The sequence below is a fragment of the Kitasatospora papulosa genome (assembly GCF_000717245.1).
Lineage (GTDB): Bacteria > Actinomycetota > Actinomycetes > Streptomycetales > Streptomycetaceae > Streptomyces > Streptomyces papulosus.
On record NZ_JNYQ01000013.1, the window covers coordinates 57,672 to 171,930 of the forward strand.

A 114,259-nucleotide genomic window follows, 5' to 3' on the forward strand; every position below is an offset into this window, starting at 1 on the left:
GCGGGCTCCAGGATTCGAGGTTACGGCACCGGAGCCGGCAGGGACGCACCCCGTCGCCGGGCGGATGCCGTGGTGCGCGGCCGGACCCCCGTCCGGGTGGCCGGCCGCGCACCCTGGGTGATCAGGTGATCTTGACGGGGTTCACGATGTCGGCGACGAGGACCAGCAGCGTGAAGCAGATGAAGATACCCGCGACCACATAGGCGACGGGCATGAGCTTCGCCACGTCGAACGGTCCGGGGTCGGGCCGCCGGAAGACCTTGGCCACGTTGCGGCGCAGGGCTTCCCAGAGCGCACCGGCGATGTGTCCGCCGTCCAGCGGCAGCAGGGGCAGCATGTTGAAGAGGAACAGCGAGAGGTTGAAGCCGGCCAGGAGGAACAGCATCATCGCGACCTGGTTCTGCGCCGGGATGTCGAGGTTCATCACCTCGCCGCCGATCCTGGCCGCGCCGACCACGCCGACCGGCGAGTCGTCGGCGCGCTCCCCGTCGCCGAAGGCCGCGCTCCACAGATCGGGGATCTTCGAGGGCAGGGCGATGATCGAGTCGACGCCGTTCTCGATCATGTCGCCCATGCGGACGACGGAGTCGCCGAAGGAGAGCGGCAGGATCTCGGTGTTGGCGGCGAAGCCGAGGTAGCCGGCGGTGACGTACTTGCCGGGGACCACCTCGCCGTCGGCGTCCTTCCGCGCGACGGTGTTCTCCTGCAGCACGGCGTGCAGGGTCTGCTCCTTGCCGTCACGCTCCACGGTGAGGGTGGCCGGGCCGACGGTCTGCCGGATGCGGTCCGAGAGCGTCGCCCAGTCGTCGACCCGCTGCCCGTCGAAGGCGACGATCCTGTCACCCTCCCGCAGGCCGGCGGCCTTGGCGGGCGAGACCGGGTCGGAGGCCTTGCAGGTGTCGCGCTTCTCGCTCTGCTCGATCACGCACCGCTGGACGCCCGCGACCTCGGTGGTCTGGGTCTGGAAGCCGAAGGTCATGGCCACGCCCATGAAGATCGCGACGGCCAGGACCAGGTTCATGAACGGCCCGGCGAACATCACGATCACGCGCTTCCAGGGCTTGCGCGTGTAGAACAGCCGCGACTCGTCACCCGGCTGGAGCTCCTCGAAGGCGGCGGACCTGGCGTCCTCGATCATCCCGCGCCAGGGAGAGGTGGAGCGTGCCTCCAGCCGGCCGTCGGGCCCCGGGGGGAACATGCCGATCATGCGGATGTAGCCGCCGGCCGGGATGGCCTTGATGCCGTACTCGGTGTCGCCCTTCCTGCGCGACCAGATCGTCGGGCCGAAGCCGACCATGTACTGCGGCACCCTGATGCCGAAGAGCTTGGCCGTCGACAGGTGGCCCAGTTCGTGCCAGGCGATCGAGAACAGCAGACCCACGGCGAAGATGGCGATCCCCAGGACCGTCATCAGGATCGTCGTCATGCTCATGCGTGCGCCTCCGCTGTCGCTGCCGCCGAGAGTTCGCGAGCCCTGGAACGGGCCCAGGTCTCCGCTTCGAGGACGTCCGCGACCGTCAGTGAAGTTCCCGTGGCGGGGGTGCCGTGTTCGGCCACCACGGATGTGACCGTATCCATGATTCCGTTGAACGGCAGCCGTCCCGCGAGGAAGGCGTCGACACACTCCTCGTTGGCCGCGTTGAAGACCGCGGGCGCGGTGCCGCCGAGGGTGCCCACGTGCCGGGCGAGCCCGACGGACGGGAACGCCTCGGTGTCGAGCGGGAAGAACTCCCAGCTGGAGGCCTTCGTCCAGTCGAACGCGGGGGCCGCGTCCGGGACCCGCTCGGGCCAGCCGAGACCGATGGCGATGGGGCCGCCCATGTCGGGCGGGGTCGCCTGGGCGAGGGTCGAGCCGTCGGTGAACTCCACCATCGAGTGAACGTACGACTGGGGGTGGACCACGACGTCGATCCGGTCGAAGGGGATGTCGTAGAGCAGATGCGCCTCGATGACCTCCAGGCCCTTGTTGACCAGGGTCGCGGAGTTGACCGTGATGACCGGTCCCATGGCCCAGGTCGGGTGTGCCAGGGCCTGCTCGCGGGTGACGTCGGCCAGCTCGGCGCGCGTCCGCCCGCGGAACGGGCCGCCGGACGCGGTCACGACGAGCTTGCGCACGTCGGCGCGCTTGCCCGCGGCGAGCGCCTGGAAGAGCGCGGCGTGCTCGGAGTCGACCGGGATGATCTGGCCGGGGGCCGCCAGCGCCTTGACCAGGGGGCCGCCGACGATCAGCGACTCCTTGTTGGCCAGGGCGAGGGTGCGGCCCGCCTTCAGCGCGGCGAGCGTGGGGGCGAGGCCGATCGAGCCGGTGATCCCGTTCAGCACGGTGTGGCAGTCGCTGCCCGCGAGATCCGTGGCGGCGTCGGGACCGGCCAGGATCTCGGGGAGCGGCTCGCCCTGCCCGTAGACCTCGCGCAGGGCCTCGCGGAGCGCAGGCACCTTGTCCCCGTCGGCGACCGCGACCGTGCGGACGCGCAGCTGCCGCGCCTGCTCGGCCAGGAGCCGGACCCTGCCGCCCGCGGCGGAGAGCGCGGTGACGCGGAAACGGCCGGGGTTGCGCAGGACCAGGTCGATGGCCTGGGTGCCGATGGACCCGGTGGAGCCGAGGATCACCAGATCGCGGCGGCCTTCGGCGGCGTCGAAGACGAGATGCGGATCGGCGAGGGGTGCGGGGCTGTCGCTCATGGACCCCATTGTTGCCGCATCCGCTGTGTGCGCCGACAGCGCGCCCCCGCCGGGACGTGCCTCGGGCCTGTCCGGCACGGCATTTCCTTCCGGGCCGGAGCGCGGGACGGTGAGGCACGGGCCACCTCGGCCCGCCCCGCACCCGGGCGCACCGTCATTCCCCGGCGGAGCTCCGCTCCACGAACGCGGCGAACTCCTCGTGGAAGCGGGGGAAGGTCTTCCGTACGCAGCCGGGGTCGTCGTAGCTCATGCCGGGCGTGCGCAGACCGGCGACGGCGAAGGACATCACGATGCGGTGGTCGCCGTGGGTGGCGATCTCCGTGGGGCGCGGGGTGCCGGGGTGGATCTCGATCCAGTCGGGTCCGGTGCGCACGGTGATGCCCATGCTCCGCAGGTTCTGGGCGCAGGCCTCCAGCCGGTCGCACTCCTTCACCCGGGTGTTGGCGACGTCCTCGATGCGCACCGGCGACGAGGCGTACGGGGCGATCGCCGCGAGGGTCGGCATGGTGTCGGAGATGTCGCGCATGTTGACCGTCAGACCGGCGAGCCGGCCGTCGGACCGTACGGTCGTGGAGTCCGAGGTCGTCCGGACGTCGGCGTCCATGCGGCGCAGCACCTCGGTGAAGCGGAGGTCCCCCTGGAGGGCGCCCGTGCCGAGGCCGGGGACGGTGACCTCCCGTCCGGTGAGCGCCGCGGCGGCGAAGAAGTAGCTCGCGGTGGACGCGTCGGGCTCGATCGCGTAGGTGGTGGCGCGGTAGCCGCCCGGGGGGACGGTGAAGGTGTTCCCCTCCCGGACCACCTCGACCCCGAAGCCGCGCATCATCGCGAGGGTGATCTCGACGTACGGCGCCGAGACCAGCTCCGTGACCTCGATCCGGAGGCCCTCGGCGGTGAGCGGTCCGAGCATCAGCAGGGCGGTGAGGTACTGGGACGACTCCCCCGCGTCGAGGGTGAGTCCGCCGCCCTTGACGCCCGATGCCTGGATGGTCAGCGGGTGGTGGCCCTCCGCGCCGTCGTGGCGCAGGTCGACTCCCAGGGTGCGCAGGGCCTCGGTGAGGGGCGCGAGGGGGCGGCGGCGCATCTGCGCGGAGGCGTCGAAGCGGTAGGTGCCGGACGCCGCGGCCGCGGCGAGCGTCGGAAGGAAGCGCGCGGTGGTGGCGCCGTCGCGGCAGTGGACCTCGGCGTCGGCGGCCGCGGGCCCCGAGGGGCGTCCCTCGATGTGCCACCGGTCCGGCTCCCGGACCACTGCGTAGCCGAGGCGGGTCAGTCCCTCGGTGAAACCCTCGGTGTCGTCCGAGTGCAGGGGGCGCAGGAGGGTGGTGGTGCCGTCCGCCGCGGCAGCCAGGAAGAGGGCGCGGGCGGTGACGGACTTGGAGCCGGGGATGTCGATGACGGTCACGGGCGTCCACTTTGCCCTGTGTCAGGCGTGCCCGTGGGGCGCGTCCAGGCAGTGGACGCGCCCCACGGGTGCCGGGTTCAGCGGATGGTGCGATGGACGTCGTCGCCGGTGGCCGGGCCGGGAGAGGCGTCGGCGATCCAGGGGCCGTCGCCGCTGGGGTCGATGACTCCCTCCTCCAGCCAGGTGTAGGTCCCGGAGAGGACTCCGTCGACGACGCGCTTGTCGATCTCGTCGGTGTTGGACCACAGCCGGCCGAAGAGCTCCTCCACCCGGATCCTGGCCTGCCGGCAGAACACGTCGGCGAGCTGGTACGCCTCGCGTCCGTGGTCGTCGTCGGCCCGCAGGTGCTCCGCCCGGACGCAGGCGGCGCTCATCGCGAAGAGTTCGGCGCCGATGTCGACGATCCGGCCGAGGAAGCCCTGCTTGGTCTCCATGCGGCCCTGCCAGCGGGACATCGCGTAGAAGGTCGAGCGGGCCAGCTTCCGGGAGGAGCGCTCGACGTACCGCAGGTGCGCGGAGAGGTCGGGATGCCCCGGGACGCGGAACTCGGCGTAGGCGCTCGGAAGTTGGCCGGGGCCGCTGACCAGCTTGGGGAGCCAGCGCGCGTAGAAGCCGGCGGCGTTGGCGCCCGCCCTCGCCTTGTCGGAGAGCGGCTTGTCGGGGTCGATGATGTCGCCGGCGACCTTGAGGTGGGCGTCGACGGCCTCGCGGGCGATCAGCAGGTGCATGATCTCCGTGGAGCCCTCGAAGATCCGGTTGATCCGCATGTCGCGGAGCATCTGCTCGGCGGGGACGGCGCGTTCACCGCGGGCCGCGAGCGAGGCGGCGGTCTCGAAGCCGCGTCCGCCGCGGATCTGGACGAGCTCGTCGGAGATCAGCCAGCCCATCTCGGAGCCGTACAGCTTGGCGAGCGCGGCCTCGATGCGGATGTCGTTGCGGCTCTCGTCGGCCATCTGCGAGGAGAGGTCGACGACCGCTTCGAGGGCGAAGGTGGTGGCGGCGATGAAGGAGATCTTCGCCCCGACCGCCTCGTGGCGGGCGACGGCCCTGCCCCACTGCTCGCGGACCCCCGCCCATTCACGGGCGATCTTCAGCGACCACTTGCCGACGCCGACGCACATGGCGGGCAGCGAGAGCCGCCCGGTGTTCAGCGTGGTGAGAGCGATCTTGAGACCGGCGCCCTCGGGGCCGATCCGGTTCGCCGCCGGGACACGGACCTGGTGGAAGCGGGTCAGGCCGTTCTCGATGCCGCGCAGCCCCATGAAGGCGTTGCGGTGCTCCACGGTGATGCCCGGGGAGTCGGCCTCGACGACGAAGGCGGTGATGCCGCCCCTGTGCCCCTCGGAGGCGGGGACCCGGGCCATGACCACGAGCAGGTCGGCCACGACGCCGTTGGTCGTCCAGAGCTTCACACCGTCCAGGACGTAGTCGCCCCCGTCGTCGGGCACCGCCGTGGTGGCGAGACGGGCCGGGTCGGATCCGACGTCGGGTTCGGTGAGCAGGAAGGCGGAGATGTCGGTCCGCGCGAGGCGGGGCAGGAAGGCGTCCTTCTGCTCCTGGGTGCCGAACATCTTCAGCGGCTGCGGTACGCCGATGGACTGGTGGGCTGAGAGCAGCGCGCCGATCGAGGGGTTCGCCGAACCGGCCAGCGCGAGAGCCTTGTTGTAGTAGACCTGGGTCAGGCCCAGGCCTCCGTACTTGGTCTCGATCTTCATGCCGAGGGCGCCGAGTTCCTTGAGGCCGTTGATCACCTCGTCGGGGATCCGGGCCTCGCGCTCGATGAGGGCGCCGTCGACCCTGGTCTCGCAGAATTCGCGCAGCCGGGCGAGGAAGGCCTCGCCGCGCCGTACATCGTCCGGGGCCGGCTGGGGGTGGGGGTGGATCAGGTCCAGCCGGAAGCGCCCGAGGAAGAGTTCCTTGGCGAAACTCGGCTTGCGCCAGTCCTGTTCACGTGCGGCCTCGGCCACCTGCCGCGCTTCGCGCTCGGTGACCTTGGGGGCCTGGGGGATGTCGGATGGGGCGGACATGAGGAGCTCACCTCGCCGCGAGTCGGGATATGGGTCGGGCCGTACGCGTACCGATCGGTGTCACTTGTCCGTATCTACCCGATCTACGCCGCCCCCACCACCCTGTGAGGAGCTCCCGGTGGCCCGTGGGAGCGGCCCACCCGTGGAGTGGTCAGGACCCCGGACTTCCGAAGCCGGCCGGGGCGGCTCGGCCGCTCGGGCTACCCGCTCGGTCGCCGGGACCGTCCGGTGGGCGGCAGGCACGCCGGGGCAGTCCGGAGGGCGGATCGTGCCCCGGACGCTGCCCTCCCGTCCCTTTCCGCCGGACACGGGGCATGGCAGCGTGGCTCGCCGAGACGGCGAGACGCACGGATAGAGGGAACGCGATGCACGCACAGGAGCCGCAGCGGTCACCGGACAGCCGGCGGCAGATGCCGGTGCGGCGTACCCGGACCACAGGCCCGCTGCCCGGTACGCCGGCCACCGCCCCCGGGGCCGCAGCGCTGCTGGCCCTGCAGCGCGCCGCGGGGAACGCCGCCGTGCTCCGGGCGATGGACCAGGAGAGCCATGCGCACGGGCCCGGGTGCGGCCATCGGGAGGGGCCCGGGACCCCGGTGCAGCGGTCCGCCGTCCATGACGTGCTGCGCGGGGCGGGCAGCCCGCTGGCGGCGCCGGTGCGGCAGGAGATGGAGGCACGGCTCGGCCAGGACTTCTCCGACGTGCGGGTCCACCAGGGCGCGGACGCGCGGCGTTCGGCCGGGGAGATCGGGGCGCGCGCCTACACCTCGGGCAACCATGTGGTCCTCGGTGAGGGTGGCGGCGACAAGCACACCCTGGCGCACGAGCTGACGCATGTGATCCAGCAGCGGCAGGGTCCGGTGGCGGGCACCGACAACGGCGGCGGGCTGCGGATGTCGGATCCCGGCGACCGTTTCGAGCGGGAGGCCGAGGCGAACGCGACCCGGGTCATGGCGCAGGCGCCGCCGGTGACCGCCGAGGCGGCGCCTGCGCCGGGGGGGCCGGGGGCCGCCCCCGGTGCCGAGACACCGCATGTGCAGCCTGCCCCTGAGGTGCAGCGGGCTCCGCAGGTGCAGCGGGCCGAGGAGGACGAGGAACAGGGCCCGCCGCGCTACCGGCAGACGAAACCGAGCAAGGAGGGGACCCGGTCGGCGAACCTGCGCACCCTGGACCGGATGGCGCGGGAGGCACACGCACCGAACGCGCGGAGGACACCGCACGTGGCGGTCGCGAACGTGCCGGACGTGGGGCTGCGGTACTCGTCCAACTCCGGTCAGAAGAAGCTGTCCGGGGAGAAGCAGCAGGCGGGGCTCGCTTCTGTCGGGACCGCCCTGGACCATGACGCGCCGCTGTCGGAGGATTCCCGCCGTCGCAAGGACCAACTCAAGCTGCGGGCGACGCTTTCCGGGGACTACGAGGGTGTGCACAAGGACGATCCGGATCTCCCGGCCACCGCGCGGGCGCTGCGGTCGTCGGTGGGCACATGGACCTGCAACGCGGAGCACTCCAAGAAGGACGCCTCCGTCCACGGAGAGATGACCCTGCTCGGCGAGCAGATCGCGTCCTGGGAGGGGAGTCCGTGGCCGCTGGGCAAAGGCAAGATCAAGGAAGTGCACATGGGCGGCGTGAAGAAGGCGTGCGGCGCCTGCCAGATGACGTTCTCCGCGGTCAACGCCACGCTCGGAGCGGAGTACGGCTACCGCGTGGTCCCGTCCGGGTCGCACGGTGAGATGTTCAGGTGGCGGGCACCCGACTGGCTGGAGGGCGCCGTGCTCCAGCAGGTCGGGGCCGCCGCCGCGCCGCGCGACTACGAGTTCCGGAACCGGATCCTGGAGCAGACCGCGGCAGGCCGGAAGAAGGCGGAGCAGGAGACCGGCCAGACCCGCATGACCAGCGCCCAGCACCTCCCGTCCGACTCGGAGTCGGACTGGGAGCGGGCGTAGGCGACGACGGGCCCGCCCGTGGCGGGCGCCGGCCTCAGGGCACGCCAGGCCGGACACACCGGACGGCCGGAGCCCCCGCACAGCGGGCTCCGGCCGTCCATGGCGGTGGCCCTGGCTACAGGGCGAGGCCGGTGAGGACCAGGACGCGCTCGTAGGTGTAGTCGTCCATGGCGTAGCGCACGCCCTCGCGGCCCACTCCGGACTCCTTGGCGCCGCCGTAGGGCATCTGGTCGGCGCGGTAGGAGGGCACGTCTCCGATGACCACGCCGCCCACCTCCAGGGCACGGTGGGCCCGGAAGGCGGTCTGCAGGTCGTGGGTGAAGACGCCCGCCTGAAGCCCGTACCTGGAGTCGTTCACCGCGGCGAAGGCCTCGGCCTCGCCGTGCGTCTTCCGGATGGACAGGACCGGGCCGAAGACCTCCTCGCAGGCGATCGTCGTGGTGTCGGGGAGGTCGGCGAGAACCGTCGGGGCGTAGGTGGCGCCGTCGCGCTTGCCGCCGGTGAGGAGGGTGGCGCCGGCCTCTACGGCCTCGTCGACCCAGGACTCGACCCGGCGGGCGGCGTCCTCGCTGACGAGCGGGCCGACGTCGGTGGCCGCGTCGGAGGGGTCGCCGGTCACCAGGGCCTCGACGGCCGCGACGATCTTCGGGACGAGCCGGTCGTGGACGGTGGCGTCCACGATGACGCGCTGCACCGAGATGCAGGACTGGCCGCCCTGGTAGTTGGAGAAGGTCGCGATGCGGGTCGCGGCCCATTCCAGGTCCTCCTCGGAGGACCAGTCGCCGAGCACGACCGCCGCTCCGTTGCCGCCGAGCTCCAGGGTGCAGTGCTTGCGCGGCACCGACTCCATGATCGCGTAGCCGACGGGGCCGGAGCCGGTGAAGGAGATCACCGGCAGCCGCTCGTCCTGGACCAGGGCGGGCATCTTGTCGTTGGGCACGGTCAGCACGGACCAGGAGCCGGCCGGCAGGTCCGTCTCGGCCAGCAGTTCGCCCAGGATCAGGGACGAGACCGGGGTGGCCGGGGCCGGCTTGAGGATGATCGGAGCGCCGACGGCGAGGGCCGGGGCGACCTTGTGGGCGCTGAGGTTGAGCGGGAAGTTGAAGGGCGCGATGCCGAGGACGGGTCCGCGCGGGAAGCGCCGGGTGAGGGCCAGACGGCCGGTCCCGCCCGCGTCGGTGTCCAGCCGCTGGGCGTCGCCGCCGTTGAAGCGGCGGGCCTCCTCGGCGGCGAACCGGAAGACGGAGACGGCCCGTCCGACCTCGCCCCGGGCCCACTTGATCGGCTTGCCGTTCTCGGCGGAGATCAGCTGGGCGATCTCCTCGGTGCGCTCGGTCAGGCGGCGTACGACGTGGTCGAGCGCGGCGGCCCGTACGTGCGCCGGGGTCGCGGCGAACTCCTCGCGCACGGCGTACGCGGCGGCGACGGCCTCCTCGACCTGGGCGTCGGTGGGCACGGAGACCGTGCCGACGAGACGACCGTCCCAGGGGTTGGTGACGTCGAAGCTGTCCTCGCCGGTGGCCTGGCGGCCGGCCAGCCAGAAGGCGTGGGTGGAAGTCATGGCGGTTCCGGCCCTTCGGGGGTGGTGTACGACGATCGCCGGGCGCCACGAGGGCGCCCTCGGGCCCCACCGTAGGGCGGCACGGCACGGATGAGGCTTGTCCGTCATGGAGTGGAGTGGAGTCCGGGTACGCCGGATTGTCGTAGCCGGACCGGGTTACCGGCCCCCCGCGGAGGCGGACGTCGCCTTCAGGGCGAGCCACAGCTCCATCCGGACGTCCGGGTCGTCCAGCGAGCGGCCCAGGATCTCCTCCACCCGCCGCATCCGGTAGCGCAGGGTGTGGCGGTGGACGCCCAGGTCGGCGGCGGCGGCGTCCCACTGGCCGTGCCGGGAGAGCCAGGCGCGCAGGGAGTCCACGAGGTCGCCGCGGCCCTTCGCGTCGTGCTCCTGCAGCGGCCGCAGCATCCCGTCGGCGAAGGCCCGTACGGCGTCGTCGGCGAGGAGGGGCAGGACGGAGCCGGCGGCGACCTCCTCGTGCTCGACCATGGTCCTGCCCCGTCGGCGGGCGACCGAGAGCGCCTGTTCGGCCTGCTTGTACGCGGCGGAGACGGCGATGGGTCCGCAGGGCGCGGACATGCCGACGACCACGTCGGCGTCGTCGGGCACCGGCTCGCGCACCGGCCGGTCGTCCGCGGTGCGGGCGTGGGCCGCGCAGGCGTCCACGGCGGCGCCGCCGTCGGCGGCCAGGACCACCAGGCGTTCGCCCTCGGGCACCATCAGCAGGGTCTCGCCGGACCGGGAGGCGGCGGCCTCCATCGTCTCCGCCAGCAGCTCCGTCCCGGAGGCGGCGGGCGACTCGGCGATCAGCAGCCGGAAGGGTGCGTCGAGGAGTCCGCCGTACAGGTCCCCGGCGACGGCCCGGGCGTGGTCGGACTCGCCCGCCAGCAGCATCCTCAGGACGGCGGCGCCGAGGCGCTGCTCCGCGCCCTGGAGGGCGCGGGAACGGGCGGTGGTCAGGGTCAGCAGGGCGACCGCGGAGTGCACCGCGTAGCGCTCGGCCGTGCCGAGTGCCGCCCCGGTGCCGACGGCCAGCGCACCACGGTTGCGGCGGCCCGCGCCCAGGGACTGGAGCTCGACGCGGTCGTGGCTCTCGCTGTCGCCGACGACCACGCTGGCCGGGGCGGGGCGGTCCCGCAGCCGCTCCACCTCGGGGGTGAGCCGTGCGGCGCGGCGTGCCGCCCAGTCGGGCGCGGCGGCGACGACGGCGCCGGCGGAGTCGTACAGCGCGGCCCAGCCGTCGACGTTCGCGGCGAGGCGGGTGAGCAGGTCCGCGGGTCCGTCCCCGGCGACCGCGGCACGGGTGAGTTCCCGCTGGGCCTCGAAACCGGCCGTGACCGACCGGTACTGGTCCGCGGCGATCGCCCCGGACACCGCCTTGCTGATGGCCAGGAACGGCGTGCGCCGGGGTACTTCCAGGAGCGGGAGGCCGGCCTCCTCGGCGGCGTCGACGAGCGCCGGCGGGATCTCCTCGTAGGTGACGCCCACGCCGAAGCCGATCCCCGCGACCCCGGCGCCGGCCAGCCGCTGGACGTACCGGCGCATCGTTCCCGGATCCCGGGCGTCGAGGTTGGTCGCGGTGACGAGGAGCAGTTCCCCGCCCTCCATGTACGGGACCGGGTCGGCGAGCTCACTGGCGTGCGCCCACCGCACGGGCGTGCCGAGCCGGTCGGCGCCCGCCCGGACGGTGAGCTTGAGCGCCGAGTGCTGGACGAGCGAGGCGAGAGTGGGTGGCATGGGACCGCCGGACCTCTGGGAGTCGATGGCGCCGCCCGGGCGGACGGCTCGAATGCGCCGCCCCGTACAGACGACCGCGTTCGATTCTGCCAGGGCGGCAGGGTCCCCGTAACCTCGCTCAGCCGTCCAGCGTGACCAGGAGCGGGGGCGCGTGCTCGCCCTCCACCGTCGTCACCGACAGGACCGCGTGCCCGGGGGGCACCTGGTAGGCGAGCTCCGAGGCGGACCATCGCTCGCGCTCGACCCGCCGCACGGTCACGGCGTCCCTGGTCACGGCCTTGCCCGTGACGAGCTTGCGCAGGCCGTGCAGGGCGCGGGTGAACGGCTGGTCGGCGAAGACCGCGTGCTGGGCGACCTCGCGGGTCTCCACCCACTCCTTGCCCCAGACCTCGGCGAAGCGTTTGCCGTCCCAGGTGGTGACCCCGCTGAAGGCCATGCAGCAGCCGACCGCGCCGAGCAGCGCGGTGTGCAGCCCCTCGGGCACGTCGTCGACGGTGCGCAGCGTCAGGAGCGCTCCGGCGTTGACCGACCGCAGGCGCCGGATGCCCCGGACGGTCTCCGCGGTGACGGTGTGCGTGGCGTCGTCCAGGACCAGGCAGACGAAGAGCGACCGGTCGGTGCGGGCGGCGGTGACGGCGGTGAACTGGGCGAGGACGAGCCGGGTGAGCAGCCGCGACGCCTCGGCGTGCGCCCGCTCGGGAAGGTCGATCCTGACACGGAGCGGCAGGTGTTCGAGGGAGCGCAGGGAGAAGGGCCGGGCATGGTCGCCGGTGGCGAAGAACGGCGCGAACGCCGGGCGGTCGAGCAGCGCGATGCGGTCGGCGAGCACGGGTCCGGGGTCCCCCGCCCCGCCCTTCTGGCGGGTGCGGGCCTCCAGTTCGCGGAGCATGGACTGGTGGCCGCCCGCGCCGAGCGCCTCCCGGAGCGCGTCGATCGCGGCGGTGTCGCCGTCCAGGAGTTCGCGCAGCGCGGGCACCCCCGGGAAGTGGCCGTGCACGGCGCGGTAGGGGCCGAGCAGCTGGGCGAGGACGGTGGCGGCGCGCCTGCTGTCAAGATGCGTCACGTCGCCCACGAGTCCCTCGGCGAGCACGCCGGCGGCCTCGTCGGGGTCGGTCGTGCCGCCGTACAGGTCGAAGTCGTGCACGGAGGCCGGGTCGCCGATGCGCACCACGACGTCGAACGCGTCGTCCGGGCCGAGCTCGCCCCCGGCGCCGCCGACGGCGAGCACCGCGGCCCGGCCGGCGAGTGCCTGCAGGGCCAGGGACTCGACGACCGGCCGTACCAGCCGTGCGGACTTGCCCGCGCCGGGCGGGCCGACGGCGAGCAGCGAGGTGCCCAGCAGCGCGGGTTCCAGGGCGACGCCCGAACCACGCCGGGCGTACGGGTTGTGCGGGTCGTCCGTGCAGCTGCCGATGCGGACCTGCCCGGTGAGCAGGTCGTGCCGGACGGTGCGGCGCGCCAGGTCCCGGGCGCCGGACGGGTGGAGTGCGGCGGCTCCGCCGGTGCGCAGGACGGCTTCGGTGAGCGCGGCGAGGCGTTCGGGGTGGCCGCGTCCCACGCTCCAGGCATGGCGCAGGCGTGCGACGTCGACGTCGTTCATCCGGCCGGTGCGCACCTCGGCGGTGAGGGCCTCGGCGGCGTCCCGCATGCCCGCCTCACGCAGCTCCGGCCACTGCTCGGGGGTGGGCGCGTCCGGTGGCGCGGCCGGGGCGTCGGGTACGGCGGCGGCGGCCCTGCCGCGCCGGGCGGCAGCCAGTTCACGCCAGCGGCCGAGACGGGCGAACGGCCAGAGCACGCCGAGGGCGATCAGGGCGTAGATCACGTTGACGACGGTCTGGCTCTGGTAGATCTCACCGCCCGCGACCGACGCCACGAGGATCAGCACCGGCCTGACCAGCGGCACGGCGTCCTTCCACACGAGGAGCTCGGCCAGCGCCCCGCCGGCTGCCGTGGCCAGCCCGAGGAAGGGCTGCCCCCGGCCGGCGACGTGGCGGCGGAAGATCTCGGACCAGTTGCCCAGGCGCCCGCAGCCGTAGACCAGGAGCCCGAAGAGGACGGCCTCGTAGACGGTGAGGGCGTCGGCGCCCTCGATGGTCCGGGGCCCGCCGAACGTACCGGCGTACCACCAGTCGCCGGGGGTGAACAGCTTCAGCGGGACCAGCCGGTACGGGATGTAGCCGTTGCGCCAGAGGGACCACAGGAGCAGTCCGCTGAGTACGGAGATGAGCACCCCGACCAGCAGCGAGCGGTCGGAGACCCCCTCGGGCTTCTCGGGCGGGCGCGGGACGTGCCCGTAGCGCCATACGCCCGGTTCCCGCACGGGCCGCGGGGTGCGCAGCCACTCCTCCACTCCCGGGCCGTCGGCAGCCGGCCGGCGGGGCTGCGGGGCGTACGTCGGAGGCGGTGGCGCCGCGGGCGGTGGCCCGGCGGGGCGGGGCACCCGTTCCGCGCCCGTGCCTCGTGCGTCGTACGTGCCTTCGGTGTCCATGAACCGCTGCCCCCTGACCAGCCAGGTCCGTCCTCTGCACCGGCCAATCTAGTGCCCGTGCACCGGGAGTTCAGCCATGCGGCCGTACGGCCCGGCGGAGTCCGTGCGCACGGGCGCCCCGGCGGCTCCACCGGGGCATCTGTCCGTGGCGGACAAGGACACGCTTCCACCACTCCCGATCGGAGCATGACCGGCGCCCGCACCCGCCCCTAGCCTGCAGAAACAGAAGCGTCCGAAACACCCCCAGGAGCCCCGCATGTCCGACATCCCGCAGGAGCGCCGCCTCGTCACCGCCATCCCCGGCCCGAAGTCGGCGGAGCTGCAGGCCCGCCGTGTCGCGGCGGTCGCCGCCGGTGTGGGCTCCACGCTGCCGGTGTTCACCGCCCGGGCGGGCGGCGGAATCATCGAGGACGTGGACGGCAACCGCCTGATCGACTTCGGTTCCGGCATCGCCGTGACCTCCGTGGGCGCCTCCGCCGAGGCGGTCGTACGCCGGGCCTCCGCGCAGCTCGCCGACTTCACCCACACCTGTTTCATGGTCACGCCGTACGAGGGCTACGTCGAGGTCTGCGAGCAGCTCGCCGAGCTGACGCCGGGCGACCACGCCAAGAAGTCCGCGCTCTTCAACTCGGGTGCCGAGGCCGTCGAGAACGCGGTGAAGATCGCCCGTGCCTGGACGAAGCGGACCGCGGTCGTCGTCTTCGACCACGGCTACCACGGCCGCACCAACCTCACGATGGCGCTGACGGCGAAGAACATGCCGTACAAGCAGGGCTTCGGCCCGTTCGCGCCCGAGGTGTACCGGGTGCCGGTGGCGTACGGCTACCGCTGGCCGACCGGCGCCGAGAACGCCGGTGCCGAGGCGTCCGCGCAGGCCATCGACGAGATCACCAAGCAGATCGGCGCGGACAACGTCGCCGCGATCATCATCGAGCCGGTCCTCGGCGAGGGCGGCTTCATCGAGCCCGCCAAGGGCTTCCTGCCGGCGATCGCGCAGTTCGCGAAGGACAACGGCATCGTCTTCGTCGCGGACGAGATCCAGTCCGGCTTCTGCCGCACCGGCCAGTGGTTCGCCTGCGAGGACGAGGGCATCGTGCCCGACCTGATCACCACGGCCAAGGGCATCGCGGGCGGCCTCCCGCTCTCCGCGGTGACCGGCCGCGCCGAGATCATGGACGCCGCGCACGCGGGCGGCCTCGGCGGGACGTACGGCGGCAACCCGGTGGCCTGCGCGGGTGCGCTCGGCGCCATCGAGACGATGCGCGAGCTGGACCTGAACGGGAAGGCCAGGCGCATCGAGGAGGTCATGAAGGGCCGCCTCGCCGAGATGCGGGCGAAGCTCCCGAACGGCGACATCATCGGGGACATCCGCGGGCGCGGCGCCATGATCGCGATCGAGCTGGTGAAGTCCGGCTCGAAGGAGCCCGACGCGGCCGCCGCGGGAGCGCTGGCCAAGGCCTGCCACGCCGAGGGCCTGCTGGTGCTGACGTGCGGCACCTACGGCAACGTCCTGCGCTTCCTGCCGCCGCTCGTCATCGGCGAGGACCTGTTGAACGAGGGCCTCGACATCATCGAGCAGGCGTTCGCCAGGCTCTGACGCGTGCGAATCACCGGGGCGCCGGGAACCGTCCGACGGTGCGTTCCCAGGCTCCCCGGTGAGGGCGTGTGAAGAAGGTGTGCGGGGGCGATGGCGGGATACCGTTGCCACTTCCGGTGCCCGCTTCCTCGACGTACGGTTTTCCCAGATGAGAGAAACACCCCGCCCGCAGGGGACTGCGGGTGATGCCGGTCCGGGGCTCCCCCAGCGCCGTACCGGCCGTGCCATCGCGCACACCGCTGGAGCTTCGGGCTCCGGGACTCCTCACCGATCGGATGGCCGCCCGCCCCACACCCCCCGGGGCGCGCGGCAACCCGGTCCGACCGGCCACCGCGGAACAATCCCCCCTGTTCCCCGGTGGCCGGTTCTTCTCGTGTGGGCGTCCGTCACACTGCCGGCGCTGTTCCTCGTGATCACCTGGCAGGTGCTGACCGACGGCCCGCTACTGGGTCCCGACGAGCGGCTCGGGCTGGAGCTGGCGGGGCGCGGCCCCGCGTGGCTCACCGATCTCCTCGCCGACCTCGGCAACATGCAGGTCGCGGTCCCCGTACTGGCGTGCGCGGTCCTCGTGGCCTGGTTCCGCCACGCCCGGCGGGCCGCCCTGTACGCCGTCCTCGCCATGGCCGCCGTTCCGGCGCTCGTCGTCCCGCTCAAGCTGTGGACGGACCGTCAGGGCCCCTTGACGGAGGCGACGGGCTACTACCCCTCGGGCCACACCACCACGGCGATGGTGGCCTACGGGGCGGCGGCGCTCCTGCTCGCCCCGTACGTGAGGCGGTCGTGGATGACGCTCGTCGCCGCCGTCCTGCTGACGGCGGCGACGAGCGCCGGTCTGGTGCTGCGCGGCTACCACTGGCCTCTGGACGTGGTGGCCGGCTGGTGCCTGAGCGGGGTGCTGCTGCTCGCCCTGCGGGCGGTCACGAGGAGCGGTCAGCTCCCGAAGTAGGCGTCGAAGTTCTTCGCGAACTCCCCGTTGTTGAAGCGGTCCCAGTTGATCGACCAGGCCATCAGCCCGCGGAGCCCGGACCAGGTGCCGTGGGTCCGGTAGGTGCCGCAGGACGTGCCCTTCGTCAGGCAGTCGAGCGCCTTGGTGACCTCGGCGGGCGAGGTGTGACCGTTGCCGGCCTGGGTGGACGCCGGGAGGCCGATGGCCACCTGTTCGGGCCGCAGCGCGGGGAAGACCTTGGTCTGGTCACCCGCGACGGGGAAGCCGGTGAGCAGCATGTCGGTCATGGCGATGTGGAAGTCGGCGCCGCCCATGGAGTGGTACTGGTTGTCCAGGCCCATGATGGACCCGGAGTTGTAGTCCTGGACGTGCAGCAGGGTGAGGTCGTCGCGCAGGGCGTGGATGACCGGCAGGTAGGCACCGGCGCGCGGGTCCTGGCCGCCCCAGGGGCCGGAGCCGTAGTACTGGTAGCCGAGCTGCACGAAGAACGTCTCGGGAGCCATGGTGAGGACGAACCCGGCACCGTACTTGGCCTTGAGGGACTTCACCGCGGAGATCAGGTTGACGATGACGGGGGTCGTCGGGCTGCGGAAGTCGGTGTCACCGGTCGCGAGTGACAGCGAGTGGCCCTCGAAGTCGATGTCGAGGCCGTCGAGGCCGTAGGTGTCGATGATCCTGCTGACGGAGCTGACGAAGGCGTCGCGGGCCGCGGTCGAGGCGAGCTGCACCTGTCCGTTCTGGCCGCCGATCGAGATCAGCACCTTCTTCCCGGCTGCCTGCTTGGCCTTGATGGCGGCCTTGAACTCGGCTTCGCTCTCCACGTTCGGGCACTCGGCCACGGGGCAGAGCGAGAAGCGGATGTCACCCGAGGTGACGGACGTCGGCTCACCGAAGGCGAGGTTGATGACGTCCCACGAGTCCGGCACGTCGGCCATCCGCGTGTAGCCGGAGCCGTTGGCGAAGCTGGAGTGGAGGTAGCCGACGAGCGCGTGGGCCGGGAGCCCGCCGTTGCCGCCTCCCCCGCCGCCGGTGGCCGTGGTGACGCTCACGGCCGCCGACTTCGCCGACTCACCCGCGGAGTTCACGGCGGAGACCTGGAAGCTGTACGCCGACGAAGCGGCCAGCCCCGTCACGGTCGCCGAGGTGCCGGTGGTGTCGAGGACCTTCGTGCCGCCGCGGTAGACGCGGTAGCCGGTGGCTCCGGCGGACGCGGTCCAGGACAGCGGGACGGCCGAGGCGGTGGCCGTGCCGGCCCGGAGGCCGGTGGGTGCGGCGGGCACGGCGACGGGACCGCCGCCGGGGCCGATGAGGGTGAGGTCGTCGGCGTAGTAGGCGGGGGTGCCGTACCAGCCGTGGGTGTAGACCGTCACCGATGTGGTGGTGGGGCCGGTCCGGAAGGACGTGGTGAGCTGTCTGTACGCGCCGGCGGACTGGGTCCAGGTGGAGACGTCGGTGGTGCCCGTGCCGGACGCACCGAGGTAGACGTAGCTCCCCTGCACCCACGCGCCCAGCGTGTAGGCGGAGTCGGGCTTGACCGTCACCGTCTGGGAGCACCGGGCGTTGTCGCTGCCCGCAGGCGTGGCCTTCAGCGCGGAGGTCCCGCCGTGCACGGGCGTGCCGACCGTCGTGCCGCTGCCGCCCGTACAGCTCCAGCCGTCCAGCCCCGCCTCGAAGCCCCCGTTGCGCGCCAGGTCGGCGTCCGCCGCTCCGGCGGCCGGCGCCGTCGCGACCAGGGCGCCGGCGGCGAGCAGGCCGGCCGAGAGGACGGCCATGAGCCTGGACAGACGGGCGGGTGGTCCGGTGCGGGATCCGGTGCGTTCCACAACAGCCTCCGTGCGGGGGGGGGGGGATCGGGCGGTTGGCGCACAACATGGTCCAGACCAATCAGGTTGTCAAGACCTCTGGCAGCGCCTCATCCCCCGCCACGCGCGCCGCGGGCCGCGACCGCCTCGTGCAGGGCGAGCTCGAGGAGGCCCGCGTCGGTGAGCGCGCCCGAGCCGTCCGGCGGGATCAGCCAGCGCACCCCGCCCACGGTGCTCCCCGGCCGGGGAGCGACGATCCAGGCCCCCGCGCCGATCCCGCGGATCCCGGTCCCGACCCAGCGGGATGCCGTCCCGGGCGGCACGAAGAAGCCCATCCGGGACTCCCCGAAGTCCGCGAGGACGGGTCCCGGCCTGTCGAGGAGCCGGGTGAGTACGTCGAGCGTCGGATAGCCGAGCTCCCCCGGAACGATCAGCACGTCCCAGCGCCTGCCGGCGGGAAGGAGCGCCATCCCCTGAGGGTTGCGCGCCCACTCCCTGCGTACCGCGCCCGGATCCGGTGCGACCGACGCGAGCCATGCGACCGCGGCCTTCGTCCCCGTGCCCGTCATGGACTGCCTCCCTCTCCCCGTGGCCACCGGCAGGGTCCTGCCGGTGCTTCCACGGGAGAGAGAGGGCCGGAACCGGATCATGACGCGGGTTCGGCCGCGTATCGGCAGTGAGGTGGATCACGTGCGGCCGGCCGAGGACTCCCGGCCGTGCGTGTCCGCCCTCAGCTGTCGAAGCCCAGCCCCAGCCGGTCCATGGTCCGCAGCCACAGGTTGCGGTGCCCGCCCTGGCTGTCCGCCCGCGCGAGGGAGCGTTTGGTGAGCTCGATCCCGGCCCAGGCGAAGGGTTCGGGCGGGAAGGGCATCGGCTTCGAGCGGACCATGGCGAGGGCGGTCCGTTCGGTCCCACGGCCCGACAGCAGATCGAGCATGACCTCGGCGCCGAAGCGCGTGGCCCCCACGCCCAGTCCGGTGAATCCGGCGGCGTAGGCGACCCGGCCGCGATGAGCCGTGCCGAAGAACGCGGAGAACCGGGAACAGGTGTCGATCGCCCCGCCCCACGCATGACTGAAACGCACACCGGACAGCTGCGGAAAACACGCGAAGAACTGTCCGGCGAGTTTCAGGAAGGTCTCCGGTCGCTGGTCCAACGCGGAATCCAGCCGGCCTCCGTAGGGATATACGGCGTCGTATCCGCCCCACAGGATCCGGTTGTCCGCAGAGAGCCGGAAATAGTGGAACTGATTGGCGCTGTCCCCCAGCCCCTGCCGGTTGCGCCAGCCGACCGAGGCGAGCTGATCCGCGGTCAGCGGCTCCGTCATCAGCGCGTAGTCGTACACCGGGACCGTGTACGGACGCACCCGCTTCACCAGCGACGGGAAGATGTTGGTGCCGAGAGCGACGTCACGGGCGAAGACCCTGCCGTAGGGCGTGCGCACCGCCGTGCCCGCTCCGGACCGGACGAGTGCGAGACCGGGGGTGTGCTCGAAGATCCGCACCCCGAGACCGAGGCAGACCTCCTTCAGACCCCAGACGAGCTTCGCCGGGTGCAGCATGGCGACGCCCCGCCGGTCCAGCAGACCACCGAGGAACGTGGGCGAGTCGACCTCGCCGCGCATCCGCTCGCGGTCCAGGAATTCGAATCCGCCGAGACCGAGCTCCTCGGTCCTGGCGTGCCATTCTCGCAGTTCATCGAGCTGGTGGGGCTGAGTCGCGACATCGATCTCGCCGGTGCGTTCGAATTCGCAGTCGATGGAGTGACGGGCGACGGTCTCCTCGATCGCGTCGAGGTTGCGCGCGCCCAGCGCCTCCAGCTTCCCGATCTCGTCGGGCCAGCGCTCCAGACCGTTGGCCAGGCCGTGGGTCAGCGAGGCGGCGCAGAATCCGCCGTTGCGGCCCGAGGCCGCCCAGCCCGCCTCGTCGCCCTCGATGAGGACGACGTCGCGCCCGGGGTCCCGCTCCTTGGCGATCAGCGCGGTCCACAGGCCGCTGTAGCCGCCGCCCACCACCAGCAGGTCGCACCGTTCGTCACCGGTCAGCGCGGGACGCGCCACCGGCTTTCCCGGGTCGTCGAGCCAGTAGGACACGGGACGCGCGTCCGAGAGCGATCGTGCGGCCTCACGCATGGCATCAGGGGCCATGGCTTCCCACTCCTTCGGGTTCTACTTTCCCGCATTGCTCTTCCGCCGGTTCGCGACGAGCTGTCCGGCGAGAACCACCGCCACGGCGATGACGAACATGGCCGTGCCGATGACGTTGATCTGCACAGGTGTTCCACGCTGGGCCGATCCCCAGACGAACATGGGGAACGTCACCGTGGAGCCCGCGTTGAAATTGGTGATGATGAAATCGTCGAAGGAGAGCGCGAAGGCGAGCAGCGCTCCCGCGGCGATTCCCGGGGCGGCGATCGGGAGGGTCACCCGGACGAACGTCTGCACGGGGCCCGCGTACAGATCGCGGGCGGCCTCCTCCAGCCGTGGGTCCATGGACATCACCCGTGCCTTGACGGCCGTCACCACGAAGCTGAGACAGAACATGATGTGGGCGATCAGCACGGTCCAGAAGCCGAGTTCCGCCCCCATGTTGAGGAACAGGGTGAGCAGCGAGGCCGCCATGACGACCTCGGGCATCGCCATCGGCAGGAAGATCAGCGAGTTGACCGCGCCACGGGCCCGGAAGCGGTAGCGGACCAGCGCGAAGGCGATCATCGTGCCGAGCGCGGTCGCACCCGCGGTCGCCCAGAAGGCGATCCGCAGCGAGAGGGACAGCGAACCGCAGAGGTCGGCGACGCCGCAGGGGTCGCTCCAGGCGTCCAGGGAGAACTCCTGCCAGGCGTAGTTGAAGCGCCCCTTCGGCCTGTTGAAGGAGAACACCATGACGACGACGTTCGGCAGGATCATGTACGCGAGGGTCAGCAGACCGGCGAGCACGACCAGGTTCCGGCGGATCCATCGGAGTACGGGCATCAGACCAGGTCCTCCGTACCGGAGCGGCGGATGTAGACGGTGACCACGAGCAGGACGACCGCCATGAGGATGAAGGAGAGCGCGGCGGCCGTCGGGTAGTCCAGGACCCGCAGGAACTGGGTCTGGATGACGCTGCCGACCATCTTGGTGTCGGCCGAGCCGAGGAGTTCCGCGTTGACGTAGTCGCCGCTCGCCGGGATGAACGTCAGCAGCGTGCCGGAGACGACCCCGGGCATGGACAGCGGGAGCGTCACCTTGCGGAAGGTGGTGGCGGGTGTGGCGTACAGGTCGCCCGCGGCCTCGTGCAGCCGGCCGTCGATGCGTTCCAGCGAGGTGTAGAGCGGGAGGATCATGAACGGCAGGAAGTTGTACGTCAGGCCGCAGACGACGGCCATCGGCGTGGCCAGGATGCGGTTGTTCTCCGTCCAGCCGAGCCAGGCCGTGACGTCGAGGACGTGCAGGGTGTTCAGCGCGTCGACGACCGCGCCGCCGTCCGCGAGGATCGTCTTCCAGGCCAGCGTCCGGATCAGGAAGCTGGTGAAGAACGGGGCGACGACCAGCACGAGCACCAGGTTGCGCCAGCGGCCCGCCTTGAACGCGATGAGATAGGCGAGCGGGTAGCCGAGCAGCAGGCACAGCAGCGTGGCGGTCCCCGCGTAGAGGAGGGAGCGGACGAACTGCGGGTAGTAGTCGGTGAGGGCGTCCCAGTACGTCCGGACGTGCCAGGTGACCTCGAAGCCCTTCTCCAGGGATCCGGTCTGCACGGAGGTCGACGCCTGGTAGACCATCGGCAGCGCGAAGAAGACGAGCAGCCACAGGATGCCGGGGAGCAGCAGCCAGTAGGGCACGAGCCGCCTGCGGGTGGACGGCTTGCGGACCGCTGCCTCGGCGGGGTGCGCCGGCGGCGCCTTCGTGACGCTCACGCCACCGCCTCCGGGCCGTCCGCGCCGGCGGCGCCCGCGTCGATGGACTGCGCGGCGTCGAGTCCGAAGGTGTGCCCGGGGTTCCAGTGCAGGATCACCTCGGCACCGGGCTGGAACCTGCTGTCGCGCTCGATGTTCTGCTCGTAGACCTGGAGCGCCGTGCCGGCCGTGCTCTCGACGACGTACTGCGTGGAGACGCCGATGAAGCTGGAGTCCGTGATGCGGCCGGTGACCCGGTTGCGTCCTTCGGGTATCCGGTCCGCGTCGTCGGTGTGGGTCAGGGACATCTTCTCGGGACGTATGCCCACGAGGAGCTTTCCGCCGCTCCGGACCGGGGAGGGACATCGCCCGCCGGGGAGGGTGAGCTTCCCGCCGCCGGCCGCGACGACGACGTCCGTCCCCGCGGACACGATCTCCCCCTCGATGAGGTTGGAGGTGCCGAGGAAGTTGGCCACGAAGGTGGTCCTGGGGTTCTCGTAGAGGTCGGCGGGGGCGCCGAGCTGTTCGACCCGTCCGCCGTTCATCACCGCGACGGTGTCGGCCATGGTCATGGCCTCCTCCTGGTCGTGGGTGACGTGGATGAAGGTGATGCCGACCTCGGTCTGGATCCGCTTGAGTTCGAGCTGCATCCGGCGGCGCAGCTTGAGGTCGAGGGCGCCCAGGGGCTCGTCGAGGAGCAGCACCTGGGGGTGGTTGATGAGCGCGCGGGCCACGGCGACCCGCTGCTGCTGCCCGCCGGAGAGCTGGTGCGGCTTGCGGCGGGCGAAGTCGCCGAGCTGGACGAGGTCCAGCATCTCGCCGACCTGCCTGCTCACGGACCTGATGCCGCGGCGGCGCAGCCCGAAGGCGATGTTCTCGCTGACGTCGAGGTGCGGGAAGAGCGCGTAGCTCTGGAAGACGGTGTTGACGGGGCGCTTGTACGGGGGCAGGCCGGTGATGTCGCGGCCGCCGAGCGAGACCGTACCGGTGGTCGCCTCCTCCAGACCCGCGATCATGCGCAGGGTGGTGGTCTTCCCGCACCCGGACGCGCCGAGCAGGGCGAAGAACGAGCCCTGCGGGACGGTCAGGTCGAGCGGGTGCACCGCGGTGAAGGAGCCGTAGGTCTTGCTGATCCCGGTGAGACGGACGTCGCCGCCCTCTGTCTGCTGCTGTGTCATGGGTCGCGGTCCCAGTGGTGTCGGGGGAGGTTCGGGAGGGGACGGGCCGGTCAGGCACCGATGAGCTTGGCGAACTTCTCCTCGTACGCCGTCTCTTCCTCGGCGCTGAGGGAGCGGAAGGACCGCGACTTGGCCGCCATCGCCCTGTCCGGCAGGATCAGCGTGTTGGACGCCATCGACGCGTCGATCTTCGCGAGTTCACCGGCGACGCCGTCCACCGGGCAGACGTAGTTGATGTAGGCGGCGAGCCGCGCCGCGACCGGGGGCTCGTAGTAGTAGTCCATGAGCTTCTCGGCGTTGGTCTTGTGACGCGCCTTCGCGGGGATCAGCATGTTGTCGCTCGAGGTGATGTAACCGGCGGACGGGATCGAGAACTTGATCGCCGGGTTGTCGGCCTGGAGCTGGATGATGTCGCCCGCCCAGGCCACACAGGCCGCGATGTCGCCCTTGCTCAGGTCCGCGGTGTAGTCGTTGCCCGTGAAGCGGCGTATCTGCTTGGTGTCGACGCCCTTCTGCATCCGTCCGACGGCCGCGTCGAAGTCGGCGTCGGAGAACGACCCGGGGTCCTTGCCCATGTCGAGGAGCGTCATGCCGACCGAGTCACGCATCTCGGAGAGGAAGGAGACCTTGCCCTTGAGCTTCGGGTCGTCGAGGAGCTGGGTGACGGAGTCGACCTTGCGGCCGCCGGTCGCCTTCTCGTTGTAGGCGATGACGGTGGGGATGCCGGTCCACGGATAGGAGTAGGCGCGTCCCGGGTCCCAGTCGGGGGTGCGGAACTGGGCCGAGAGGTTCGCGAAGGCGTGAGGCAGGTTCGCGTGGTCGAGCTTCTGCGCCCAGCCGAGCCGGATGATGCGCGCGGCCAGCCAGTCCGTCACGATGACGAGGTCGCGGCCGGTGTCCTGGCCCGCGGCGAGCTGCGGCTTGATCTTCCCGAAGAACTCGACGTTGTCGTTGATGTCCTCGGTGTACTTGACCTCGATGCCGGTGCGTCGCGTGAAGGCGTCCAGGGTCGGGCGGCTCTTCTCGTCCTCGCCGACGTCCATGTACTCGGTCCAGTTGGAGAAGTTGATCCGCTTCTCCGCCGCCGAGTGGTCGTCGGACGCGGCGGCGTCGCCCGCGCGTGCGGCGGGCGGGATGCCGCACGCGCTCAGCGCGCCGAGGCCGCCGAGCGCGAGGGCTGCCGCCCCCGAGGCCCGCAGGAGGGAACGGCGGGTGAGGGCACCCCTGCCGTCCTGGATGCTGCGCCTCATGGCTGCCAGCTGGGGCGCGGAGAGGCGCTCGGGCTCGTACTGCTCCATACGCGTGTGCCCTTCCGGGTGGGTGGGGCCGCCGAGCGGCGGCCGCTGCTATCGGTCCCCGAAGACGGTGCGGTGCCAGTCCTTCCCGGCCACCGCGGTGTTGTCGTACATGACGTGCTTGACCTGCGTGTACTCCTCGAACGAGTACGACGACATGTCCTTGCCGAAGCCACTGGCCCGGTAACCGCCGTGCGGCATCTCGCTGATGATCGGGATGTGGTCGTTGATCCACACGCAGCCCGCCCTGAGCTCCCGGGTGGCGCGGTTGGCCCGGTACAGGCCGGTGCTCCAGGCGGAGGCGGCCAGTCCGTAGGGGGTGTCGTTGGCGAGGCGGATCCCCTCGTCGTCGGTGTCGAAGGGCAGCACCACGAGGACGGGCCCGAAGATCTCCGAGCGGACGATCTCGCTGTCCTGGGCGGCGCCCGTGACGAGGGTCGGCCGGTAGTAGGCGCCGTCGGCGAGTGCGCCGCCGGGAGCCTCGCCGCCGGTGACGACGGTCGCGTACGAGCGGGCACGGTCGACGAATCCGGCGACCCGGTCGCGGTGCCCGCGGCTGATCAGCGGTCCGAGGTCGGTCGACGGGTCGAAGGGGTCACCGAGCCGCACGGTCTCCATGAGGGCGGCGACCCTGCTGACGAACGCGTCGTGAAGGGGACGCTGCACATAGGCGCGAGTGGCGGCCGTGCAGTCCTGGCCCGAGTTGATGAGGGAAGCGGCGACCGCTCCGTGGACCGCCGCGTCCAGATCCGCGTCGTCGAACACGAGGAAGGGGGCCTTGCCGCCGAGTTCCAGGTGCAGGCGCTTGACCGTGGAGGTGGCGAGCTCGGCGACCCGCTTGCCGACGGCGGTGGATCCGGTGAAGGACGTCATCACGACGTCGGGATGGCCGACCAGGTGCTCGCCCGCGTCCTGCCCGGCGCCCGAGACGATGTTGATCACCCCGTCGGGGATGCCGGCCTCCGTGGCCGCCTGCGCGAACATCAGCGAGGTCAGCGGCGTGATCTCGGAGGGCTTCAGCACGATGGTGTTGCCCGCGGCGACGGCGGGGAGGATCTTCCAGGCCGCCATCTGGAGGGGATAGTTCCAGGGTGCGATCGAGCCGATGACCCCGAGGGCCTCGCGGCGTACGTAGGAGGTGTGGTCTGCGCTGTACTCGGCGGCCGATCTCCCTTCGAGGTGGCGGGCGGCGCCGGCGAAGAACGAGGTGTTGTCGACGGTGCCGGGGACGTCGAACTCGGTGGAGAGCTTGAGCGGCTTGCCGCACTGCAGGGATTCGGCGTACGCGAAGTCCTCCGCCTGCCCGGCGAGTACGGCGGCGAAGCGGTGCAGCGCCTCGGAACGTCCGCCCGGAGTGAGACCCGACCAGCCGGGGAAGGCCTCGCGGGCCGCGGCCACGGCGGCGTCGACGTCGTCGGTGCCCGCCAGTTCGTACCGGAGGACCGTCCGGCCCGTGGCCGGGTCCACCACGTCCTGACGGCGTCCCGATGTGCCGGGGCGCAGGCGTCCGCCGATGTACTGCGCACCCTCGGCGAAGCGGTCCTGCACCTGGAAACCGTTGCCCATGACGTTCTCCTCCGCTGCCCCCTGACCAGGAGCGGCGTAGCTTCTTGTCGAATTGAGTGCCGATCCTGACAGAGCACACCTCGACCAACAAGTGATTCCGTTGTTTCCTTTTGGTTACGCGACGGAATCTGTCGACGATGTGTCTCGTACGTACGGAAATCCCTGTACGGGCTGTCAGTGGCGGATGCCAGACTCGGCTGCCATGGGACAGGAACACATGGACGCGCTCCTGGCGCGTACGGCGCGCGGGGAGCGGGTGAAGTACCTGCCGTTCTGGGGACATCGGCCCCGCCCGGACGGCAGCCTCGGGGAGAGCTGCCTCAGCCAGTGGTGGCCCTCGCCGTTCACGGTCGACTCGGTGACCTACGCGTCGGCGGAGCACTGGATGATGGCCGGCAAGGCGCGGCTCTTCGGGGACGCGCAGGCGCAGGCCGAGGCCGTGGCCGCGCGCACTCCCGCCGCGGCGAAGAAGGTGGGCCGGCTGGTCAGGGGCTTCGACGACGAGGTGTGGACCCGTGAGCGGTTCGGCCTCGTGGTCGCGGGCAGTGTGCACAAGTTCGGTCAGGATCCGGCGCTGCGTGCGTATCTGCTGGGCACCGGTGAGCGCGTGATCGTCGAGGCCAGTCCGGTGGACCGGATATGGGGCATCGGGCTCGCCAAGGACGACCCGCGCACCGCGGATCCCGCTTCCTGGCGTGGGCTCAACCTGCTGGGGTTCGCGCTGATGGAGGCACGCGCGCTGCTGCGAGCGGAGTGACACGACGCGGGGCCGGGGACACACACGCCCCCGGCCCCGCCCGGTACCGCTCCGTGCAGGCGTCGGTCAGCGCGAGGTGCCGACCACCAGTGACGTGGCGTAGGGGTCGTAGTAGTCGTCCCCGCTGCCCGACTCGTCGTTGGCGACGGCCCAGATCAGGAATCCGAGGAAGATGGCGCTGATCACGATCGAGACCGAGCCGAGGATGATCCCGGCGAGAGCCATCCCGCCGTTGGTCGCCTCACCCCGCTTGGCGCGGCCGCGGCCGATGATGCCGAAGATCAGGGCGAGGATGCCCAGGACGATGCCGAATCCCCACATGCAGAATCCGACCACCGCGATGATGCCGAGCACCATGGCGGCGATACCGAGCCCGTTGGCGGGCGCCGGCCCCCAGGACGGCTGGCCCGCGTAGCCGGGGTATCCCGGGTAGCCGTACGACGCCGAGGGCGCGGCGGGAGCCGCCGGATATCCGTACGCGGCCGAGGGTGCGGAGGGAGCGGCGGGGTAACCGTAGGGATCGTGCTGCCCCGGACCGTTCGGCCCGACCGGAGGCGCGGGCACGGGGGGCTGCTGCGGACCGAAGCCACCGGCCTGCCCCGGTATCGGACCGGTCGCGTCGACGCCCGGCATCGAGGTGATCGTGGGCTGGTTGTGGACGGCGGGCGGGGCGGCGTCCGCGGGCTGCTTGCCGAGGTCGACCCTGTTGTCCGGCGGAGCCCACGGGTCGCGGGGCGCACCCTCGCCCCCGGGCTGCTGTGTGTTGTCTGACATGGGCCTCCCCCATCGTGGTCCAGCCATGCTACGGCCCGGCGTCCGGCGGCAGGGTCCCGCATACGATGATCGGTGCGGCCGGTCCGCCCGACCGAACACCCAGGAACACGGGAGTATCCGATGAACGATCTGCACCCCTTCATCGCGGGGCTGCCCAAGGCCGAGCTGCACGTGCACCACGTCGGGTCCGCCTCGCCCCGCATCGTGGCCGAACTGGCCGCCCACCACCCCGACTCCAAGGTCCCCACGGACCCGGAAGCCCTGTCGGACTTCTTCACCTTCACCGACTTCGGCCACTTCATCGACGTCTACCTCTCGGTGGTGGACCTGGTCCGCACCCCCGAGGACGTCCGGCTGCTCACCTTCGAGGTGGCCCGGGACATGGCGCGGCAGAACATCCGGTACGCGGAGCTGACCGTCACCCCGTTCAGCTCGACGCGTCGCGGGATCCCGGAGCAGGGCTTCATGGAGGCCATCGAGGACGCCCGCAAGGCCGCCGAGGCCGAGCTCGGGGTCGTTCTGCGCTGGTGCTTCGACATTCCGGGCGAGGCCGGGCTGGAGGCCGCCGAGGAGACGACCCGCCTCGCGCTGGACCTGCGGCCCGAGGGGCTGGTCTCCTTCGGCCTCGGCGGACCTGAGGTCGGCGTGGACCGTCCGCAGTTCAAGCCCTACTTCGACCGTGCGATCGCCGAGGGGCTCCACTCCGTCCCGCACGCCGGGGAGACCACGGGCCCGGGGACCGTCTGGGACGCGCTGACGGCCCTGCGCGCCGAGCGCATCGGCCACGGCACCAGTTCCACCCAGGACCCGAAGCTGCTGGCGCACCTCGCGGAGCACCGCATCGCCCTGGAGGTCTGCCCCACGTCGAACATCGCCACCCGGGCGGTCGCGGACCTCGACCGGCACCCGATGAAGGAGATGGTCGAGGCCGGTGTCCTCGTCACGGTCAACAGCGACGACCCGCCCATGTTCGGCACCGACCTCAACAACGAGTACGGGGTGGCGGCCCGGCTGCTCGGCCTCGACGAGCGCGGCCTGGCCGGACTGGCGAAGAACGCCGTGGAGGCCTCGTTCCTGGACCCGGCCGGCAAGCGCGCGCTGAACGCCGAGATCGACACGTACACGGCGAACTGGCTGGAGGCTCCCGGCCGGTGAGCCCTCCGGTCACAATGGCCCCATGACCACCACCGTCACCGCCGTGGCCCACCGCGGCGATCCCTACCGTGCCCGTGAGAACACGCTCCCCTCGATCCGGTCCGCCGTGGACAGGGGGGCGGACGCGGTCGAGATCGATGTCCGTGTCACCCGGGACAAGGTGCCCGTGCTGCTCCACGACTCCACGCTTCAGCGCCTGTGGGGCCACGACGTCCGCCTCGACCGGCTGGACCACCGGGAGTTGGCGGAGCGGACCGGCGGCGGGGTGCCCGCCCTGCACCAGGCGCTGTCCGCCGCGGGTGACCGCCGGGTCATGCTCGACCTGCCCGGTGCGACCGACACCTCCGTACGGGAGACCGTCGGCGTGGTACGGGAGTGCGGGGCGCAGGACCGCGTGTACTACTGCGCCGACACGCACGCGATGCTGAAGGTGCGCGCGGCCGACCCGTCCGCCGAGATCGCGCTGACCTGGACGACCCTCGCTCCGCCGCGCGCCGTACTGCTCGACGCGGTGCGGCCGCGCTGGCTGAACTACCGCTTCGGGCTGCTGAGCCGCGAGCTGGCCGACCGCGTCCACGCCGACGGGCTGCTGGTCTCCGCCTGGACGGTGGACACCCGGCGCACCATGCGCCGGCTGCTGGCCTGCGGCGTGGACTCGATCACCAGCAACCGCATCGACGCGCTCAGGGCACAGTTGGCCAACTCCCCCGCTCCTGGGGCTTCTTGATCGGTCCGGCATCATGGGCGGTCCCTGTCGTCCATGATCCCAGGAGCAGACGTGACCGATCCCGGCCCTCGCACCCCGTCCTCCCGCGTCCGTGCCGACATCGCCCACAACGCCCGGGTCTGGAACCACTGGCTGGGCGGCTCCGACAGCTACCCCGTGGACCGGGCGGTGGGCGACCGGGTCACCGGCATGTATCCGAGCATCGGTGAAGTGGCCCGGGCGGACCGGGCGTTCCTCGGCCGGGCGGTACGCCACCTGGCCGGTGACGCGGGGATCGGCCAGTTCCTGGACATCGGCACCGGGCTGCCGACCGCGGACAACACCCATGAGGTCGCCCAGCACACCGCGCCCGACGCACGTGTCGTCTACGTCGACAACGACCCGATCGTCCTGGAGCACGCACGCTCCCTGCTCACCAGTTCGCCCGAGGGCGCCACCGAGTACGTCGAGGCGGACGCGCGGGATCCCGAACTGATCCTCCGGGCGGCCGGGCGGACCCTGGACCTGGGAAGGCCGGTGGCGGTGATGATGCTGGGCATCCTCAACTTCGTCCTGGACACGGCCGAGGCCCGGGGCATCGTGACGAAGCTGATGGACGCCCTGCCGTCCGGCAGCCATCTGGTGCTCACCCACCCCACGACGGAACTGGGCGGCGAGGGCAACGAGGCCGCCATGCGCTTCTGGAACGAGAACGCCACCCCGCCGATCACCGCCCGCAGCCGGACCGAGTTCGCCTCGTTCCTCGACGGCCTGGACGTCCTGGAGCCCGGAATCGTGTCCTGCTCCCGCTGGCGGGCCGGGTCCCACGGGCTGAACCCGGAGGTCGCCCAGTTCGGCGCGGTGGGCCGGAAGCCCTGATACGGAGAGCCGGGACGGGGCGGCTCCCGGGTGCGGCCACGCCGCCGCGGAGCCGGAAGCCGCCGCACCGGCCCCGGAGCTGACGTCACGCCGTCGCGGCCGCCTCCAGGCGCCTGATCATGCGGTGGACGACGAGCAGCGGGACGATGCCGAAGACGCCGAAGGACATGTCGACGACCGTCCACCAGAAGGGGATGTCGCGGATCGGGCCGCAGATCAGGGCGAGGGGAATGATCCCGGCACAGGCGATCATGCCGAACTGGATCACCCAGATGTTGCGGACGGGGTCGCGGTAGGGACCGGAGAAGGCCACCGCGATGACGAGGTGGGCGAAGGCCAGCCAGTCGGTGCCGTAGAGGACGAAGGGGTAGGCCGCGTCCGCCTCGTCGAGGCCGGTTCGGACCCGGGTGATCCACTCCACGAGGGCCGGGAAGTGCTCGGGGGCGGGGGAGGCGGAGGACGTCAACAGGTCCTCCGCCCAGTGGAGTTCGGTGACCAGTGGGGAGGCCGTGAGGCCGCTGAGCACCAGACAGACGATGAAGACGACCAACCACACGCGTATGCGCCGCAACAGGGCTCGCTCGCTCATGCCCCGCAGCGTACGCCCATCATGAACACGTTCAAAAAGTAGGGTGCTGCCGCGCTCCGGGGCCTGCGTCCGGGTCCGGGGGCGCACCCCTCCCCCGGAACGCACGGACGGCCCCGGGCCGGAGCCCGGGGCCGTCGGTGCGGACGTCTCCGCTCAGTCCAGCGAGGTCATCACGTGCTTGATGCGGGTGTAGTCCTCGAAGCCGTACGCGGAGAGGTCCTTGCCGTAGCCGGACTTCTTGAATCCGCCGTGCGGCATCTCCGCGACGAGCGGGATGTGGGTGTTGATCCACACGCAGCCGAAGTCGAGCTTCTTGGACATCCGCATGGCACGCGAGTGGTCCTTGGTCCACACCGAGGAGGCCAGGGCGTACTCGACGCCGTTGGCGTACTCCACGGCCTGGGCCTCGTCCGTGAAGGACTGGACGGTGATGACGGGGCCGAAGACCTCGTGCTGGACGATCTCGTCGTCCTGCCGGAGACCGGAGACGACGGTCGGGGCGTAGAAGTAGCCCTTGTCGCCGACCCGGTGGCCGCCGGCCTCGACCCGCGCGTGTGCGGGGAGGCGCTCGATGAAGCCGCTGACCTGGGCCAGCTGGTTGGCGTTGTTGAGCGGGCCGTAGAGCACGTCCTCGTCGTCCGGCAGGCCGGTCTTCGTGTCGGCGGCCGCCTTGGCGAGCGCGGTGACGAACTCGTCGTGGATGGACTCGTGGACCATGACGCGGGTCGCGGCCGTGCAGTCCTGGCCGGCGTTGAAGTACCCCGCGACCGAGATCCCCTCCACGGCCTTGGCGATGTCGGTGTCCTCGAACACGACGACGGGGGCCTTGCCCCCCAGCTCCAGGTGGACCCGCTTGACGTCCTTCGCGGCGGACTCCGCGACCTGGATACCGGCCCGCACGGACCCGGTGATGGAGGCCATCGCCGGGGTCGGGTGCTCGACCATCGCGCGGCCGGTGTCACGGTCGCCGCAGATGACGTTGAAGACGCCCTTGGGCAGGATCTGTCCGATGATCTCGGCGATGAGCACGGTCGACGCCGGGGTGGTGTCGGACGGCTTGATCACGACGGTGTTGCCCGCGGCGAGCGCCGGGGCGAACTTCCACACGGCCATCATCATCGGGTAGTTCCACGGCGCGACCTGGGCGCACACACCCACGGGCTCGCGGCGGACGATGGAGGTGAGCCCCTCCATGTACTCGCCGGCCGAACGGCCCTCCAGCAGCCGGGCGGCACCCGCGAAGAACCGGATCTGGTCCACCATCGGCGGGATCTCTTCGGTCCGGGTGAGTTCCAGCGGCTTGCCGGTGTTCTCCGACTCGGCCGCGACGAGGTCCTCGGCGCGCTCCTCGAAGGCGTCAGCGATCTTGAGCAGGGCCTTCTGGCGCTCGGCGGGCGTGATGTCCCGCCAGGCGGGGAACGCGGCCTCGGCGGCGTCCATGGCGGCGTCGACGTCGGCCTGTCCCGAGAGGGGGGAGGTCGCGTAGACCTCTTCCGTCACCGGGTTGACCACGTCGATGGTCCGTCCGTCCGCGGCGTCCCGGAACTCTCCGTTGATGTAGTTGCGCAGGCGGCGCACCTCGGTGGTCACAACCACCCCTCCTGTCGGCTGTCCGATGGGTGAGACTTCCACCCTAAACCGTTCGGTGACGCTTTCGACACACCCAACCACCGTGAACTTCGGATTCAGTGATATTCGAGCACCCAGACAACGAATTTCATCGATCGAAGCTTGCCACACAGTCGAGTAGCGGTGCACAGTGGAGTCGTGGCCAGCCGTAGCGCAGACTCCAGGAACGGGAGCGGAACGTCACCATCGGTCGACGCCGTCTCCCTCGCGATCATCGAGCAGCTCCAGGAGGACGGCCGCCGGCCGTACGCCGCGATCGGCAAGGCCGTGGGCCTGTCCGAAGCGGCTGTACGCCAGCGGGTCCAGAAGTTGCTCGACCAGGGCGTGATGCAGATCGTCGCCGTCACCGACCCGCTCACCGTGGGGTTCCGGCGCCAGGCGATGGTCGGCATCAACGTCGAGGGCGACCTCGACCCCGTGGCCGAGTCGCTGTCGGCCATGGCCGAGTGCGAGTACGTGGTGATGACCGCGGGCTCCTTCGACCTGATGGTGGAGATCGTCTGCGAGGACGACGACCACCTCCTGGAGACGATCAACAAACGCATCCGGGCGATTCCCGGCGTGCGCTCCACCGAGAGCTTCGTCTACCTCAAGCTCAAGAAGCAGACCTACATGTGGGGAACCCGATAGCCGTGAGCAAGGACCTCAGCCGTACCGCGTACGACCACCTGTGGATGCACTTCACCCGCATGTCGGACTACGAGAACGCGCCCGTTCCCACCATCGTGCGTGGCGAGGGCACCTACATCTACGACGACAAGGGCAAGCGCTACCTCGACGGACTCTCGGGCCTCTTCGTGGTCAACGCCGGTCACGGGCGCCACGAGCTCGCCGAGACGGCGTACAAGCAGGCGCAGGAGCTGTCCTTCTTCCCGGTGTGGTCCTACGCCCACCCCAAGGCCGTCGAACTGGCCGAGCGGCTCGCGCACCACGCCCCCGGCGACCTCAACAAGGTCTTCTTCACCACCGGTGGCGGCGAGGCGGTCGAGACCGCCTGGAAGCTGGCCAAGCAGTACTTCAAGCTCCAGGGCAAGCCGACCAAGTACAAGGTCATCTCGCGTGCCGTGGCCTATCACGGCACCCCGCAGGGCGCCCTGTCCATCACCGGCCTGCCCGCGCTCAAGGCCCCCTTCGAGCCGCTGGTCCCCGGTGCCCACAAGGTGGCCAACACCAACATCTACCGCGCGCCGCTGTTCGGGGACGACCCGGAGGCCTTCGGCCGCTGGGCCGCCGACCAGATCGAGCAGCAGATCCTGTTCGAGGGCCCGGACACCGTCGCCGCGGTCTTCCTGGAGCCGGTGCAGAACGCCGGAGGCTGCTTCCCGCCGCCGCCCGGCTACTTCCAGCGGGTCCGCGAGATCTGTGACCGGTACGACGTGCTGCTCGTCTCCGACGAGGTCATCTGCGCGTTCGGCCGCCTCGGCACGATGTTCGCGTGCGACAAGTTCGGCTACGTACCGGACATGATCACCTGCGCCAAGGGCATGACCTCGGGCTACTCACCCATCGGCGCCTGCATCATCTCCGACCGGCTGGCGGAGCCGTTCTACCAGGGTGACAACACCTTCCTGCACGGCTACACCTTCGGCGGCCACCCGGTCTCCGCCGCGGTCGGTCTCGCCAACCTCGACATCTTCGAGCGCGAGGGCCTCAACCAGCACGTCCTGGACAACGAGAACGCGTTCCTGACGACGCTGCAGAAGCTTCACGACCTGCCCATCGTCGGCGACGTCCGTGGCAACGGCTTCTTCTACGGCATCGAGCTGGTGAAGGACAAGGCCACCAAGGAGACGTTCACCGACGAGGAGACGGAGCGGGTCCTGTACGGCTTCCTCTCGAAGGCGCTGTACGACAACGGCCTCTACTGCCGGGCCGACGACCGCGGCGACCCGGTCGTGCAGCTCGCGCCGCCGCTGATCTCCGACCGGTCGACCTTCGAGGAGATCGAGGGCATCCTGCGCGGTGTCCTGACGGAGGCCTGGACGAAGCTCTGACCGTCGCCCCCGGCTCCCGATGACCGGAACACACCGGTCAGGAAGTCATTTCATACGGTCCCCACGGCCCGGATGCACCCGTTCGAGTGAGACGCGGTGCGTCCGGGCCGTGTGCTGTCCCGACACCACGGTCCGGCTGCCTAGCGTGCCGAGTGACCGATCGGCCCTTTTCTCGTTGTATTCGTTCCCCCGTACGGGGGAATGGGACATCCGATCCGAACCGAGGTGAACGCCATGGTGGCCCCGCCCGACAACGACGTGATCTGGGCACGTTCCCTGCACCACTCCCACAACGGATCGCCGGGCCTCGCCGGTGTCTCGCTCGGTGTCCGCGACGGTGAGGTGCTCGCCGTGACCGGGCCGCGCGGGTCGGGGAAGACGACGCTGCTGCACTGCCTCTCGGGGCAGCTGGTCCCCGAGCAGGGCGAGGTCTGGTTCAACAGCGTGCCGGTGCACACCATGGGCCCCCGCCTGCGCGAGCGGCTCCGCCGGGACAGATTCGGCTGGATCGCGGCCGAGCCGCAGCTCGTACCGGAACTCAGCACCTGGGAGAACACCGCCCTGCCGCTGCTGCTGCGGGGTGTCTCGCACCGCGCGGCGAAGAAGGCCGCCACCGAGTGGCTGGAGCGCCTGGACATCGGACCGCTGGCCAGGAAGCGGCCCCACGCGCTGCTGCAGTCGCAGCGCCAGCGGATCTCCGTGGCCCGCGCCCTCGCCGCGTCCCCTTCCGTGATCTTCGCGGACGAGCCGACCGCGACACTGCACCGGGCCGAGCGCGCACAGCTGCTGCGCACCCTGACCACCGCGGCACGGTCCCACGGGATCACGGTCGTGCTCGCCACCCACGACGCGGAGGTCGCCGCACTCGCCGACCGCGTGATCGGCCTGCTGGACGGCCGCCGCGTCACCAACGTCCCCCTGCCCGCCGCGTCCGATACGGAAGGCCGCTCGGCGTGCTCGCTCTCCGTCTGACCCGCGGCTCGCACCCCCTGGTCCTGACGCGGCGGCTGCTCCTCGCCGCCGCTTCGGCCGGAGTGGGCTTCCTTCTCCTGTGCACCCTGGGGTACGCCTCGGGGCATCCGGCCGCCGCGTCGAGCTCCGTGCTGCGCCTGCTGTGGTGCGCGGTCCCGCTCGCCGCGACCGTGCAGTTCGCGGTGGCGGTGGCGCGCACGGACCCGAGCACCCGCCCGCGCCCCGGACTCTTCGCCGCCGGTCTCGGACCGGCCCGGCTCTCCCTGCTGGCCGCCATCTCGACGGCCGTGTCCACCACGCTGGGATCGGTGGTGGCGCTCCTCTTCTTCCTCCATCTGCGCGGTGACCTGACCGGGCTGCCGTTCGACGGCGACGCGGCCGAGTTCCTGGGCGCGGACGCCCCGCTGCCGCTCGCCGCCACGCTCACGCTGCTCGCGCTGGTGCCCCTGGCGGCTTCCACGGCCGGCGGACTCGCGGTGCGCTCCAGGCCCGTCGCACCGTCCGAGGCCCAGGAGGCCGAGGACGACCTCGCCCCGGCCCCGGTACCGAAGGGGCTGCCCTGGGGGGTCGCGCTCACCGCGGCCGGACTCGCGGTGGAGGCGTACGCGAGCCGTGGCACGGCGGGCGACCCGTTCCCGCTGCCGGGACGGCTGGACTCCACCCCCGGCGCGGTGCTCGCGGGCTGGATCCTCACCGCGATCGGCCTGGCCATGGCGGGGCCCGGCCTGACCCATCTGTGCGGCCGGCTGCTCCAGGCGGTGCGCCCGGGAGCCGTACGCCTGCTGGCGGGCAGGGTGTTGATGGACGAGGCGACCAGGATCGGCCGCCCGCTGGGAATCGTCTGCGCGGTGCTGTCCGGGGTGATCGCGGCCTCCGTGCTGTACACCGGCGGTCCCCGCCCCTTCGGCCCGCTCACCGCGCTGGGCGCCGTGCTCGTCCTCGGCTGCACCACGGCGACCCTGCTGACCACGGCGATCGAGGCCAGGCAGTCCCGCGCCCGTACGGCCACGACCCTGCTGCGGCTCGGCGCCCCGGCGTCCATGCTCCGCACCGCCGCCGTTCTGCGGGCACTGGTGCTGCTGGCGGTCTTCGCCCCGCTGACCTGGGCGATCGCGGAGCTCGCCGCACTTCCTCTGACGGAGTGACGACCGCCGCCGGGGTGCTCCGTAGCATGGCGGGCGTGGAAAATCCGGACGAGAACACGTACGCACCCGGCGTCGAGATCGAGACGCTCACCGCATTCGACCAGGCAGTGGCGGCCGGCACCCTCGCCGGCCACCGTGTCCAGTCCGTCGACCTGAGGGACCGGGGCGGGGCACTGCTCACGACCGACACCCGGGGGGCCGTCTTCCTCGGCTGTCCCATGGAGCCCCGCGCCGAGGCGAAGATACGCGCGGACGGGGCCTTCGTCTTCCCGCCGGTGCCCGGCCTCCCCTTCGATCCGTACCGCGGCCTGCTCTACACCCCCGACGCCCTGTACGAGGGCCTGGCGGAGGGGGGCTACGGGGCCACCCCGGACGCACGCGCGTACGACTGGTTCCAGCGGACCAGGTCGAACGGCGACGTCTTCGCCTCGATGCTGCGAGCGCTCCACGACGACGCCGTCTCCGACGCCCTGGACGAACACCTCGCCGGGGCACGGGTGGTGGGCGTGATGGGGGGTCACGCGATGGCCCGGGGCTCGGAGGAGTTCCACGGCGCGGCCCTCCTCGGCAGGGAACTGGCCCGCAGCGGTCTGACCGTGGCCACGGGCGGGGGCCCCGGCGCGATGGAGGCGGCCAACCTCGGCGCGTACGCCGCTCCGCACTCCGACGCCATGCTGCTCAAGGCCTGCGAACTCCTCGCCGCGACACCGTCGTTCGACCCGTCGGTGACCGACTGGGCGAAGGCCGCCTTCACGGTCCGGGAGCGCTGGCCCGAGGGCGGGTCCTCGGTCGCCGTCCCCACCTGGTTCTACGGCCACGAGCCGCCGAACGCCTTCGCGGACCATATCGCCAAGTACTTCGCGAACGCCCTGCGCGAGGACGGGCTGCTGGCGCGTTCGACCGCCGGTGTGATCTTCCTGCCGGGTGCCGCGGGAACCGTGCAGGAGATCTTCGACAACGCGACACCGAACTACTACGAGTCGCGGTCCGCCCCCACCCCCATGGTGCTGGTGAACCGCGCGCACTGGACGGAGAAGCTGCCCGCCTGGCCGCTGCTCAGCTCGCTCGCGGCAGGCCGGGCGATGGAGTCCCGCATCGCGCTCGTCGACACGGTGGAGGAGGCGGCCCCGGCGCTCGCCCGGCTGACGGGCTGACCCCGCCGGGGCTCAACGTGCGGCGAGCAGGGCGTCGAGGGCGTCGAAGAACGCCTCCCAGCCGTCCTCGGCCGCCGCGTACTGCTCGGGCGTGAGATTGCCGCCGCGCTGCCGGAAGACCATCTCGGTGGACTTCCGGCCGCGCTCGGCGAAGGTGACCGTGACCGTCTCGCCCTCGATGTCCGCGGGTGCGCTCCGGTCCTTCAGCGTGAAGACGAGCCGCTCGGGTGCGGTCACCTCCCGGTAGACGCCGTGGAAGGGCATGTCCGCGCCCGGCACCACGATGACCAGGCTCCACGCGCCGCCTGGCGTGACGTCCATCGACACCCGGTCGAACGGCACGTCCGCCTCTCCCCCGTACCAGGCGGCGAAGTCCTCGGGGACCGTCCAGGCTTCGAAGACCCGTTCACGCGGCGCCGCGACGACCCGGGTGATGTCGATGCCCTCACGGGCCGGCTGCGTCATGGTCCCTGCCCCTTCCGGAGGTCTCCGTCCAGGGGAGCACGCCCCCGGGAGAGCCGCCAGCCGGTGTCCGGGGCCGGCACCTCGCCCTCAGACCGCCGGGGGAAGCACCACCGTCTCCTCCGGGTCGAACGTCACGCCCACGACGGCCCCCTCCTCCGGGGTGTCCCGCAGACCGCACTCCGCCTCCAGGGCCGGACCGTCGCCGGGCCGCAGCTTGACGGTCACGTGGTGGCCGCGGAAGGTGCGTACGCCCACCGTGCAGCGCAGGCCGTCCTTCGGGCCGCTGATCCGCACCCCGCCCGGCCGCACCAGCACCTGGCACGCGCCCTGCGGCGAGCCCTCGGGCACCGCCACCTTGCCCCAGGCCGTCTCGGCGGCGGTACCGGTGACCGTGGCCTCGACCAGGTTGTCGAAGCCGAGGAAGCGGGCCACGAAGGAGGAGGCGGGCCGCTGCCAGACCTCCAGGGGGGTGCCCGCCTGGGCGATCCGTCCGTCGCGCATGACGACGACCCGGTCGGCGAGCGCGAAGGCCTCGCCCTGGTCGTGGGTGACGGCGAGCACCGTGGTGCCCAGCCGGCCGAAGAGGGTGCGCAGTTCGACGACGAGCCGTTCGCGCAGGCTCCGGTCCAGCTGGCCCAGCGGTTCGTCCAGCATCAGCAGCTTCGGACGGGGTGCCAGCGCCCGGGCGAGCGCCACCCGCTGCTGTTCACCGCCGGACAGGGCCGCGACGGCCCGTCGGCCCGCGCCCGGCAGGCCTACCAGGTCCAGGAGTTCACCGGCCCTGCGGTCCCGCTCCGCCCGGGGCACGCCGTGCGTCTTCAGCCCGAAGGCGACGTTGGCGCCGACGTCCCGGTGCGGGAACAGCTGGTGGTCCTGGAACATCAGGCCCAGTCCCCGCCGGTGCACGGGCAGGGCCGTCTGGTCGGCGCCGTCCAGGTACACCCGCCCGTCGTCCAGGGGCTGCAGCCCGGCGACGGCCCGCAGGAGCGTCGACTTGCCGCTGCCGCTGGGTCCCAGCACACAGACGATCTCGTGGTCCGCGACCTCCAGGTCCACGGCGTCCAGCGCGGTCCGCTTCCCGAACCGGACCGTGGCCGACTCCACTGCCAGCATCTCTAGAACTCCCCGGATCGGTCGGTGCGGATACGTTCGAGCAGCAGCAGCGACACCGCGCAGACGAGCATCAGGATCGTGCTGAGGGCCATCGCCTGGCCGTAGTTGAGCTCCCCGGAGCGCCCCAGCAGTCTGGCGACGGCGACCGGCAGCGTGGGGTTGTCGGGGCGTGCGATGAACACGGTGGCGCCGAACTCCCCGAGCGACACGGCGAAGGCGAACCCGGCGGCCACCAGCACCGCCCGCCGTACCAGCGGCAGGTCGACCTCGCGCCAGGCCCGCAGCGGCGAGGCTCCGAGCACCGCCGCCGCCTCCCGCAACCGGTGGTCCACCGCGCGCAGGACGGGCAGCATGGTCCGCACCACGAAGGGGACACCCACCAGGGCCTGGGCGAGCGGCACGAGGATCCAGGACGTACGCAGGTCGAGCGGCGGCTCGTCCAGGGTGATCAGGAAGCCGAAGCCGACGGTGACCGCCGACACCCCGAGCGGCAGCATCAGCAGGGCGTCGAATCCCCGCACCAGCCGGCCGGCCCGCCTGGTCAGCGCGGCGGCCGCGAGCCCGCCGATCACGAGGGCGATGAGGGTGGCGGCCAGTGCGTAGCGCAGGGAGTTGCCGATGGCGTCGACGGGCGGCACCAGGAACGTCGAGCCGTTCGCGTCCGCGGACCCCAGCGCACGGTAGAAGCCGAACCCGTACCCGCCGGAGGTGTCCAGGGAGCGTTCCACGAGGACGCCGAGCGGCAGCAGGACGAGCAGCAGCACGGTCAGCAGCACACCGCCGAGCAGCGCACGCTGCCCGGCTCCCCGGGGCGGCCGCGCGGTCTGCGCCGGATCGACGAGCTTCAGTGCCGTCTCCCGGCGCCGAACGGTCCACGCGTGGACGGCGAGAATCCCGCCGACCGCGGCGAACTGCACCAGGGTCAGCACGGCGGCCGTCGGCAGGTCGAGGAGCTGGGCGGTCTGCCGGTAGATCTCCACCTCCAGCGTGGAGTAGCCCGGGCCGCCGAGGATCTGCACGACCCCGAAGGAGGTGAAGGTGAAGAGGAAGACCATGAGCGCCGCAGCGGCGACGGCGGGGACCAGCGCGGGCAGCGTCACACGCCGCCACGCGGCGAGACGTCCGGCGCCGAGCACCCGCGCGGCCTCCTCCTGCCGGGGGTCCAGCTGGGCCCAGAGACCGCCCACCGTCCGTACGACGACCGCGTAGTTGAAGAACACGTGGGCGAGCAGGATCGCCCACACCGTGGTGTCGAGCCGGACCCCCCAGAGCTGGTCGAGGAACCCGCCGCGTCCCAGCAGCGCGAGGAACGCCGTGCCCACCACGACGGTCGGCAGGACGAAGGGCACGGTCACCACGGCCCTCAGCAGCTGCTTGCCGGGGAACTCGAGGCGGGCGAAGACATAGGCGCCCGGCAGTGCGATCAGGAGGGTGAGCGCGGTCGAGGCGAGGGCCTGCCAGGTGGTGAACCGGAGGACGTCGAGGATGTCCGGGCGGCTCAGCACCGTGCCGATCCGGCCGAACTGCCAGACGCCGTCCGCCTTCAGCCCGCGGCCGACGATCGCGGCGACCGGATAGGCGAAGAACAGCGCGAAGAACGCGACGGGCACGGCCATGAGCCCGAGCCGCGTCGCGTTCCCCCCGCGCGGGGGCCGCGCGGCTACTTCACGACGAGCGAGGACCACGACTGGACCCACTGCTCACGGTTCTTGGCGATCTTCTCCGGGGCCACGGTGGCCGGCTCGTCCACCGTCGCACCGAACTTCGTGAACAGCTCCGGCAGCTTCGCGTCCTTCGCCACCGGGTTCACGAACATGTTCAGCGGCATGTCCTCCTGGAACTGCTTGCCGATCAGGAAGTCCAGCAGCGCCTTGCCGCCCGCCTCGTTCCTCGCGCCGTCCAGCAGACCGGCGAACTCGATCTGGCGGAAGCAGGTCCCGGTGGCGACACCGGTCGGGGCCTCGGCCGGCTGCGGGTCGGCGTAGAGCACCTCGACGGGCGGGCTGGAGGCGTAGGAGACGACGAGCGGACGGTCGGCCTTGGCCTTCCTGCCGCCCGCGGATCCGGAGAACTCGTCGTTGTACGCCTGCTCCCAGCCGTCGACGACCTTGACGCCGTTGTCCTTCAGCTTCTTCCAGTAGTCCTGGTAGCCGGTCTCGCCGTGGGCGGCGACCGTGCCGAGGAGGAACCCGAGGCCGGGCGACGAGGTCGCGGCGTTCTCGGTGACGAGGAGGTTCTTGTACGCGGGCTTCAGCAGGTCGTCGAAGGTCTGCGGCGGGTCGAGCTTCTTGTCCGCGAAGTACTTCTTGTCGTAGTTGACGCAGATGTCACCGGTGTCGACGGGCGTCACCCGGTGCTGATCGGCGTCGAGCTGGACGTCGGCCGGGACGCGGTCCAGCCCCTTCGCCTCGTACGGCGTGAACAGACCGTTGTCGAGGGCACGGGAGAGCAGCGTGTTGTCGGCACCGAAGAACACGTCGCCCCGGGGCGAACCCTTGGTCAGGATCTCCTGGTTGAGCGCCGCTCCGGCGTCACCGCTCTTGAGCACCTTGACCTTGTAGCCGGTCTCCTCGGTGAACGCCTTCAGGACGGCGTCCGACGCGTTGAAGGAGTCGTGGCTGACCAGGGTGACGGTCTTCGACCCGCCCCCCGTGCCGTCGGAAGCCTCGTCGCCGGAGCCGCCGCAGCCCGCGAGCGCGGTGACACCGAGCGCGGCGGCGAGGGCGGTCGCCGCGTACGTCGTGGTGGTCCTCATGATGATCCTCCTGGAGATGACCAGGAAGAGACGCGGCCCCACCCGCTCGGCGAGCGGGCAGGGCGCAACAGCTTGAGTAAGGTCCGAACTTCCTACCCGGAATGACCCGGGCGAGGTTCAGAGGGTCTGCGGCCGACCTGTCCTCGGTGCCGCACTCTCAGCGCTGTGGCGCTCCCCTGTCGGAATGTGAAGTTGTCTCCGAGCCAGGCTACACCGGCCGGATCACGTCGCACCGGCCGGATCGTGTACGCCCGCCGGAACCGTCTCAGCGCTCGGAGGCCGCCAGCTGCCCGCAGGCCCCGTCGATCTCCTGGCCGCGGGTGTCCCGGACCGTGACCGGCACACCGTGACGCGCGATGGCCTCGACGAACGCCTTCTCGTCCTCGGGCCGCGAGGCGGTCCACTTGGAGCCCGGGGTCGGGTTCAGCGGGATGAGGTTGACGTGCACCCTCTTGCCCTTGAGCAGCCGGCCCAGCCGGTCGCCCCGCCACGCCTGGTCGTTGATGTCCCGGATCAGCGCGTACTCGATGGAGATGCGGCGGCCCGACTTCTCGGCGTACTCCCACGCGGCGTCGAGCACCTCGCGGACCTTCCAGCGGGTGTTCACAGGCACGAGGGTGTCACGCAGCTCGTCGTCCGGAGCGTGCAGGGAGACCGCGAGCCGGCACTTGAAGCCCTCGTCGGCGAAGCGCAGCATCGCCGGCACCAGGCCCACGGTGGACACGGTGATCCCACGCTGCGAGAGACCCAGGCCGTCCGGCTCCGGATCCGTCAGCCGCCGGATCGCCCCGACCACGCGCTTGTAGTTGGCCAGCGGCTCGCCCATGCCCATGAAGACGATGTTGGACAGCCGTGCCGGCCCGCCCGGGACCTCGCCGTCGCGCAGCGCCCGCATGCCGTCCACGATCTGGTGGACGATCTCGGCGGTCGACAGGTTGCGGTCGAGCCCCGCCTGCCCGGTCGCGCAGAACGGACAGTTCATGCCGCAGCCCGCCTGGGACGAGATGCACATGGTCACCCGGTCCGGGTACCGCATGAGGACGGACTCGACGAGCGTGCCGTCGTGCAGCTTCCACAGCGTCTTACGGGTGGTGTCGTCGTCGCAGCTGATGTGGCGCAGGACCGACATCAGCTCGGGGAACATCGCCTCGGCCAGCTTGTCGCGCGAGGCGGCCGGAATGTTGGTCCACTCCGCCGGATCGTGCGCGTACCGCGTGAAGTAGTGCTGCGACAGCTGCTTGGCGCGGAAGGGCTTCTCGCCGGTCGCGGCGACTGCTTCCTTGCGCTCGTCGGGCGTGAGGTCGGCGAGGTGCCGCGGCGGCCGCTTGGCTCCACGGGGCGCGACGAAAGTGAGTTCTCCGGGCTTAGGCATGGTTCCTCCAGTGTCGCAGACACGCCGTGGTACTCAGGGCCGCCCGCGAACCGGGCAGGCCACGAGAGCCCGCGGGAGCAGCAAGGACAGGCCTTTCACGGCCCGGTCACGGCCCGGGCCGTGACCGATCGCACTGACGGACCGGCTCAGGGGAGAGGGGTTCCGGAGGGTGCCCGCGGAGACAGCAGTGGGGGCCGTCGCTCCGGGCGACGGCCCCCACACACGTGAACCGGGGTCCGGCGGGTCAGCCGGACCCGACGAACAGCACCAGCAGCAGCCATACGACCGGCGCACTCGGCAGGAGCGAGTCGAGCCGGTCCATGATGCCGCCGTGGCCGGGCAGCAGCGTGCCCATGTCCTTGATCCCGAGATCCCGCTTGATCATGGACTCGCCCAGGTCCCCCAGCGTGGCGCTGGCGGCGACGGCGAGGCCGATCAGCAGGCCCTGCCACCAGGTCCCGCCGTCGATCAGGAACTCCATGCACAGGGCGCCGGCCACCATCGCGAAGCCGACCGCGCCGAACAGACCCTCACGGGTCTTCCCCGGGCTGATGCGGGGCGCCAGCTTGTGGGTGCCGAAGCGCCAGCCGACGGCGTACGCGCCGGTGTCGCTGACCACCGTCAGCAGCAGGAAGGTCAGCACGCGCCACGCGCCGTCGTCCGCGGTGAGCATCATCGCGACGAACGTCGCCAGGAACGGGACGTAGAACACCGCGAAGACACCGGCCGTGACGTCCTTGAGGTATCCCTCGGGCGGCTCGGTCATACGCCACACCAGCACCGCCAGTGCCGTGAGCGCCATGGCGACCCAGGCGCCCTCCGACTCCCGCACGTAACCGGCGACCACCATGGCCGCGCCGCCGACGGCGAGCGGCACGAGCGGGGCGTTGATGCCCTTGCGTTCCTTGAGACGGGAGGTGAGCTCCCAGAGGCCGACCACCACCGCCAGCACGACCACGCCGACGAAGACGGCCTTCACGATGAAGAGGGAGCCGACGACGAGGGCACCGAGACCGACACCGACGCCTATGGCGGCGCGGAGGTCACGCCCCGCGCGCTTCTTCTGCGGCGGGGGCGGCAGCGGGGTCGACATGGGCTCCTGCGGCTTCTCGTCACGGAACAGGGGGCCGCTGACGCGCGCGGCGTCCCCGTTCCGGTCGTCGCGGTCGTCAGCGTCTCTACCTGCGTCGGGAACGTCCGGCACGATGGGCATGGGCCGAGTCTGCTGGGCGGCGTGCACATCGTATGCAGGACCCGCCGGAGGGGCTCCCATCTCGGGGGTGCTCCGGTAACCGGCTCCCTGCGGGGCGCCCCAGGAAGAGTCGTTCATCAGACTTCGAGCAGCTCGGCTTCCTTGTGCTTGAGCAGCTCGTCCACCTGCGCGACGTACTTCGCGGTGGTGTCGTCGAGCTCCTTCTCCGCGCGGCGGACCTCGTCCTCGCCGGACTCCTTGTCCTTGACGAGCTTGTCGAGCGACTCCTTGGCCTTGCGGCGGATGGAGCGGATCGAGATCTTGGAGTCCTCGGCCTTGGTCTTGGCGACCTTGATGAACTCCTTGCGGCGGTCCTGAGTGAGCTCGGGGAACGTCACACGGATGATGTTGCCGTCGTTGCTCGGGTTGACGCCGAGGTCGGAGTCGCGGATCGCCTGCTCGATGTTGCGCAGCGCGGTCTTGTCGAACGGGGTCACCACGGCCATGCGCGGCTCGGGGACCGAGAACGAGGCCAGCTGGTTGATCGGGGTCAGCGCGCCGTAGTAGTCGGCGACGATCTTGTTGAACATCGCCGGGTGCGCACGGCCGGTACGGATCGCGGCGAAGTCCTCTTTCGCGACCACGACGGCCTTCTCCATCTTCTCCTCGGCCTCGAGGAGGATTTCTTCGATCACCACGTGCTCCTGCGTGTCTTGAGCGGACCCGGCATCGTCGGGTCCTGCGGATCCTGCGTCGCGTCCTCACCTGCACGGTGTCCGACCGGCAGGCCGTTGTCCATCTTGTGGGCCGTCAGGCCCGGGTGCTCCGGTCGCTCACCAGCGTGCCGATCTTCTCACCCTTGACCGCGCGGGCGATATTGCCCTCCGCGGTCAGCTCGAAGACGAGGATCGGGAGCTGGTTGTCACGGCAGAGGGTGATCGCGGTGGCGTCGGCGATCTTGAGGTCGCGGGCGATCACCTCGCCGTACTCCAGGGCGTCGAACTTCACCGCGCCGGGGTTGGTCCGCGGGTCGGCGTCGTAGACACCGTCCACACCGTTCTTCCCCATCAGCAGCGCCTCGGCGTCGATCTCCAGAGCGCGCTGGGCGGCCGTGGTGTCGGTGGAGAAGTACGGCATGCCCATGCCGGCGCCGAAGATGACGACGCGCCCCTTCTCCAGGTGCCGCACGGCGCGGAGCGGGATGTACGGCTCGGCGACCTGGCCCATGGTGATGGCCGTCTGGACGCGCGAGTCGATGCCCTCCTTCTCCAGGAAGTCCTGGAGTGCCAGGCAGTTCATGACCGTGCCGAGCATGCCCATGTAGTCGGACCGGGCCCGGTCCATACCGCGCTGCTGGAGCTCGGCCCCACGGAAGAAGTTGCCTCCTCCGATCACCACCGCGATCTCGGCGCCGTCACGTACGACGGCCGCGATCTCGCGGGCGATGGCGTGCACGACGTCGGGGTCGACGCCGAGGCCCCCGCCGCCGGCGAATGCCTCACCGGACAGCTTCAGCATGAAGCGTCCGGAAATCTTGCCGTCGTCGCGCTTGTCGTCGGCCTGGGTGGCGTCCGCGCCCTTGTCCATGGAAGTTCTCCTCGTGCACATACGAAGAAGGCCATTGCCGGTGGGTCTGTCGTCCCTCAGCGGCAATGGCCTCCTCGTCAGATCTGCGGTCGTCCGGCATGAGTGCGGCCGTCGACTGCACTAGACCCTATCGGGTCCAGCGTTGTTCGCGGACGGACTCAGATGCCGACCTTGATACGCGCGAAGCGCTTCAGGGTGACACCGGCCTCGTCCAGGACCTTCTGGACGGACTTCTTCTGGTCCAGCGCGTAGGGCTGGCCGAGGAGGGTGGCCTCCTTGAAGAAGCCGTTGACGCGACCCTCGACGATCTTCGGGAGCGCGGCCTCCGGCTTGCCCTCGGCGCGGGTGGTCTCCTCGGCGACGCGGCGCTCGGCCTCGACGACCTCGGCGGGGACGTCCTCGCGCGACAGGTACTTCGGGGCGAAGGCGGCGATGTGCTGCGCGAGGCCCTTGGCCAGGTCGGCGTCGGCCTTGTCCAGCTCGACCATGACACCGATCTGCGGCGGCAGGTCGGGCATCGTGCGGTGCATGTACACGGAGACGTACGCGCCGTCGAACTGCGCGAAGCGGTCCAGGACGATCTTCTCGCCGAGGTTGGCGTTGGCCTCGTCCACGAATGCCTGAACGGTCTTGCCGGGCTCGATCTCCGAGGCGAGGAGCGCCTCGATGTCGGCCGGAGAGGTCGCGGCGACGTGCGCGGCGAGCGTGTTGGCGACGGCCTGGAACTTGTCGCCCTTGGCGACGAAGTCCGTCTCGCACTTCAGCTCGACGAGGACGCCGGACGTCTTGTCCTCGGAGACGAGGGAGACGACGGCACCGTTCTCGGCGGAACGGCCCTCGCGCTTGGCGACGCCCTTCTGGCCCTTGATGCGGAGCGCCTCGACAGCGCCGTCGACGTTGCCGTCGGCCTCGTCGAGCGCCTTCTTGCAGTCCATCATGCCGGCGCCGGTGAGCTCGCGGAGCTTCTTGACGTCAGCGGCGGTGTAGTTCGCCATGAGTCTGTTTCTCTCTCGAAGTCTGAAAGATCTACGGGTGAACGGCGGGGGCGGTGCCAGTGCACCGGCCCCCGCCGTCATTCAGCCGTGACTGACGGGTGTCAGGCCTGCTCGGCGTCCGCGGCCGGAGCCTCGGCAGCGGCCTCGTCCTGCTCGGCAGCGGCGGCGGCCGGCTCGGCGTCGGCGGCCTTCTCGGTCTCGGCGGAGGACTGGACCTCGTCCGTGCCCTCGGCGTCGGCCTTCTTGTCGCCCGCGAGCAGGTCGCGCTCCCACTCGGCGAGGGGCTCGCCGGCGGCCTTCTCGCCCGGCTTCGAGTCACCGGTGGCGGCACCGGAACGGGCGATGAGGCCCTCGGCGACGGCGTCGGCGATCACGCGGGTGAGCAGGGTGACGGAGCGGATCGCGTCGTCGTTGCCCGGAATCTTGTAGTCGACCTCGTCGGGGTCGCAGTTGGTGTCGAGGATCGCGACGACCGGGATGTGGAGCTTGCGCGCCTCACCGACGGCGATGTGCTCCTTCTTGGTGTCGACGATCCAGACGGCGCTCGGCACCTTCTGCATCTCGCGGATACCACCGAGGGTCTTCTCCAGCTTGGCCTTCTCGCGGGAGAGGACCAGGAGCTCCTTCTTGGTGAGGCCGGAGGCGGCCACGTCCTCGAAGTCGATGAGCTCGAGCTCCTTCAGACGCTGAAGGCGCTTGTAGACGGTGGAGAAGTTGGTGAGCATGCCACCGAGCCAACGCTGGTTGACGTACGGCATGCCGACGCGCGTCGCCTGCTCGGCGATGGCCTCCTGGGCCTGCTTCTTCGTACCCACGAACATGATGGAGCCGCCGTGGGCGACGGTCTCCTTGACGAACTCGTAGGCGCGGTCGATGTACGACAGCGACTGGAGCAGGTCGATGATGTAGATGCCGTTGCGCTCGGTGAAGATGAAGCGCTTCATCTTCGGGTTCCAGCGACGGGTCTGGTGACCGAAGTGGACGCCGCTTTCCAGCAGCTCCCGCATCGTGACGACGGCCATGGCCGTACTCCTTGATTTTCTCGGTTGCCGCGACCGCAGGATTGCTGCCGCGCCTGACGCCCCTACGCGCCGTGCCACAAGGGACCGAGGAGCGCGGCCACCGTCCGCTGAGAGGGAGGTGGCGGGGCGTGCGAAGTCGACCCGGTGACCCGGATCGCCAGAAGAAGTGTACGGGACCCGCCGGGTGCCGGGTGACGGCGATGTCCACAACCGCGCGGTCGTCCACAGATCCGGGCCGCGACCCCCCGCGGAACCGCTTCCCGGGAGATCGTTCCCGTCATGTGCCGCTCACCTGGAAAGACCGCCGGCCCGCCCGCCGGCTCCCGCCCGGCCGCGCCTCCCGCGTCCGGGGGACGTGCCGCCCCGCGGGTGTCCCCCCTGGCGGCCGCACTGCCGGCCGGACCGCTGGCCGGGCTGCTGCCCGCCCTGCTGGCCGGACTGCTCGCGGTCCTGCCGTTACCGGCCTCTGCCGGGGCCGAGGCGCACGGGAGGGTGCCGGAGCGGCGGCAGGCTCCGGCACCTGCGTCCGTGTCCGGGCGGGTCCCGACGGCGGGTGACCGGGTCTGGCCGGTCGGGGGCCGGGGCAGACCCCTGGTCGTACGGGGCTGGGAGCCGCCGGCCGGCCCCTACGGGCCGGGCCACCGCGGAGTCGATCTCGCCGCACCACCGGACACCCCGGTGCTGGCGGCCGCCCCGGGCAGGGTCGCCTTCGCGGGGCCGGTGGCGGGGCGGGGAGTGGTCTCCGTCGAGGTGGCCGGGAGCGGGGAGCCGCCGCTCCGCTTCACCTACGAGCCGGTGCGGACGCTGGTCGCCGAGGGTGACCGGGTGGTCGCGGGGCAGGTGGTGGCAGTGGTCGGACCGGAACCTTCACACTGCTCCACGGGCTGCCTGCACTGGGGCCTGCGACGCGGGGAGGTCTACCTCGATCCGCTTTCGCTGCTGCCCCCGTCCATGCTGCGGCGGGGGCCCTCCCGGCTGCTTCCGGTCCTCGGCGTACCGCTGCCGGAGCAGGACCCCCCGGGACCCTCTCAGCCCCGTACGCCGCGCAGGACCATGGCCACGGCGGTGTCCGCGACGATCCCCGGCTCCTCCGCCGCGCCCAGCTCGATCCTGCGCACGGCCGCGTCCACGGAACCCTGCAACAGCATGGCCGCGAGCCTCGGCTCGGTATGGCCCAGGTCGGCGAGGGCCTCCACGATCATGGCGATCAGTCCGCCGTGCGCGGCGCGGATCTTCTCGCGCGCCCCCGCGTCCAGCTCGCTCGCGGAGATGGCCACGACCGCGCGGTGCCGACGGTCCCCGACCAGGTCGAGCTGCCGGCGCACATAGGCCTCGATCTTGTCCTCGGGCGTACCGGCCCGCTCCATGGCGTTCTCGACCTCTGCGGCCCACACGGGGAAGTCGACGGCGCAGAGCTCCTCGACCACGGCGGCGCGGGAGCGGAAGTACTCGTAGACGGAGGACCTGGCGAGGCCGGTGCGCTCGGCGAGGGCGGGGAAGGTCAGCGCTTCCGTACCGCCCTCGGACAGCAGGGAGCGCGCGGCGTCCAGGAGGGCGCCGCGCTGCATGGTCCGGTGCTCGGCCACGGAGGCCGCTCGAATCCTGGGCACCCGCCCACTCTACGGCGGCCTCGGTCCGAAAGGGGGTCCGCGTCCGCAGCCGGGTGGCCGAAGCCGGGCCGGCTCAGCGTCCCGCGTCGGCGAGTTTCGCGCGGAGCTGGAGCACCGACTTGGTGTGGATCTGGCTGACCCTGCTCTCGGTCACGCCGAGGACGTTGCCGATCTCCGCGAGGGTGAGGCCCTCGTAGTAGTAGAGCGTGACCACGGTCTTCTCCCGCTCGGGGAGCGTGTTGATGGCACGGGCGAGCAGACGTCTGAGCTCGCGGTCCTCGGCGACCTCGACCGGATCGTCGGCCGCGGTGTCCTCCAGGGTGTCCATCAGGCTCAGCCGGTCGCCGCCCTCACCGCCGACGTGCAGCAGCTCCTCCAGTGCCACCACGTTGGCCAGTGACAACTGGCTGAAAACGGCGTGGAGTTCCTCCAGCGCGACGCCCATCTCCGAGGCGACCTCGGCTTCCGAGGGTGTACGCCGGAGCTGCGCCTCGAGCGTGGCGTAGGCCCTCTCGACGTTGCGCGCCTTCTGCCGTACGGACCGGGGGATCCAGTCCAGCGCCCGGAGTTCGTCGATCATCGCGCCGCGGATCCTGGTGATCGCGTAGGTCTCGAACTTGATGGCCCGCTCGATGTCGAACTTCTCGATGGCGTCGATCAGCCCGAAGACGCCGGACGAGACGAAGTCCGCCTGTTCCACGTTGGACGGCAGCCCCACGCTGACCCGGCCGGCGGCGTACTTCACCAGGGGTGAGTAGTGCAGGATCAGCTGCTCCCGCAGCCGTCCGTCGCCGGTGGTCTTGTACGAACGCCACAACTCTTCGAGCGAGGAGGGGGCGGGAGGGCGCACAGTGCCACGCGCAGCCGGTGGTGCTGCCGCGCGGTCAGACCCGGAGGTGTGCTGGGGCATGTGATGCCTTGAGCCGTTCTGCTGTGGAGTGCTGGGACGTGTCTCTTGGGCGGATTCCTTGTGAGCGTAGCGTGACCGAGGTGTTGCGGTGCGCGCAGGACAGGGGGACCGTGCGGTGCGATTGCGGCACAAACCCACCGTCGTCCCCCTGCCTTCCTGGCAGGTCCGACGACGGGAATGGCCACTGCTCGCACCGTCCCCGAAGGCCTGACCGGGCACTGCCGAGGTCACCGGGATCACCTTTTCACCCGAATGCTCCGGGTCAAGTACCGCCTCGCCGCACGTCGCCGTCGCGTGTGCGTCCGGGCGTCAACCGCCAGCCGTCGCCCTCGCGTTCGACGAACCCCAGTGAGTGCAGTTCGTACAACCGCCCGAGGGCTTCGTCCGTCGACACGCCTGCGCTGCGGGCCACGTCACGGCTGCCCGTCGCACCGGCCCACGGGAGTGCGTCCAGTACCCGCGCGGAGTCGGCGTCGAGGACGTCCCTGGGCAGGACCCGGCCGCTCCTCGCAGGGGCGAGTTCACCGATCTCCCCGATGAGCTCGGCGATTTCGGCGGCGTCGGTGACCAGGACCCCCTCGCCGCGCAGGAGTTCATGGACCCCGGCCGACAGGCCGCTGGTGGCGGGGCCCGGGACCCCCATCGTGAACCGGCCCAGCCGCTGTGCGTTCCGCGCGGTGACCAGCGAGCCGCTGCGGTATTCGGCCTCCACGACCACGGTGCCCCGGGTCAGGGCCGCGATCACCCGGTTCCGCAGGATGAACCTGGTGCGTGTCGGATGGTCGGAGGGCGGCAGTTCGCCCATCACCACGCCCTGTTCGGCGATGCGTCCGATGAGCTCCGCGTGCCCCCGGGGGTAGGCCACGTCCACCCCGCAGGCCAGCACCGCCATGGTCGCACCGCCGGCGGCCAGCGCCCCCCGGTGGGCGGCGCCGTCCACCCCGAACGCCGCCCCGGAGACGACCACCCAGCCACGCTCGGCCAGCCCCGCGGCGAGGGTCCCCGCCATGTGCGCCCCGTAGGGGGTGCAGGCCCGCGCACCGACCAGGGCGACCGAACGCAGCGCCCAGAGACGCAGGTCGGACCGCCCTCGCACCCAGAGGCCGATGGGCCGCGCGTCGCCCAGGTCGTCGAGCTGGCTCGGCCACTCCCGGTCACCGGGGCAGACGAAGCGCCCGCCGACCGCGGCCACCGAGGCCAGATCCCTCCCGGGGTCGGCGCTCACCGCCCGGAGCCGGTATCCGGCGAGCCGGGTCGCCGTCATCCCCTCCAGGGCCCGCGCCGGTCCGTCCGGACCGGTGAGACGCCGTATCAGCTCGACCGGTCCGGCCTCACGGATCCAGCGGCCGCCCCGCTCGTCCCCCGGTTCGAACACGCGGGTCAGCGCGGCGCGCGCCAGCCGCTCCCTCTCTCCGTCGGGCTCTCCGTCGGGCAGCCGGGCGTTCACCGGGCACCGGCTCGCATCGGGACCCCTCGCTGGATGCCCGTACGCAGTTCGAGTGCGACCGCGACGTCCGTGGCGTCCGGGCGGTCGGCACCCCTCAGGTCCGCCACGGTCCACGCCACGCGCAGGACGCGGTCCAGGCCACGGGCCGTGAGCACACCCCGCTCCATGTCCCGCTCCGCCGCCATCAGGGCGCCGGGCGCCGCGACCAGCCGTGTACGCAGCTCGTGTCCGGGCACTTCGCTGTTGGTGGTCCAGGGCGTGCCGGTGAGCCTCTCCGCGGCCCGCTCCCTGGCTTCCCGTACCCTCGCGGCCACGTCGGCCGAGGACTCCCCGCGCCCGCCGCTCCCCATGAGGTCCGCCCTGCCGACGGGCTCGACCTCTACCCGCAGGTCCACCCGGTCGAGCAGGGGGCCCGACAGCCGCGCCTGGTAGCGGCGGACCGCCGACGGCGGGCACTCGCAGCCCGCACCGGCCAGCGTGTGCCTGCCGCAGGGACAGGGATTCGCGGCCAGGACCATCAGGAAGCGCGCCGGCAGCCGGACGACCCCGGCCGCCCTCGCGACCACCACGTGCCCGGACTCCAGCGGCTGGCGCAACGCGTCCAGTGCCCGTACGGAGAACTCGGGCGCCTCGTCCAGGAAGAGCACGCCCCGGTGCGCCAGGGACACCGCTCCCGGTCTCGGCAGACCGTTCCCCCCGCCGACGAGCGACTGCATCGTCGCCGAGTGGTGCGGCGCGCAGTACGGTGCCGCGCCGATCAGGGGTTCACCCGGCGGGAGGATGCCCGCCACGGAGTGCACTGCGGTCACTTCGAGGGACTCCTGCCGGGACAGCGGCGGCAGGATCGCCGTGAGCCGCTCGGCGAGCATGGTCTTACCCGCCCCCGGCGGCCCGGACAGCAGCAGGTGGTGTCCGCCCGCCGCCGCCACCTCCAGGGCCTTGCGGGCCCGGCCCTGGCCCGCGACGTCGGCCAGGTCGGGCCGGTGCGCCGTGCCGTCCGCCAGGGGGGCCAGTCCTGTGCCGAGCCCCGCGCCCGGCACCATGAGTCCGGCGAGCATCGTGTCGGGACGTCCGCGGTCGGGGTCCGGCTCCTCGGGGACGGGTTCGTCGCCGAGGACGGCGATCAGCTGGCGCAGGCTCCGCACGCCGAGCACGGAGATGCCCGGGACCAGCGCGGCCTCCCCCGCGGTCTGCTCCGGGACGACGACGTGCCGGTACCCGGCTTCCGCCGCCGCGAGTACGGCGGGCAGCACCCCGCGCACCGGGCGCACCCGGCCGTCCAGGCCCAGCTCCCCGATCATCACCACATCGGCGACGGCGGCGGGGTCGATCCTCTCGGCCGCTCCGAGGACCGCGCACGCCACGGCCAGATCGAAACCCGAGCCGGACTTCGGCACAGAGGCGGGCGACAACCCCACCGTGAGCTTCTTCTGCGGCCACTCGGCCCCGGAATTGACGACCGCGGCCCTGACCCGGTCCCGGCTCTCCACCAGGCTCTTGTCCGGGAGGCCGACGAGCGTGAACGCCGCCACGCCCGGCTCCAGATCGGCCTGGACCTCCACCACCACGCCCTCGACGCCCACCAGGGCCACCGAGCACGCCCGCGCGAACCCCATCAGGCCACACCCCGCACGTGCTCCACGACCGGAGCGCCCCGCCGGGGCACCAGGACCCCGACCAGATCGATCCGGGCGCCGCCCGGCGGCGGCCCGCCGTGACGGTCGAGCCAGATGTCGGCCAGTCTGCGCAGCCGGTCGGCCTTGGCAGGTGTGACGGCCTCCATCGGGTGTTCGAAGGAGCCCTCCCTGCGCGCCTTCACCTCACAGACGACCACCGCGTCGCCGTCCCTGGCGACGATGTCGATCTCTCCCGCGCGACAGCGCCAGTTGCGCTCCAGCACGGTCATACCGGCTTCCGCCAGCAGTCGTGCGGCCAGATCTTCGCCGTACCGCCCGAGTGCCCCCCGTGCGTTCATGTCGGCACCACCTCCGGCACCGACTCTGCCGCGGCCCGGCCGAACTATTGGATCTTGGTGGAAAACCGGTGGAATGTGGAAATCCCGGCCACTCGGACGAGTGAACCGGGACGCCGGGAGGCCCTGCCGGGATCAGCCGCCCGGGAGCTCGAGGTCACTCTTGTTGAGCTCCTCGATATTCACGTCCTTGAACGTCAATACCCTCACCTGCTTGACGAACCGGGCGGGCCTGTACATGTCCCAGACCCACGCGTCCGCCATGGAAACCTCGAAAAACACCTCGCCCTGGACCGAGTGCACCTGCATCTCGTAGTCATTGGTGAGGTAGAAGCGCCGCTCGGTCTCGATCACATATTTGAACAGACCGACGACGTCGCGGTACTCCCGGTAGAGCTTCAGCTCCATCTCGGTCTCGTACTTCTCGAGGTCCTCGGCACTCATGGCATGTTCCCCTTCAGCCGTGCGTCCCCCTATTGTGCGTCAGCCCTCCGCACCCCTGGCCGATTAGACGATTTCGGGGGCGAGAACCAGCGGCGCACTCGGAGGACCCTCGTCGAGCAGCGTGCGCAGCAGCCCGGCGAGCCTGGTCGGGTACACCGTCTCACGCGTGGCCAGAAGTTCGGCGGAAGTCCACCACCTCAGACCCGCGACACTGCGCAGCTCCAGCTCGGTGAGGCCTTTCGGGTCGGTGGCCGTCTGCACGGTCCGGGCCAGGAAGTACCACTCGTCCTGGTCCCAGCGCCGACCGTCGAACGGGAAGGAGCAGATCCTCGTCCACAGCAGCGGACCGAGGGAGACGTCCGTGATCCCCGTTTCCTCGGCCAGTTCCCGCAGAGCGGCCTCTTCCCGGGTCTCGTCGCCCTCCAGGCCACCGCCCGGCGTGAACCACCAGCTCCTGGCCGGCTCCTCGGGTTCGAAGCCGTGCAGGAGCAGGATCCGGTCGTCCGGGTCCAGCAGCACCACACGGGCGACCCTGCGTGTCTCAGCGGGCACCGGAGGACGCCTTCGGCCGCTCGGCCTTCCGTGCGGACCGGGCCGAGAGGGGTCCGTAGGCCGCGCCGCCCAGGATGAGCACCACACCGACCAGGAGGGCACCGGCCTGCAGCGGCAGCGGTCCCTCGGACGACACACCCCCGGGCAGAGCCGCGAAGGCCTCGGGGCGGCCGATCATGCCGTTCAGGGGCCAGGCCACGGCATCGACGCGCGCCTCGACGGCGCTGCGCGGCACCGAGCCCTGCCCCGGGTCCTGAAGGTGGACGCGGGAGTCCATGGAGGTGCTGCGCTCGTCACCGAGGACGAAGAGCTGGCCTGCGGGGACCTCGGCCGTGAAGTCCTGCGGGGAGGCGGCGCCCTTGCCGTCCGCCCCGATGAGCGACGAGGCGCCGTCCGCACGCAGATACGGTTCTTCGACGGGCTTGCCGTTCACCGTGAGCCGGCCGTCCTTGTCGCAGCAGGCGACCTTGTCGCCGCCCACACCGACGACCCTCTTCACCATGGGCACGTCGCCCCATGCCGAGTCGGTGAAGACGACCACGTCCCCGCGCCGTACGTCGCTGCCGTCGACCCGCTCCGCGAGGACCCGGTCGCCGGCGTTCACCGTGGGCGTCATCGAGTCGGTCGGCACGGTGTACGGCTTGTACACCACCGCCCCCCAGGCGAAACCGCCGAGGAAGAGCACACAGCCGACGGCCACGGCCAGGTTCGACAACGTGTTGCCGAGCCGGCCGCGGCCGTCATGACGTCCTGATCCACTCATCCCAGCGCTCCCCATCGGAGATCGACAATCGCTGATCCGAGTCGGCACCCTACCCGGCGGTATGCCCGCGGGTCAGCCTGCGGCGACGCCAGAACACGAGGGGCAGCGCTCCGGCTACTCCCAGTGCCCCGGGCACCGCGGCAGCGGCGGCCGCGTCGAGCCCAGGCTGGTCGAAGGTCTTCGGGACCGGCAGGGTCGCCCAGCGGTTGACGGGCCACGCCACGACGACGGCACGCCCGACGACCTCGTCGGTGGACACCGTGCCCTGGCCGGGAAGCTCCTGGTGGTAGCGGGAGTCCAGCGAGTTCTGCCGGTGGTCGCCCATCACCCAGATCCGGCCCTCGGGCACATGGATCGGCCCGAACGGCTCGTCGTCGCAGGCGCTGTTGCCGGCGAAGATGAACGACTTGTCGTCCAGCGCCTTGCCGTTGACCGTGACCGGTCCGTTCTTCTTGCACTCGACGGTGTCCCCGCCGACCGCGATGACTCGCTTGATCAGGTCCTTCTCCTCCGCGGACGGCATCAGCCCGATGAAGCTCAGGAACTTCTGCACCGCGTTGGGCTCGGGGGTCGCCGTGTCCTCCAGCCAGCCGCCCGGGTCGTGGAAGACCACGACCTCGCCACGCTCCGGCTCGGAGCCGAACCATGGCGTCAGCTTGTCGACCAGCACCCGGTCACCCCGCTGCAGGGTGTTCTGCATGGAGTCGGAGGGGATCGAGAACGCCTGCACCAGGAACGTCTTGATCAGCAGCGCGAGGATGAGCGCGATCCCGATGAGGAGCGGCAGTTCCTTCCAGAACGAGCGTGGCTTCTTCACCGCCGTACTGCCACCGTCCGGGGACTCGCCGTCACTCTCCGCCTCCGCCGGGACCCCGTTTCCCGAAGGACGGTCCTCGGGTTCGTCGTGTCCGGATCGTGCGCCGACCGCCAAATCCCCCACATCCACTCCTCACTCCGTGCCAACGCCCGCGCCCGATCCGGCGCAGGCCCACCACTCCCATAACGAGCGGGAGTTCCGCAGGGGTCGGGAGCAGGACCATTCCGTTGCGATCCTGGGAGGACACACTATTCGACGGGGCTGTCGCGGCCGTCGCTCCGGCGCTCCCGTCAGGGACGGAAGCGTAGGTTCCGGGCTCCTCCAGCCTGCGCCAGTGCCCGAACGGCCACGCGATCACCACGGCGCGTCCGACGACCTCGTCCTCCGACACCGTGCCCTTTCCCGGCTTGTCGAGGTGGAAGCGGGAGTCGGCGGAATTCGACCGGTGGTCCCCCATCACGAAGATCCGGCCCTGGGGAACCTTTACCTCGAATTTGAGCGTGGACGGCACGTCGCCGGGGTTCAGGTACGGCTCGTCGAGCGCCACGCCGTTGACCGTGAGCCTGCCGTCGGCGCCGCAGCACTTGACGGTGTCGCCCCCGACGGCCACCACACGCTTGATCAGGTCCTGCTCGTCCTCGGAGGGCAGCAGCCCGATGAAGGTCAGCAGCTCCTTGACCTGTTTGATCCCGGCGGGCGGATCCTCGGTGGGGGTGTGCTCCTGCTGGAGCCAGCCGCCCGGGTCCTTGAACACCACCACGTCGCCGCGCCGGGGTTCGGAGCCGAACCAGGGGGTGAGCTTGTCCACCAGCACCCGGTCGCCGATCCGGATGGTCTGCTCCATCGACCCGGACGGGATCACGAAGGCCTGGACGAGAAAGGTCTTGAGGAAGAGCGCGATCAGGAGCGCCACCAGGACGAGGAGAGGTATCTCCTTGATCGCGGACCGGCGCCTGCGGCGTTTCACCTTGCGGGCCAGCTTGCGGCGCTCCGCCCTGGTGGGCAGCGAGCGGGCGGTGGTCGGCCTCGACCCGGTGGGCAGCGGCGGGCCCGTGTCCGGTGCCCCCCGCGCGCGGCCCCGGTTACCCATGGTCCGCGCCCGACGGCCGTATCCCGGTGAAGGCGTCGGTGCCCTCCAGGGAACCCAGCCTGCCGAGCGGCCAGCCGAGCCAGTCGACCCGTCCGATCACGCGCTCGACGGGCACCATGCCGCCCCCGGGCTGCCCCAGGTGGTCACGGGAGTCCCGTGAGTTGCTGCGGTGGTCACCCATCACCCAGAGCGTGCCGTCGGGGACCACGATGTCGAAGGCGACGTCGGAGGGCCGGTCGCCGGGGTGCAGATAGGGCTCGTCCACGGGGGTGCCGTTCACCTCGAGCCTCCCCCGCTTGTCGCAGCAGACCACACGGTCGCCCCCCACGCCCACCACCCGCTTCACGAAGTCGGACCCGGCGGGCTCGGCCAGCCCGAGGGACGCGGCAGCCCCGCGCAGCAGCGCGCCGATGGCGTCCTCGTCCGACTCCGTCTCCTGGATGAAGGATCCGGTGCCGTCGAAGACCACCACGTCACCGCGTCCGGGCTCCGAGCCGAAACGGTACGCCAGTTTGTTCACGAGGACCCGGTCCCCGACCCTCAGCGTGGGCTGCATCGAGCCACTGGGAATCAGGAAGGGCTGCAGCACGAAGGTGCTGAAGAGCAGCAGGGCGACCGTGCAGAGCATGCCCCAGAAGACGGTCCGGCCCCATGACATCGGTGCGGCCGGCCGGTCCGGGACATGCGTGGAGCGCGACCCTTCCTCCGCCCCGTCCGGGGGGCAGGAGGAACGATCGCGCTCCATGTGCTGTGCTTCCGTGTCCATCGGGGCCGAATCCTATCGGGCCACGCTGTGGACGCCGGAGGTGAATCAGCGGTCGCGCTTCTCCTTGATCTTCGCGGCCTTGCCGCGGAGCTCACGGAGGAAGTACAGCTTGGCGCGACGGACGTCACCGCGGGTGACGAGCTCGATCTTCTCGAAGATCGGGCTGTGCACCGGGAAGGTGCGCTCGACACCGACGCTGAAGGAGACCTTGCGGACCGTGAAGGTCTCGCTGACGCCCGAGCCCTGGCGGCGGATGACGACGCCCTTGAACTGCTGGATACGGGAGCGGCTGCCCTCGATCACGCGCACGTGGACGTTGACGGTGTCACCGGGGCGGAAGGCCGGGAGGTCGGTACGGAGCGAGGCGGCGTTGACGCCATCGAGCAGGGAAGTCATGTTGTCTGCTTTCTTCGCCGATGCCACAGGTCATCGACGGGAGAGAGTGAGGTTCGGATGCCGTTCACATCGGGCGGGCGTCTGTCCCCCTGTGGCAGGGGCGCACACCGGACGTACGGCGGAGCTATTCTTCCACGGCCTCGGGCCTGCGCCAAAATCGCCCGTCGGGCGAGGGGGACCAGCCGAGGACGGAGAGCATCTCGCGGTCCTTCTTGTCGAAGCCGGAGGCCTCGCAGCGCTCGATGAGATCGGGCCGGTGCAGGGCGGTACGGCGGAACGCCTCGTCCCGTCGCCAGCGTGCGATCCGGCCGTGATGGCCGCTGAGCAGCACCTCGGGGATGCCGCGGCCACGCCACCGGGGCGGCTTCGTGTAGACCGGGCCCTCGAGCAGGTCGGCCATGGCCCCGGGCGCGAAGGAGTCGTCACGGTGCGACTCGGCGTTGCCGAGCACCCCGGGCAGCAGCCGGGCGACCGCCTCGGTGATCACCAGGACGGCCGCTTCCCCGCCCGCCAGGACGTAGTCGCCGATGGACACCTCGACGACCGGCATCCGGGTGGCGTACTCGTCCGTCACGCGGCGGTCGATGCCCTCGTATCGGGCGGGGGTGAAGATCAGCCACGGCCGTTCGGAGAGCTCGACGGCCAGCTCCTGCGTGAAGGGCCTGCCGCTGGGGGTCGGGACCACGAGCACCGGGGAGTGCGCCCCGGCCTCGTACCCGCCGGCCAGCGCGTCGTCCAGCGCCTCGCCCCAGGGTTCGGTCTTCATGACCATGCCGGGGCCCCCGCCGTACGGGGTGTCGTCCACGGTGTTGTGCCGGTCGTGGGTCCAGTCCCGGAGGTCGTGGACGTGTACGTCGAGGCTGCCGCGGGCCCGCGCCTTGCCCACGAGCGAGACGTTCAGCGGTTCCAGGTACTCGGGGAAGATCGTGACGACGTCGAGCCGCATCACGCGTCACCCTTCTTCACGTGGTCCGACGCGTCCTTCCGTGCGCCGTCCTCGCCCGTCCCGGCGGGGTCCGCGTCCTCCTCGGCCCCTTCCGCGTCCCGTGCGGACGCGACCTCGGCCTCGCTCTCGTCGATCAGGCCCGGCGGCGGCGCGATGACGATGCGCTGCTCCTCCAGGTCGATCTCGGTGACGATCTCCTCGACGAACGGGATCATCACCTCGCTGCCGTCCGGCCGTTCCACGATGAACAGGTCCTGGGACGGCAGGTGCGAGATCTCGGTGATCCGGCCGATCTCCGTGCCGTCACCGAGGACGACGTCGAGGTCCATCAGCTGGTGGTCGTAGAACTCCTCGGGGTCGTCGGGGAGTTCCGCCGGGTCCACCTCGGCGATCAGCAGGGTGTTGCGCAACGCCTCGGCGGCGCTGCGGTCACGCACGCCCTCGAACCGCAGCAGCAGCCTGCCGCTGTGCACCCGGCCGGTCTCGATCGTCAGCGGCCCGGTCCCGGCGGGCTCCGTGGCCAGTACGGCCCCGGGTCCGAGCCGCAGCTCGGGCTCGTCGGTGCGCACCTCGACGGTGACCTCGCCCTTGATGCCGTGGGCGCGACCGATCCGCGCAACTACCAACTGCACGCTACTTCTCCCGATGATCTTCTGCTGAGGAGGCGGTCATGTACGGACGACAAAGGCCGGGGACGGCTCGAAAGCCCTCCCCGGCCCCGGCCGGTGTTCAACTCTTTCAGCGAACCTGGTCCACATCGACGAGGTCGACACGGATTCCACGTCCGCCGATGGCACCCACGACGGTACGCAGGGCGCGCGCGGTGCGGCCGTTGCGGCCGATCACCTTGCCGAGGTCGTCGGGGTGAACCCGGACCTCGAGCACGCGTCCACGGCGCAGGTCACGCGAGGCGACCTGCACATCGTCGGGGTTGTCGACGATGCCCTTCACGAGGTGCTCAAGAGCCTCCTCGAGCACGCTCAGGCCTCGGTCGACTCGGTGGACGCAGCAGCGTCAGCCGCCTCGTCCGCCTTCTTGTCCGACTTCTTGGCCTTCTGGGTGATGGCCTCACCCTTGGCCTCGTCACCGTCCGTGGACAGGGCCTCGAACAGGGCGCGCTTGTCAGCCTTGGGCTCCGGCTGCAGCAGCGGCGCGGGGGCCGGGAGGCCCTTGTGGGCCTGCCAGTCACCGGTGAGCTTCAGGATCGCGAGAACCGGCTCGGTCGGCTGGGCGCCGACGGAGAGCCAGTACTGCGCGCGCTCTGCGTTGACCTCGATGCGCGAGGGGTTCTGCACCGGGTGGTACAGGCCGATCTCCTCGATGGCCCGGCCGTCACGGCGGGTACGGGAGTCGGCGACGACGATGCGGTAGTGAGGCGAACGGATCTTGCCCAGACGCTTCAGCTTGATCTTGACTGCCACGGAAGTGGTGTCTCCTGGTCTCTGACGTGGTTGGGCACAAAAGATGCCACGTGGGGTTGCGGTACTCGGGTGCCCGATGGACGCGTCAGCCGGAGGAGAGAGGGGTCCTGTGCGACTGTCGAGTACAGCTGACCATTGTGCCACACCGGATGGGGTCACCCCACCGCGACCGCCCCTTCCGGGATGCGGAAGGGCTTGCCGCAGCCGCCGCAGACGATCGGGGCCTGGGCGAGGACCGACGGGACGACGCGGACGTTGCGCCCGCAGTCGCAGACGGCCTTGACCCGCACCCCTCCCCCGGACGAGCCGTGCCGTGCGGCGGGACCGCGGAACGAGCGCTTGGTGTCCGCGGCGGTGGCGACGGTGTGCGCCTTGAGCGCGCGCTGGAGGCGCTCCGCCGTCGGGCGGTACCTGCGTTTGGCCTCGGGATTCAGCGTCACCAACGAGAATCCGCTGCTGGGGTGGGGCTCCTCGGCATGGTCGAGGCCCAGCTCCTCGGCGATCGCGAGGAAGCGTCGGTTGTGGTAGCGGCCGGCGCGGGAGGTGTCCCGGACACCTCTCGCGGCAGCGATGCCGTGGACTGCCTCATGGAGCAGCCGTTCGAAGGAGAGCTCGGCGCCACAGGCGGACGAGGACTCTCCGATCAGGGACTCTGGCGCGGCAAGATCGGGCAGCTCGGGGTGGTACCGCTGAATGTCGGCCCACGCCTGTGCCAGCTCTGCGGCAAGTACAGGTGGTGTCGTGCTCACGTCGTGACAACGAGCCTGAGTGCTCCGGTGTTCCTATTCCGGGCCATCCCAAATAATTTGCACGTACCAGTCAGTTGCCCTTGATGCGTCCGGACGAGGGCGGGTGCGCAGATCAGCGGAGAAGTCTCACAGCTCGCACCAAGGTGGTACGTAGCAACGCGTACGCACCGGCGTGGACGGACGTCCCGCGGGCGACACTACCCGGCACGGAACGGTGGTCGCGCACCGGCCGCGGTCGTGGGTGACGGCGCTCGACGTGCTGCGCACCGTGTGTCGGGTCACACTGTGTGGGAGCGGGCAGCGGGCGCGCCGTTTTCGGCGCCCGCGCCGGACACGTGGCGCCGGGGGCGCACGACCGGAGCACGCATGCACTGTCATCCCACCCCGTCCTCCCTCTGGACGGGACCGCCGATGCGGAGTTCTCTGGCATACGGGGGCTGTGGGCACACATGCACAGCACATAGACATGGGGGACCTCACTCGGGCACGACCGACCTCACGGCGGATTGGGGCGCATTCCATGACACCTACGCTCGTCCGGCACCACAGGTACGCGGATTCGTCCGCCCCCGTGGACGCCGGTACCCGCGCCCGTGACTGGGCCGAGATCCAGGAGCGCATGCTGGCACCGCTGTACGAGGCGGTGTACGAGCGCCTCGAGGTCGGGGCCGGTACGCGGATGCTCTCCCTCGGCTGCGGTTCCGGGCTCGCCCTGCTGATCGCGGCCTCGCGCGGGGCACGCGTCACCGGCGTCGACACCGACCGCGAGCGCCTCGCGCTGGCCCGTGAGCGCCTCGCCTCCGACACGGGGCGCGAGGCCGGCCCCGGGCCCGTGGAGCACCGGGCGAGGCTCCTGGACAGTGTTCCGGCAGCCGCCCCCGACGGGGAGGCCCCGTACAACCTGCTGACCGCGTTCCAGCCGATCGGCTGTGCGGCCGGGGACTCCGAGGGGCTCGCGCCCGCGCTGGCGTCCGCCGTGCCGCTGGCGGTGCGCGGAGCCACGGTGGTGCTGGCAGGCTGGGGACCGCCGGAGCGCTGCGCCACCGCGCCCGTGCTGAGGGTCGCGGCGAGGCTCACCGAGTCGACGCGTGCGCCGCGCTCCGGGAGCGGCTGGCGGCCGACCCTGCGGGACGACCTGGAGGAGGTCGCCGCGCGGGCCGGGCTCAAGCCGGACGGTTCGGGCCGGGTGTCCTGCCCGTTCGGTTACGCGGACGTGGACAGCGCGGTACGCGGCCTGCTGTCGACCGGTCTCTTCGACGCGGCGGTCCGGGCAACGGACCGTACCCAGGTGGAGAAGGAGGTCGCGGAGGCCCTGCATCCGCATCTGCGGCCCGACGGCACGGTGTGGATGCCGAACGTCTTCCGCTACCTGGTGTGTGTGACCTGACGGGAACGTGAAGGGGCGCCCCGCCGGGCGGGGCGCCCCTTCACGCGTGCGGCGGACCGGTCAGCCCATGAACTTCTTGAACTCGTCCGGCAGCTCGAAGTTCTTGTCCTCCTGCGCGGGCAGGTTGAACGCGCCGCCTTGGGCCGCCTGCTCCCGGCGGGCCGCCTCGGCCGCTTCCTCGGCCTTGCGCTTCATCGGGTTGCCGCTCTTGCGCTTGCCCTTGGCCTGCTTGACCTGCTTCTTCTGACGGCCGGGGCCGCCACCCATGCCGGGCATCCCCGGCATCCCGGGCATGCCTCCGCCCTGGGCCATCTTCGACATCATCTTGCGGGCCTCGAAGAAGCGCTCCACGAGGTTCTTCACCGCGGAGACCTCGACACCGGAGCCCTTGGCGATACGGGCCCGGCGCGAGCCGTTGATGATCGTCGGCTCGGCGCGCTCCTTGGGGGTCATCGACTTGATGATCGCGGCCGTGCGGTCCACGTCGCGCTCGTCGATGTTGTTGATCTGGTCCTTGATCTGCCCCATGCCGGGCAGCATCCCGAGCAGCTTGGAGATGGAGCCCATCTTCCTGACCTGCTCCATCTGCGCCAGGAAGTCGTCGAGCGTGAAGTCCTTGCCCTTGCTCGACGCCAGCTTGGAGGCCATTTTGGAGGCCTCTTCCTGGCTGAAGGTCTTCTCCGCCTGCTCGATCAGGGTGAGGAGGTCACCCATGTCGAGGATGCGGGACGCCATGCGGTCGGGGTGGAAGGCGTCGAAGTCCTCGAGCTTCTCACCGTTCGACGCGAACATGATCTGCTTGCCCGTGACGTGGGCGATCGACAGGGCGGCACCACCGCGGGCGTCACCGTCGAGCTTGGAGAGCACCACGCCGTCGAAGCCGACGCCGTCGCGGAAGGCCTCGGCGGTGTTGACCGCGTCCTGACCGATCATCGCGTCGACGACGAAGAGGATCTCGTCGGGGCTGACGGCGTCGCGGATGTCCGCGGCCTGCCGCATCAGCTCCTCGTCGATGCCGAGGCGGCCGGCGGTGTCGACGATGACGATGTCGTGCACCTTGGCCTTGGCGAACTCGATGGAGTCCTTGGCCACCGCGACCGGGTCGCCCACGCCGTTGCCCGGCTGCGGCGCGTAGACCGCGACACCGGCGCGCTCGGCGACGACGCTCAGCTGGTTGACGGCGTTGGGGCGCTGGAGGTCGCAGGCGACCAGCAGCGGGGAGTGGCCCTGGGCCTTGAGCCAGAGGCCGAGCTTTCCGGCGAGGGTGGTCTTACCGGCACCCTGCAGACCGGCGAGCATGATCACGGTGGGCGGGTTCTTGGCGAACCGCAGCCGCCGGGTCTCGCCGCCGAGGATGCCGACGAGCTCCTCGTTGACGATCTTCACGACCTGCTGGGCGGGGTTCAGCGCCTGGGAGACCTCGGCGCCGCGCGCCCGCTCCTTGATGTTGGCGATGAACGCGCGGACGACGGGGAGGGCGACATCGGCCTCGAGCAGGGCGATACGGATCTCGCGAGCCGTGGCGTCGATGTCCGCCTCGGACAAGCGGCCCTTGCCCCTGAGGTTTTTGAAAGTCGCGCTAAGGCGGTCGGAGAGAGTATCGAACACGGCGCTCGTCGGTCCTCAGGGTCGGGGGCGTGGCAGGTCAGTCGCCCTCCAGGGTATCCGGACCCCGGAGAACGCAAAGCCCTCGGCCGTTTCTCGTGACGAACGGGCCCGGGCCGGGGGTTCAGCCCAGCTCCCGTTCCACCTCCCGGGCCACCTGCGCGGCCTGCTCCGGAGCCAGTGGTTCACCGTCCGGGTCCGTGACGTAGAAGGCGTCCACGGCGTTCGCCCCGAGCGTGGAGACATGGGCGCTGCGCACCCTCACCGCGCTCTGCTCCAGCGCGTGCCCGATCCGGTGCAGCAGCCCGGGGGCGTCCTGGGCGCGGACCTCGATGACCGTGGCCAGGCGTGAGCCCGCGGCGGCGACGGTCACCCTGGGGGGCGGGGCCTTCACTCCACGCCGCCGCGGGTAGGCCGCCTCGCGTTCGGCGAGCCTGGCCCGGATGTCCAGGGAGCCGTCCAGGGCGCGTACGAGATCGGTGCGGAGCCTCGCGGCCTGCGGGAGCGAACCGTACTCGGCCGCGACCCGCCAGCTGAGGACCAGCAGTCCGGCCGTCTCGCCCAGCTCGGTGGGGAGCTCGACGGAGCGGAGGTCGGCGGCGCGCACGGTGAGCCGGTGCAGTGCGAGGACCCCGGCCGCCGCCGGCAGGACTCCGGGACGGTCGGGCAGGGCGATGAGGAGTTCGACGCCGACGGGTTCGGGTCCGCCGTCCTCGGACGCCGGTTCGGGCCGGGTGCGCAGGGACAGGACGGGCTCACCGGTGCGCAGGGCCTCGACGGCGAGGCGTTCCTGCTCGGCGTCGGGGGCGAGCGGTTCGGGGGCGGGCGGTTCCTCGCCGGCGAGGAGGGCGGCGACACGTTTGACCAGGTCGGCGACGAGGGAGGCCCGCCAGGAGCTCCACGCTGCCGGGCCGGTGGCCAGGGCGTCGGCCTCGGTGAGGGCGTGCAGGAGTTCCAGGGTCGAGGCGCTGCCCACGGCCGTGGCGACGGAGCGGACGGTCGCGGGGTCGTCGAGGTCGCGCCGGGTGGCGGTGTCGATGAGCAGCAGGTGGTGTCGCACGAGGGTGGCGACCACGGCGACGTCCTGCTTGTCGAAACCGATGCGCGCGGCCATGTCGCGGGCGATGACCTCGCCCGCCACGGAGTGGTCCCCGGGCCAGCCCTTGCCGATGTCGTGGAGCAGGGCGGCGATCAGCAGGAGGTCGGGGCGGCCGACGCGGCGGGTGAGGTGGGAGGCGCGGACGGCCGTCTCGACGAGGTGCCGGTCCACGGTCCAGGTGTGGACGGGGTTGCGCTGCGGCCGGCAGTGCACCCGCTCCCAGTCGGGCAGCAGGCGGGTGATGATGCCCTCCGCCTCCAGCGCCTCCCAGACGGCGACGGTGGCCCCGCCGGCGCCGAGGAGGGTGACGAGTTCCTCGCGGGCCCGGGAGGGCCACGGGACGGGGAGCGGCTGTGCCGCGGTGCCCAGGTGGCGTACGAGGTGGCGGGAGAGCGGCAGCCCCGCCTCCGCCGCCGCGGCGGCGGCCCTGAGGGTGAGCACGGGGTCGCGTTCGGGGCGGGCGGTGCGCGCGAGGACGACCTCGCCGTCGGCCTCGACCACGCCTTCGGCGAGCGGGGTGCGCTCCGGTGCGGCCTTGGCGCCGCCGAGGATCGTCCGCAGCCGCGGCCGTGCGGAGCGGGCGCGCAGGACGCGGTTGACCTCGCGCCAGGTGACGTCGGTGGCGTAGGAGACGGTGCGGGCGGCCTCGTAGACCTGGCGCAGCAGGGCGTCGGCGTCGAGCAGGCCGAGGGCCCCGGCGACCTGGTCCTGCTCCTGCAGGGCGAGGCGGTCGGTGGCCCGGCCGGTGGTCAGGTGGAGCGCGTCGCGCGCGTCGAGCAGCGTACGGCGGGCTTCCGCGAGGCCTTCGCGAGGGGCGTCCGCGACCCAGGACGCCGCGACGGCGCGCAGGGCGGTGGCGTCGCGGAGTCCGCCGCGGGCCTCCTTGAGATCGGGCTCCAGCAGGAACTGGAGCTCGCCCATGCGCTCGGCCCGTTCGCGGCAGAGCTCGTCGAGGGCGGGGAGTCGTTTGGGGGCCTGGTTGCGCCAGTCGGCGAGGACGGTGGTCCGCAGTCCGGCGACGAGGCCGAGGTCTCCGGCGACGGGCCGCGCGTCGAGCAGTCCGAGCTGGACCTTGAGGTCCTCCCCGGCGGTCCTGCGCGCCTCGCCGGGCGTGCGTACGGAGTGGTCGAGGGCGAGGCCGAGGTCCCAGACGGGGTACCAGATGCCGTCGGCGAGCGCGGCGACGGCCGCGGCGTCGGCGGTGCCGTCGTGCAGGAGCAGCAGGTCGAGGTCGCTGCGCGGCGAGAGCTCGCCGCGGCCGTATCCGCCGACGGCGACGAGGGCGGCGCCGCGGACGCCCGCCCTCTCGGCGGCCGTGGTGAACAGCCCGTCGAGCCATGCGTCGGTGAGCCGGGCCAGGGCGGCACGGCGCGGCGGCCCGGACCGCGCCTCCTGCTGGAGGAGGCGCAGCCGGGCCGCCGCGTAGCCGCTGGGTCCCGAGTCCTCGGATTCGGTCATCACTTCGGTGCTCGTCACCCGGCTGCCTTTCCGTTCACATGGACCGTCGGTCAGAGTGCGTCCGGGCCGCGTTCCCCGGTGCGGACGCGGATCGCGGTGTCGACGGGCACGCTCCAGACCTTGCCGTCACCGATCTTGCCCGTCCGGGCCGCCTTGACGACCACGTCGACGAGCTGTTCGGCGTCCTCGTCCTCGACGAGCACCTCGATGCGGATCTTCGGGACGAGGTCGACGGTGTACTCGGCTCCACGGTAGACCTCGGTGTGGCCGCGCTGGCGCCCGTAGCCGCTGGCCTCCGTGACCGTGAGGCCCTGGACGCCGAAGGCCTGGAGGGCCTCCTTGATCTCGTCCAGCCGGTGCGGCTTCACGACTGCGGTGATGAGCTTCATGCGTCCACCTTCTTGTTCGTCGGGGCTGCCGCGGTGCCGGGCGCCGGAGGCGTGGTGCGGGCGATGGAGCCGCCGCCGGCACCGCTGAAGTCGTACGCCGTCTCGGCGTGCTCGACCTGGTCGATGCCGGAGACCTCGTCGTCCTCGCTGACCCGCATCCCGATCGTCCTGTCGAGGACGAGCGCCAGGAGCGCGGAGACGACCAGGGAGTAGGCGAGGACCGCGAAGACGCCGACGGCCTGCTTGCCGAGCTGTTCGAGTCCGCCGCCGTAGAAGAGGCCCTTGGCGTCGGACTGCACGCCACCGGTGGCGAAGAAGCCGACGAGGAGGGAGCCGAGGATGCCGCCGACGAGGTGGACGCCGACGACGTCCAGGGAGTCGTCGTAGCCGAACCTGTACTTGAGGCCGACGGCCATGGCGCACACGACACCGGCGATGACGCCGATCGCGATGGCGCCGAGCGGACTGACCGCACCGCCCGCGGGGGTGATGGCGACGAGGCCCGCGACGGCGCCGGAGGCGGCGCCCAGGGTGGTGAAGGAGCCGTGGCGGATCTTCTCGTAGGCGAGCCAGCCGAGGACCGCGGCACCGGTGGCGACCTGCGTGTTGACGAACATGACCGCGCCGACGCCGTCGTCGTTGCCGAGCCAGGAGCCCGCGTTGAAGCCGAACCAGCCGAACCACAGGAGGGCCGCGCCGAGCATGACGAGCGGCAGGCTGTGCGGCCGCATCGGGTCCTTCTTGAAGCCGACCCGCTTGCCGATGACGAGGATCACGCCGAGGGCCGCCGCACCGGCGTTGATGTGGACCGCCGTGCCGCCCGCGAAGTCGATGACACCCAGCTCGAACAGCCAGCCGCCCGCGCCCCAGACCCAGTGCGCGACCGGGAAGTAGACGACGGTGACCCACAGGGCGACGAACAGGGCCCAGGAGGTGAACTTGACGCGGTCGGCGAGGGCGCCGCTGATCAGGGCGGGGGTGAGGACGGCGAACATCATCTGGAAGACGGCGAAGACGTACACCGGGATGGTGTAGCCGTCCCAGAGTTCGGTGACGCCGATCCCGCTGAGGCCGACGAAGTCCGAGCTCCAGCCGATGACGGAGCCGATGTCGGTGCCGAAGGCGAGGCTGAATCCGTAGAGCACCCACAGGATCGTGACGATCCCGAGGCTGATGAAGCTCATCATCAGCATGTTCAGGGTGCTCTTGACGCGGACCATGCCTCCGTAGAAGAAGGCCAGACCCGGGGTCATGAGCATCACCAGCGCGGAGCAGATGAGCATGAACCCTGTGTTGGCGGCAGACAGCTCGGGGGCGTCTGCGGCAAGCGTCGTGATGCCTGGGGGCATCGGCGTCTCCTCGTCGTCGGTGCGGCCACGTGCGGGGGTGCGGGACCACGGTGAAAAGGTGCGGGCCGGTTATGCGCCATGAGATTCGCGCAGCGCGGTTTCCACGGATGCCGCACGGTGTTTCACCGCAGTGACGAAGGAACGCCGCGTGTTACGTACCGATGAACCGGGGGTGTCGGTCCCGGTGTGCTGCCTACCATGCTGCCCGCGCCGCATACGGTGCGGTTGAAACGCCGGGAACGTGAACCGGCCACGACGGCGACCCGCTGACCTGGCAATGGGGGAGCCGAGTCGGGTGGTACGGGGCGGCCGTCGTGGCCGGTGGCAGGGGTTCCGGTCAGACCGCTTCGGCGGTCTCCGGGAGCTGCTCGGTGAGCAGCTCGGTGAGCGCCGCGACCTCGGACACGTCCCCGAAGTCCCTGGCAGCGGTGTCGACGGTCTTGCGCAGCCGGGTGTTGACGCGCTCCGACCGGACCTTCTTGGCGATCCTCAGGGCCTTGGTGGCGAGGACGGCCGACTCCTGCGGCTCGCGCTGGAGGAGATGGACGGTGGCCATGCCGATCAGGTTGAGCGCGTAGGACCTCTGGTGCTCGTCGTCCTCCCCGAACAGCTCGACGGCGCGGGCCATGACGGGCTCGGCGAGCGAGGCGTACGTGGGGCTGCGGCCGGCGACATAGGCGAGGTCACGATAGGAGTGCGAGTTCTCGCCGTGGAGTTCGGCCTCGGAGAAGAAGCGGATCCAGTCGGGCTCGGGCTCGTCGTCGAGGACGGCGTCGGCGAAGGTGTCCTCGGCCATCCGGACCGCTCGCTTGCACTTGCTGGGCTGGCCCATGTTGGCGTAGGCGCGCGCCTCCATCGCATACAGCATGGCCTGGGCGCGGGCGGTGGCGCAGTCGCGGCTGCCGTACTGGGCGAGGTGGACGAGTTCGAGTGCGTCGTCGGGCCTGCCGAGGTGGATCATCTGGCGGCTCATGCTGGAGAGGATGTACGAGCCCAGCGGCTTGTCGCCCGCTTCCTTGGAGGCGTGCAGCGCGAGGACGAAGTACTTCTGGGCGGTGGGCTGGAGGCCGACGTCGTAGCTCATCCAGCCCGCGAGCTCGGCGAGTTCGGCCGCGCAGCGGAACAGGCGTTTCGCGGTGGCCCGGGGCTGCGGCTCCTGCAGCAGGTCGGTGACCTCGTGCAGCTGGCCGACGACGGCCTTGCGGCGCAGCCCGCCGCCGCACTGCGCGTCCCACTGGCGGAACATCGCCGTGGTGGATTCGAGCAGGTCCAGCTCGGGGCCGGAGAGCCGCGAGGGGCGGCTCTCCGCGGTGGGCAGTTCGGGTTCCGGCTGTCCGGGGCGGGTGACGGGGACCAGCCAGCGCTGCATGGGCTCGATGAGGGTGGGGCCGGCGGCCAGGGCGAGGGAGCTGCCGAGGAAGCCGCGCCGGGCGAGCATCAGGTCGCTGCGGGAGAACTCGCTGAGCAGCGCGACGGTCTGCGGGCCCGCCCAGGGCAGGTCGACCCCCGCCACCGAGGGTGCCTGGTGAGCCGCACGCAGGCCGAGGTCCTCGACGGAGACGACGGCGCCGAAGCGCTCGGAGAAGAGCTCGGAGAGGATGCGTGGGATGGGCTCGCGGGGCTGTTCGCCGTCCAGCCAGCGGCGCACCCGGGAGGTGTCGGTGCTGATGTGATGGGCACCCAGCTGGCGGGCCCGCCGGTTCACCTGGCGGGCGAGCTCACCCTTCGACCAGCCGCTGCGCAGGAACCACGAACCCAACTGCCCGTTGGGGCGCTTTCCGGTATTCGTCTCGCCTGCGCCGCTGCCACTCACTGGAACGCCCCCATCCCCGCTGAAACCTGTCGCGCGAACCTCTATCAGAATGCCGCGCCCCGGCGCTGTCCGTACCGGCCTCGCATGCCATCGAACAGATCGGCGGATTGCCCGAGGCATACTCAACTGCAGATGCAATTGCAGGATCGAGTACCCACGGTAATCCTACGATCACCGCTGCGGCGAGGGCAGTTGCGGAAACGCCACCATTCGCCACCCCTTCGGATGAACCTGTTCGACACGGTCCGCGATTCACTTGACAGGCCGCGATCAGACAGGAGCGGAGTGAAGCATTCAGGGGCGCGCGATCCTCGGGCCGCACCCCAGGGACGCCACTTCACGCGCCGGCGGATCGACGGCGTGCGACGTGCTTCGAGCAGTACGTCGCGTGCTGAGGACTCCGGGTCGTAACCACCGGCGAGTCGAACCCGTTGGAGGGGGCATGGGCTTCACGATCGGCGGCATCCGGGAGATGCGGTCCGGCACACGGCGCCGCGGCCGTACCGCCGGGGCGACCGCGGTGGCCGAGTACACAGGACTCTGGGGCTGGGCCGTGGCTCCGGGCGCCCGCGCGTCAGGAGGCGTCTGCTCGTGCGGCGACTCCGCGTGCGCCGCTCCCGGCGCCCATCCGCTGGACTTCGCCCGGGAGGTGCCGCCGGGCGCCACCCCGGAAACGGCGGCGGAGGCCTGGGCGCAGGTGCCGGGGGCCGCGATGCTGCTCCCCGTGGGCAGGACCTTCGACGTGCTCGACGTCGCCGAGGCGGCGGGCCGGCGGGCCCTGGTGCGGATGGAGCGCCTGGGAGTGCCGCTGGGGCCGGTCGCGGTGACACCGACCGGCCGTACCCAGTTCTACGTGGCCCTCGGGGCCGCGGTGGGACTGCCGGGGCTGCTCTACCGGATGGGTTGGGACGACGCCGGTCTGGACCTGCGTGCGCTGGGTCGTGGCGCGTACGTCACCGCTCCCCCGTCCGACCTCGGCGGGCTGGGCCCCGTCCGCTGGCTGCGACCGCCGGATCCCGGTACGACCGCCGCTCCCCCGCAGGCCCGGCTGCTGCTGGGCACCCTCGCCTACATATGCCACCGCTGGTGAACGCCGAAGGGCGGCGACCCCTCCGGGGTCCACCGCCCTTCACGCCTGTACGCGGATGTACCGGTCAGTCACCGATCAGCGCGTCGACGAAGGCACCCGGCTCGAACGGGGCCAGGTCGTCCGGTCCCTCCCCGAGGCCGATGAGCTTCACGGGCACGCCCAGCTCGCGCTGGACGGCGATGACGATGCCGCCCTTGGCGGTGCCGTCCAGCTTGGTGAGGACGATGCCGGTGATGTCGACCACCTCGGCGAAGACCCGCGCCTGGACGAGGCCGTTCTGTCCGGTCGTGGCGTCGAGGACGAGCAGCACCTCGTCGAGCGGGCCGTGCTTCTCGACGACCCGCTTGACCTTGCCGAGCTCGTCCATCAGGCCGGTCTTCGTGTGCAGCCGGCCGGCGGTGTCGATGAGTACGACGTCGGCGCCCTCGGCGATGCCTTCCTTCACCGCGTCGAAGGCGATCGAAGCGGGGTCGCCGCCCTCGGGGCCGCGCACCGTGCGGGCTCCGACGCGTTCGCCCCAGGTCTGGAGCTGGTCGGCCGCGGCGGCGCGGAAGGTGTCCGCGGCGCCCAGCACGACGCTGCGGCCGTCGGCGACGAGCACCCGGGCGAGCTTGCCCGTCGTGGTCGTCTTGCCGGTGCCGTTGACCCCGACGACCATCACGACGCCGGGCGTCGTGTCGCCGCCCTCCGTCTTGACCTCGCGGTCGAGTTCGGGGCCCAGCAGAGTGACGAGCTCCTCGCGCAGCAGGGTGCGCAGCTCGTCGGGCGTACGGGTACCGAGGACGCGGACGCGCTCACGGAGCCGCTCCACCAGTTCCTGGGTGGGCGCGACACCGACGTCGGCGGTGAGGAGGGTGTCCTCGATCTCCTCCCAGGTGTCCTCGTCGAGGTTGTCGCGGGACAGGAGGGAGAGCAGGCCCTTGCCCAGGGAGTTCTGCGAACGCGCGAGCCGGGCGCGGAGCCGCACCAGACGGCCCGCGGTGGGCTCGGGGACCTCGAGTTCGGGTGCCTCCGGCTCGATGACGACCGGGGTGTCCTCGACGGGAGTACCGGCGCCGGGGAGACCGACCTCCTCGATGGTGCGCCGCGCTTCGTCGCGCGGCGTCTCGGCTTCCTCGCCGACACGGGGCTCGGCGGGAGGAGTGATGGTCGGCGTGCTCGACGGCGCCGAGGGCGGCAGCTGCTTCTTCTTGCGGCTGCTGACCACGAGCCCGCTGATCAGGCCGACCGCGACCAGGGCGATGACTACAGCAAGGATGACGATTTCCATAACGCGTCCAGTATCGGCCACGGCCGCGGTCCGGCGCGGTCACGGAAGGGGACGGGTGTCCACAGGATGGCCGGTTTGCCACGTTTGGGGGTAAAGGTACGCTGCTGCCCGTGGAGAACCGCGGCCTGGACCCCGTCCCCGATCACGAGCGCACCGGCCGGGTCCGCACCCTCTTCCCCACCTGGGTGACGGCCAACCTGACCGTGCTGCTGCTGACGGTGGGGGCCGGGCTCACCGTCTTCAACGGGCTGAACGTATGGCAGGTGCTGGCCGTGGCCGTCATGGCGTCCGTCCTCTCCTTCGGGCTCGTGGGCCTCGTGTCCGTGGCGGGCAAGCGCGGCGGGGCGCCGGGTATGGCACTGTCCAGGGCGGTCTTCGGGCAGCGCGGCAATCTCTTCCCCGGAGCCCTGCTGTGGGTGGTCCGCTGGGGCTGGGAGACCGTGAACGCGGTCACCGGCTCGTACGCCCTGCTGGCCGTGCTGCACCTGCTGTTCGGCGTCCGGAGCACCCCCACGCTGATCCTGGTGACCCTGACGGCCTTCGTCGCCGGCGGGTTCCTCGTGTCGGGGATCGGGATCGGTGCGCTGCGCGTGGCCTCCGGGGTCTCCGTCGGCCTGTTCGGGGGCGCGAGCCTCCTCGTCCTCGGCCACCTGGTGGGAACGGCCCCGTGGCGGAGCGTCCTGGAGCAGCCCCCGGGCCCGGCGGCGATGATGGTCGCCGGGGTCGGGACGCTGGTGGCCGGGGGCCTGAGCTGGGTCCCCTCGGCACCGGACTTCGCCCGCTACCTGCCCAGGTCCGCACCGGATCGCGCGATGGTGGCCGCGGCCGTGGGAGGGGCGCTCGTCACGATCCCTCCGATGGTGGCGACCGGCGCCGTGATGGCGGTGAGCTCACCGCACCTGGCCGTCGCGAAGGACCCCGTGGCGTTCATCGGCGAGCTGCTGCCGAGGTGGCTCTCGGTGCCGTACCTGCTGACGGCCGTCATCGGCATGGTGCTGGTCAACGCGATGTCGATGTACTCCGCCGGCTTCACGGCCCAGACCCTCGGCTTCGCGGTCCCCCGGGCCTGGGCCGTGGGCGTGAACGCGACGATCAGCCTGCTGCTGGGCGGCACGCTGATGCTGGTGGCCACGAGTTTCGTCGACACCTTCCTCTCCTTCCTCGCCCTGCTCGGTGTGACGTTCTCCGCCTGGACCGGGGTCTTCGGGGTGGACCTGCTCAGGGGCCGTGTGTACGACTCCGCGGCCCTCATGGACACCAGGCCCCGCAGCGGCTACTGGTACTCCGGCGGGTACAGCCGGCAGGCCATGGCCGCCTGGGGCGCGGCGCTCGTGGTGGGCCTGCTGTTCACCGACGTGGAGTGGTTCACCGGACCGCTGGGCACCTCCTGGACCGGGCGTCACGGACTGGGCTGGGCGGTCACGATCCTCGTCGCGGCGGGCGTGTACGCGGCGCTGCCGCGACCGGCGGACGGCACGGTCGGGGCGCCGGCCCGGTTCTGACAGCGCGCCGGCGGCCGGCACCGCTCCGGCCCGTCCGGACAGCGCGCTGCCCCGGTCCGGCATGGGCCGGACCGGGGCAGCGGGTGGTTCGAGGAGAGGGGCAGCGGGGATTAGCCCATCTCCTCCAGCGCCTTGCCCTTGGTCTCCTTCACGAACTTGAGCACGAAGGGGATCGAGAGCACGGCGAAGCAGGTGTAGATGATGTAGGTGCCCGAGAGGTTCCAGTCGGCCAGGCTCGGGAAGCTCGCGGTGATCGCCCAGTTGGCGATCCATTGCGCGGAGGCGGCGACGCCGAGGGCAGCGGCCCGGATGCGGTTCGGGAACATCTCACCGAGGAAGACCCAGACCACGACACCCCATGACAGGGCGAAGAAGAGCACGAAGACGTGGGCCGCGATCAGGGCCACGGTGCCCTGCGTCGTGGGCAGCTTGCCGTCGACGAGGTCGGCGGAGAAGGCCCACGCCTCGAAGGCCAGGGCGATCGCCATGCCGGTGGACCCGATGAGCGCGAGGGGCCTGCGGCCCACCCGGTCCACCAGGATCATGGCGATCACGGTGCCGATGATGTTGATGATCGACGTGGTGAAGGAGTAGAAGAACGAGTCGGTCGGGTCGATGCCCACGGACTGCCACAGCGTCGCCGAGTAGTAGAACGCGACGTTGATGCCGACGAGCTGCTGGAAGACCGACAGTCCGATACCGACCCAGACGATCGGCAGGAAGCCGAAACGGCTGCCGAGCAGGTCGCTGAACTTGGACTTGTGCTCGCGGCGCATGGCCGTCTCGATCTCGTCCACGCGCGCGTCGAGGTCGACGTTCTTGCCCTCGACCTCTTCGAGGATCTTCCGGGCGCGGTCCCTCTTGCCGACGGAGATCAGGAAGCGCGGTGACTCGGGGATCACGAAGGACAGGAGCCCGTACAGGATGGCCGGCACGACCATCACGCCGAGCATCCACTGCCAGGCCTCGAAGCCGGCGATCTCACCGCGCTGGTCGCCGTCGGCGATCTGCAGGATGCCGTAGTTGACCAGCTGCGAGATGGCGATGCCGACGACGATGGCCGCCTGCTGGAAGGACCCGAGACGCCCGCGGTAGGCGGGCGGCGAGACCTCGGCGATGTACGCCGGGCCGATGACCGAGGCCATGCCGATCGCGAAGCCGCCGATGATCCGCCACATGGCGAGGTCCCAGAGGGCGAACGGCAGCGCCGAGCCGACGGCGCTGATGGTGAACAGCACCGAGGCGATCTGCATGCAGCGGATACGGCCGATCCGGTCGGCGATGCGCCCCGCCGTGGCCGCGCCGATGGCACAGCCGATCAGGGCGATGGCGATGACCTGCGCCAGTGTCCCCGACCCGATGTCGTAGCGGTCCCGGATGGCCTCGACGGCGCCGTTGATCACGGAGCTGTCGTAGCCGAAGAGGAAGCCGCCCATCGCCGCGGCAGCCGTGATGAAGATGACGTGGCCGAGATGGTCCGGGTGTGCCCCTCGGGCCCCGGACTCCGGTCCGCTCGCTGTGCTGGTCACATGAACTCCTGGTACCTGGCAACAACGTCAGGTGTGGGGGGTGAGCCCTCCTAGTGGCGCACAACTTCTGGCCGACCACCACTTGAAGGTAAAAACAACATTGCTGAGGTTATGCGTTCAAGTTTCGAAGTCAAGAGTCGGGTTCGGGCGAAACAGTCCTTCACAAGTACCCAGGAACACCCAAAAGGTGCGTTGAAGTGTTGAAGATTAGGTAAAGAGCGTGTGAGCACCCGTCAGTCGAGGCGCGAGGGCTCCCGGCGGAGCCGCTGGCTGATCACCTTGGAGACTCCGTCCCCCTGCATCGAGACGCCGTACAGGGCGTCGGCGACCTCCATCGTGCGTTTCTGGTGCGTGATCACGATGAGCTGGGAGCTCTCCTGGAGCTCCTCCATGATCCGGATCAGCCGCTGCAGATTGGTGTCGTCGAGCGCCGCCTCGACCTCGTCCATGACGTAGAAGGGACTCGGCCGGGCCTTGAAGATGGACACCAGCAGGGCAACGGCCGTCAGGGATCGCTCACCGCCGGACAGCAGCGAGAGACGCTTGACCTTCTTGCCCGGCGGCCGCGCCTCGACGTCGAGACCGGTCGTCAGCATGTTGTCCGGATCGGTGAGGACGAGACGGCCCTCGCCCCCCGGGAAGAGCCGGGAGAAGACGCCCTCGAACTCGCGGGCGGTGTCCCGGAACGCCTCCGTGAACACCTGCTCGACCCGCTCGTCGACCTCCTTGATCACCTGCATCAGATCCGCGCGGGTCTTCTTCAGGTCTTCGAGCTGCTCGGAGAGGAACTTGTGCCGCTCCTCCAGTGCCGAGAACTCCTCCAGGGCGAGCGGATTCACCTTCCCGAGTTGCTGGTACGCCCGTTCGGCCGTCTTCAGACGCTTCTCCTGCTCGGCCCTGACGAACGGCTTCGGCTGGTTGCGCGGATGCCCGGGATCCGCGGGAAGCTCCTCCCCCTCCGCCGCGGGGGACGGCGGTACCAGCTGCTCGGGGCCGTACTCCGCGGCCAGCCCGGCCGGCTCGACGCCGAACTCCTCCAGCGCCTTGGCCTCCACCTGCTCCATGCGCAGCCGTTTCTCGGCCCCGAGCACCTCGCCCCGGTGCACGGAGTCGGTGAGCCGGTCGAGCTCACCCTTGAGGTCCCGGCCCCGGCCGCGTTCGGCCGCCAGGTCCCGTTCACGCTCGGCCTTCGCCGCCTCGGCCCTGGTCCGTTCCTCGTCCGCCCGTACGACCGACACCTCGACGTGCGCGAGCAGCTGCCGGGCTCCCGACGCCACCGCGGTGGCCACGGCGGCCTCGTGGCGCAACCGGGCGCGACGCTGTTCGGCACGGGCGCGTGCCTCGCGCTCGGCACGGGCCCCTCGGTCGAGTGCGTCGGCACGACCGGCGAGCGCCTTGACCCGTTCCTCGTGCGTACGGGCCTGGAGCCTGGCCTCCATCTCGGTCTGGCGTGCGTTGGCGCCGTCGGCGGCGAGCCGGTCCCGGACGGAGGTGTCGGGTTCCTCCTCGACCGGGGTCTCCTCCGCGACCAGCAGCCTCTCCGCCAGCTCCTCGGCCTCCTCGGTGGCCCGCTCCAGCGCCTCCTGCGCGCGCGCCGCGGACGCCGTCGTCCGCTCCGCCTCACCGGCGGCGCCCCGTGCCTGCCCGGCCAGGCGCCCGAGCTGCTGCGCCACCCCGGACCTCTCCCGCTCGGCCGACCGGCGCCGCTCCCTGAGTTCCTCCACCCGGGCCGCGCACCCGGCGCGCAGGGCAGCCGCGGCACGCTGGTCCGAGGCCAGCCGGTCGCAGCGCACGGCGAGCGCCGCCAGCTCCGTGGCGGCCTCGTCGACCGAGGCCTGGACCTCCAGCAGGCTGGGCGCCCCGGCCGACCCGCCGTGTGCGAAGTGGGCGCCCAGGACGTCGCCCTCGGCGGTGACGGCGGTCAGCCCGGGGTGCGCGGCGACCAGTTCCTCGGCGTCCTCCAGCGTTCCCACGACGACCATGTCACGCACCAGCCGCCGTACGGCCGCCATCAGTTCGGCGGGCCCCTGCAGCAGGCCGGCGACGGCGGGCGCGGCGCACTCCCCGGTGGCGACCGAGGTCCCGGACGGATCGGCCCGGCCGGCCCGGTCCGGGTCACCTGAGGCAGGGAACGGGTTCGCGACGGCCTGGTCCGCACCGGACACGGCGCCGACGGCGCGGCCCTGCCCGGCCCCGGAAGCCTGCCCCGGCAGCTGGCCGGCCGGGGTGCCCGGCAGCGGTTCCGTCCCCTGCGCCGGCACCTGGCCGGCTCTCGCTCCGCCCAGGACCAGTACCGCGCGCCCCGCGTCCTGCTTGCGCAGCAGGCGGATCGCGTCGGCGGCCGTGGTGGGATCCGTCACGGCGACGGCGTCGGCGGCGGCGCCGAGAGCCGCCGCCACCGCCACCTCGTGCCCCGGGGCCACCGTGAGCAGTTCGGCGAGAGGGCCCAGCAGACCGGAGAGCCGGTCCCCCGCGCCGAGCAGCACTCCGGTGCCGTCCTTGCGCCGCAGTCCCAGCGCGAGTGCCTCGTGCCGGGCGGACACGGCCGCGCGGCTGCGCTCCGCGGCGGTGACGGCGTCACGTGCCGTGGTCAGGGCCTCCTCCGCCGCGGAGAGCTCCCTCTCGGCGGCGTCGTGCCGCTCCGCCAGCTCCGTGTCGCCCGCGTCCAGGCCCTCGACCTCGGCCTTGAGCTGCTCGTACTCCTCCTGGGCCGCGACCGCGCGCTCCCGCGCCTCGTCCCGGGACGAGGCCAGCCGGTCGATCTCGGCCTGCGCCGAAGCCGCCCGGCCGCGGGCGGCGTTGACCTGGCCGCTGAGCCGGGCGAGCCCTTCGCGCCGGTCGGCGATGGCCCGGGCGGCGTCCCGGAGCCTGCGCTCCTCGGAGGCCAGCTCCCGCTCCAGGTCCGCCCGGTGCGCGGTGGTGTCCTCCAGGGCGTGCTCCGCCGCTTCGAGCGCCGCCTCCAGCTCCGCCTCCTGCTCGCGGATCCGGGATGCCTCGCGTTCCATGTCCTCCGGGTCGCGCCCGCGCCGTTCCTCCTCAGGAGCCGCGGTGGCGCTCTTCACCCGGGCATCGGCGAGCGAGATCGTCCCCCGCACCCGCTCGGCCAGCTGCGAGAGGTCGTACCAGGTCTGCTGGGCCCGCTGCAGTCGCGGCGCCAGCCTGCGCACCTCGTCCTCCAGGCCTGCCTCGCGGGCGAGCGCCGCCTTGAGTTCGGACTCCGTCGCCTCCCGGCGCTGCTTGAGGGCCGCCTCGTCGGCGATCTCCTCACGCAGCGCCTCCCGCAGCCGCACCAGGTCGTCGGCGAGGAGCCGCAGCCGGGCGTCCCGCAGGTCCGCCTGGATGACGGCGGCCCGGCGGGCCACGGCCGCCTGCCGGCCCAGCGGCTTGAGCTGGCGGCGCAGTTCGTCGGTGAGGTCCTGGACCCGGGCGAGGTTCGCGCCCATCGCCTCCAGTTTCCGCAGCGCCTTCTCCTTGCGCTTGCGGTGCTTGAGCACGCCCGCCGCCTCTTCGATGAACGCGCGGCGCCCGGTCGGATCGGCGTGCAGGACGGAGTCCAGCCGGCCCTGGCCGACGATGACGTGCATCTCGCGGCCGATGCCGGAGTCCGAGAGGAGTTCCTGGATGTCGAGCAGTCGGCAGGTGTCGCCATTGATCTGGTATTCGCTGCCGCCGTTGCGGAACATGATCCGGGTGATCGTCACTTCGGCGTACTCGATGGGCAGCGCGCCGTCGGAATTGTCGATCGTCAACGACACTTCCGCGCGTCCCAGGGGCGGCCTTCCCGTGGTGCCGGCGAAGATCACGTCTTCCATCTTGCCGCCGCGCAGGGATTTCGCCCCCTGCTCACCCATGACCCAGGAGAGCGCGTCCACCACATTGGATTTGCCCGAACCATTGGGGCCGACGACGCAGGTGATCCCCGGTTCGAACCGAAGTGTCGTGGCGGAGGCGAACGATTTGAAACCGCGGAGGGTCAGGGCCTTGAGGTGCACGCCGCCGGACTCTACCTTTCACTCCCGGTTTCGCTGATGAAGGTGCAGGGCACATCAGACGGTAGGCGAAGAGCGGTAGGGCGGGGACGGAGCCGGGGGGAAAGGGAAAAGGGACGCCGAAGCGTCCCTGGTGAATGCCGCACGGTGTGCTGTGCGGTCATCCGAGCACAGCCTTGCGTGACGGATCGCGCGAACCGGCCGGATCCCGAGCGATCCTCGGTGGTCCAGGACGACGATCCGTGACGAAGACTTCTGTGGTTGATCCCGAGCGGGTGACGTGTGGCCCGACCGGCCCCGGCAGGGCCTGGGGGTCAGGTCAGCGCGGGCTCCGCCTGGGGTACGTCGATGTCGATGCTGTCGAGCAGCGACTCGTGCTGGGCGGCGGCGTTGAGCGCGTCGTTCTCGTCCTGGATCCGTACGAGCTCGGATTCCAGGTCCTGGACGCGCTTCTGAAGCCGTCGCATCTCGGCGAGGAGTCGCGGGTCGGAACCGCCGACGTAACCGAGAAGCGCCTTTGCCATGATGCTTGGTCCTCCACACTGAGTGACCGACCGATGCGGTGTGGGTCGTATGGGAATCGCACCCGCGGTGTTCGGCAGTGCTCTGTGTCCACTGCTGTTCCGCTGTCTCCAGCTCTGCCGAACAGCTAAGGTGCGCGGGGATTTCAGCGTCTCACCAAAAAGTTTGACGGTCAACACGATCACACGCCGACGGGCCGGGTGTCCCGGGGGCGCGCGGCCTGACGATCATGCGGCGCGGCTCTCCTGCGGGGTTCCCGTGGGGCACGAGATCTTCGTCAATGCCGCAGCCTGGCATGACGCGCGCGTCTTGGCAACCATGTACATGCGCCGGCTCCTTCCGCAGGTCATTTCGGGTGCGGCCCCCTCGGCACACCTCCGGGTGACCGTGCGCCACCCTTTGACCACCCGGCGGACCCGGCCCTCATTTCCGGGCCGGAATCAGCGGACCGCGAATCCCTCGTAACCACCGCGCGGCGTGTCCCAGATCTCAGTGACGCCGTCCACGCGCCCGGGTGTGTCGTCGGAGCCGAGCCACTCCAGCAGACGGTGGCAATTCTCACGCGGCCCTTCGGCCACCACCTGCACCCGGCCGTCGTCGAGATTGAGCGCGAAGCCGGTGAGCTTTCCGATCTCCAAAGCATTTTCCCTGGTGAACCAGCGGAACCCTACTTGCTGTACTCGGCCGCGTACCCAGACGACAAGGCGTGCATCTTCGTTCATGCCCGAACGCTAACCGGCCAATTGCTCAAGCAGCACGCCGCCCCAATCAGCCATGGCGTAAGGTCCCCTCGCAATAGCCTCACCCGTTCGGGTGAGTCGGATCTTGAATACGGTGACGTCGGAACGACGCCCGGAGCACGAGGAAGGCACAGCGCATGGGACGGCATCGACGCGCAGGCGCGGCCCCCGCCGCTGAGCAGCACGCGGCGGGCACGGAGGACGGCCACCGCGGTGCACGCCGGAAGAAGCGTGCGGGCCTACCCGTACGCGCCGGGCTCCTCGGCGTCTCCGCGGCCGTGGCCGTCGGTGCCGTCGCCGTCGCGTCCGGCCTGCTGCCGGGAGGCGACACCTACAGCATCAGCGGCGGCGGGGCCGCCGACCAGGTCCACGCGGGCGGCGCTCCCGACCTTCTGACCCAGGGCGAGTCCTCCGACGAGCCGACCGGGCGCACCTCCGCCTCCGCGTCGGCCGAGGCCGACAGGGGGTCCGGCCGTTCGGCCTCACCCTCGAACTCCCCCTCCGCGACTCCCAGCGCGAAGCCGAGCGCCGAGCCGTCCGCCTCCGCGTCGAAGTCCGCGTCGAAGGCGCCGGAACGGACGAAGGCCCCGGCCGCCACACCGAAGAAGTCCTCGTCGGCCCCGGCGACCACGGCCCCGGCCGCTCCGAAGCCCTCCTCGGCCGCCCCGACCGGCAAGGCCACCCCTTCGTCGAGTCCGTCCGCCACCTCCGCCCAGGCGGCCGTGCTGGCCCTGGTCAACCAGGAGCGCGCGAAGGTCGGCTGCAGCCCGGTCACCACCAGTGCCCCGCTCACGGCACTCGCCCAGGACTTCAGCGAGGACATGGCGGCCCGGGACTTCTTCGGCCACACCGATCCCGACGGTGCGACCCCCTGGGACCGTGCCTCGGCAGCCGGGGTGCAAGGGCTGGGCGGCGAGAACATCGCCCGTGGCCAGGCCGACGCACAGGCCGTGATGGACGCCTGGATGAACAGTGAGGGCCACCGGGCGAACATCCTCAACTGCGACTACAAGACGCTCGGCGTGGGCGTCCACCTCGGCTCCGGCGGCCCCTGGTGGACGCAGGACTTCGGCTTCTGACCGGCCCACGGCCTCGACGGCCGGCGCGACGAGGACCCCTGCCCGTCCCAGGACCGGCAGGGGTCTCGCGCTGTCCGGCCCGGTAACCGGCGAACCGCGTCGGCGGCCTACAACCATGCCCCCTTCGAAAGAGTCTTGATCGTCAGCAGTCACTTCGTGACTCAGATGATCAGAAGCGAAGGAACGCATGAACCGACCCAGAGGCACCACGGCGGCCACGGCCGCCGCCGTCGTACTCTCCACCGCGGGCACCCTGCTCGCGGCGGCTGCCCCCGCCTCGGCAGCCGTGACCTGTGCATCTCCCGTCTTCAAGCGGACGTTCTACGCGAACACGACGTTCACCGGGACGCCCAAGGGCACGGACTGCGACTCCGTGATCGACCAGAACTGGGGCACGGGCGCACCCGGTTACAAGGGGATGCCCGCCGACAACTTCGGGGTCCGCTGGTCCATGACCCGTGACTTCGGTTCCGGCGGCCCGTTCACGTTCACCGCCGCCACCCGCGACGGCATCCGCGTCTACGTCGACGGCGTGCGCAAGGTCGACGTGTGGAAGAACGTCTCCACCACCGTCTCCAGGACGGTCAATGTGACGATCCCCAAGGGGACGCACAGCCTCCGTGTCGACTTCGTGAACTGGACCGGCGCCGCGAACGTCAGGTTCGCCTACACGCCCCGCGCCTCCGCGAGCGTCGACAAGGTCAAGCCACTGGTCCCCACGGGCACCACCGTCGCCTACGACGCCGCCACCACGTCGACGAAGGTCGCCTGGGCCAGGAACAAGGAGATGGACCTCGCCGGGTACCGCGTCTACCGGCGGCTGAAGGGAGCCGCCTACCCCGCGCAGCCCCTGGCCACCACCACCTCCACCTCGTACACCGACACGGCCGTGCCGAAGGACGGCAACGTCTACTACTACGAGGTGCGCGCGTACGACAAGGCGGGCAACGCCTCGTCCGGCACCGCCGACCTCGCCGTCACCACCGTGGACCGCGTCGCCCCCGCCGCCCCGAAGGGCGTCGAGGACAACTGGGCCATGGGCAGCCCCACCGAGATCACTCTCTACTGGGACGGCAACACCGAGCCCGACCTCGCCGAGTACCGGGTCTACCGCTCGACGTCCCGGCCGGTCGCCCTCACGGCCGCCAACCGCCTCGCCTCGTCGGGCGGCGGATACCGCGGACCGCTTCCGCAGACGGGTGACGTCTACTACTACGTCGTGACGGCGGTCGACACCCACGGCAACGAGTCGGCGCCCTCCGGTACCGCGATGTACTACAGCGACGACCTGACCGGTCCCGTCGACACCGCGCTCAACGCGCGTGCCTCGGAGAGCGAGGCAGGGGTCACCGTGACCTGGGACGCGTCCGAGAGGACCAGTGCCGACTTCGCCGGGTACTCGGTCTTCCGGACCAGCCGTCCGGGGACCGCGAACGCGAGGCGTACGGAGGTCGCCGCCGGCGTGCGGGGGACCAACTTCACGGACGCCGCCCCGCCGCCCGGTGTCACCTACGCGTACCGGGTCGTGGCCCTGGACCACGAGGGCAACGGAGGGACCCCGTCCGAGGAGCTGACGCTCACCGTCGTCGGGAACACGACCGCGCCCGCGGCCGTGACCGGCGTGACCGCCGTGCCCGAGGAGAACGGCGTCACCGTCTCCTGGGACCGGAGCGAGAGTCCCGGAGTCGCGCACTACCTCCTGATGCGCGGCGCCCTGGCCGACGGACGGTGGACCTACACCGCGGTGCCGCACCCGTCGGATTTCCAGCCGTGGCAGATCACCGGGACGACGTTCCACGACGCCGTACCCGCGGACGGCCAGCAGGTCCGGTACGGCGTGGTCGCCGTGGACCAGTACGGGAACCAGCTGGCCCCCGGCCCCGGAGGCGCCACCACCGTCGACGTCACCGAGCTGGACCTTCGCCCGGCCGCCCCGGCCGCGACGGGGGCGCCCCTCGCCTACCTGGGTTCCGACCAGAACGCGTGGCTCTCCTGGGCGCTCGGCAGTTCCGAGAACCTCGCCGACGTCACCGGTTTCGCCGTCCGGCGCTGGAACCCGCAGACCGGGGTCTTCGACCTGGTGCGCACGGAGCCCAGGGACGCCGTCACCTCGTGGCACTGGCGTGACCCTGCCGCGCCGCCGGCGAGCACGGTGTACTACCGCGTCTCGGTCCTCTACGCGGACGGCACCGAGTCGGGCGCGAGCGAGACGGCCGTCGTGACCCGCTGAACAGGCCGGTGCAGCGCTCACCGGAAGTGAGCGCTGCACCGGCGTAAGCTGGCGGTCATGAGTGAGACGGCCACCGCCCCCCTGCAGGACCACAGCGACGCGGCCTTCGACGTCTTCTCCCGGCAGTGCCCCTCGCGGGGGACGCTGGAGCACGTCACGGGCCGCTGGGGCGGTCTGACCCTGGGCGCGCTGTACGAGAGCGGCGCCCGCTTCAACGAGCTGCGCCGCCGGGTCGACGGAGTCAGCGAGAAGATGCTCTCCCAGACGCTGCACGCGCTGGAGCGCGACGGCCTGGTGCACCGCGATGCGCAGCTGACCAATCCGCCGCGGGTCGACTACGGCCTCACACCGCTCGGCCGACAGGTCGCGGAGCGGCTGACGGCCCTCATCGAGCTGGTCGAGGGCCGGATGCCCGAGGTCGTCGAGGCCCGCGCCCGGTACGACGCCGCGCACGGGGCCTGAGCGGGAGACGTCAGGAGATCCGTGGCGGACGCTGGCAGCGCGGGCAGAAGTAGCTGCTGCGGTTCATCCAGGGCCGCCGGCGCATCGGCGTACCGCAGCGGCGGCAGGGCTCGTCCTCCCGCCCGTACGCGTCCAGGGACCGGTCGAAGTAGCCGGACTCACCGTTCACGTTGACGTACAGGCTGTCGAAGCTGGTACCGCCCTGGTCGAGGGCCTCCCTCATCACCGCCCGGACATGGCCGAGCAGCTCCGCCGTCCGCGGGCGCGTCAGGCTCGCGGTCGGCCGCTCGTAGTGGAGCCGGCTGCGCCAGAGCGCCTCGTCGGCGTAGATGTTGCCCACGCCGCTGATCAGGGACTGGTCCAGCAGGGCCCGCTTGACCGTCGTACGGCGCAGACGCAGCGCGAGGTGGAAGGCGGCGTCGTCGAAGGCCGGGTCGAGGGGGTCGCGTGCGATGTGGGCGATGACGTCGGGCAGGCCGTCGGGGGTGTTGTCGTGCAGCGACAGCCCGCCGAAGGTGCGCTGGTCGACGAAGCGCAGCTCGGTGCCGAGCGCGTCGTCGAAGCGGATCCGGATACGCAGGTGTTTCTCGTCCACGGCGTCCTCGGGCTGCACGAGCAGCTGACCGCTCATGCCGAGATGGCCCAGGAGCGAGGAGTCCGCCTCGTCGAGGGGCACCCAGAGGTACTTGCCGCGGCGCATCGCCGTGCCGAACCGCAGACCGCGCAGCCGGGCCGCGAAGTCGGCGCCGCCGGCGAGGTGCCGGCGGACCGCACGCGGATGCAGGACCTCGACGGCCTCGACGGTGCGTCCGGCGGTCCAGCGTTCCAGGCCCCGCCGCACGACTTCGACCTCGGGCAGTTCGGGCACGGCGGGCACTCCTTCGACGACGTGGCGGGACAGCGAAAACCCCTCGGTGCGCCGAGGCACCGAGGGGCTTCCGGATGGATCAGGCAGGAGCTGCGTCCGAGTGCGGCGACGGGCCGGCAGGGGTGTCGGCGGCCCCTCCGTCAGCTGCGGCCTTGGCCGCGGCCTCCCGTGCTTCCGCGGCGGCGCTGATCTCGCGCCAGGCGGACTCGGCCGCCTGCTGCTCCGCTTCCTTCTTGCTACGACCGGTGCCGGTGCCGTACGAGACACCACCGACGCGAGCAGCAGCAGTAAAGGTCTTCTCGTGGTCGGGGCCGGTCTCCGTGACGAGGTACTCGGGAACTCCGAGGCTCTCGCTCGCGGTGAGCTCCTGGAGACTGGTCTTCCAGTCCAGGCCGGCTCCGAGGTTGGAGGACCTGTCGATCAGCGGGTCGAAGAGCCGGTGGACCAGCTCCGAGGCCGCGCCGAGGCCCTGGTCGAGATAGACGGCGCCGATCACCGCTTCAAGGGTGTCGGCGAGGATGGAAGCCTTGTCCCGGCCACCCGTGCCCTCTTCACCGCGGCCGAGCCGGATGAAGGAGCCGAGTTCGAGGCCGCGGCCCACTTCCGCAAGTGCACGCGAGTTGACCACCGCGGCCCGCAACTTGGCCAGCTGGCCTTCGGGCAGGTCGGGGTGGGTGCGGTACAGCGTGTCCGTGACCACCAGGCCGAGAACCGAGTCCCCGAGGAACTCGAGCCGCTCGTTGGTGGGCAGACCGCCGTTCTCGTACGCGTACGAGCGATGGGTCAGCGCACGCACCAGAAGGGCGGACTCGAGGTGATACCCGAGCCGCCCTTCCAGAAGCGTGTGGGACGAGGCTGTGTTGATGTTGTCTGTCTGCTTCTTGGAGCTGGACAACTCAGACATCGGGCCTCTCACCAGCCGCTCAGACCTCGAGGACCTGGCGCTTGTTGTAGGTGCCGCAGCTCGGGCACGCAATGTGCTGGAGCTTCGGCTCCTGGCAACGCTCGCACGAAACCAGGGTGGGGACCGCAGCCTTCCACTGCGACCGGCGGTGGCGCGTGTTGCTGCGCGACATCTTCCGCTTCGGAACAGCCACGGCTACTTCTCCTGCTTCTCGTCGACGCCCGGTTCGGCGCCGCCCATGTTGTCCTTCTCGCCGTCCTGAACGGTCTCGGCGAGTCCTTGCAGTGCCGCCCAACGGATGTCGGCGACGTCGTGGTGATGGTCCGGATTCTCGTCCAGCCTGATTCCGCATTCGGAACACAGACCGGCACAGGTCTCCTTGCACACCGGCTGCAGCGGCAGTGCGAGCACCACCGCGTCACGCAGCACAGGCTCGAGGTCGAACGAGTCGTCCTCGAGAAAGAACCTGTCCTCGTCGTCCTCGGCGTCGTCGACCGGGTCCGCGGTCCTGCTGCGGTTCCGGTCATCGGCGTCAGGGTACGAGAACATCTCCTGGAAGTCCGCTTCGACCTCGAGGGTCAGCGGCTCCAGACACCTTACGCACTCCCCCTCGGCCGTCGCACGGGCGGTGCCTGTGACGAGCACCCCTTCCATGACCGATTCGAGGCGGAGGTCCAGCGCCAGGGGCGCGTTCTCCGGAACGCCGATGACCCCGTCGATGCCGAGGTCCTTCGGTGCTTCCGCCGTGCGGGTCAGCCGCTTCATGGCACCAGGACGCCGGCCCAGCTCGCGCGTATCGAACACGAGAGGGCTGCGGTGGTCGAGGTGGCCGTTCAGGGCTTTTCCTGCTTTCGAAATCATGTGCGTGGTGCGGCTTCGGGAGGGCCACCCCTGTCCTGACGGAAAGAGGGCAGCCGGGATCGCGGACATACACGCGACCGAAGAGCCAGGATACTGGACGTACCGCCCAGCTCCCAATCCGGTACGGCCCGCTCCGGTCAGCGGCCCTGCTCGTACCGGCGCAGCTGATCCAGGTCGATCATGCTGGTGTCGAAGAGACTGGTCTCGTCGAGCGCGCCCTCCCCCTGCTGGGCGGGGATCTGGGCCTGCTGCTGCCAGCCGTAGTCCTGCTGCTGGTTGGGGTCGTACGCCTGCTGCTGGTAGCCGTACGGGTCGGGCTGCTGCTGGTAGCCGTAGGCGTCCTGCGGCTGCTGCTGGTCCTGGTACCCGTACGTCTGGGCGTACTGCTGGTCGGGCTGGGCCTGGGCCGGGAAGCCGGACTGCGCGGGGTCCTGGTAGCCGGCCACCGGCGCGTAGTCCGGCTGCGCCGGCTCCGCGTAGGAGTGCTGCGCGGGGCTCCGGGGCGGCTCGGGGGTGGCGAGCTCGGCCAGACCGGCCCAGTGGTCCTCGTCACTGGTGTGCCGAGCGCCTCCGGCCGCGTCCTGGGCCGCCATGTGCGCACCGAGGTCGTCGGTGGCGACCCGGCCGTGCAGCTTCTGGCGGCCCCGGCCGACGGCCTCCAGGGTCTTGGCGAGCACGGCCTCGAAGGCGCCGAGCTTGGTGTCCACGTAGTCGTCGGCGCGCCGGCGGAGCGTCTCCGGGTCGGCGCTGCGCTCGGGTGCCTCGGCGAAGTCGGGGTCCTCGTAACCCTGCTCGTCGACGCCCTGGCCGCGGCCGAGGAGCTTCTCGCGGCCCCGGTCGACGGACCCGATGGTCTTGGTGAGGACGACCTCGAAGTTGGCCAGCTTGCTGTCGACGTACTCGTCGGCCTCGCCGCGGACCTCGTCGGCCTCCCTGCGGGCCTCGGACAGGATCCGGTCAGCCTCGGCCTGGGACTGCTGGGCGATCTCGGTACCGGAGATCAGCGAGCCGCGCTCCGCGCGGGCGGACTCGATGATCCGCCCGGCCTCCTGCCGGGCCTGCTCGACGAGCTGCTCACTGCCGCCGATGAGTTCCTGGGCGTGGGCGAGCGAGCCGGGCAGGGCCTCGCGCACCTCCTCGAGCATCGCGAGCAGTTCGGCCCGGTTGACCACGCAGGACGCCGACATGGGCATGGACCGGGCGTTGCCGACCGTTTCGACGATCTCGTCGAGCTTCTTCTGCACGTCCACCGTGTGCTCGCCACTCTCTGCTGCTGTTGGAGACGGACGGGACGACTGTAAGGCCAGTCGCCTCCCGCCCGACACCTGGTGACGGTCCGTCAGTGCGTCACTTCTCGCCGAGCCGCTTGACGAGGGCCTCGTGGACCGTCGGCGGAAGCAGGTGCGCCACGTCGCCTCCCCAGGTGGCGACCTCCTTGACCAGGGAGGACGACAGGAAGCTGTAGGTGGGGTTCGTCGGCACGAAGAGCGTCTCGACACCCGAGAGGCCGTTGTTCATCTGGGCCATCTGCAGCTCGTAGTCGAAGTCGCTGACGGCCCGCAGGCCCTTCACGATCGCCGGGATGTCGCGCTGCTTGCAGAAGTCGACCAGCAGGCCGTGGAAGGACTCGACCTCGACGTTGCCGAAGTCGGCGGTCACCTCGCGGATCAGCTCGATCCGCTCGTCGACGGTGAACAGGCCCTTCTTGGACTGGTTGATCATCACGGCGACGTGCACGACGTCGTACAGCTTCGAGGCTCGTCCGATGATGTCGAGATGCCCGTTGGTGATGGGGTCGAACGACCCCGGACAGACGGCGCGGCGCAACGTGATTCCCTCGCTCTCCGGTGCGGTCATCGTGCGTCTTCGCACGTAGAAGCGGCGCGACCGTACCAAAACGTGGCTTCGCCGTAGCGACGCGCCCGCTCTGGCTCGAATCCTTCGGGCCAGGTGAATTCCCCGCCTCTGGTGCTCCGTTCCACCGTGACGAGAGCGTCGTCCGTGAGCCACCCCTGAGCCCGGAGTGTGAGCAGGATCTCCCGAAGATCGTCGTCGGTGACGGCGTACGGCGGATCGAGGAAGAGCACGTCGTACGGATCGGAGGGTGCCGGTCCCGTCACGATCTGTTCGGCTTTGCCCGCACGGAACTCGGCACCGGGCAGGCCGAGGGTGCGGATGTTGTCGCGGACGGTGCGCGCGGCCCTGGCGTCGGCCTCCACGAGCAGGGCGTGGACGGCTCCGCGCGAGAGCGCCTCCAGGCCCACCGCGCCGGAACCCGCGTAGAGATCGGCGACGCGGATGCCGTCGAGCGTGCCCAGGAGCGCCTCCCAGGTGGAGAACAGGGCCTCGCGCGCACGTTCGGAGGTGGGGCGGGTGCCGGTGCCGGGCGGGACGGCCAGGCGGCGTCCGCCGGCCGTGCCGGCGATCACGCGGGTCATGGGTCTGTTCCTCGGGTCGCGGGCGGCGCGCAGGACGGGACGTGCGCCGTGCTCCCCACGATATGGCGTCGCCGGGGATCCGCCCGGTCACCCCTTGTCGAGGTACTCCTCCCGGTCCTTGTCGAGCAGCGCGTCCAGTGCGGTGCGCAGCTCCGGCAGGCGCTCGAGCCCGGGGTCGTCCGCGACGACGCGGACGGCTTCCTCGCGGGCCGCGGCGATGACCTCCTCGTCGTCGATGACGCTGAGCACGCGCAGGGAGGAGCGGACGCCGGACTGGGCCTGACCGAGGACGTCACCCTCGCGGCGCTGTTCGAGGTCGATGCGGGAGAGCTCGAAGCCGTCGAGGGTGGCGGCCACCGCGGACAGCCTCGCCCGGGCGGGGCTCGCCTCGTGGGCCTCGCTGACCAGCAGGCAGAGGCCGGGGGCGCTGCCGCGCCCGACACGGCCCCTGAGCTGGTGCAGCTGGGACACGCCGAACCGGTCCGCGTCCATGATCACCATCGCGGTGGCGTTGGGGACGTTCACCCCCACCTCGATGACGGTGGTGGCGACGAGGACGTCGGCCTGACCGGCGGCGAACCGGCGCATCACGTCGTCCTTGTCGTCGGCGGGCATCCTGCCGTGCAGGACCTCGACGCGCAGACCGGCGAGCGGGCCCTTGGCGAGCTGCTCGGCGATCTCCAGCACCGCGAGGGGCGGACGCTTGTCACCGTCCTCCTCGGCGGCCTTCTTCGTCTTCTTGCCGGCCGGCTCGTCCTCGTCGCCGATGCGGGGGCACACGACGTACGCCTGGTGGCCGTTCTCCACCTCTTCGCGGACGCGTTCCCAGGCGCGGCTGAGGAAGTGCGGCTTGTCCTTGGCGGGGACGACGTGGCTGGCGATGGGCGAACGGCCGGCCGGGAGCTGGTCGAGCACCGAGGTCTCCAGATCGCCGAAGACCGTCATCGCGACCGTCCGGGGAATGGGGGTGGCCGTCATGACCAGGAGGTGGGGCGGCTGCTTCCCCTTGGAGCGCAGCGCGTCGCGCTGTTCCACGCCGAAGCGGTGCTGTTCGTCGACGACGACCAGACCGAGGTCGTGGAACTGGACCTTGTCCTCGATCAGCGCATGGGTGCCGATGACGATCCCGGCCTCGCCCGTGACCAGGTCGAGCAGCGCCTGGCGGCGGGCCGCCACACCCATGGACCCGGTGAGCAGGACGACCTTCGTGCCCAGGCCGGACCCGCCCGGCATTCCCTCCGGTCGCCCGCCGCCACCCTCCTGAGGAGGCGCATCGCGCCACAGCCCCCACTTCTCGGCGAGCTCGCCCATCATCTCGGTGACCGAGCGGTGGTGCTGCTGGGCCAGCACCTCGGTGGGCGCGAGCATCGCCGCCTGGCCGCCCGCGTCGACGACCCTGAGCATGGCGCGCAGGGCGACCAGCGTCTTGCCGGACCCGACCTCCCCCTGGAGCAGCCGGTGCATGGGGTGTTCCGTCGCCAGGGCGTCGAAGATCTCCCCGGTGACCTTCTGCTGGCCTTCGGTGAGGGTGAAGGGGAGGGTCGCGTCGAAGGCGTCGAGCAGCCCGCCGGGGACGGACCGGCGCGCCTTCGCCGGGAGTTGGGTGTCGGCGTACCTGCGGCGGGCGAGCGCGACCTGGAGGACGAAGGCCTCGTCCCAGCGGAGCCGGTCCCGCGCGGCCGCGATGTCCGCCTTGGTCTGCGGCCGGTGGATCCTGAGCAGCGCCTCCGGCAGGGGGACGAATCCGCGCCCCTCGCGCAGGGCCGGGGGCAGCGGGTCCACCGCCTCCTGGGCGCTGGGCAGGACGGTGTCGACGGCCTTGGCGATCCGCCAGGAGTCGAGCTGCTTGCAGGCCGGGTAGATCGGCAGCAGCTGACCCGCGAAGGCGTCGACGGCCTCGGTCACGTCGCCGGCGTCGTCGTCCCGCGCGTCGAGGAGCTGGTAGGTGGGGTGGGCGAGCTGCATCTTCCGGTTGAAGACGGAGACCTTGCCCGCGAACATCGCCCTGCGGCCGGGCAGCAGCTCCTTGTGGGGCTTGTGGACGCCGTGGCCGAAGAAGACCAGCTGGAGCCTGCCGCTCCCGTCGGTCAGGGTGACCTCGAGGCGCTTGCCCCGGCCGTTGTTGAACATCATGATCCGCGCGTCCGCGACCTGGGCGACGACGGTCACGTGCTCGTCGAGCGGGAGCTCGGTGAGCGCCGTGAGGCGGCCCCGCTCCTCGTAGCGGCGCGGGTAGTGGTGCAGCAGATCACCGACCGTATGCAGGTCGAGGTGTTCGGCCATCACCTTCGCGGTGGCTCCGCCGAGCAGCTTCTTGAGGGGTTCATCGAAAGCGGACACGGGGTCCATTGCACACCACGGCACCGACAGACACCGCCGGGCGCGGCGCCCGGTGTCGTCTCACTCGACGCCGATCAGCAGGGGCGCCGCCTGGCGGCCGCCCCGGTAGACGACCGTGTCGACGGCGAGGTAGCCCTCCCGGACGTGTTCGCTCAGCTCGTCGCCCAGGAGGTCGGGCACGTCCTCCCCCAGGACGAGGGTGACGAGTTCGCCGCCCGCCGAGAGCATCCGGTCCAGGACGGTGCGGGCCGTGCCGGGGACGTCCTCGCCGATGACCACGACGTCCCCGTCGATCAGTCCGAGGACGTCGCCTGCCTGGCAGATGCCCGCCATGGTCCACGACTGCCGCTCGGCGACGGCCAGTTCGGCGTAGCGGGTGGCTCCGGCCGCCGAGGTCATCGCGACGACGTCCTCGTCGAAGCTGCGGCCCGGCTCGTGGACGGCGAGCGCGGCGATGCCCTGGACGGCGGCGCGGGTCGGGACCAGGGCGACGCGGATGCCCTCGGTCCTGGCCTGTTCGGCGGCCGCGGCCGCGGTGTGGCGCAGCTGTGCGTCGTTGGGCAGCAGGACCACCTCGCGGGCGTGCGCCCGGCGGATGGCGTCCACCAGTTCGCCGCTGGCCGGCGGCTCCCCGGGGCGCGCCAGCACGGTGGTCGCACCGGCCTCGGCGCACAGACCGGAGAGGCCGTCGCCGGGTACCACGGCGACGACCGCGCGCTGGGCGGGTTCGCGGTGGGCCGAGCCCCGGTCGGCGGCGAAGTGGGTGATCCGGATCCGGTAGGGGCGGCCCGCCTCGACCCCGGCCTCGACGGCCGCGCCGGCGTCGTCGACGTGGACGTGGACGTTCCACAGGCCGTCGCCGCCGACCACGACGAGGGAGTCCCCCAGCGCGTCCAGCCGGTTCCGCAGCCGGGCGACCGCGTCGTCGGAGGCCTCCAGCAGATAGATGACCTCGAAGGCCGGACCGCCGTCCGGTCCCGGCTCCGCGCAGTCGCCGGTCAGGGGCAAGGTCTCGGGGGCCGGCCCGACGGCGCCCCCGCGGGCCCGGCCTCCGACCGCTTCCAGCAGGGCTCCCAGTACGGTGACCAGGCCCTGCCCGCCCGCGTCCACGACCCCCGCGCGGCCGAGGACGGGGAGCTGGCCAGGGGTGGCGGCCAGGGCGGCCCGCGCCCCTTCGTACGCCGCTTCGGCCACCTCTTCGAGGCCGGAGTCCCGGCCGGTGGCCACGGCCGCCTCGGCCGCGGCGGTGGCGACGGTGAGCACCGTTCCCTCCACGGGACGGGCCACGGCCAGCCGCGCCGCGGCGGCGGCCTCCGCCAGCGCGGTCCGCAGGTGATCCGCGTCACCCGCCTCGGACAGCACGGCGGCCATGCCGCGCAGCAGCTGGGCCAGGATGGTCCCGGAGTTCCCCCTGGCACCGATCAGCGCACCGTGCGCCATGGCCCGCACGACGTCGGCGTGAGCGGGCACGGTGGGGCCGGTCTCATGGGCGGCGAAGACCGCTTCGACGGCGGCGGCGGCGGACTCCACGGTGAAGTAGAGGTTGGTGCCGGTGTCCCCGTCGGCGACCGGATAGACGTTGATGGCGTCGATGGCCGCCCGCTGCCGGCCGAGGGCCTCCAGGGCCAGTGAGCACCAGGCGCGCACCGCGACGGCGTCGAGAGCGTCGGGGGACTGCGGCACCGTTGGTCCTCCTTGGGACGGCCGTGGGGGGCTGGCTGCACCGCAGGGTAGTCCTCGCCGGCGGACCCCTCGGGCACAGGTGCGGGGACGGAGTGCCCGGGGCGTCGTGGTAGTTTCGTATCTCCGACGCAGCCGTTGTATGCTGCTTCGGTTGCCCGACGAGAGTCGGGACATTCCTCCGGTACCGCCACTTCAGTAAAATGATTCCGGCGCGCCGGAATTCACTGTAAGTGCATCTGAAGTTTTGGAGTGACCCGTGGCTGCCAACTGCGACGTTTGCGGCAAGGGGCCGAGCTTCGGCAACAGCATTTCGCACTCGCACCGCCGTACGTCCCGTCGCTGGAATCCCAACATCCAGCGCGTGCGTGCCGTGGTCGGTCGGACGCCGAAGCGGCTCAACGTCTGCACCTCGTGCATCAAGGCCGGCAAGGTCGCGCGCTGACGTCCCCGTCGTAGCGCAGCCTTCCGGTTGCCCAAAAAGCCGGTCCACCTCGGTGGACCGGCTTTTTGCTGTGCGCGGGCCGGGCCTGCTGCTCAGCGGGCGGTCCGTGCGCGCCAGCCGTGGTCGACGGGGCCGATCCCGCCGCCCAGCGCGAAGCCGGCCCGGATCGCGCCGGTGACGTACTCCTTCGCGCCCCGCACCGCGGTCGGGACGTCCTGCCCGCGGGCGAGTCCGCAGGCGATGGCGGAGGCCAGGGTGCAGCCGGTGCCGTGGGTGTGCCGGTTGTCGTGCCGCGGTGCGCGGAGCCAGTGCTCCTCGTCACCGTCCGTCAGCAGGTCCACGGCGTCACCGGGCAGATGGCCGCCCTTGATCACCACCCAGCGCGGTCCGAAGGCGAGGACCTCCGCCGCGGCCCTGCGCATTCCCGTCTCGTCGGTGACGGTGACGCCGGTGAGCTGGGTCACCTCGTCGAGGTTCGGGGTGGCGACCGTGGCGACGGGCAGCAGCTTCGTGCGTACGGAGTCGAGGGCTTCGGCGGCGAGCAGCGCGTCCCCGTGCTTGGAGACCCCCACGGGGTCGACGACGACGGGTGCGCCGGTGCCGGCGAGGAGTCCGGCGACGGTGTCCACGATCACGGCCGAGGACAGCATGCCGGTCTTCACCGCCTGGACGCCGATGTCGTCGACCACGCTGCGGTACTGGGCGCGTACGGCGTCCGCGGGGAGCTCCCACGCGCCCTGCACGCCCAGCGAGTTCTGGGCGGTCACGGCGGTCAGCACACTCATGCCGTGGGTGCCGAGGGCCAGCATCGTCTTCAGGTCGGCCTGGACGCCCGCACCGCCGCCGGAGTCGGATCCGGCGACGGTGAGGACACGGGGCGGTATCGGGGCAGGTGCGCTCATGCCCCGGAATCTACTGGGCGTCCTCGATGGATCCGAAATGGTCCCAGCCGCCCTTGCTCGTCCAGGGCGCCCCGTCGACGGTGACCTGGGGCAGCGCCGAGGGGTTGAGAACCTCCCCGATGATCTTCCAGCGCGCGGGGAGCTTCACGTCGGACGGGAAGGTCGCCACGATCGCGTGGTCCTCTCCCCCGGTGAGCACCCACTGCAGCGGGTCGACGCCGACGGCCTGCCCGATGTCGGACATCTGCGACGGGATGTCGATGAGCCCGGACCGCAGGTCGATGCGGACCTTGCTGGCCTCGGCGATGTGCCCGAGGTCGGCGACGAGTCCGTCGCTGACGTCGGTCATGGCCGTGGCGCCCAGACCGGCCGCCGCCGGGCCCGCGTGGTACGGCGGTTCGGGGCGCCGGTGGGCCTCCACGAACGCCCGCGGCGAGCGGAACCCCCGGGAGAGCACGGCGAATCCGGCCGCGGACCAGCCGAGCCACCCGGTCACGGCCACGACGTCGCCGGGGCGGGCGCCGGCCCGGGTGACGGGTTCGTGGTTGCGCAGGTCGCCGAGCGCGGTGATCGAGACGGTGATGGTGTCGCCGCCGACGACATCGCCGCCGACCACGGCGGCACCGGCGACCTGGCACTCGTCGCGCAGGCCGTCCATGAGCTCGCCGGCCCAGGTGACGGGCAGGTCGGCCGGGACGACGAGGCCGAGGAGCAGCGCGGTGGGTACGGCGCCCATCGCCGCGATGTCGGCGAGGTTCTGCGCGGCGGCCTTGCGGCCGACGTCGTACGCCGTCGACCAGTCACGGCGGAAGTGCCGCCCTTCCAGCAGGATGTCCGTACTGGCCACGACCCTGCGGTCGGGAGCGGCCACGACCGCGGCGTCGTCGCCGGGCCCCAGCCGTACCGCCGGAGTGGTGGTGAGCCGGGACGTGAGCTCTCTGATGAGCCCGAACTCCCCCAACTCGCCCACAGTTCCCTTCACCGAGTGTCACCTCTCATCTATCGCACCGGACACCTGTCCGGGCTGCTTCAGCGGCCGGGGGCCCGGACCGTGGGCGGACGGCCCACGGAAGCCGGTGGCCCCGGGACGTGCGGGCATCACTGTCCCCCTTCCGCACCGGTGGGCTTGCGGTCGCGAGCGCCCACTGCTGTCGGTACCGTCGAGGGATACGTCAACTTCTGTGGTGCGTGCGCCACGCGGTGGGCGTCAACCGGCCCGTAGGTCTCCCCGCGGCCGGGGGCGACGCGATAACGTGGCGTCCCTTTCCCCCACATGATCCTCGTGGCCGCCCTGGAGGTTCCGTGGTACAGGCGTACATCCTCATCCAGACCGAGGTGGGCAAGGCGTCGATCGTCGCCGAGACCATCGCGAAACTCCCGGGAGTGATTCAGGCAGAGGACGTCACAGGTCCTTACGACGTGGTCGTGCGCGCGCAGGCCGACACGGTCGACGCGCTCGGTCGCATGGTGGTCGCCAAGGTCCAGCAGGTGGACGGCATCACGCGTACCCTGACCTGCCCGGTCGTCCACCTCTGACCCCTGTCTACGCTGGTCCGGTGACTCACACCTGCCGCCGGTCCCGCCGATCCCGTGTCCTCGCCCCCACCGCCGCCCTGCTCGTGCTGGTCGTGGCGGGATGTTCCGGTGGTGACCAGCCCTCGGTGGCGGTTCCCACGCCGTCGCCGGAGGCCGCCGGGTACTGCGGGGAACTGCACGAGGAACTGCCGGGAACCGTCGACGATCTGGAGCGGACCGATCCCTCACCGGACTCGGACCTGACCGCCGGCTGGGGGGACGGGGCGATCGTACTGCGCTGCGGCGTCCCCCGGCCCGCGAAGATGGACGATTCCCAGTCCAAGGCCGTCGACGCGGACGGCGTCAACTGGCTGCTGGAGCAGCGGGACGACGCCGGCCCCCGGTTCACGACCACCTACCGCAAGGCGTACGTCGAGGTGACGCTCGGGTCCGAGTACGCGCATGACATCACCCCGTTGTCCGCGTTCGCCGCGCCCGTGAAGAAGACGGTCCCCGACAGCCTGTGAGGGCCGCCCCGGCACGGGGCAGCCCTCACCCGCGGGGTCAGCGCAGGCCGGTGGAGCGGTTCAGCGCCGCCGTGATCAGCCGGTCCACCAGCTCCGGGTACTCCACCCCGCTCGCCTGCCACATGCGGGGGAACATCGAGATCGGAGTGAATCCCGGCATGGTGTTGACCTCGTTGATGACGAACGAGCCGTCGTCGGTGAGGAAGAAGTCGGCGCGCACCAGGCCCTCGCAGGAGGCGGCCTCGAACGCCTCGACGGCGAGCCGCTGCACCTGGGCGGTCTGCTCGTCGGTGAGCGGAGCGGGAACCAGACCGGCCGCCGAGTCGATGTACTTGGCCTCGAAGTCGTAGAAGTCGTGCGCGGTGACGGGCGGGATCTCGGCGGGCACGCTGGCGCGCGGTCCGTCCTCGAACTCCAGCACGCCGCACTCGATCTCCCGGCCGCTCAGCAGGGACTCCACGAGGAACTTGGGGTCGTGCCGGCGGGCCTCCTCGATCGCCTCGTCGAGACCGGCCGCGTCGTCGACCTTGGTGATGCCCATGGAGGAGCCGCCGCGGGCCGGCTTCACGAAGAGCGGCCAGCCGTGTTCGGCCGCGAACTCCATGACGCGCTTGCGGGCGGCCGGGCGGTCCGTGTCCCATTCCCGGGGGCGGACGACCTCGTACGGGCCGACCGGCAGGCCGAAGGAGACGAACACCCGCTTCATGTACTCCTTGTCCTGGCCGACGGCCGAGGACAGGACACCCGCGCCGACGTACGGCACGCCGGACAGCTCCAGGAACCCCTGGAGCGTGCCGTCCTCGCCGTAGGGGCCGTGCAGCACGGGGAAGACGACGTCGACCTCCCCCAGGACCTCGGGCACCGAACCGGGTTCGCCCACGACGACGTCACGGTTCCCCGGGTCGACGGAGAGCGCCACGGCGCCGCGTGCGGACCCGGCGAGCTGGTCCACGTCGGGCACCTGGCGGTCCGTGATGGCCATGCGGGCCGGATCGTCGGACGTGAGGACCCACCGTCCGTCCCTGGTGATACCGATCGGCAGGACGTCGTACTTCGTCCGGTCGAGGGCGCTCATGACGGCGCCGGCCGTGACGACCGAGATGCCGTGTTCGGAGCTCCGGCCGCCGAACACGACGGCCACACGCGGCTTGCGGCCCGGCTCGGAGCGCTGCTCGGAGCTCAGGGGGCCCTCAGGGCTCTGGGGGAGGTTCTGGCTGCTCATATCGCGACGAGCGTACCTGCTGGTAGGGCTCGAGTCAGCGTCGCTCGGGCTTGGCGCTGCGCGACATCAGCTCCTTGAGCGCGACGACCGGCGGCTTGCCCTCGTGGACGATGCCCACGACGGTCTCGGTGATCGGCATGTCGACGCCGTGCCTGCGCGCCAGATCCAGCACGGACTCGCAGGACTTGACGCCCTCGGCGGTCTGGCTGGTGACGGCCACGGTCTCCTGGAGCGTCATCCCCCGCCCGAGGTTGGTACCGAAGGTGTGGTTGCGCGAGAGGGGCGAGGAGCAGGTCGCCACCAGGTCGCCGAGTCCGGCCAGTCCGGAGAAGGTGAGCGGGTCGGCGCCCATGGCGAGGCCGAGCCGGGTGGTCTCGGCGAGGCCGCGGGTGATGAGGGAGCCCTTGGCGTTGTCGCCGAGGCCCATGCCGTCGGCGATGCCCACGGCGAGGCCGATGACGTTCTTCACGGCGCCGCCGAGCTCGCAGCCGACCACGTCGGTGTTGGTGTACGGGCGGAAGTACGGGGTGTGGCAGGCGGCCTGGAGGCGCCGGGCGACGTCCTCGTCCGGGCAGGCGACGACGGCCGCGGCGGGGCGGCGTTCGGCGATCTCCTTGGCGAGGTTGGGGCCGGTGATGACGGCGATCCGGTCCGGGGTGACCGCGGTGACGTCCGCGATGACCTCGCTCATCCGCTTGGCGGTGCCGAGTTCGACGCCCTTCATCAGGGAGACGAGGACCGTCTGCGGCTCGAGGTGATGCGCCCAGTCCGCCAGATTGGCGCGCAGGGTCTGCGAGGGCACGACGAGGACCGCGAAGTCGGCGCCGCGCAGCGCCTCCGCGGGGTCCGTGGTGGCCCGGACCGACTCGGGCAGTTCGACGCCCGGCAGGTAGTCCGGGTTGGTACGGGTCGTGTTGACGGCCTCGGCGACCTCGGCGCGGCGGCCCCAGAGGGTGACCTCGCAGCCGGCGTCGGCGAGGACCACGGCGAAGGCCGTACCCCATGAGCCGGTTCCGAAGACGGCCGCCTTGACGGGGTGCGTCACGTCGTTCCCTTTCCCTCTGCCTTGCGCCGCTGTTCAGCACGGGCCTTGCGGTGATCGTAGAGCTCGGCGGGCGCCTTCTCGCCGCGCACGTCCTCGAGCTGGGCGGTGACCGCGGCCATGATGGTCTCGGTCGCCTGGCGCAGGACGTCGGGCGTCGGCTCCAGGCCGTAGTACGGGGTGAGGTCGACAGGCGGTCCCGCCTGCACCCGCAGGGTCTTGCGGGGGAACAGCCGGAGCTTGTTCTCCTTGGCGTAGGGCGGCATCGCGAGGTTCGCGCCCCACTGGGCGACGGGGATGACCGGAGCCTTGGTCATCAACGCGACCCGGGCCGCGCCGGTCTTGCCGGCCATCGGCCACATGTCGGGGTCCCGGGTGAGCGTGCCCTCGGGGTAGAAGGCGACGCACTCGCCCCGCTCGATGGCGTCGACGGCGGCCCGGAAGGCGTCGAGGGCGTTGGTCGACTCGCGGTAGACGGGGATCTGCCCGGTACCGCGCAGGATCATTCCGACGAACGGCGTCCTGAAGAGACCCGCCTTGGCGAGCAGCCGCGGGACGCGTCCGGTGTTGTACTGGAAATGCCCGTAGGACAGGGGGTCCAGGTACGAGTTGTGATTGACCGCGGTGATGAATCCGCCATCGGCCGGAATGTGCTCCATTCCCCGCCAGTCCCGCTTGAACAGAACCACCAGGGGCGGTTTTGCGATGGCCGCCGCCAGGCGGTACCAGAAGCCGATTCTGCGGCGGGACACTCGGACGCCTTCCTCTAGGAACTGAGCTGCTGCGGGGCTCGTGGCGCTGCTGCCTCGCCCGGGGGCCCCTGCTGTGGAGAACACCGTACGCCTCACCTGTGGGGGGCGGACCTCCCGGTTGTCGTACCGGCAGGCGAGAATAAGGGCTGATGCGCACGGAGGGGGAGATCGCCACGAACACCGACCCGACCGGCCCCTGGTCCCTGGTCGTCCCGCTGAAACCTCTCGCACGGGCCAAGAGCAGGCTCGGGCGGGCGGTGGGTGAGGCTCTGCGTCCCCGCATGGCCCTGGCGTTCGCACAGGACACCGTGTCGGCCGCCCTGTCCTGCCGGGCGGTGGCGGATGTGGTGGTCGTCACGGACGACCCGGTGGCCGGGGCGGCGCTGAACGCCCTCGGCGCGCGCGTCGTGAGGGACGCGCCGGCGGCCGGTCTCAACGCGGCGCTGGAACACGGTGCGCGGTCGGTGCGGGCGCGAAGGCCGGGTGCGGCGGTGGCCGCGCTCAACGCGGATCTGCCCGCCCTGCGTCCCGCCGAATTGGGGCGGGTGCTCGAATTCTCCGGCGCATTTCCCCGCGCCTTTCTCGGTGATACCCAGGGAATCGGCACCACATTTCTTTCCGCGATGCCCGGAGTGGAATTGCGGCCGGCCTTCGGCGGGGCGTCCCGGGCGCGGCACCTCTCGTCGGGGGCGGTCGAGATCACGCTGCCGGGTCTCGAATCCGTCCGCAGGGACGTGGACACGGCCGACGATCTGGAGGAGGCGCTGGCACTGGGGGTGGGACGGTTCACCGCGGGCCCGTCGGCCCCGGTGGCGCACGCCGCGGACCGATAGGCTGCCGCACATGCAGGCGACCTCGTTCACGTACGACTCCGGGACACGCAGCGGCAGCGTGCTGCTCGACGACGGCACACCGGTGGACTTCGACGCGGCGGCGTTCGACGCGGGAGGGCTGCGACTGCTGCGTCCGGGGCAGCGGGTGCGGATCGAGACCGAGGGTGAGGGCACCACGCTGCGGATCACCCTGGTGACGCTGCAGACGCTCTGAACGGGCCCTGAACAGCCCGCGGGCCGGGCTCCCCGAGGGGAGCCCGGCCCGGCGCGTGTGAGGAGCGAGCGGTGCCCGGTCTCACTTCTTGCGTGCGGTGACCTTCTTGGCTGTGGTCTTGCGTGCCGTGGTCTTCTTCGCGGGCGCCTTCTTCGCCGTGGTCTTCTTGGCGGGCGCCGTCTTGGCCGCGACGGTCTTCTTCGTGGCCGTCGCCTTCTTCGCCGGGGTCGCCTTCTTCGCCGCCGCCGTGGTCTTCTTCGCGGCCGCGGCGGTGGTCTTCTTGGCCGTGGTCTTCTTCGCGGCGGTGGTCTTCTTCGCAGCCGCCGTGGCCTTCTTGGCGGTGGCCTTCTTGGCCGTGGCCTTCTTGGCGGCCGCCTTCGCCGTGGTGCGGGTGGAAGAACCGCCCGAGAGGCTGCCCTTGGGCGCCTTCTTGACCGAGACCTCGCCGCCCTTGGGGAGCTTCTTGGAGCCGCTCACCAGGTCCTTGAAGCCCTGTCCCGCGCGGAAACGGGGCACGGAGGTCTTCTTGACCCGCACGCGCTCACCGGTCTGGGGGTTGCGGGCGTACCGGGCGGGACGGTCGACCTTCTCGAACGAGCCGAAGCCTGTGACCGAGACACGGTCCCCGGCGACGACCGCGCGGACGATGGCGTCGAGAACCACGTCGACGGCGTCCGCGGCCTGCTGGCGGCCTCCGACCTTGTCGGCAATCGCTTCTACGAGCTGCGCCTTGTTCACGTCTTCCCCTTCGGAGACATTGCCGGAACGAAACTGTTCAGGCTTTTTCGCACGTTAGGCAGATATATACCGCAAATCAAACACGAAACGGGCTAATCACCCTAGTGCCGCAACGAAGTCGACCGCCACGCTGTCCGCGGAGTCAGTCACCTTCGGGGAATCGGCCCTCATCGAGGTCCTTCATCAGACGGTCCAGACGCCTTGCCGCGCCTGGGAGATCGTGCTTAGCCGCGGCCGTGACGACCAACAGCTTCCGGGACAGCGCCATCCGTACGCCCTCCGGGACTTGCAGTGCGCGCACCTTTGAGTGCGCTTCCTTCAATCGGTCGGCGACGTGGCCGTAGAGCTCGAGTTGGCTGTCGCGTTCCATGCACCGATTGTGCCATCTGGGGCGAGTTGTCGCCCGAGGGGGTCTCAACAAGCGACTGCGCCCCCTGCCGGGCGGCAGGGGGCGCAGTTCGGGAAAAGCGCTGCTCAGGCGTCAATCGTACGCGGCTTGTGGGACGGCCTGGCCGCCTCGTAAGTCGCAATGTCCGCTTCGTTCTGAAGAGTGAGGCTGATGTCGTCGAGCCCGTTCAGCAGTCGCCAGCGGGCGTTCTCGTCGAGCTCGAAGTCGGCCGTGACGCCTTCCGCGAGGACCTGTCGCTTCTCCAGATCGACCGTGATCTCGGCGGTCGGGTCGGCCTCGCTCAGCTCCCAGAGCCTGTCGACGACCTTCTGGTCGAGGACGACGGTCAACAGACCGTTCTTCAGGGAGTTGCCCCGGAAGATGTCGGCGAAGCGGGAGGAGATGACGGCCTTGAAGCCGTAGTTCTGGAGGGCCCAGACCGCGTGCTCACGCGAGGAGCCCGTGCCGAAGTCGGGGCCGGCGACCAGAACCGAGGCGCCCGCGCGCTCCGGGCGGTTGAGGACGAAGTTCTCGTCCTTGCGCCAGGCCTCGAAGAGCCCGTCCTCGAAGCCGTCGCGGGTGACCTTCTTCAGCCAGTGCGCGGGGATGATCTGGTCGGTGTCGACGTTGCTGCGGCGCAGCGGGACGGCCCGGCCGGTGTGTGCGGTGAATGCTTCCATGGCTCTCAGACTCCGGCGGGCGTACGGACGTCGGACAGATCGGCGGGCGAGGCCAGATGGCCCAGCACGGCGGTGGCGGCTGCGACCTGCGGGGACACCAGGTGGGTACGGCCGCCCTTGCCCTGCCGGCCCTCGAAGTTCCGGTTCGAGGTGGAGGCGGAGCGCTCGCCGGGGGCCAGCTGGTCGGGGTTCATGCCGAGGCACATCGAGCAGCCCGCGTGCCGCCATTCGGCGCCGGCGGCGGTGAAGACCTTGTCCAGGCCCTCCTCGACGGCCTGGAGAGCGACCCGGACGGAGCCCGGGACGACCAGCATCCGTACGCCGTCGGCGACTTTGCGGCCCTCCAGGACCGAGGCGGCGTTCCGCAGGTCCTCGATGCGTCCGTTGGTGCAGGAACCCACGAAGACGGTGTCGACGCCGATCTCGCGCAGCGGCTGGCCCGCGGTCAACCCCATGTACTCCAGGGCCTTTTCGGCGGCATGGCGCTCCGAGGCGTCCTCGTACGAAGCGGGATCGGGGACGTTGGCCGACAGGGGCGCGCCCTGGCCGGGGTTGGTGCCCCAGGTGACGAACGGCGCGAGCGAGGCGCCGTCGATGACGACCTCGGCGTCGAAGACGGCGTCGTCGTCGGTGCGCAGCGTCTTCCAGTACTCCACCGCCGCGTCCCAGTCCTTGCCCTCGGGCGCGTGGTCGCGGCCCTTCAGATAGGCGAAGGTGGTCTCGTCGGGAGCGATCATGCCCGCGCGGGCACCGGCCTCGATCGACATGTTGCAGATGGTCATCCGGGCCTCCATCGAGAGCTTCTCGATGGCGGAGCCGCGGTATTCGAGGATGTAGCCCTGGCCGCCGCCGGTGCCGATCCGGGCGATGATCGCCAGGATCAGGTCCTTGGCGGTGACGCTGTCGGGGAGCTCGCCCTCGACGGTGATCGCCATGGTCCTGGGGCGGGCCAGCGGCAGCGTCTGGGTGGCCAGGACGTGCTCGACCTGGCTGGTGCCGATGCCGAAGGCCAGCGCTCCGAAAGCGCCGTGGGTGGAGGTGTGCGAGTCACCGCAGACGACCGTGGTGCCGGGCTGGGTCAGGCCGAGCTGGGGGCCGACGACGTGCACGACGCCCTGCTCGACGTCACCCAGCGGGTGCAGCCGGACGCCGAACTCCGCGCAGTTCTTGCGCAGGGTCTCCAGCTGGGCGCGGGAGACCGGGTCGGCGATCGGCTTGTCGATGTCGAGGGTCGGGGTGTTGTGGTCCTCGGTGGCGATGGTGAGGTCGAGGCGCCGCACCGGCCGGCCGGCCTGACGCAGACCGTCGAACGCCTGCGGGCTGGTCACCTCGTGCAGCAGGTGCAGATCGATGAAGAGGAGGTCGGGCTCGCCATCGGCGCGCCGGACGACGTGGTCGTCCCAGACCTTCTCCGCGAGTGTCCTACCCATCGCTTTCCCTCCGGCCGGCGTCTTCGCCGGCCCAACTAGAGATTCGGTTGCCGCCGCCCGGACCCCCGACCGGGGCGGTGGCTGCGGGCCGTCGTACGGCCGCACGTACAGGTTCGCAACTTCCGGGGAAAATTGAACTTGCGTTTCACAGAGTGAGACGCGAGTATCGTCGTATGGACAACTCTAGCGGCGTCGGCGTTCTCGACAAGGCAGCTCTGGTATTGAGCGCCCTGGAGTCCGGTCCGGCCACCCTCGCCGGGCTGGTCGCGGCGACAGGGCTCGCACGGCCCACGGCACACCGACTGGCCGTGGCACTCGAACACCACCGCATGGTGGCGAGGGACATGCAGGGCCGGTTCATTCTCGGCCCCCGGCTCGCGGAGCTCGCGGCCGCGGCAGGCGAGGACCGCCTCCTGGCGACGGCCGGACCCGTACTCACACATCTGCGGGACATCACCGGGGAGAGCGCGCAGCTCTACCGCCGGCAGGGCGACATGCGGATCTGCGTGGCGGCCGCGGAGCGGCTGTCCGGTCTGCGGGACACCGTGCCGGTCGGCTCCACCCTCACGATGAAGGCGGGCTCCTCCGCGCAGATCCTGATGGCCTGGGAGGAGCCGGAGCGCCTGCACCGGGGCCTGCAAGGGGCCCGCTTCACGGCGACGGCCCTCTCGGGGGTACGCCGTCGTGGCTGGGCCCAGTCGATCGGCGAGCGCGAGCCGGGCGTGGCCTCGGTCTCGGCCCCCGTGCGCGGGCCGTCGAACCGGGTCGTGGCCGCGGTGTCCGTCTCGGGCCCGATCGAGCGCCTCACCCGCCACCCGGGCCGGATGCACGCGCAGGCCGTCATCGACTCGGCGGCACGGCTGAGCGAAGCCCTGCGCCGCACGGGCTGATGCCCGCGTTACCCCGACCCCTTCCGGCCGCCCCAGCGTCGTGGCGGCCCAACTCACCTGCCGCACCGCCGTGATGAGCCTCCCCCGTGGTCCGGCTCAGGCGGGAGCGTCCCTCGCGCGGACACGAAGAAGGCCCCTCACCGAAGTGAAGGGCCTTTTCCTGCTGCTGTGTTGTACCCCCGACCGGATTCGAACCGGCGCTACTGCCGTGAGAGGGCAGCGTGCTAGGCCGCTACACAACGGGGGCCCTAGCGATCCTCACCCGGCCACAGCCGGATGTTTTCACCGAAGAACGTGGGTGCGACCCAGATGTTCTCGCGGGATGGATCTGTACCCCCGACCGGATTCGAACCGGCGCTACTGCCGTGAGAGGGCAGCGTGCTAGGCCGCTACACAACGGGGGCTTGTTACTTCGGTCTTGCGCTGGGCTACCAGGACTCGAACCTAGAATGACGGTACCAGAAACCGTAGTGTTGCCAATTACACCATAGCCCACTGAAACGCAACCCCTGGGGGTATTATTTCTGTCTGCGCTTCCCGGCCGGATCTTTCGGCCCGCTCGGGCGGCGCAGGAAGAACATTACCTGAAGGTGTCCGGCGCTCCAAAACGGGTATCGCCGGCCAGCAGACCGGGAAGCTCGTGCAGACCGGTGATCCGCACGAGTTCGGGACGTCCGCCCCGGCCTTCCCGGTCCAGCCAGATGCCCGTCAGCCCGGCGGCGACGGCGCCGCCCGCGTCGATGTCGGGTTCGTTCCCCACGTAGGCCACCTCCTGCGGCAAGAGCTCCAGGACCTCGCAGGCGGCGTGGAAGGCCCCCGCGTCCGGCTTGGAGACACCCAACTCGACGGCGCACACCACCGCCTCGAAGCGGTCCCGCACCCCGAGGGCGCGCAGCTTGCGGTCCTGGTGGTGGATGCTCGAGTTCGACAGGACGGCGTGCCGGTACGCGTCGGCCAGCAGGTCCAGCACCGGCACGGTGTCCGGGAAGAGCGTCCACGCGGCCTCGTAGTGGGCGGCGTGCCGGCCGAACCACGCGTCGGCCTCGGCGTCGCCCAGCGGCTTCCCGAGGAACGCCCGCACGCGCTCCCGCCGCTGCCCCGGGAAGTCGAGCTCCCCTTCGGCGAACCGCGCCCAGTGCACGTCGGTGACGGCCTTCCAGACGTCGAGGGCGTGATCGGGCGACGTGTACGCCGCGGGCAGTCCCTCGATCTCCAGGTGCCTGCGCATGCCGACGCGATCGGCTCCCGAGTAGTCGAAGATCGTGTCGTCGATGTCCCAGAGAACCGCTCGGATCGGCATGCGGCCAGATTAGCGGCGTACGCCCCGCGTCACCTGCCGTTCCGACGCACACGACGGGGTGGCCACCCTGCAGGGCGGCCACCCCGTCGTGTGCGTCGGACGTTACGCGGCGAGCTTCGCCAGCGCCGCGTCGATGCGGGCGATCGTCTTCTCGCGGCCCAGGATCTCCAGGGACTCGAAGAGCGGCAGGCCGACCGTGCGGCCGGTGACGGCGACGCGGACCGGGGCCTGCGCCTTGCCCAGCTTCAGGCCGTGCTTCTCGCCGGCGGTGAGGACGGCCGTCTTGAGGGCCTCGGCGTTCCACTCGGCGGCCGTCAGCTCGGCGCGGGCCGTGACCAGCAGGGCGTCGGAGCCCTCCTTCATGGCCTTCGCCCAGGACGCCTCGTCCTCGACGGGCTCGTCCAGGAAGAGGAAGTCGACGTTGGCCGTGATGTCCGAGAGAACCGTCACACGCGTCTGGGCGTGCGGGGCGATCTCGGCGAACTGCTCCGCGTCGAAGGCCTCGGGCGCCCAGGGCGCGAAGGGAGCCTTCAGCCAGGGTCCGCAGGCCTCGGTGAACGTCTTCACGTCGAGCATGCGCAGGTGCTCGGCGTTGATGTGCTCGGCCTTCTTCAGGTCGAAGCGGGCCGGGTTGGCGTTGACGTCGGCGATGTCGAACGCCGCCACCAGCTCGTCGCGGCCGAAGATGTCGCGGTCCTCGGCGATCGACCAGCCCAGCAGCGAGAGGTAGTTGAGCAGCCCCTCGGGAAGGAAGCCGCGCTCGCGGTAGAGGTTGAGCGAGGCCTGCGGGTCACGCTTGGAGAGCTTCTTGTTGCCCTCCCCCATGACGTACGGGAGGTGGCCGAAGGCCGGGGTGCTCTTGGCGACGCCCAGCTCGGTGAGCGCCCGGTAAAGGGCGATCTGGCGCGGGGTGGAGGAGAGCAGGTCCTCGCCGCGCAGGACGTGGGTGATCTCCATCAGGGCGTCGTCGACCGGGTTGACGAGCGTGTAGAGGGGAGCGCCGTTGGCCCGGACGATGCCGTAGTCCGGGACGTTCTCCGGCTGGACCGTGATGTCGCCGCGGACCAGGTCGGTGAAGGTGATGGCCTCGTCGGGCATCCGGAAGCGGACGATCGAGGTACGGCCCTCGGCCTCGTACGCCGCCTTCTGCTCGTCGCTCAGGTCCCGGCAGTGGCCGTCGTAGCCCGACGGCTTGCCGGCCGCCCGGGCGGCGTCACGGCGGGCGTCGAGCTCCTCGGTGGTGCAGTAGCAGGGGTACGCGTGCCCGGCGTCCAGGAGCTTGTCGGCGACGTCCTTGTAGAGGTCCATCCGCTGCGACTGGCGGTAGGGCTCGTGCGGGCCGCCGACCTCGGGGCCCTCGTCCCAGTCGAGGCCGAGCCAGCGCATGGAGTCGAGCAGCTGCCGGTAGGACTCCTCGGAGTCACGGGCCGCGTCGGTGTCCTCGATGCGGAAGACCAGGGTGCCCTGGTGGTGCCGGGCGAAGGCCCAGTTGAACAGGGCCGTCCGGACCAGGCCCACGTGGGGGTTACCGGTCGGGGAGGGACAGAAACGTACACGGACAGGGGGGTTAGCCACGCTTGATCACCTTGTTGGTGAGAGTGCCGATGCCTTCGATGGTGACGGCGACCTCGTCGCCGACGTGCAGGGGGCCGACCCCTGCGGGGGTCCCGGTGAGGATCACGTCGCCGGGGAGCAGCGTCATGGCCTCCGTGATGTGGACGACCAGGTCCTCGACGGAGCGGACCATGTCGCTCGTCCGGCCGAGCTGACGCTGCTCACCGTTGACCGTGGCCTGGATGGCCAGGTCGCCGGGGTCGACGTCGGTCTCCACCCAGGGGCCGAGCGGGCACGAGGTGTCGAACCCCTTGGCCCGGGCCCACTGGCTCTCGCGCCGCTGGACGTCACGTGCGGTGACGTCGTTGGCGCAGGTGTAGCCGAAGATGACGTCCTTGACGCGCTCACGCGGAACCTCGCGGCACATACGGCCGATCACCACGGCCAGCTCGGCCTCGTGGTGCAGTTCCTCGGAGAAGGAGGGGTACTCGATGGAGTCACCCGCGCCGATCACGGAGGTGGTCGGCTTGAAGAAGGCGACGGGCACATCGGGGACCTCGTTGCCCATCTCGGCGGCGTGTTCCGCGTAGTTGCGGCCGATGGCCACGACCTTGTTGGGAAGCACGGGCGGCAGCAGCCGGACCTTCTTCAGCGGGACCTTGGTCCCGGAGAGTTCGAAGTCGGTGTACGGGATGCCCTTGATGATGTCGAGGACGAGGCTGTCGGGGCTGTCGCCCTCGACCGCGCCGAAGGCGACATTGCCGTCGATGGAGAACCTGGCGATGCGCACGGGATGCTGTCGCCCCTCACTTGCTGGCTGGCTGAAGACTGACGCTCCAGGCTATCGCTCCGCCGGGCGGGGCGCCGCGACGGCGCGGGTGAGGGGCCCGCTCGCGGATCGCGGCCGGGGCGGCCGTTACGGCGCCGCCGTGACCGGGGCTTCCATGAGGATGGTGCGGCGCGGGTTGGCCGTCTGGGTGGGCAGGTCGACGGCGTGCTCCCGCTGCTCCGGCGTCTGCAGTGCTGCGGCGTCCGCGAGGTGCGCCAGCGTCGTGCGCCGGGGGTTGGCAATGTTGCGGAACGTCATCGTCGTCTTCATCTGCCGTCTGGACCCTTGTCGCTCGGGCGCCGCCCGGAGGGGCGCCGGTTGTCGGATTCGCTATCCCTGTAAAGCGCCAGGCTAAACATCCGATTCCCTGCCATGGCCGGGATGAGACGGCGATCATCGTGTGAGTTTGCTCACGAAGTTGCCGACAAAAGGCCCATTGCAGACAGATGATCTCCGCAAGCAAACCAGACAATACGTCACTGAATCTGGCATTCCGCTCCCGATCATGGCGTCTGGGACACCCGTCACCCCCAGGAAGTCCACCCGCAATCACCCGGTTTGACCCTGAACACGCTCCACGCCTTGTTACTCATCCATCACACCGTGTCATCCAGGTCACAGCCCGGTACACGGCCCTTGTTGGAGATCCATCACTGTGCTGGAATTCCACGCACCGCCGCGGGTTTCAGGCCCAACGCGCAGGGGCGCAACGCAGCGCCGAGTGGCGGCGGGAGGGGGAAGTACGCCGGTCACTCACGACCACCATGGGGCGCGTCCAGCGCCCCACGACGCCGACACCGTCCCGGCGCGCCCACGCGCGGAGGGACGCCTGGTCCAGAGGTTGCGACGCTAGTGCAGGGACGTTTCAAGAGGGATGGCATGGGGTCGCCCCAGCCCCGCCAGGGCCGAGGGGACACCCCGGCGGATCAGGAGCCGCGCGGCGGGAACGACCGCGGTTCCTCGCCCCAGCACGCCCAGAACGCCGGTGCGGCCGGTGATGGCGGCGACCGTGCGCAGCAGTCCGGCACCACGGCCGTGGGCGGCGCGGAGGCGACCGAGCCCCGGACGCCTGCCGGGTCCACATCGGCCGGCTCCCGCATGGCGCTGCGCAACTGGCGCATCAGCACGCGTCTGGTCTCGCTGCTGGCTCTCCCCGTGGTCGCGGCGACCACGCTGGGCGGGCTGCGCATCAACGAGTCCATGAACGACATGGACCAGCTGGAGCACATGCAGCTGCTCACGAAGATGACCAAGCAGGCGACCGCGCTCGCCATCGCGCTGCAGGACGAGCGCGACAAGTCGGCCGGCCCGCTGTCGAACGGCGTGAAGGCCACCGACTACAAGGTCACCCAGCCCCGTGAGCGCACCGACCGCGCGAAGGCCGCCTTCCTCGACGCGACCGACGAGATCGGCAACACCCCCGGCGACGTCGCGCTGGACAGCATCCACGCGAGCGTCAGCCAGATCAGCACCCAGCTGGGCAACATCACCAGCATCCGCAAGGACGCGTACGCGCCCGACAGCCCGAGCCTCAACACGATCGACCAGTACAGCCAGCTGATCACCTCGCTGCTGAGCCTGTCGCAGGACATGGCGCAGGCCACCAGCAACCCGGAGATGATCAAGCGCACGCGTGCGCTGGCGGCCTTCTCCTCCTCGAAGGAGTACGCGTCGGTCGTGCGCGCCATCATCGCCGGGGCGCTCCCCGGCGGCGACAGCGGCGAGACGCACCTGAACGACAACGACCAGGCGTTCGGGCGCAACGCGCTCGGCAAGGCGAGCTCGACCCTCAAGACGTTCGAGACGACCTACGAGTCCTCGGGCAGGAGCTCCGCGGAGCTGCTGGCCCCGCTGGACAACGGGAACCCCGAGATCACCGCCGCCGACATCTACGCCAAGAAGGTGCTCGACAGCCCTCTCGGCATGGAGGGCAGCGGCGGCAAGACGCGTACCTACATGGACTGGTACGACCAGAGCTCGAACAAGATCCAGGCGATGAAGACCATCGAGGAGACCCTCCTCGGTGAGATGGAGAGCAAGGCTCGCGATCTGCGTGAGGAGTCGCAGCGCGACGCGATCCTCAACGGTGCGATCATCCTCATCGTCCTCGGGGTGTCGCTGGTCGGCGCGTTCGTCGTGGCGCGCTCCATGATCCGCTCGCTCCGCCGCCTCCAGGACACCGCGACCCGGGTCGCCCAGGACCGGCTGCCCGAGCTCGTCAGGCAGCTCTCCGAGACGGACCCGCAGGACGTCGACACGTCCGTCGAGTCGGTCGGTGTGCACTCCCGGGACGAGATCGGCCAGGTGGCCGCGGCCTTCGACGACGTGCACCGCGAGGCGGTCCGTCTGGCCGCCGAGCAGGCGCTGCTGCGAGGCAACGTCAACGCGATGTTCACCAACCTCTCGCGCCGCAGCCAGGGCCTCATCCAGCGTCAGCTCTCGCTCATCTCCGAACTGGAGTCCCGCGAGGCCGACCCGGACCAGCTCTCCTCGCTGTTCAAGCTCGACCACCTCGCGACCCGTATGCGCCGTAACGGCGAGAACCTCCTCGTCCTCGCGGGTGAGGAGCCCGGCCGCCGGTGGACGCGGCCCGTGCCGCTGGTCGACGTGCTCCGTGCCGCCGCCTCCGAGGTGGAGCAGTACGAGCGCATCGAACTGGCCGCGGTGCCCGCCACCGAGGTCGCCGGCCGCGTGGTCAACGACCTCGTGCACCTGCTCGCGGAGCTGCTGGAGAACGCCACGTCGTTCTCCTCGCCGCAGACGAAGGTGCGCGTCACCGGTCACGCGCTGCCCGACGGCCGTGTGCTCGTCGAGATCCACGACACCGGTATCGGCCTCTCCCCCGAGGACCTGGCAGCGATCAACGAGCGGCTCGCCGCGCCGCCCACCGTGGACGTCTCGGTGTCGCGCCGCATGGGTCTGTTCGTGGTCGGCCGGCTGTCCCTGCGTCACGGCATCCGCATCCAGCTGCGGCCCTCCGACTCCGGCGGTACGACCGCACTGGTCATGCTGCCCATGGAGGTCGCGCACGGCGGCAAGCAGCCGCCGAAGCCGGCTCAGGGCAAGGGCCCGCAGGGCGGCGGCGCTCCGGGCGGGCTGCTGGGCGGCGGCGGTCCCGCCTCCGGCGGTCAGCGTCCGGGCCTCGGCGGCCCCGCGGCACCTCCCGCCATGGGGCTGGGCTCGTCCGCTCCGCGTGGGCAGGTCGGTGCGGGTTCCTCACCCCGCGCCGCGCTGCCCTCGCGCGACGGCGGAGCACGTCAGCAGGGCCTCGGCCAGCAGGGTCCCTCCCTGCCCGGTCAGGGCCGAACCGATTCCCCGCGTCAGGGCGGCGGCCTCGCCGGCGCCTTCACCGGCGGCGCACGGCCCGGCGCACGCTCCCCGCAGGACCCCTCGGCCGGTGCGGACTCCGGCCGGCCCAACCTCTTCGGGCACTCCGGCCAGCAGAGCGGTCCCGCGCGGCAGAATCCGCAGCAGGCCCAGCTCGGACAGGGCGGACAGCAGCCCGGCGGTCCCGGCCGTCAGCTGCCGCCCTCCGGCGGACCGCGTGCCGAGCTGCCGGGTGGCAACCCGCAGCCTCAGCGCCCGCAGAACACCAGCTGGGGCGTCGAGGAGCAGGGTGGCGCCAGGCGCCCGCAGCCGGATTCTCCGCGCGGTCACGAGGAGCACGACGCCGGCCGCTTCGCCAGGCCCGGCACCTCCGCCCCGAACCAGCAGTTCAGCCCGCCGGACCAGCGTCCGCCGATGAACGACCGTCAGGGCCCCGCCGCAACCGCGGAGTTCGCCCGTCCCGACTTCTCGGCACCGCAGGCGCCCATGGCTCCGCAGGGTCAGGACCCGGCGAGCACCGCGCAGTTCGCCCGACCCGACTTCAACGCCCCGATGCCGCAGGACCAGGTCTTCGGCGGCCAGCCTCCGATGTCTCAGGACCAGGGCTTCGGCGGCCAGGCCTCCATGCCGCAGGACCAGGGCTTCGGTGGCTACGCCCCGCAGTACCCGCAGGCGCCCGCGCCTCACCACGGCGACGACGGCGGATTCGGCGCACCGCGTCAGCCGGCCCCGTCCGTGGATGAGCTGCCGCAGCGTCCGGCCCTGCCTCAGCAGTCCGAGGCGCTGCCGCCGGCCGGTCCGGGTGACGGGCGCACGCCGCTGTTCGACACGCTGGAGACCA

The 114,259-nt window shown here is 71.2% G+C and carries 102 protein-coding genes, 3 tRNA genes and 1 pseudogene (1 of these 106 running past the window's edge); 26 read left to right on the plus strand and 80 right to left on the minus strand.

Going from position 1 to position 114,259, the window contains the following annotated elements; all coding sequences use genetic code 11:
- Positions 1-121: 121 nt before the first annotated feature.
- The 4 genes from IA22_RS0127320 to IA22_RS0127335 all read right to left on the minus strand — a co-directional run bounded on the left by IA22_RS0127320 (position 122) and on the right by IA22_RS0127335 (position 6,108).
- Entirely contained in the window at positions 122-1,432 is a 1,311-nt protein-coding gene (locus tag IA22_RS0127320) for a M50 family metallopeptidase (protein ID WP_014153757.1), read from the minus strand.
- Positions 1,429-2,691, minus strand: a complete 1,263-nt coding sequence (gene dxr, locus IA22_RS0127325; RefSeq protein WP_015578955.1) for a 1-deoxy-D-xylulose-5-phosphate reductoisomerase — start codon at positions 2,689-2,691, stop codon at positions 1,429-1,431. The genes IA22_RS0127320 and dxr overlap by 4 nt, the downstream gene beginning before the upstream one ends.
- Positions 2,692-2,836: 145 nt before the next feature.
- Positions 2,837-4,081, minus strand: a complete 1,245-nt coding sequence (aroA, locus tag IA22_RS0127330; RefSeq protein WP_014153759.1) for a 3-phosphoshikimate 1-carboxyvinyltransferase — start codon at positions 4,079-4,081, stop codon at positions 2,837-2,839.
- Positions 4,082-4,158: 77 nt separating this feature from the next.
- Positions 4,159-6,108: an acyl-CoA dehydrogenase family protein gene (locus tag IA22_RS0127335; RefSeq protein WP_014153760.1), complete on the minus strand. Its 1,950-nt coding sequence runs from the start codon at positions 6,106-6,108 to the stop codon at positions 4,159-4,161.
- Between the two features lie 365 nt (positions 6,109-6,473).
- On the opposite strand from IA22_RS0127335, the gene IA22_RS0127340 reads away from it, so the two are divergent.
- Positions 6,474-8,048, plus strand: coding sequence for an eCIS core domain-containing protein (locus tag IA22_RS0127340; protein WP_030125152.1), 1,575 nt, complete (start codon positions 6,474-6,476; stop codon positions 8,046-8,048).
- A 115-nt stretch (positions 8,049-8,163) separates the two neighbouring features.
- On the opposite strand, the gene IA22_RS0127345 is transcribed toward IA22_RS0127340, so the two are convergent.
- From IA22_RS0127345 to IA22_RS0127355, 3 genes are all read right to left on the minus strand, one after another.
- Entirely contained in the window at positions 8,164-9,609 is a 1,446-nt protein-coding gene (locus tag IA22_RS0127345; RefSeq protein ID WP_030125153.1) for an aldehyde dehydrogenase family protein, read from the minus strand.
- Between the two features lie 156 nt (positions 9,610-9,765).
- Entirely contained in the window at positions 9,766-11,343 is a 1,578-nt protein-coding gene (locus IA22_RS0127350; protein ID WP_015578951.1) for a PucR family transcriptional regulator, read from the minus strand.
- Positions 11,344-11,461: 118 nt separating this feature from the next.
- On the minus strand, positions 11,462-13,831 hold the full coding sequence (locus IA22_RS0127355; protein WP_030125154.1) for an ATP/GTP-binding protein: 2,370 nt from the start codon (positions 13,829-13,831) through the stop codon (positions 11,462-11,464).
- 256 nt (positions 13,832-14,087) lie between these two features.
- On the opposite strand from IA22_RS0127355, the gene gabT reads away from it, so the two are divergent.
- Together gabT and IA22_RS34280 are read left to right on the plus strand one after the other, a co-directional pair.
- Complete coding sequence (gabT, locus tag IA22_RS0127360) at positions 14,088-15,428, plus strand: 4-aminobutyrate--2-oxoglutarate transaminase (protein ID WP_014153766.1); 1,341 nt, start codon at positions 14,088-14,090, stop codon at positions 15,426-15,428.
- Positions 15,429-15,801: 373 nt separating this feature from the next.
- Positions 15,802-16,374 carry a phosphatase PAP2 family protein gene (locus tag IA22_RS34280; protein ID WP_033249656.1) on the plus strand — a complete coding sequence of 191 codons (573 nt, stop codon included), beginning with the start codon at positions 15,802-15,804 and terminating at the stop codon, positions 16,372-16,374.
- On the opposite strand, the gene IA22_RS0127370 is transcribed toward IA22_RS34280, so the two are convergent.
- The 8 genes from IA22_RS0127370 to IA22_RS0127405 all read right to left on the minus strand — a co-directional run bounded on the left by IA22_RS0127370 (position 16,359) and on the right by IA22_RS0127405 (position 26,088).
- Positions 16,359-18,146, minus strand: a complete 1,788-nt coding sequence (locus IA22_RS0127370) for a chitinase (protein WP_051087222.1) — start codon at positions 18,144-18,146, stop codon at positions 16,359-16,361. The genes IA22_RS34280 and IA22_RS0127370 overlap by 16 nt on opposite strands.
- Positions 18,147-18,286: 140 nt before the next feature.
- A complete protein-coding gene (locus IA22_RS0127375; RefSeq protein ID WP_014153769.1) occupies positions 18,287-18,745 on the minus strand; it encodes a bifunctional DNA primase/polymerase in 459 nt (152 codons plus the stop codon).
- A gap of 161 nt (positions 18,746-18,906) precedes the next feature.
- Complete coding sequence (locus IA22_RS0127380) at positions 18,907-20,322, minus strand: NAD(P)/FAD-dependent oxidoreductase (RefSeq protein WP_015578944.1); 1,416 nt, start codon at positions 20,320-20,322, stop codon at positions 18,907-18,909.
- 21 nt (positions 20,323-20,343) lie between these two features.
- Entirely contained in the window at positions 20,344-21,147 is an 804-nt protein-coding gene (locus IA22_RS0127385; RefSeq protein WP_014153771.1) for an ABC transporter permease, read from the minus strand.
- Positions 21,147-22,070 (minus strand): ABC transporter permease, encoded by a 924-nt coding sequence (locus IA22_RS0127390; RefSeq protein ID WP_014153772.1) that lies wholly within the window; start codon positions 22,068-22,070, stop codon positions 21,147-21,149. The genes IA22_RS0127385 and IA22_RS0127390 overlap by 1 nt, the downstream gene beginning before the upstream one ends.
- Positions 22,067-23,227 carry an ABC transporter ATP-binding protein gene (locus IA22_RS0127395; protein WP_030125155.1) on the minus strand — a complete coding sequence of 387 codons (1,161 nt, stop codon included), beginning with the start codon at positions 23,225-23,227 and terminating at the stop codon, positions 22,067-22,069. Before IA22_RS0127395 ends, IA22_RS0127390 begins: the two co-directional genes overlap by 4 nt.
- A gap of 50 nt (positions 23,228-23,277) precedes the next feature.
- Positions 23,278-24,525 carry a polyamine ABC transporter substrate-binding protein gene (locus tag IA22_RS0127400; RefSeq protein WP_030125156.1) on the minus strand — a complete coding sequence of 416 codons (1,248 nt, stop codon included), beginning with the start codon at positions 24,523-24,525 and terminating at the stop codon, positions 23,278-23,280.
- A gap of 48 nt (positions 24,526-24,573) precedes the next feature.
- The gene (locus IA22_RS0127405) at positions 24,574-26,088 is read right to left on the minus strand and encodes a gamma-aminobutyraldehyde dehydrogenase (protein ID WP_014153775.1); all 1,515 of its coding nucleotides are present in this window, start codon (positions 26,086-26,088) and stop codon (positions 24,574-24,576) included.
- 217 nt (positions 26,089-26,305) lie between these two features.
- Between IA22_RS0127405 and IA22_RS0127410 the strand changes: the two genes are divergently transcribed.
- Complete coding sequence (locus IA22_RS0127410; RefSeq protein ID WP_014153776.1) at positions 26,306-26,845, plus strand: NADAR family protein; 540 nt, start codon at positions 26,306-26,308, stop codon at positions 26,843-26,845.
- A 66-nt stretch (positions 26,846-26,911) separates the two neighbouring features.
- Here IA22_RS0127410 and IA22_RS0127415 read toward each other — a convergent pair whose 3' ends face one another.
- Positions 26,912-27,619 carry a DUF4190 domain-containing protein gene (locus IA22_RS0127415; RefSeq protein ID WP_030125158.1) on the minus strand — a complete coding sequence of 236 codons (708 nt, stop codon included), beginning with the start codon at positions 27,617-27,619 and terminating at the stop codon, positions 26,912-26,914.
- 120 nt (positions 27,620-27,739) lie between these two features.
- Here IA22_RS0127415 and IA22_RS0127420 point away from each other — a divergent pair, with 120 nt between their 5' ends.
- From IA22_RS0127420 to IA22_RS0127430, 3 genes are read left to right on the plus strand one after another with little or no spacing between them, the layout of a single operon-like run.
- On the plus strand, positions 27,740-28,774 hold the full coding sequence (locus IA22_RS0127420) for an adenosine deaminase (protein ID WP_030125159.1): 1,035 nt from the start codon (positions 27,740-27,742) through the stop codon (positions 28,772-28,774).
- A gap of 22 nt (positions 28,775-28,796) precedes the next feature.
- Entirely contained in the window at positions 28,797-29,501 is a 705-nt protein-coding gene (locus tag IA22_RS0127425) for a glycerophosphodiester phosphodiesterase (RefSeq protein ID WP_015578941.1), read from the plus strand.
- 33 nt (positions 29,502-29,534) lie between these two features.
- On the plus strand, positions 29,535-30,359 hold the full coding sequence (locus IA22_RS0127430; RefSeq protein ID WP_190874851.1) for an SAM-dependent methyltransferase: 825 nt from the start codon (positions 29,535-29,537) through the stop codon (positions 30,357-30,359).
- Between the two features lie 85 nt (positions 30,360-30,444).
- On the opposite strand, the gene IA22_RS0127435 is transcribed toward IA22_RS0127430, so the two are convergent.
- Both IA22_RS0127435 and IA22_RS0127440 read right to left on the minus strand, forming a co-directional pair.
- The gene (locus IA22_RS0127435; protein ID WP_030125160.1) at positions 30,445-30,948 is read right to left on the minus strand and encodes a hypothetical protein; all 504 of its coding nucleotides are present in this window, start codon (positions 30,946-30,948) and stop codon (positions 30,445-30,447) included.
- A 153-nt stretch (positions 30,949-31,101) separates the two neighbouring features.
- Positions 31,102-32,538, minus strand: a complete 1,437-nt coding sequence (locus IA22_RS0127440) for a gamma-aminobutyraldehyde dehydrogenase (protein WP_014153782.1) — start codon at positions 32,536-32,538, stop codon at positions 31,102-31,104.
- Positions 32,539-32,700: 162 nt separating this feature from the next.
- Here IA22_RS0127440 and IA22_RS0127445 point away from each other — a divergent pair, with 162 nt between their 5' ends.
- From IA22_RS0127445 to IA22_RS0127465, 5 genes are all read left to right on the plus strand, one after another.
- A complete protein-coding gene (locus tag IA22_RS0127445; protein ID WP_014153783.1) occupies positions 32,701-33,207 on the plus strand; it encodes an Lrp/AsnC family transcriptional regulator in 507 nt (168 codons plus the stop codon).
- On the plus strand, positions 33,192-34,571 hold the full coding sequence (locus IA22_RS0127450) for an aspartate aminotransferase family protein (RefSeq protein ID WP_014153784.1): 1,380 nt from the start codon (positions 33,192-33,194) through the stop codon (positions 34,569-34,571). The genes IA22_RS0127445 and IA22_RS0127450 overlap by 16 nt, the downstream gene beginning before the upstream one ends.
- A 234-nt stretch (positions 34,572-34,805) precedes the next feature.
- Positions 34,806-35,543 carry an ABC transporter ATP-binding protein gene (locus IA22_RS0127455; protein WP_014153785.1) on the plus strand — a complete coding sequence of 246 codons (738 nt, stop codon included), beginning with the start codon at positions 34,806-34,808 and terminating at the stop codon, positions 35,541-35,543.
- Positions 35,525-36,688, plus strand: coding sequence for a hypothetical protein (locus tag IA22_RS0127460; protein ID WP_030125161.1), 1,164 nt, complete (start codon positions 35,525-35,527; stop codon positions 36,686-36,688). The genes IA22_RS0127455 and IA22_RS0127460 overlap by 19 nt, the downstream gene beginning before the upstream one ends.
- A 26-nt stretch (positions 36,689-36,714) precedes the next feature.
- On the plus strand, positions 36,715-37,842 hold the full coding sequence (locus IA22_RS0127465) for an LOG family protein (protein WP_030125162.1): 1,128 nt from the start codon (positions 36,715-36,717) through the stop codon (positions 37,840-37,842).
- Positions 37,843-37,854: 12 nt separating this feature from the next.
- Here the strand turns inward: IA22_RS0127465 and IA22_RS0127470 are convergent, their stop codons facing one another.
- The 10 genes from IA22_RS0127470 to rpsB form a co-directional block, all read right to left on the minus strand.
- Positions 37,855-38,307 (minus strand): SRPBCC family protein, encoded by a 453-nt coding sequence (locus IA22_RS0127470; protein ID WP_030125163.1) that lies wholly within the window; start codon positions 38,305-38,307, stop codon positions 37,855-37,857.
- Between the two features lie 87 nt (positions 38,308-38,394).
- Positions 38,395-39,420, minus strand: coding sequence for an ABC transporter ATP-binding protein (locus IA22_RS0127475; protein ID WP_030125164.1), 1,026 nt, complete (start codon positions 39,418-39,420; stop codon positions 38,395-38,397).
- A gap of 2 nt (positions 39,421-39,422) precedes the next feature.
- The gene (locus tag IA22_RS0127480) at positions 39,423-41,036 is read right to left on the minus strand and encodes an ABC transporter permease (RefSeq protein ID WP_015578931.1); all 1,614 of its coding nucleotides are present in this window, start codon (positions 41,034-41,036) and stop codon (positions 39,423-39,425) included.
- A gap of 44 nt (positions 41,037-41,080) precedes the next feature.
- On the minus strand, positions 41,081-42,175 hold the full coding sequence (locus IA22_RS0127485) for a thiamine ABC transporter substrate-binding protein (protein ID WP_030125165.1): 1,095 nt from the start codon (positions 42,173-42,175) through the stop codon (positions 41,081-41,083).
- 265 nt (positions 42,176-42,440) lie between these two features.
- Positions 42,441-43,547, minus strand: coding sequence for a dual-specificity RNA methyltransferase RlmN (rlmN, locus tag IA22_RS0127490; protein ID WP_014153792.1), 1,107 nt, complete (start codon positions 43,545-43,547; stop codon positions 42,441-42,443).
- Between the two features lie 244 nt (positions 43,548-43,791).
- Complete coding sequence (locus IA22_RS0127495; RefSeq protein WP_014153793.1) at positions 43,792-44,877, minus strand: phosphatidate cytidylyltransferase; 1,086 nt, start codon at positions 44,875-44,877, stop codon at positions 43,792-43,794.
- Complete coding sequence (gene frr / locus IA22_RS0127500) at positions 44,877-45,434, minus strand: ribosome recycling factor (RefSeq protein WP_014153794.1); 558 nt, start codon at positions 45,432-45,434, stop codon at positions 44,877-44,879. Before frr ends, IA22_RS0127495 begins: the two co-directional genes overlap by 1 nt.
- Positions 45,435-45,549: 115 nt before the next feature.
- Positions 45,550-46,326: a UMP kinase gene (gene pyrH, locus IA22_RS0127510; protein WP_014153795.1), complete on the minus strand. Its 777-nt coding sequence runs from the start codon at positions 46,324-46,326 to the stop codon at positions 45,550-45,552.
- A 158-nt stretch (positions 46,327-46,484) separates the two neighbouring features.
- Positions 46,485-47,321: a translation elongation factor Ts gene (gene tsf, locus IA22_RS0127515; RefSeq protein ID WP_014153796.1), complete on the minus strand. Its 837-nt coding sequence runs from the start codon at positions 47,319-47,321 to the stop codon at positions 46,485-46,487.
- 101 nt (positions 47,322-47,422) lie between these two features.
- On the minus strand, positions 47,423-48,343 hold the full coding sequence (gene rpsB, locus IA22_RS0127520) for a 30S ribosomal protein S2 (protein ID WP_014153797.1): 921 nt from the start codon (positions 48,341-48,343) through the stop codon (positions 47,423-47,425).
- A 279-nt stretch (positions 48,344-48,622) separates the two neighbouring features.
- Between rpsB and IA22_RS35440 the strand changes: the two are divergent.
- Positions 48,623-49,213: pseudogene (locus IA22_RS35440) on the plus strand (peptidoglycan DD-metalloendopeptidase family protein); the annotation flags it as partial.
- Between the two features lie 158 nt (positions 49,214-49,371).
- Here IA22_RS35440 and IA22_RS0127525 read toward each other — a convergent pair.
- From IA22_RS0127525 to IA22_RS0127605, 17 genes are all read right to left on the minus strand, one after another.
- A complete protein-coding gene (locus IA22_RS0127525) occupies positions 49,372-49,929 on the minus strand; it encodes a TetR/AcrR family transcriptional regulator (protein ID WP_015578923.1) in 558 nt (185 codons plus the stop codon).
- 97 nt (positions 49,930-50,026) lie between these two features.
- Entirely contained in the window at positions 50,027-50,863 is an 837-nt protein-coding gene (whiG, locus tag IA22_RS0127530; protein ID WP_051694850.1) for an RNA polymerase sigma factor WhiG, read from the minus strand.
- A gap of 262 nt (positions 50,864-51,125) precedes the next feature.
- Entirely contained in the window at positions 51,126-52,310 is a 1,185-nt protein-coding gene (gene dprA / locus IA22_RS0127535; RefSeq protein ID WP_051694851.1) for a DNA-processing protein DprA, read from the minus strand.
- Positions 52,307-53,926: a YifB family Mg chelatase-like AAA ATPase gene (locus IA22_RS0127540; RefSeq protein WP_014153801.1), complete on the minus strand. Its 1,620-nt coding sequence runs from the start codon at positions 53,924-53,926 to the stop codon at positions 52,307-52,309. Before IA22_RS0127540 ends, dprA begins: the two co-directional genes overlap by 4 nt.
- The gene (locus IA22_RS0127545; RefSeq protein WP_015578919.1) at positions 53,926-54,285 is read right to left on the minus strand and encodes a YraN family protein; all 360 of its coding nucleotides are present in this window, start codon (positions 54,283-54,285) and stop codon (positions 53,926-53,928) included. Before IA22_RS0127545 ends, IA22_RS0127540 begins: the two co-directional genes overlap by 1 nt.
- Before the next feature lie 132 nt (positions 54,286-54,417).
- Positions 54,418-54,726 carry a DUF2469 domain-containing protein gene (locus tag IA22_RS0127550; RefSeq protein ID WP_003965949.1) on the minus strand — a complete coding sequence of 103 codons (309 nt, stop codon included), beginning with the start codon at positions 54,724-54,726 and terminating at the stop codon, positions 54,418-54,420.
- A 63-nt stretch (positions 54,727-54,789) separates the two neighbouring features.
- On the minus strand, positions 54,790-55,278 hold the full coding sequence (locus IA22_RS0127555) for an NUDIX hydrolase (RefSeq protein WP_030125168.1): 489 nt from the start codon (positions 55,276-55,278) through the stop codon (positions 54,790-54,792).
- Positions 55,268-56,041, minus strand: coding sequence for a signal peptidase I (lepB, locus tag IA22_RS0127560; RefSeq protein ID WP_014153804.1), 774 nt, complete (start codon positions 56,039-56,041; stop codon positions 55,268-55,270). The genes IA22_RS0127555 and lepB (IA22_RS0127560) overlap by 11 nt, the downstream gene beginning before the upstream one ends.
- Positions 56,042-56,090: 49 nt before the next feature.
- Entirely contained in the window at positions 56,091-56,972 is an 882-nt protein-coding gene (gene lepB, locus IA22_RS0127565; RefSeq protein ID WP_030125169.1) for a signal peptidase I, read from the minus strand.
- Positions 56,890-57,948 (minus strand): signal peptidase I, encoded by a 1,059-nt coding sequence (gene lepB, locus IA22_RS0127570; RefSeq protein ID WP_014153806.1) that lies wholly within the window; start codon positions 57,946-57,948, stop codon positions 56,890-56,892. Before lepB (IA22_RS0127570) ends, lepB (IA22_RS0127565) begins: the two co-directional genes overlap by 83 nt.
- The gene (gene lepB / locus IA22_RS0127575) at positions 57,941-58,714 is read right to left on the minus strand and encodes a signal peptidase I (RefSeq protein ID WP_030125170.1); all 774 of its coding nucleotides are present in this window, start codon (positions 58,712-58,714) and stop codon (positions 57,941-57,943) included. Before lepB (IA22_RS0127575) ends, lepB (IA22_RS0127570) begins: the two co-directional genes overlap by 8 nt.
- 45 nt (positions 58,715-58,759) lie before the next feature.
- Positions 58,760-59,110, minus strand: coding sequence for a 50S ribosomal protein L19 (rplS, locus tag IA22_RS0127580; protein ID WP_014153808.1), 351 nt, complete (start codon positions 59,108-59,110; stop codon positions 58,760-58,762).
- Positions 59,111-59,234: 124 nt separating this feature from the next.
- A complete protein-coding gene (trmD, locus tag IA22_RS0127585) occupies positions 59,235-60,056 on the minus strand; it encodes a tRNA (guanosine(37)-N1)-methyltransferase TrmD (protein WP_030125171.1) in 822 nt (273 codons plus the stop codon).
- Positions 60,056-60,688 (minus strand): ribosome maturation factor RimM, encoded by a 633-nt coding sequence (gene rimM, locus IA22_RS0127590; RefSeq protein ID WP_015578913.1) that lies wholly within the window; start codon positions 60,686-60,688, stop codon positions 60,056-60,058. Before rimM ends, trmD begins: the two co-directional genes overlap by 1 nt.
- Before the next feature lie 106 nt (positions 60,689-60,794).
- The gene (locus tag IA22_RS0127595; protein ID WP_014153811.1) at positions 60,795-61,034 is read right to left on the minus strand and encodes an RNA-binding protein; all 240 of its coding nucleotides are present in this window, start codon (positions 61,032-61,034) and stop codon (positions 60,795-60,797) included.
- Positions 61,035-61,036: 2 nt separating this feature from the next.
- Entirely contained in the window at positions 61,037-61,477 is a 441-nt protein-coding gene (rpsP, locus tag IA22_RS0127600; RefSeq protein ID WP_014153812.1) for a 30S ribosomal protein S16, read from the minus strand.
- A 155-nt stretch (positions 61,478-61,632) separates the two neighbouring features.
- Positions 61,633-62,226 carry a hypothetical protein gene (locus IA22_RS0127605; protein WP_014153813.1) on the minus strand — a complete coding sequence of 198 codons (594 nt, stop codon included), beginning with the start codon at positions 62,224-62,226 and terminating at the stop codon, positions 61,633-61,635.
- A 520-nt stretch (positions 62,227-62,746) separates the two neighbouring features.
- On the opposite strand from IA22_RS0127605, the gene IA22_RS0127610 reads away from it, so the two are divergent.
- Complete coding sequence (locus IA22_RS0127610; protein WP_030125172.1) at positions 62,747-63,613, plus strand: SAM-dependent methyltransferase; 867 nt, start codon at positions 62,747-62,749, stop codon at positions 63,611-63,613.
- Between the two features lie 60 nt (positions 63,614-63,673).
- On the opposite strand, the gene ffh is transcribed toward IA22_RS0127610, so the two are convergent.
- The 5 genes from ffh to nsdA form a co-directional block, all read right to left on the minus strand.
- Positions 63,674-65,221 (minus strand): signal recognition particle protein, encoded by a 1,548-nt coding sequence (gene ffh, locus IA22_RS0127615; protein WP_015578910.1) that lies wholly within the window; start codon positions 65,219-65,221, stop codon positions 63,674-63,676.
- A 121-nt stretch (positions 65,222-65,342) separates the two neighbouring features.
- Positions 65,343-67,793, minus strand: coding sequence for a [protein-PII] uridylyltransferase (locus IA22_RS0127620; RefSeq protein ID WP_030125173.1), 2,451 nt, complete (start codon positions 67,791-67,793; stop codon positions 65,343-65,345).
- Between the two features lie 32 nt (positions 67,794-67,825).
- The gene (locus tag IA22_RS0127625) at positions 67,826-68,164 is read right to left on the minus strand and encodes a P-II family nitrogen regulator (protein WP_014153817.1); all 339 of its coding nucleotides are present in this window, start codon (positions 68,162-68,164) and stop codon (positions 67,826-67,828) included.
- On the minus strand, positions 68,161-69,513 hold the full coding sequence (locus tag IA22_RS0127630) for an ammonium transporter (protein ID WP_014153818.1): 1,353 nt from the start codon (positions 69,511-69,513) through the stop codon (positions 68,161-68,163). The genes IA22_RS0127625 and IA22_RS0127630 overlap by 4 nt, the downstream gene beginning before the upstream one ends.
- A 337-nt stretch (positions 69,514-69,850) precedes the next feature.
- Positions 69,851-71,326: a transcriptional repressor NsdA gene (gene nsdA, locus IA22_RS0127635; RefSeq protein WP_030125174.1), complete on the minus strand. Its 1,476-nt coding sequence runs from the start codon at positions 71,324-71,326 to the stop codon at positions 69,851-69,853.
- 442 nt (positions 71,327-71,768) lie between these two features.
- Here nsdA and IA22_RS0127640 point away from each other — a divergent pair, with 442 nt between their 5' ends.
- Entirely contained in the window at positions 71,769-72,416 is a 648-nt protein-coding gene (locus tag IA22_RS0127640; RefSeq protein ID WP_014153820.1) for a bifunctional DNA primase/polymerase, read from the plus strand.
- Positions 72,417-72,480: 64 nt separating this feature from the next.
- Here IA22_RS0127640 and ftsY read toward each other — a convergent pair whose 3' ends face one another.
- Positions 72,481-73,686, minus strand: a complete 1,206-nt coding sequence (ftsY, locus tag IA22_RS0127645; protein ID WP_015578905.1) for a signal recognition particle-docking protein FtsY — start codon at positions 73,684-73,686, stop codon at positions 72,481-72,483.
- Between the two features lie 110 nt (positions 73,687-73,796).
- Here ftsY and IA22_RS0127650 point away from each other — a divergent pair, with 110 nt between their 5' ends.
- A complete protein-coding gene (locus tag IA22_RS0127650) occupies positions 73,797-75,188 on the plus strand; it encodes a purine-cytosine permease family protein (RefSeq protein WP_014153822.1) in 1,392 nt (463 codons plus the stop codon).
- A 110-nt stretch (positions 75,189-75,298) separates the two neighbouring features.
- Here IA22_RS0127650 and IA22_RS0127655 read toward each other — a convergent pair whose 3' ends face one another.
- From IA22_RS0127655 to IA22_RS34285, 4 genes are all read right to left on the minus strand, one after another.
- Positions 75,299-76,717 carry a sugar porter family MFS transporter gene (locus tag IA22_RS0127655; protein WP_014153823.1) on the minus strand — a complete coding sequence of 473 codons (1,419 nt, stop codon included), beginning with the start codon at positions 76,715-76,717 and terminating at the stop codon, positions 75,299-75,301.
- Positions 76,718-76,950: 233 nt separating this feature from the next.
- Positions 76,951-80,709, minus strand: a complete 3,759-nt coding sequence (locus tag IA22_RS0127660; RefSeq protein ID WP_014153824.1) for an AAA family ATPase — start codon at positions 80,707-80,709, stop codon at positions 76,951-76,953.
- A 311-nt stretch (positions 80,710-81,020) separates the two neighbouring features.
- On the minus strand, positions 81,021-81,230 hold the full coding sequence (locus IA22_RS0127665; protein ID WP_014153825.1) for a hypothetical protein: 210 nt from the start codon (positions 81,228-81,230) through the stop codon (positions 81,021-81,023).
- A 438-nt stretch (positions 81,231-81,668) separates the two neighbouring features.
- Positions 81,669-81,950, minus strand: a complete 282-nt coding sequence (locus IA22_RS34285) for an acylphosphatase (protein ID WP_014153826.1) — start codon at positions 81,948-81,950, stop codon at positions 81,669-81,671.
- A gap of 155 nt (positions 81,951-82,105) precedes the next feature.
- Between IA22_RS34285 and IA22_RS0127675 the strand changes: the two genes are divergently transcribed.
- The 3 genes from IA22_RS0127675 to IA22_RS0127685 all read left to right on the plus strand — a co-directional run bounded on the left by IA22_RS0127675 (position 82,106) and on the right by IA22_RS0127685 (position 85,739).
- Complete coding sequence (locus IA22_RS0127675) at positions 82,106-83,047, plus strand: CAP domain-containing protein (RefSeq protein WP_014153827.1); 942 nt, start codon at positions 82,106-82,108, stop codon at positions 83,045-83,047.
- Positions 83,048-83,234: 187 nt separating this feature from the next.
- Positions 83,235-85,277, plus strand: coding sequence for a PA14 domain-containing protein (locus tag IA22_RS0127680; protein WP_014153828.1), 2,043 nt, complete (start codon positions 83,235-83,237; stop codon positions 85,275-85,277).
- Positions 85,278-85,334: 57 nt separating this feature from the next.
- The gene (locus IA22_RS0127685; protein ID WP_014153829.1) at positions 85,335-85,739 is read left to right on the plus strand and encodes a winged helix-turn-helix transcriptional regulator; all 405 of its coding nucleotides are present in this window, start codon (positions 85,335-85,337) and stop codon (positions 85,737-85,739) included.
- 10 nt (positions 85,740-85,749) lie between these two features.
- Here the strand turns inward: IA22_RS0127685 and mutM are convergent, their stop codons facing one another.
- From mutM to IA22_RS0127730, 9 genes are all read right to left on the minus strand, one after another.
- Complete coding sequence (gene mutM, locus IA22_RS0127690; protein ID WP_014153830.1) at positions 85,750-86,607, minus strand: bifunctional DNA-formamidopyrimidine glycosylase/DNA-(apurinic or apyrimidinic site) lyase; 858 nt, start codon at positions 86,605-86,607, stop codon at positions 85,750-85,752.
- Between the two features lie 79 nt (positions 86,608-86,686).
- A complete protein-coding gene (gene rnc, locus IA22_RS0127695) occupies positions 86,687-87,511 on the minus strand; it encodes a ribonuclease III (protein WP_015578899.1) in 825 nt (274 codons plus the stop codon).
- Positions 87,512-87,530: 19 nt separating this feature from the next.
- Complete coding sequence (gene rpmF, locus IA22_RS0127700) at positions 87,531-87,704, minus strand: 50S ribosomal protein L32 (protein WP_003965982.1); 174 nt, start codon at positions 87,702-87,704, stop codon at positions 87,531-87,533.
- Between the two features lie 2 nt (positions 87,705-87,706).
- Entirely contained in the window at positions 87,707-88,372 is a 666-nt protein-coding gene (locus IA22_RS0127705) for a YceD family protein (protein WP_014153832.1), read from the minus strand.
- Positions 88,373-88,509: 137 nt separating this feature from the next.
- A complete protein-coding gene (locus IA22_RS0127710; RefSeq protein WP_030125176.1) occupies positions 88,510-89,622 on the minus strand; it encodes an ATP synthase subunit B family protein in 1,113 nt (370 codons plus the stop codon).
- A gap of 97 nt (positions 89,623-89,719) precedes the next feature.
- Positions 89,720-90,199: a pantetheine-phosphate adenylyltransferase gene (gene coaD / locus IA22_RS0127715; RefSeq protein ID WP_041667884.1), complete on the minus strand. Its 480-nt coding sequence runs from the start codon at positions 90,197-90,199 to the stop codon at positions 89,720-89,722.
- 26 nt (positions 90,200-90,225) lie between these two features.
- Positions 90,226-90,810 (minus strand): 16S rRNA (guanine(966)-N(2))-methyltransferase RsmD, encoded by a 585-nt coding sequence (gene rsmD / locus IA22_RS0127720; protein WP_030125177.1) that lies wholly within the window; start codon positions 90,808-90,810, stop codon positions 90,226-90,228.
- Between the two features lie 87 nt (positions 90,811-90,897).
- Positions 90,898-93,159 (minus strand): ATP-dependent DNA helicase RecG, encoded by a 2,262-nt coding sequence (recG, locus tag IA22_RS0127725; RefSeq protein WP_030125178.1) that lies wholly within the window; start codon positions 93,157-93,159, stop codon positions 90,898-90,900.
- Positions 93,160-93,210: 51 nt separating this feature from the next.
- Positions 93,211-94,833, minus strand: coding sequence for a DAK2 domain-containing protein (locus IA22_RS0127730; protein WP_030125179.1), 1,623 nt, complete (start codon positions 94,831-94,833; stop codon positions 93,211-93,213).
- 256 nt (positions 94,834-95,089) lie between these two features.
- On the opposite strand from IA22_RS0127730, the gene rpmB reads away from it, so the two are divergent.
- Positions 95,090-95,275 (plus strand): 50S ribosomal protein L28, encoded by a 186-nt coding sequence (gene rpmB / locus IA22_RS0127735; protein WP_003965989.1) that lies wholly within the window; start codon positions 95,090-95,092, stop codon positions 95,273-95,275.
- A 92-nt stretch (positions 95,276-95,367) separates the two neighbouring features.
- Here rpmB and thiD read toward each other — a convergent pair whose 3' ends face one another.
- Together thiD and IA22_RS0127745 are read right to left on the minus strand one after the other, a co-directional pair.
- Positions 95,368-96,177, minus strand: coding sequence for a bifunctional hydroxymethylpyrimidine kinase/phosphomethylpyrimidine kinase (gene thiD / locus IA22_RS0127740; protein WP_030125180.1), 810 nt, complete (start codon positions 96,175-96,177; stop codon positions 95,368-95,370).
- 10 nt (positions 96,178-96,187) lie between these two features.
- Complete coding sequence (locus tag IA22_RS0127745) at positions 96,188-97,159, minus strand: thiamine-phosphate kinase (RefSeq protein WP_014153839.1); 972 nt, start codon at positions 97,157-97,159, stop codon at positions 96,188-96,190.
- A gap of 320 nt (positions 97,160-97,479) precedes the next feature.
- Between IA22_RS0127745 and IA22_RS0127750 the strand changes: the two genes are divergently transcribed.
- Together IA22_RS0127750 and IA22_RS0127755 are read left to right on the plus strand one after the other, a co-directional pair.
- Complete coding sequence (locus IA22_RS0127750) at positions 97,480-97,713, plus strand: Lrp/AsnC ligand binding domain-containing protein (RefSeq protein WP_014153840.1); 234 nt, start codon at positions 97,480-97,482, stop codon at positions 97,711-97,713.
- A gap of 20 nt (positions 97,714-97,733) precedes the next feature.
- The gene (locus IA22_RS0127755; protein ID WP_015578892.1) at positions 97,734-98,219 is read left to right on the plus strand and encodes a DUF3515 domain-containing protein; all 486 of its coding nucleotides are present in this window, start codon (positions 97,734-97,736) and stop codon (positions 98,217-98,219) included.
- 37 nt (positions 98,220-98,256) lie between these two features.
- Here the strand turns inward: IA22_RS0127755 and IA22_RS0127760 are convergent, their stop codons facing one another.
- Genes IA22_RS0127760 through IA22_RS0127770 form a run of 3 tightly spaced genes read right to left on the minus strand, consistent with a single transcriptional unit; the run spans position 98,257 to position 101,235 of the window.
- Positions 98,257-99,441 (minus strand): D-alanine--D-alanine ligase family protein, encoded by a 1,185-nt coding sequence (locus IA22_RS0127760; RefSeq protein WP_030125181.1) that lies wholly within the window; start codon positions 99,439-99,441, stop codon positions 98,257-98,259.
- A gap of 34 nt (positions 99,442-99,475) precedes the next feature.
- Positions 99,476-100,486: an NAD(P)H-dependent glycerol-3-phosphate dehydrogenase gene (locus IA22_RS0127765; protein WP_014153843.1), complete on the minus strand. Its 1,011-nt coding sequence runs from the start codon at positions 100,484-100,486 to the stop codon at positions 99,476-99,478.
- Positions 100,483-101,235, minus strand: coding sequence for a lysophospholipid acyltransferase family protein (locus IA22_RS0127770; protein WP_014153844.1), 753 nt, complete (start codon positions 101,233-101,235; stop codon positions 100,483-100,485). The genes IA22_RS0127765 and IA22_RS0127770 overlap by 4 nt, the downstream gene beginning before the upstream one ends.
- 149 nt (positions 101,236-101,384) lie before the next feature.
- On the opposite strand from IA22_RS0127770, the gene cofC reads away from it, so the two are divergent.
- Together cofC and IA22_RS0127780 are read left to right on the plus strand one after the other, a co-directional pair.
- Entirely contained in the window at positions 101,385-102,068 is a 684-nt protein-coding gene (gene cofC, locus IA22_RS0127775) for a 2-phospho-L-lactate guanylyltransferase (RefSeq protein WP_014153845.1), read from the plus strand.
- A gap of 10 nt (positions 102,069-102,078) precedes the next feature.
- Positions 102,079-102,282, plus strand: a complete 204-nt coding sequence (locus IA22_RS0127780; protein WP_030125182.1) for a hypothetical protein — start codon at positions 102,079-102,081, stop codon at positions 102,280-102,282.
- An 81-nt stretch (positions 102,283-102,363) separates the two neighbouring features.
- Here IA22_RS0127780 and IA22_RS0127785 read toward each other — a convergent pair whose 3' ends face one another.
- The 4 genes from IA22_RS0127785 to leuC all read right to left on the minus strand — a co-directional run bounded on the left by IA22_RS0127785 (position 102,364) and on the right by leuC (position 105,518).
- Complete coding sequence (locus tag IA22_RS0127785) at positions 102,364-103,020, minus strand: HU family DNA-binding protein (RefSeq protein WP_030125183.1); 657 nt, start codon at positions 103,018-103,020, stop codon at positions 102,364-102,366.
- A gap of 142 nt (positions 103,021-103,162) precedes the next feature.
- Positions 103,163-103,390, minus strand: coding sequence for an SCO5555 family protein (locus tag IA22_RS0127790; RefSeq protein ID WP_014153848.1), 228 nt, complete (start codon positions 103,388-103,390; stop codon positions 103,163-103,165).
- Between the two features lie 104 nt (positions 103,391-103,494).
- Complete coding sequence (leuD, locus tag IA22_RS0127795) at positions 103,495-104,088, minus strand: 3-isopropylmalate dehydratase small subunit (protein ID WP_014153849.1); 594 nt, start codon at positions 104,086-104,088, stop codon at positions 103,495-103,497.
- Positions 104,089-104,093: 5 nt separating this feature from the next.
- A complete protein-coding gene (leuC, locus tag IA22_RS0127800; protein WP_014153850.1) occupies positions 104,094-105,518 on the minus strand; it encodes a 3-isopropylmalate dehydratase large subunit in 1,425 nt (474 codons plus the stop codon).
- 173 nt (positions 105,519-105,691) lie between these two features.
- Between leuC and ndgR the strand changes: the two genes are divergently transcribed.
- On the plus strand, positions 105,692-106,408 hold the full coding sequence (gene ndgR, locus IA22_RS0127805) for an IclR family transcriptional regulator NdgR (RefSeq protein ID WP_014048551.1): 717 nt from the start codon (positions 105,692-105,694) through the stop codon (positions 106,406-106,408).
- A 174-nt stretch (positions 106,409-106,582) separates the two neighbouring features.
- Here ndgR and IA22_RS0127810 read toward each other — a convergent pair.
- The 7 genes from IA22_RS0127810 to IA22_RS0127840 form a co-directional block, all read right to left on the minus strand.
- Positions 106,583-106,655: transfer RNA gene (locus IA22_RS0127810), tRNA-Glu, on the minus strand.
- A gap of 84 nt (positions 106,656-106,739) precedes the next feature.
- Positions 106,740-106,812, minus strand: a tRNA-Glu gene (locus IA22_RS0127815).
- A 19-nt stretch (positions 106,813-106,831) separates the two neighbouring features.
- Positions 106,832-106,903, minus strand: a tRNA-Gln gene (locus IA22_RS0127820).
- 85 nt (positions 106,904-106,988) lie between these two features.
- Complete coding sequence (locus IA22_RS0127825; protein WP_030125184.1) at positions 106,989-107,708, minus strand: HAD family hydrolase; 720 nt, start codon at positions 107,706-107,708, stop codon at positions 106,989-106,991.
- A gap of 102 nt (positions 107,709-107,810) precedes the next feature.
- Positions 107,811-109,283 carry a glutamate--tRNA ligase gene (gene gltX, locus IA22_RS0127830; protein ID WP_030125185.1) on the minus strand — a complete coding sequence of 491 codons (1,473 nt, stop codon included), beginning with the start codon at positions 109,281-109,283 and terminating at the stop codon, positions 107,811-107,813.
- Positions 109,276-110,052, minus strand: a complete 777-nt coding sequence (locus tag IA22_RS0127835; protein ID WP_014153853.1) for a fumarylacetoacetate hydrolase family protein — start codon at positions 110,050-110,052, stop codon at positions 109,276-109,278. The genes gltX and IA22_RS0127835 overlap by 8 nt, the downstream gene beginning before the upstream one ends.
- Before the next feature lie 126 nt (positions 110,053-110,178).
- Positions 110,179-110,361 (minus strand): hypothetical protein, encoded by a 183-nt coding sequence (locus IA22_RS0127840; protein ID WP_014153854.1) that lies wholly within the window; start codon positions 110,359-110,361, stop codon positions 110,179-110,181.
- Between the two features lie 609 nt (positions 110,362-110,970).
- On the opposite strand from IA22_RS0127840, the gene IA22_RS0127845 reads away from it, so the two are divergent.
- Positions 110,971-114,259 carry the 5' portion of a nitrate- and nitrite sensing domain-containing protein gene (locus IA22_RS0127845; RefSeq protein WP_038273067.1) on the plus strand. 431 nt of this gene lie beyond the right edge of the window, so 3,289 of the gene's 3,720 nt are visible here — the first part of the coding sequence; the start codon lies at positions 110,971-110,973; its stop codon lies beyond the right edge, outside the window.

Bases quoted from the DNA above. Each gene is read 5' to 3' on its own strand.
- IA22_RS0127355 (WP_030125154.1), bottom strand. From the start codon at position 13,831: ATGGACACCGAAGGCACGTACGACGCACGAGGCACGGGCGCGGAACGG.
- IA22_RS0127405 (WP_014153775.1), bottom strand. From the start codon at position 26,088: ATGGGCAACGGTTTCCAGGTGCAGGACCGCTTCGCCGAGGGTGCGCAG.
- IA22_RS0127480 (WP_015578931.1), bottom strand. From the start codon at position 41,036: ATGGCCGTGCCCGTCGCGTTCTTCGCGCTGTTCTTCGCCTATCCGGTC.
- IA22_RS0127425 (WP_015578941.1), top strand. From the start codon at position 28,797: ATGACCACCACCGTCACCGCCGTGGCCCACCGCGGCGATCCCTACCGT.
- lepB (WP_030125170.1), bottom strand. From the start codon at position 58,714: ATGGACACGGAAGCACAGCACATGGAGCGCGATCGTTCCTCCTGCCCC.
- lepB (WP_014153806.1), bottom strand. From the start codon at position 57,948: ATGGGTAACCGGGGCCGCGCGCGGGGGGCACCGGACACGGGCCCGCCG.
- IA22_RS0127465 (WP_030125162.1), top strand. From the start codon at position 36,715: ATGGCGGGCGTGGAAAATCCGGACGAGAACACGTACGCACCCGGCGTC.
- IA22_RS0127540 (WP_014153801.1), bottom strand. From the start codon at position 53,926: ATGGGGTTCGCGCGGGCGTGCTCGGTGGCCCTGGTGGGCGTCGAGGGC.
- rpsB (WP_014153797.1), bottom strand. From the start codon at position 48,343: ATGGCCGTCGTCACGATGCGGGAGCTGCTGGAAAGCGGCGTCCACTTC.
- IA22_RS34285 (WP_014153826.1), bottom strand. From the start codon at position 81,950: ATGAACGAAGATGCACGCCTTGTCGTCTGGGTACGCGGCCGAGTACAG.
- ftsY (WP_015578905.1), bottom strand. From the start codon at position 73,686: ATGGAAATCGTCATCCTTGCTGTAGTCATCGCCCTGGTCGCGGTCGGC.
- gabT (WP_014153766.1), top strand. From the start codon at position 14,088: ATGTCCGACATCCCGCAGGAGCGCCGCCTCGTCACCGCCATCCCCGGC.
- IA22_RS0127430 (WP_190874851.1), top strand. From the start codon at position 29,535: ATGATCCCAGGAGCAGACGTGACCGATCCCGGCCCTCGCACCCCGTCC.
- thiD (WP_030125180.1), bottom strand. From the start codon at position 96,177: ATGAGCGCACCTGCCCCGATACCGCCCCGTGTCCTCACCGTCGCCGGA.
- IA22_RS0127470 (WP_030125163.1), bottom strand. From the start codon at position 38,307: ATGACGCAGCCGGCCCGTGAGGGCATCGACATCACCCGGGTCGTCGCG.
- IA22_RS0127485 (WP_030125165.1), bottom strand. From the start codon at position 42,175: ATGAGGACCACCACGACGTACGCGGCGACCGCCCTCGCCGCCGCGCTC.
- IA22_RS0127610 (WP_030125172.1), top strand. From the start codon at position 62,747: ATGACACCTACGCTCGTCCGGCACCACAGGTACGCGGATTCGTCCGCC.
- IA22_RS0127370 (WP_051087222.1), bottom strand. From the start codon at position 18,146: ATGGCCGTCCTCTCGGCCGGCCTGCTCGCCGCCGGCGCCCTGGTCGCG.
- IA22_RS0127475 (WP_030125164.1), bottom strand. From the start codon at position 39,420: ATGCTGGCAGTGGAGTCGGCCACGGTCCGGTTCGGGAAGCGGACCGCG.
- IA22_RS0127545 (WP_015578919.1), bottom strand. From the start codon at position 54,285: ATGAACGCACGGGGGGCACTCGGGCGGTACGGCGAAGATCTGGCCGCA.
- leuC (WP_014153850.1), bottom strand. From the start codon at position 105,518: ATGGGTAGGACACTCGCGGAGAAGGTCTGGGACGACCACGTCGTCCGG.
- IA22_RS0127675 (WP_014153827.1), top strand. From the start codon at position 82,106: ATGGGACGGCATCGACGCGCAGGCGCGGCCCCCGCCGCTGAGCAGCAC.
- IA22_RS0127640 (WP_014153820.1), top strand. From the start codon at position 71,769: ATGGGCTTCACGATCGGCGGCATCCGGGAGATGCGGTCCGGCACACGG.
- IA22_RS0127550 (WP_003965949.1), bottom strand. From the start codon at position 54,726: ATGAGTGCCGAGGACCTCGAGAAGTACGAGACCGAGATGGAGCTGAAG.
- leuD (WP_014153849.1), bottom strand. From the start codon at position 104,088: ATGGAAGCATTCACCGCACACACCGGCCGGGCCGTCCCGCTGCGCCGC.
- rsmD (WP_030125177.1), bottom strand. From the start codon at position 90,810: ATGACCCGCGTGATCGCCGGCACGGCCGGCGGACGCCGCCTGGCCGTC.
- IA22_RS0127705 (WP_014153832.1), bottom strand. From the start codon at position 88,372: ATGATTTCGAAAGCAGGAAAAGCCCTGAACGGCCACCTCGACCACCGC.
- IA22_RS0127350 (WP_015578951.1), bottom strand. From the start codon at position 11,343: ATGCCACCCACTCTCGCCTCGCTCGTCCAGCACTCGGCGCTCAAGCTC.
- IA22_RS0127760 (WP_030125181.1), bottom strand. From the start codon at position 99,441: ATGAGCAGCCAGAACCTCCCCCAGAGCCCTGAGGGCCCCCTGAGCTCC.
- IA22_RS0127395 (WP_030125155.1), bottom strand. From the start codon at position 23,227: ATGACACAGCAGCAGACAGAGGGCGGCGACGTCCGTCTCACCGGGATC.
- IA22_RS0127385 (WP_014153771.1), bottom strand. From the start codon at position 21,147: ATGCCCGTACTCCGATGGATCCGCCGGAACCTGGTCGTGCTCGCCGGT.
- IA22_RS0127415 (WP_030125158.1), bottom strand. From the start codon at position 27,619: ATGTCAGACAACACACAGCAGCCCGGGGGCGAGGGTGCGCCCCGCGAC.
- IA22_RS0127825 (WP_030125184.1), bottom strand. From the start codon at position 107,708: ATGCCGATCCGAGCGGTTCTCTGGGACATCGACGACACGATCTTCGAC.
- rplS (WP_014153808.1), bottom strand. From the start codon at position 59,110: ATGACTTCCCTGCTCGATGGCGTCAACGCCGCCTCGCTCCGTACCGAC.
- IA22_RS0127375 (WP_014153769.1), bottom strand. From the start codon at position 18,745: ATGACGGGCACGGGGACGAAGGCCGCGGTCGCATGGCTCGCGTCGGTC.
- tsf (WP_014153796.1), bottom strand. From the start codon at position 47,321: ATGGCGAACTACACCGCCGCTGACGTCAAGAAGCTCCGCGAGCTCACC.
- pyrH (WP_014153795.1), bottom strand. From the start codon at position 46,326: ATGGACAAGGGCGCGGACGCCACCCAGGCCGACGACAAGCGCGACGAC.
- IA22_RS0127345 (WP_030125153.1), bottom strand. From the start codon at position 9,609: ATGACTTCCACCCACGCCTTCTGGCTGGCCGGCCGCCAGGCCACCGGC.
- IA22_RS0127335 (WP_014153760.1), bottom strand. From the start codon at position 6,108: ATGTCCGCCCCATCCGACATCCCCCAGGCCCCCAAGGTCACCGAGCGC.
- lepB (WP_014153804.1), bottom strand. From the start codon at position 56,041: ATGAGTGGATCAGGACGTCATGACGGCCGCGGCCGGCTCGGCAACACG.
- IA22_RS0127680 (WP_014153828.1), top strand. From the start codon at position 83,235: ATGAACCGACCCAGAGGCACCACGGCGGCCACGGCCGCCGCCGTCGTA.
- IA22_RS0127340 (WP_030125152.1), top strand. From the start codon at position 6,474: ATGCACGCACAGGAGCCGCAGCGGTCACCGGACAGCCGGCGGCAGATG.
- IA22_RS0127495 (WP_014153793.1), bottom strand. From the start codon at position 44,877: ATGAACGACTCTTCCTGGGGCGCCCCGCAGGGAGCCGGTTACCGGAGC.
- recG (WP_030125178.1), bottom strand. From the start codon at position 93,159: ATGGACCCCGTGTCCGCTTTCGATGAACCCCTCAAGAAGCTGCTCGGC.
- cofC (WP_014153845.1), top strand. From the start codon at position 101,385: ATGCGCACGGAGGGGGAGATCGCCACGAACACCGACCCGACCGGCCCC.
- ndgR (WP_014048551.1), top strand. From the start codon at position 105,692: ATGGACAACTCTAGCGGCGTCGGCGTTCTCGACAAGGCAGCTCTGGTA.
- IA22_RS0127780 (WP_030125182.1), top strand. From the start codon at position 102,079: ATGCAGGCGACCTCGTTCACGTACGACTCCGGGACACGCAGCGGCAGC.
- dxr (WP_015578955.1), bottom strand. From the start codon at position 2,691: ATGGGGTCCATGAGCGACAGCCCCGCACCCCTCGCCGATCCGCATCTC.
- IA22_RS0127400 (WP_030125156.1), bottom strand. From the start codon at position 24,525: ATGGAGCAGTACGAGCCCGAGCGCCTCTCCGCGCCCCAGCTGGCAGCC.
- IA22_RS0127420 (WP_030125159.1), top strand. From the start codon at position 27,740: ATGAACGATCTGCACCCCTTCATCGCGGGGCTGCCCAAGGCCGAGCTG.
- IA22_RS0127320 (WP_014153757.1), bottom strand. From the start codon at position 1,432: ATGAGCATGACGACGATCCTGATGACGGTCCTGGGGATCGCCATCTTC.
- IA22_RS0127455 (WP_014153785.1), top strand. From the start codon at position 34,806: ATGGTGGCCCCGCCCGACAACGACGTGATCTGGGCACGTTCCCTGCAC.
- IA22_RS0127410 (WP_014153776.1), top strand. From the start codon at position 26,306: ATGGACGCGCTCCTGGCGCGTACGGCGCGCGGGGAGCGGGTGAAGTAC.
- rnc (WP_015578899.1), bottom strand. From the start codon at position 87,511: ATGTCTGAGTTGTCCAGCTCCAAGAAGCAGACAGACAACATCAACACA.
- IA22_RS0127380 (WP_015578944.1), bottom strand. From the start codon at position 20,322: ATGGCCCCTGATGCCATGCGTGAGGCCGCACGATCGCTCTCGGACGCG.
- IA22_RS0127665 (WP_014153825.1), bottom strand. From the start codon at position 81,230: ATGGCAAAGGCGCTTCTCGGTTACGTCGGCGGTTCCGACCCGCGACTC.
- IA22_RS0127630 (WP_014153818.1), bottom strand. From the start codon at position 69,513: ATGCCCCCAGGCATCACGACGCTTGCCGCAGACGCCCCCGAGCTGTCT.
- IA22_RS0127685 (WP_014153829.1), top strand. From the start codon at position 85,335: ATGAGTGAGACGGCCACCGCCCCCCTGCAGGACCACAGCGACGCGGCC.
- IA22_RS0127435 (WP_030125160.1), bottom strand. From the start codon at position 30,948: ATGAGCGAGCGAGCCCTGTTGCGGCGCATACGCGTGTGGTTGGTCGTC.
- IA22_RS0127790 (WP_014153848.1), bottom strand. From the start codon at position 103,390: ATGGAACGCGACAGCCAACTCGAGCTCTACGGCCACGTCGCCGACCGA.
- IA22_RS0127840 (WP_014153854.1), bottom strand. From the start codon at position 110,361: ATGAAGACGACGATGACGTTCCGCAACATTGCCAACCCCCGGCGCACG.
- whiG (WP_051694850.1), bottom strand. From the start codon at position 50,863: ATGCCCCAGCACACCTCCGGGTCTGACCGCGCGGCAGCACCACCGGCT.
- trmD (WP_030125171.1), bottom strand. From the start codon at position 60,056: ATGCGGCTCGACGTCGTCACGATCTTCCCCGAGTACCTGGAACCGCTG.
- IA22_RS0127625 (WP_014153817.1), bottom strand. From the start codon at position 68,164: ATGAAGCTCATCACCGCAGTCGTGAAGCCGCACCGGCTGGACGAGATC.
- rlmN (WP_014153792.1), bottom strand. From the start codon at position 43,547: ATGCCTAAGCCCGGAGAACTCACTTTCGTCGCGCCCCGTGGAGCCAAG.